General features: G+C 41.8%; 97 protein-coding genes, 3 rRNA genes and 2 riboswitches. Of the genes, 73 read left to right on the forward strand and 27 right to left on the reverse strand.

Translation table 11 applies throughout. The features are described from left to right. From FILTAD_RS03905 to purD, 14 genes are all read left to right on the forward strand, one after another. Positions 1–101 (forward strand): 23S ribosomal RNA (locus FILTAD_RS03905); the annotation flags it as partial. A gap of 202 nt (positions 102–303) precedes the next feature. Beyond that, positions 304–419 (forward strand): 5S ribosomal RNA (gene rrf / locus FILTAD_RS03910). A 665-nt stretch (positions 420–1,084) separates the two neighbouring features. Then, positions 1,085–1,606, forward strand: a complete 522-nt coding sequence (locus FILTAD_RS03915) for a DUF2179 domain-containing protein (protein WP_124069293.1) — start codon at positions 1,085–1,087, stop codon at positions 1,604–1,606. Further along, positions 1,603–1,791 carry an NETI motif-containing protein gene (locus FILTAD_RS03920; RefSeq protein WP_124069211.1) on the forward strand — a complete coding sequence of 63 codons (189 nt, stop codon included), beginning with the start codon at positions 1,603–1,605 and terminating at the stop codon, positions 1,789–1,791. The genes FILTAD_RS03915 and FILTAD_RS03920 overlap by 4 nt, the downstream gene beginning before the upstream one ends. An 87-nt stretch (positions 1,792–1,878) precedes the next feature. Continuing rightward, positions 1,879–1,978: riboswitch (purine riboswitch) on the forward strand. Between the two features lie 144 nt (positions 1,979–2,122). After that, a complete protein-coding gene (gene purE, locus FILTAD_RS03925; RefSeq protein ID WP_124069212.1) occupies positions 2,123–2,611 on the forward strand; it encodes a 5-(carboxyamino)imidazole ribonucleotide mutase in 489 nt (162 codons plus the stop codon). Beyond that, positions 2,608–3,732 (forward strand): 5-(carboxyamino)imidazole ribonucleotide synthase, encoded by a 1,125-nt coding sequence (purK, locus tag FILTAD_RS03930; protein ID WP_415579353.1) that lies wholly within the window; start codon positions 2,608–2,610, stop codon positions 3,730–3,732. Before purE ends, purK begins: the two co-directional genes overlap by 4 nt. Positions 3,733–3,804: 72 nt before the next feature. After that, complete coding sequence (purS, locus tag FILTAD_RS03935) at positions 3,805–4,059, forward strand: phosphoribosylformylglycinamidine synthase subunit PurS (protein WP_124069214.1); 255 nt, start codon at positions 3,805–3,807, stop codon at positions 4,057–4,059. Continuing rightward, positions 4,056–4,742 carry a phosphoribosylformylglycinamidine synthase subunit PurQ gene (purQ, locus tag FILTAD_RS03940; RefSeq protein WP_124069215.1) on the forward strand — a complete coding sequence of 229 codons (687 nt, stop codon included), beginning with the start codon at positions 4,056–4,058 and terminating at the stop codon, positions 4,740–4,742. The genes purS and purQ overlap by 4 nt, the downstream gene beginning before the upstream one ends. Then, the gene (gene purL, locus FILTAD_RS03945) at positions 4,726–6,954 is read left to right on the forward strand and encodes a phosphoribosylformylglycinamidine synthase subunit PurL (protein WP_124069216.1); all 2,229 of its coding nucleotides are present in this window, start codon (positions 4,726–4,728) and stop codon (positions 6,952–6,954) included. Before purQ ends, purL begins: the two co-directional genes overlap by 17 nt. Next, a complete protein-coding gene (gene purF, locus FILTAD_RS03950) occupies positions 6,930–8,354 on the forward strand; it encodes an amidophosphoribosyltransferase (protein WP_124069217.1) in 1,425 nt (474 codons plus the stop codon). Before purL ends, purF begins: the two co-directional genes overlap by 25 nt. A gap of 14 nt (positions 8,355–8,368) precedes the next feature. Beyond that, complete coding sequence (gene purM / locus FILTAD_RS03955; RefSeq protein WP_124069218.1) at positions 8,369–9,427, forward strand: phosphoribosylformylglycinamidine cyclo-ligase; 1,059 nt, start codon at positions 8,369–8,371, stop codon at positions 9,425–9,427. Then, on the forward strand, positions 9,424–9,996 hold the full coding sequence (purN, locus tag FILTAD_RS03960) for a phosphoribosylglycinamide formyltransferase (RefSeq protein WP_124069219.1): 573 nt from the start codon (positions 9,424–9,426) through the stop codon (positions 9,994–9,996). The genes purM and purN overlap by 4 nt, the downstream gene beginning before the upstream one ends. 504 nt (positions 9,997–10,500) lie before the next feature. Continuing rightward, positions 10,501–12,036, forward strand: coding sequence for a bifunctional phosphoribosylaminoimidazolecarboxamide formyltransferase/IMP cyclohydrolase (gene purH, locus FILTAD_RS03965; protein ID WP_124069220.1), 1,536 nt, complete (start codon positions 10,501–10,503; stop codon positions 12,034–12,036). A 13-nt stretch (positions 12,037–12,049) separates the two neighbouring features. Further along, positions 12,050–13,309 carry a phosphoribosylamine--glycine ligase gene (gene purD, locus FILTAD_RS03970; protein ID WP_124069221.1) on the forward strand — a complete coding sequence of 420 codons (1,260 nt, stop codon included), beginning with the start codon at positions 12,050–12,052 and terminating at the stop codon, positions 13,307–13,309. A gap of 56 nt (positions 13,310–13,365) precedes the next feature. Here the strand turns inward: purD and FILTAD_RS03975 are convergent, their stop codons facing one another. From FILTAD_RS03975 to FILTAD_RS03985, 3 genes are read right to left on the reverse strand one after another with little or no spacing between them, the layout of a single operon-like run. Beyond that, positions 13,366–14,487, reverse strand: coding sequence for a Ger(x)C family spore germination protein (locus FILTAD_RS03975; RefSeq protein ID WP_124069222.1), 1,122 nt, complete (start codon positions 14,485–14,487; stop codon positions 13,366–13,368). After that, positions 14,487–15,581: a GerAB/ArcD/ProY family transporter gene (locus tag FILTAD_RS03980; RefSeq protein WP_124069223.1), complete on the reverse strand. Its 1,095-nt coding sequence runs from the start codon at positions 15,579–15,581 to the stop codon at positions 14,487–14,489. Before FILTAD_RS03980 ends, FILTAD_RS03975 begins: the two co-directional genes overlap by 1 nt. Beyond that, positions 15,578–16,945 (reverse strand): spore germination protein, encoded by a 1,368-nt coding sequence (locus FILTAD_RS03985; RefSeq protein ID WP_238988135.1) that lies wholly within the window; start codon positions 16,943–16,945, stop codon positions 15,578–15,580. Before FILTAD_RS03985 ends, FILTAD_RS03980 begins: the two co-directional genes overlap by 4 nt. A 229-nt stretch (positions 16,946–17,174) precedes the next feature. Here FILTAD_RS03985 and FILTAD_RS03990 point away from each other — a divergent pair, with 229 nt between their 5' ends. The 12 genes from FILTAD_RS03990 to FILTAD_RS04045 all read left to right on the forward strand — a co-directional run bounded on the left by FILTAD_RS03990 (position 17,175) and on the right by FILTAD_RS04045 (position 31,820). Next, positions 17,175–18,893, forward strand: a complete 1,719-nt coding sequence (locus tag FILTAD_RS03990) for an adenine deaminase C-terminal domain-containing protein (protein WP_124069224.1) — start codon at positions 17,175–17,177, stop codon at positions 18,891–18,893. Between the two features lie 6 nt (positions 18,894–18,899). After that, a complete protein-coding gene (locus FILTAD_RS03995; RefSeq protein ID WP_238988136.1) occupies positions 18,900–19,958 on the forward strand; it encodes a DUF3048 domain-containing protein in 1,059 nt (352 codons plus the stop codon). Positions 19,959–19,985: 27 nt separating this feature from the next. Further along, positions 19,986–20,309, forward strand: a complete 324-nt coding sequence (locus FILTAD_RS04000) for a YerC/YecD family TrpR-related protein (RefSeq protein WP_124069226.1) — start codon at positions 19,986–19,988, stop codon at positions 20,307–20,309. 142 nt (positions 20,310–20,451) lie between these two features. Then, positions 20,452–21,150: a heptaprenylglyceryl phosphate synthase gene (gene pcrB, locus FILTAD_RS04005; protein ID WP_124069227.1), complete on the forward strand. Its 699-nt coding sequence runs from the start codon at positions 20,452–20,454 to the stop codon at positions 21,148–21,150. A gap of 44 nt (positions 21,151–21,194) precedes the next feature. Next, a complete protein-coding gene (gene pcrA / locus FILTAD_RS04010; RefSeq protein ID WP_124069228.1) occupies positions 21,195–23,432 on the forward strand; it encodes a DNA helicase PcrA in 2,238 nt (745 codons plus the stop codon). Positions 23,433–23,454: 22 nt separating this feature from the next. Further along, positions 23,455–25,467 (forward strand): NAD-dependent DNA ligase LigA, encoded by a 2,013-nt coding sequence (gene ligA / locus FILTAD_RS04015; protein WP_124069229.1) that lies wholly within the window; start codon positions 23,455–23,457, stop codon positions 25,465–25,467. A 6-nt stretch (positions 25,468–25,473) separates the two neighbouring features. Then, positions 25,474–26,604 (forward strand): CamS family sex pheromone protein, encoded by a 1,131-nt coding sequence (locus FILTAD_RS04020; RefSeq protein ID WP_124069230.1) that lies wholly within the window; start codon positions 25,474–25,476, stop codon positions 26,602–26,604. 78 nt (positions 26,605–26,682) lie between these two features. Beyond that, on the forward strand, positions 26,683–26,970 hold the full coding sequence (gene gatC, locus FILTAD_RS04025) for an Asp-tRNA(Asn)/Glu-tRNA(Gln) amidotransferase subunit GatC (RefSeq protein ID WP_124069231.1): 288 nt from the start codon (positions 26,683–26,685) through the stop codon (positions 26,968–26,970). A gap of 216 nt (positions 26,971–27,186) precedes the next feature. After that, entirely contained in the window at positions 27,187–28,650 is a 1,464-nt protein-coding gene (gene gatA, locus FILTAD_RS04030; RefSeq protein WP_124069232.1) for an Asp-tRNA(Asn)/Glu-tRNA(Gln) amidotransferase subunit GatA, read from the forward strand. Positions 28,651–28,652: 2 nt separating this feature from the next. Continuing rightward, entirely contained in the window at positions 28,653–30,083 is a 1,431-nt protein-coding gene (gene gatB / locus FILTAD_RS04035) for an Asp-tRNA(Asn)/Glu-tRNA(Gln) amidotransferase subunit GatB (RefSeq protein WP_124069233.1), read from the forward strand. A 148-nt stretch (positions 30,084–30,231) separates the two neighbouring features. Next, positions 30,232–30,801: a thioredoxin family protein gene (locus tag FILTAD_RS04040; protein WP_124069234.1), complete on the forward strand. Its 570-nt coding sequence runs from the start codon at positions 30,232–30,234 to the stop codon at positions 30,799–30,801. A 107-nt stretch (positions 30,802–30,908) separates the two neighbouring features. Further along, positions 30,909–31,820, forward strand: a complete 912-nt coding sequence (locus tag FILTAD_RS04045) for a diacylglycerol kinase (protein WP_124069235.1) — start codon at positions 30,909–30,911, stop codon at positions 31,818–31,820. Between the two features lie 139 nt (positions 31,821–31,959). On the opposite strand, the gene FILTAD_RS04050 is transcribed toward FILTAD_RS04045, so the two are convergent. After that, positions 31,960–32,388, reverse strand: coding sequence for an NUDIX hydrolase (locus tag FILTAD_RS04050; RefSeq protein ID WP_124069236.1), 429 nt, complete (start codon positions 32,386–32,388; stop codon positions 31,960–31,962). Positions 32,389–32,684: 296 nt separating this feature from the next. Here FILTAD_RS04050 and FILTAD_RS04055 point away from each other — a divergent pair, with 296 nt between their 5' ends. The 9 genes from FILTAD_RS04055 (at position 32,685) to FILTAD_RS04095 (ending at position 40,929) form a co-directional block, all read left to right on the forward strand. Then, a complete protein-coding gene (locus FILTAD_RS04055; protein WP_124069237.1) occupies positions 32,685–34,031 on the forward strand; it encodes a cytochrome ubiquinol oxidase subunit I in 1,347 nt (448 codons plus the stop codon). Next, positions 34,028–35,053 (forward strand): cytochrome d ubiquinol oxidase subunit II, encoded by a 1,026-nt coding sequence (locus tag FILTAD_RS04060; RefSeq protein ID WP_124069238.1) that lies wholly within the window; start codon positions 34,028–34,030, stop codon positions 35,051–35,053. The genes FILTAD_RS04055 and FILTAD_RS04060 overlap by 4 nt, the downstream gene beginning before the upstream one ends. Before the next feature lie 15 nt (positions 35,054–35,068). Next, positions 35,069–35,191 (forward strand): cytochrome bd oxidase small subunit CydS family protein, encoded by a 123-nt coding sequence (gene cydS, locus FILTAD_RS16165; RefSeq protein WP_282432568.1) that lies wholly within the window; start codon positions 35,069–35,071, stop codon positions 35,189–35,191. A 690-nt stretch (positions 35,192–35,881) separates the two neighbouring features. Further along, positions 35,882–37,246: a 23S rRNA (uracil(1939)-C(5))-methyltransferase RlmD gene (gene rlmD, locus FILTAD_RS04070; RefSeq protein WP_124069240.1), complete on the forward strand. Its 1,365-nt coding sequence runs from the start codon at positions 35,882–35,884 to the stop codon at positions 37,244–37,246. Positions 37,247–37,374: 128 nt separating this feature from the next. Beyond that, positions 37,375–37,827: an OsmC family protein gene (locus tag FILTAD_RS04075; protein ID WP_124069241.1), complete on the forward strand. Its 453-nt coding sequence runs from the start codon at positions 37,375–37,377 to the stop codon at positions 37,825–37,827. Positions 37,828–38,020: 193 nt separating this feature from the next. Next, positions 38,021–38,851, forward strand: a complete 831-nt coding sequence (locus tag FILTAD_RS04080) for a DUF1835 domain-containing protein (protein WP_124069242.1) — start codon at positions 38,021–38,023, stop codon at positions 38,849–38,851. A gap of 40 nt (positions 38,852–38,891) precedes the next feature. Continuing rightward, a complete protein-coding gene (locus tag FILTAD_RS04085) occupies positions 38,892–39,311 on the forward strand; it encodes a YhfM domain-containing protein (protein WP_238988140.1) in 420 nt (139 codons plus the stop codon). A 198-nt stretch (positions 39,312–39,509) separates the two neighbouring features. Next, positions 39,510–40,076 (forward strand): DUF4256 domain-containing protein, encoded by a 567-nt coding sequence (locus FILTAD_RS04090; protein ID WP_124069243.1) that lies wholly within the window; start codon positions 39,510–39,512, stop codon positions 40,074–40,076. A 97-nt stretch (positions 40,077–40,173) separates the two neighbouring features. Beyond that, a complete protein-coding gene (locus FILTAD_RS04095) occupies positions 40,174–40,929 on the forward strand; it encodes an IclR family transcriptional regulator (RefSeq protein ID WP_124069244.1) in 756 nt (251 codons plus the stop codon). An 81-nt stretch (positions 40,930–41,010) separates the two neighbouring features. Here the strand turns inward: FILTAD_RS04095 and FILTAD_RS04100 are convergent, their stop codons facing one another. Together FILTAD_RS04100 and pxpB are read right to left on the reverse strand one after the other, a co-directional pair. Beyond that, a complete protein-coding gene (locus FILTAD_RS04100; protein ID WP_124069245.1) occupies positions 41,011–41,997 on the reverse strand; it encodes a 5-oxoprolinase subunit C family protein in 987 nt (328 codons plus the stop codon). Then, a complete protein-coding gene (pxpB, locus tag FILTAD_RS04105) occupies positions 41,994–42,728 on the reverse strand; it encodes a 5-oxoprolinase subunit PxpB (protein ID WP_124069246.1) in 735 nt (244 codons plus the stop codon). The genes FILTAD_RS04100 and pxpB overlap by 4 nt, the downstream gene beginning before the upstream one ends. 277 nt (positions 42,729–43,005) lie before the next feature. Between pxpB and FILTAD_RS04110 the strand changes: the two genes are divergently transcribed. The 5 genes from FILTAD_RS04110 to FILTAD_RS04130 all read left to right on the forward strand — a co-directional run bounded on the left by FILTAD_RS04110 (position 43,006) and on the right by FILTAD_RS04130 (position 47,526). After that, positions 43,006–43,767, forward strand: coding sequence for a LamB/YcsF family protein (locus FILTAD_RS04110; protein WP_124069247.1), 762 nt, complete (start codon positions 43,006–43,008; stop codon positions 43,765–43,767). Between the two features lie 13 nt (positions 43,768–43,780). Continuing rightward, a complete protein-coding gene (locus FILTAD_RS04115; RefSeq protein WP_124069248.1) occupies positions 43,781–44,998 on the forward strand; it encodes an NRAMP family divalent metal transporter in 1,218 nt (405 codons plus the stop codon). A gap of 33 nt (positions 44,999–45,031) precedes the next feature. Continuing rightward, on the forward strand, positions 45,032–45,823 hold the full coding sequence (locus FILTAD_RS04120) for a putative hydro-lyase (protein WP_124069249.1): 792 nt from the start codon (positions 45,032–45,034) through the stop codon (positions 45,821–45,823). A gap of 532 nt (positions 45,824–46,355) precedes the next feature. After that, on the forward strand, positions 46,356–46,874 hold the full coding sequence (locus FILTAD_RS04125; protein WP_124069296.1) for a sigma-70 family RNA polymerase sigma factor: 519 nt from the start codon (positions 46,356–46,358) through the stop codon (positions 46,872–46,874). After that, positions 46,861–47,526 (forward strand): TIGR04104 family putative zinc finger protein, encoded by a 666-nt coding sequence (locus FILTAD_RS04130; RefSeq protein ID WP_160117557.1) that lies wholly within the window; start codon positions 46,861–46,863, stop codon positions 47,524–47,526. Before FILTAD_RS04125 ends, FILTAD_RS04130 begins: the two co-directional genes overlap by 14 nt. A gap of 220 nt (positions 47,527–47,746) precedes the next feature. Here FILTAD_RS04130 and FILTAD_RS04135 read toward each other — a convergent pair whose 3' ends face one another. After that, positions 47,747–47,968 (reverse strand): small, acid-soluble spore protein tlp, encoded by a 222-nt coding sequence (locus FILTAD_RS04135; protein ID WP_124069251.1) that lies wholly within the window; start codon positions 47,966–47,968, stop codon positions 47,747–47,749. A gap of 376 nt (positions 47,969–48,344) precedes the next feature. Between FILTAD_RS04135 and FILTAD_RS04140 the strand changes: the two genes are divergently transcribed. Further along, complete coding sequence (locus FILTAD_RS04140; RefSeq protein WP_124069252.1) at positions 48,345–49,199, forward strand: STAS domain-containing protein; 855 nt, start codon at positions 48,345–48,347, stop codon at positions 49,197–49,199. 234 nt (positions 49,200–49,433) lie between these two features. Beyond that, positions 49,434–50,339 carry a heme o synthase gene (gene cyoE, locus FILTAD_RS04145; protein WP_124069253.1) on the forward strand — a complete coding sequence of 302 codons (906 nt, stop codon included), beginning with the start codon at positions 49,434–49,436 and terminating at the stop codon, positions 50,337–50,339. Positions 50,340–50,468: 129 nt separating this feature from the next. Here the strand turns inward: cyoE and FILTAD_RS04150 are convergent, their stop codons facing one another. Then, positions 50,469–50,771 carry a hypothetical protein gene (locus FILTAD_RS04150; protein WP_124069254.1) on the reverse strand — a complete coding sequence of 101 codons (303 nt, stop codon included), beginning with the start codon at positions 50,769–50,771 and terminating at the stop codon, positions 50,469–50,471. A 218-nt stretch (positions 50,772–50,989) separates the two neighbouring features. Here FILTAD_RS04150 and FILTAD_RS04155 point away from each other — a divergent pair, with 218 nt between their 5' ends. Beyond that, entirely contained in the window at positions 50,990–51,835 is an 846-nt protein-coding gene (locus FILTAD_RS04155; RefSeq protein ID WP_238988137.1) for a DUF2268 domain-containing putative Zn-dependent protease, read from the forward strand. A 64-nt stretch (positions 51,836–51,899) separates the two neighbouring features. Here FILTAD_RS04155 and FILTAD_RS04160 read toward each other — a convergent pair whose 3' ends face one another. The 3 genes from FILTAD_RS04160 to asd all read right to left on the reverse strand — a co-directional run bounded on the left by FILTAD_RS04160 (position 51,900) and on the right by asd (position 53,719). Continuing rightward, positions 51,900–52,604, reverse strand: a complete 705-nt coding sequence (locus FILTAD_RS04160) for a class I SAM-dependent methyltransferase (protein WP_124069256.1) — start codon at positions 52,602–52,604, stop codon at positions 51,900–51,902. Positions 52,605–52,646: 42 nt separating this feature from the next. Further along, positions 52,647–52,784 (reverse strand): YjcZ family sporulation protein, encoded by a 138-nt coding sequence (locus FILTAD_RS04165; RefSeq protein ID WP_124069257.1) that lies wholly within the window; start codon positions 52,782–52,784, stop codon positions 52,647–52,649. A gap of 155 nt (positions 52,785–52,939) precedes the next feature. Further along, positions 52,940–53,719, reverse strand: a complete 780-nt coding sequence (asd, locus tag FILTAD_RS04170) for an archaetidylserine decarboxylase (RefSeq protein ID WP_160117558.1) — start codon at positions 53,717–53,719, stop codon at positions 52,940–52,942. 58 nt (positions 53,720–53,777) lie between these two features. Between asd and pssA the strand changes: the two genes are divergently transcribed. From pssA to FILTAD_RS04200, 6 genes are all read left to right on the forward strand, one after another. After that, positions 53,778–54,311 (forward strand): CDP-diacylglycerol--serine O-phosphatidyltransferase, encoded by a 534-nt coding sequence (pssA, locus tag FILTAD_RS04175; RefSeq protein ID WP_124069259.1) that lies wholly within the window; start codon positions 53,778–53,780, stop codon positions 54,309–54,311. A 149-nt stretch (positions 54,312–54,460) separates the two neighbouring features. Beyond that, positions 54,461–55,675, forward strand: coding sequence for a carboxylate--amine ligase (locus FILTAD_RS04180; protein WP_124069260.1), 1,215 nt, complete (start codon positions 54,461–54,463; stop codon positions 55,673–55,675). Between the two features lie 143 nt (positions 55,676–55,818). Further along, on the forward strand, positions 55,819–56,388 hold the full coding sequence (locus FILTAD_RS04185; RefSeq protein ID WP_124069297.1) for a sterol desaturase family protein: 570 nt from the start codon (positions 55,819–55,821) through the stop codon (positions 56,386–56,388). A 424-nt stretch (positions 56,389–56,812) separates the two neighbouring features. Then, positions 56,813–56,959, forward strand: coding sequence for a Fur-regulated basic protein FbpA (locus FILTAD_RS04190; RefSeq protein ID WP_124069261.1), 147 nt, complete (start codon positions 56,813–56,815; stop codon positions 56,957–56,959). A gap of 57 nt (positions 56,960–57,016) precedes the next feature. Continuing rightward, positions 57,017–58,465, forward strand: coding sequence for an amidase family protein (locus tag FILTAD_RS04195; protein WP_238988138.1), 1,449 nt, complete (start codon positions 57,017–57,019; stop codon positions 58,463–58,465). A 77-nt stretch (positions 58,466–58,542) separates the two neighbouring features. After that, on the forward strand, positions 58,543–59,682 hold the full coding sequence (locus tag FILTAD_RS04200; RefSeq protein WP_124069299.1) for a DEAD/DEAH box helicase: 1,140 nt from the start codon (positions 58,543–58,545) through the stop codon (positions 59,680–59,682). Between the two features lie 64 nt (positions 59,683–59,746). On the opposite strand, the gene map is transcribed toward FILTAD_RS04200, so the two are convergent. The 3 genes from map to FILTAD_RS04210 all read right to left on the reverse strand — a co-directional run bounded on the left by map (position 59,747) and on the right by FILTAD_RS04210 (position 61,122). Then, complete coding sequence (gene map / locus FILTAD_RS04205) at positions 59,747–60,493, reverse strand: type I methionyl aminopeptidase (protein WP_124069262.1); 747 nt, start codon at positions 60,491–60,493, stop codon at positions 59,747–59,749. Positions 60,494–60,600: 107 nt separating this feature from the next. Beyond that, complete coding sequence (locus FILTAD_RS16035; protein WP_238988139.1) at positions 60,601–60,717, reverse strand: hypothetical protein; 117 nt, start codon at positions 60,715–60,717, stop codon at positions 60,601–60,603. Positions 60,718–60,780: 63 nt separating this feature from the next. Continuing rightward, on the reverse strand, positions 60,781–61,122 hold the full coding sequence (locus tag FILTAD_RS04210) for a magnetosome magnetite crystal formation protein family (RefSeq protein WP_124069263.1): 342 nt from the start codon (positions 61,120–61,122) through the stop codon (positions 60,781–60,783). Between the two features lie 104 nt (positions 61,123–61,226). Further along, positions 61,227–61,329, forward strand: a riboswitch (TPP riboswitch). An 80-nt stretch (positions 61,330–61,409) separates the two neighbouring features. Between FILTAD_RS04210 and thiT the strand changes: the two genes are divergently transcribed. Continuing rightward, entirely contained in the window at positions 61,410–61,964 is a 555-nt protein-coding gene (gene thiT / locus FILTAD_RS04215; protein ID WP_124069264.1) for an energy-coupled thiamine transporter ThiT, read from the forward strand. Positions 61,965–62,014: 50 nt separating this feature from the next. On the opposite strand, the gene FILTAD_RS04220 is transcribed toward thiT, so the two are convergent. Continuing rightward, complete coding sequence (locus tag FILTAD_RS04220; RefSeq protein WP_124069265.1) at positions 62,015–62,737, reverse strand: tryptophan-rich sensory protein; 723 nt, start codon at positions 62,735–62,737, stop codon at positions 62,015–62,017. Between the two features lie 194 nt (positions 62,738–62,931). Here FILTAD_RS04220 and FILTAD_RS04225 point away from each other — a divergent pair, with 194 nt between their 5' ends. Beyond that, positions 62,932–64,734: a M3 family oligoendopeptidase gene (locus FILTAD_RS04225; protein ID WP_124069266.1), complete on the forward strand. Its 1,803-nt coding sequence runs from the start codon at positions 62,932–62,934 to the stop codon at positions 64,732–64,734. Positions 64,735–64,741: 7 nt separating this feature from the next. Further along, positions 64,742–65,287: a GNAT family N-acetyltransferase gene (locus tag FILTAD_RS04230; RefSeq protein ID WP_124069267.1), complete on the forward strand. Its 546-nt coding sequence runs from the start codon at positions 64,742–64,744 to the stop codon at positions 65,285–65,287. Positions 65,288–65,387: 100 nt separating this feature from the next. On the opposite strand, the gene FILTAD_RS04235 is transcribed toward FILTAD_RS04230, so the two are convergent. The 3 genes from FILTAD_RS04235 to FILTAD_RS04240 form a co-directional block, all read right to left on the reverse strand. Continuing rightward, entirely contained in the window at positions 65,388–65,963 is a 576-nt protein-coding gene (locus tag FILTAD_RS04235; RefSeq protein WP_124069268.1) for a beta-class carbonic anhydrase, read from the reverse strand. A gap of 79 nt (positions 65,964–66,042) precedes the next feature. Further along, on the reverse strand, positions 66,043–66,183 hold the full coding sequence (locus tag FILTAD_RS15935) for a hypothetical protein (RefSeq protein WP_203229646.1): 141 nt from the start codon (positions 66,181–66,183) through the stop codon (positions 66,043–66,045). A gap of 115 nt (positions 66,184–66,298) precedes the next feature. Next, entirely contained in the window at positions 66,299–67,531 is a 1,233-nt protein-coding gene (locus tag FILTAD_RS04240; RefSeq protein WP_124069269.1) for an aminopeptidase, read from the reverse strand. Between the two features lie 193 nt (positions 67,532–67,724). On the opposite strand from FILTAD_RS04240, the gene motA reads away from it, so the two are divergent. Further along, a complete protein-coding gene (motA, locus tag FILTAD_RS04245) occupies positions 67,725–68,540 on the forward strand; it encodes a flagellar motor stator protein MotA (protein WP_124069270.1) in 816 nt (271 codons plus the stop codon). Beyond that, complete coding sequence (gene motB / locus FILTAD_RS04250; protein WP_203229647.1) at positions 68,524–69,282, forward strand: flagellar motor protein MotB; 759 nt, start codon at positions 68,524–68,526, stop codon at positions 69,280–69,282. The genes motA and motB overlap by 17 nt, the downstream gene beginning before the upstream one ends. A 77-nt stretch (positions 69,283–69,359) precedes the next feature. Here the strand turns inward: motB and FILTAD_RS04255 are convergent, their stop codons facing one another. After that, complete coding sequence (locus FILTAD_RS04255; protein ID WP_124069272.1) at positions 69,360–69,581, reverse strand: DUF1128 domain-containing protein; 222 nt, start codon at positions 69,579–69,581, stop codon at positions 69,360–69,362. Between the two features lie 75 nt (positions 69,582–69,656). Beyond that, positions 69,657–71,024 carry an alanine/glycine:cation symporter family protein gene (locus FILTAD_RS04260; RefSeq protein ID WP_124069273.1) on the reverse strand — a complete coding sequence of 456 codons (1,368 nt, stop codon included), beginning with the start codon at positions 71,022–71,024 and terminating at the stop codon, positions 69,657–69,659. Between the two features lie 226 nt (positions 71,025–71,250). Between FILTAD_RS04260 and FILTAD_RS04265 the strand changes: the two genes are divergently transcribed. Further along, the gene (locus FILTAD_RS04265) at positions 71,251–71,631 is read left to right on the forward strand and encodes a YtxH domain-containing protein (protein ID WP_124069274.1); all 381 of its coding nucleotides are present in this window, start codon (positions 71,251–71,253) and stop codon (positions 71,629–71,631) included. A gap of 107 nt (positions 71,632–71,738) precedes the next feature. Continuing rightward, complete coding sequence (locus FILTAD_RS04270) at positions 71,739–72,653, forward strand: YihY/virulence factor BrkB family protein (protein WP_124069300.1); 915 nt, start codon at positions 71,739–71,741, stop codon at positions 72,651–72,653. 146 nt (positions 72,654–72,799) lie between these two features. Here the strand turns inward: FILTAD_RS04270 and FILTAD_RS04275 are convergent, their stop codons facing one another. Together FILTAD_RS04275 and FILTAD_RS04280 are read right to left on the reverse strand one after the other, a co-directional pair. After that, entirely contained in the window at positions 72,800–74,659 is a 1,860-nt protein-coding gene (locus FILTAD_RS04275; RefSeq protein WP_124069301.1) for a heavy metal translocating P-type ATPase, read from the reverse strand. A 339-nt stretch (positions 74,660–74,998) separates the two neighbouring features. Further along, positions 74,999–75,181: an SE1561 family protein gene (locus tag FILTAD_RS04280; protein ID WP_124069275.1), complete on the reverse strand. Its 183-nt coding sequence runs from the start codon at positions 75,179–75,181 to the stop codon at positions 74,999–75,001. 571 nt (positions 75,182–75,752) lie between these two features. Here FILTAD_RS04280 and FILTAD_RS04285 point away from each other — a divergent pair. Then, on the forward strand, positions 75,753–77,021 hold the full coding sequence (locus FILTAD_RS04285) for an MFS transporter (RefSeq protein ID WP_486599172.1): 1,269 nt from the start codon (positions 75,753–75,755) through the stop codon (positions 77,019–77,021). A 275-nt stretch (positions 77,022–77,296) separates the two neighbouring features. Here FILTAD_RS04285 and FILTAD_RS04290 read toward each other — a convergent pair whose 3' ends face one another. Beyond that, positions 77,297–78,100: a polysaccharide deacetylase family protein gene (locus tag FILTAD_RS04290; protein ID WP_124069303.1), complete on the reverse strand. Its 804-nt coding sequence runs from the start codon at positions 78,098–78,100 to the stop codon at positions 77,297–77,299. Positions 78,101–78,232: 132 nt separating this feature from the next. Between FILTAD_RS04290 and recX the strand changes: the two genes are divergently transcribed. Both recX and FILTAD_RS04300 read left to right on the forward strand, forming a co-directional pair. After that, on the forward strand, positions 78,233–79,045 hold the full coding sequence (gene recX / locus FILTAD_RS04295; protein ID WP_124069276.1) for a recombination regulator RecX: 813 nt from the start codon (positions 78,233–78,235) through the stop codon (positions 79,043–79,045). Further along, a complete protein-coding gene (locus FILTAD_RS04300) occupies positions 79,035–79,367 on the forward strand; it encodes a YfhH family protein (protein WP_124069277.1) in 333 nt (110 codons plus the stop codon). The genes recX and FILTAD_RS04300 overlap by 11 nt, the downstream gene beginning before the upstream one ends. 55 nt (positions 79,368–79,422) lie before the next feature. Here the strand turns inward: FILTAD_RS04300 and FILTAD_RS04305 are convergent, their stop codons facing one another. Continuing rightward, on the reverse strand, positions 79,423–80,406 hold the full coding sequence (locus FILTAD_RS04305; protein ID WP_124069278.1) for a metal-dependent hydrolase: 984 nt from the start codon (positions 80,404–80,406) through the stop codon (positions 79,423–79,425). Positions 80,407–80,532: 126 nt separating this feature from the next. On the opposite strand from FILTAD_RS04305, the gene mutY reads away from it, so the two are divergent. From mutY to FILTAD_RS04350, 9 genes are all read left to right on the forward strand, one after another. Further along, positions 80,533–81,600, forward strand: coding sequence for an A/G-specific adenine glycosylase (gene mutY / locus FILTAD_RS04310; protein ID WP_124069304.1), 1,068 nt, complete (start codon positions 80,533–80,535; stop codon positions 81,598–81,600). A 92-nt stretch (positions 81,601–81,692) separates the two neighbouring features. After that, on the forward strand, positions 81,693–81,911 hold the full coding sequence (locus FILTAD_RS04315; protein WP_124069279.1) for a gamma-type small acid-soluble spore protein: 219 nt from the start codon (positions 81,693–81,695) through the stop codon (positions 81,909–81,911). Positions 81,912–82,211: 300 nt separating this feature from the next. Then, the gene (gene ntdP / locus FILTAD_RS04320; RefSeq protein WP_124069305.1) at positions 82,212–82,757 is read left to right on the forward strand and encodes a nucleoside tri-diphosphate phosphatase; all 546 of its coding nucleotides are present in this window, start codon (positions 82,212–82,214) and stop codon (positions 82,755–82,757) included. A gap of 62 nt (positions 82,758–82,819) precedes the next feature. Next, on the forward strand, positions 82,820–84,577 hold the full coding sequence (locus tag FILTAD_RS04325) for an ABC transporter ATP-binding protein (RefSeq protein WP_124069280.1): 1,758 nt from the start codon (positions 82,820–82,822) through the stop codon (positions 84,575–84,577). Between the two features lie 171 nt (positions 84,578–84,748). Further along, positions 84,749–85,774, forward strand: a complete 1,026-nt coding sequence (locus FILTAD_RS04330; RefSeq protein WP_124069281.1) for an ABC transporter ATP-binding protein — start codon at positions 84,749–84,751, stop codon at positions 85,772–85,774. Further along, a complete protein-coding gene (locus tag FILTAD_RS04335) occupies positions 85,743–86,756 on the forward strand; it encodes an ABC transporter ATP-binding protein (RefSeq protein ID WP_124069282.1) in 1,014 nt (337 codons plus the stop codon). Before FILTAD_RS04330 ends, FILTAD_RS04335 begins: the two co-directional genes overlap by 32 nt. Continuing rightward, complete coding sequence (locus tag FILTAD_RS04340; protein ID WP_124069283.1) at positions 86,753–88,372, forward strand: ABC transporter substrate-binding protein; 1,620 nt, start codon at positions 86,753–86,755, stop codon at positions 88,370–88,372. Before FILTAD_RS04335 ends, FILTAD_RS04340 begins: the two co-directional genes overlap by 4 nt. 98 nt (positions 88,373–88,470) lie before the next feature. Further along, positions 88,471–89,475, forward strand: coding sequence for an ABC transporter permease (locus FILTAD_RS04345; protein WP_124069284.1), 1,005 nt, complete (start codon positions 88,471–88,473; stop codon positions 89,473–89,475). Between the two features lie 17 nt (positions 89,476–89,492). Further along, complete coding sequence (locus tag FILTAD_RS04350) at positions 89,493–90,389, forward strand: ABC transporter permease (RefSeq protein WP_124069285.1); 897 nt, start codon at positions 89,493–89,495, stop codon at positions 90,387–90,389. 61 nt (positions 90,390–90,450) lie between these two features. Here FILTAD_RS04350 and FILTAD_RS04355 read toward each other — a convergent pair whose 3' ends face one another. Continuing rightward, positions 90,451–91,533, reverse strand: a complete 1,083-nt coding sequence (locus FILTAD_RS04355) for an FUSC family protein (RefSeq protein ID WP_124069286.1) — start codon at positions 91,531–91,533, stop codon at positions 90,451–90,453. Between the two features lie 60 nt (positions 91,534–91,593). After that, complete coding sequence (locus FILTAD_RS04360; protein WP_124069287.1) at positions 91,594–92,898, reverse strand: glutamate-1-semialdehyde 2,1-aminomutase; 1,305 nt, start codon at positions 92,896–92,898, stop codon at positions 91,594–91,596. A 130-nt stretch (positions 92,899–93,028) separates the two neighbouring features. On the opposite strand from FILTAD_RS04360, the gene bcp reads away from it, so the two are divergent. The 3 genes from bcp to perR all read left to right on the forward strand — a co-directional run bounded on the left by bcp (position 93,029) and on the right by perR (position 95,043). Next, on the forward strand, positions 93,029–93,502 hold the full coding sequence (gene bcp / locus FILTAD_RS04365; RefSeq protein ID WP_203229649.1) for a thioredoxin-dependent thiol peroxidase: 474 nt from the start codon (positions 93,029–93,031) through the stop codon (positions 93,500–93,502). Positions 93,503–93,520: 18 nt separating this feature from the next. Beyond that, positions 93,521–94,465: a D-2-hydroxyacid dehydrogenase gene (locus FILTAD_RS04370; protein WP_124069289.1), complete on the forward strand. Its 945-nt coding sequence runs from the start codon at positions 93,521–93,523 to the stop codon at positions 94,463–94,465. A gap of 134 nt (positions 94,466–94,599) precedes the next feature. Next, positions 94,600–95,043, forward strand: a complete 444-nt coding sequence (perR, locus tag FILTAD_RS04375; protein ID WP_124069290.1) for a peroxide-responsive transcriptional repressor PerR — start codon at positions 94,600–94,602, stop codon at positions 95,041–95,043. A gap of 131 nt (positions 95,044–95,174) precedes the next feature. On the opposite strand, the gene FILTAD_RS04380 is transcribed toward perR, so the two are convergent. After that, positions 95,175–95,552, reverse strand: coding sequence for a YgzB family protein (locus FILTAD_RS04380; protein ID WP_124069291.1), 378 nt, complete (start codon positions 95,550–95,552; stop codon positions 95,175–95,177). Positions 95,553–95,678: 126 nt separating this feature from the next. Here FILTAD_RS04380 and FILTAD_RS04385 point away from each other — a divergent pair, with 126 nt between their 5' ends. Beyond that, positions 95,679–96,542, forward strand: coding sequence for a nucleotidyltransferase-like protein (locus FILTAD_RS04385; RefSeq protein WP_124069292.1), 864 nt, complete (start codon positions 95,679–95,681; stop codon positions 96,540–96,542). A 409-nt stretch (positions 96,543–96,951) separates the two neighbouring features. Next, positions 96,952–97,044: ribosomal RNA gene (locus FILTAD_RS04390) — 16S ribosomal RNA — on the forward strand; the annotation flags it as partial.

Consider the following 97,044-nt stretch of genomic DNA (forward strand, 5'->3'; position numbering starts at 1 on the left):
GTAAGTAAGACCCCTCAAAGAAGATGAGGTTGATAGGTTCGGGGTGGAAGCACGGCGACGTGTGGAGCTGACGAATACTAATCGGTCGAGGACTTAACCAAAACGAAAAGCGAAAGCGGCCTGCCAAGACTCGACAGGCATAAGGCGAATCAACGAAGTGGCGCTTTTTGCCACGCAGTTGAGACGACTTATGACCCGAGAGTCTGGCCGCTTGAGCTGGACAATTAAAAAGAGCATGGTTGGCTCTGATGTACGTACTCAATGTTTGTTTTATCCGGTTTTGAGTGAACAAGCTCAAAATAGTCTGGTGACGATTGCGAAGAGGTCACACCCGTTCCCATACCGAACACGGAAGTTAAGCTCTTCAGCGTCGATGGTAGTTGGGGGTTTCCCCCTGCGAGAGTAGAACGTCGCCGGGCGCAAGGTCATTACCAATAGGTAGTGGCTTTTTTATTTGCGTAAAAGTAGTTAATAATAAAGATGCCAATGGTGGGCTTGATGTCCTAAGTTTGGGCTGATTTGTCTTGGTGTTTATAGGTGATAGAATGAAAAAACGTTAAGGGAAATGGTCATTTCTCCTGACGTTTATTTTTTTGGAAGATAAATATGTATGGTAGTGTCTATTTTAATTTTTTTTTTGTAGTTTTGGTTTTGGCTGATTCCCGATAGTTTGGCTGGGCCATGACAGTTTGGTCGATTGCCCTTACAGTTCCTAGAATAGCCATGACAGTTCGGCCGATAGCCCTTACAGTTCCACCGAGCCATGACAGTTTCTCAAATTGCCCTCACAGTTTGCGAAATAGCCGTGACAGTTCGCTCAATTGTCCTCACAGTTCCCCCGGGCCATGACAGTTTCTCCAATTGCCCTTACAGTTCCCGAAATACCCATTACAGTTCGCCCAATTGTCCTCACAGTTCCCCCGAGCCATGACAGTTCCCAAAATGGCCATGACAGTTCATACAAATTCCCCGAAACATGACACAATAAATAGCCTAATCCACTACGATTAATTAAATTCTTGAATTCACCCTCTATCACGGGTAGGATGAAAGCTATATAGTGAAAGGAGTGTTCGGCTTGCAAATGGTGCTTATTATATTTGCGATTAATATTGTTTACGTGACCTTCTTTACTGTGCGAATGATTTTAACGTTGAAAGGTTATCGTTATGTCGCGGCGGTTGTCAGTATGGTGGAAGTAGTCATCTATGTCGTTGGACTTGGGTTGGTATTGGATAGTCTTGATCAAATACAAAATCTTGTGGCTTATGCTCTTGGATATGGTTGTGGGGTCATTATTGGTACGAAGATTGAAGAAAAGATGGCACTTGGTTACGTAACTGTAAATGTTATAACTGCCGATGAAAGCCAGAAGCTCCCGAATGTACTTAGAAGTAAGGGATATGGTGTAACGGATTGGTCGGCCAATGGTCTTGATGGTAACCGGTCTGCTATGCAAATTTTAACGCCCCGTAAGTATGAACTAAATTTGTATTCGCTTATTCAAGAAGTTGATCCGAAAGCTTTTATTATCGCATATGAGGCTAAGACAATTCATGGCGGCTTCTGGGTTAAAAATGTTAAGAAAGGGAAGTTGTTTAAATGAGTAAAAAGAAAACGATGTGGTTTGAAGTGGCAGAAGGTGAATCCGTTGATGATTGTTTGAAGCGAATGGCCGCTGAGGGCTATACAGTTGCAGGTAAAAAAGAGGAGCCACTGTTTAAAGAGGTGGATGGAGAATATGTGCCGATTAGGCAACTGATTAAATTTAAAGGGACTCTTAGTGAGTAAAAGCGTGTTCATATACGAACGATAAAAATCGAAGTTTATAAAACGTTCGTCTTTTCTGTTGACGTAAGATAGTTTACTTGTTAAAATAAAAGAGTAAATAACAACCCCCATATATGCTGAAGAATTGGCTTCAGCGTTTCTACCAGGACACCGTAATGTCCGGACTATGCGGGAAAGCGACTTCAGGAATGATTTACGGAAGGTGATTAGGTACCAATCGGTGCAGTCATCAATTCGTACAGTTCATTGTCCTTGAATGATCTGCTTTTCATGCATTTGAAAAGTAGTTTGTTCAAGGACTTTTTATATTCTTAAAAGGAGCGGATTATAAGTGGAACCAGTAGTCGGTGTAATCATGGGAAGTAAAAGTGATTGGGAAACGATGAAACATACATGTGCGATTTTGGATGAGTTAGCAGTGCCTTATGAAAAGAGGGTTGTTTCTGCGCACCGCACTCCGGACTACATGTTTGAATATGCGGAACAAGCGCAAGAACGTGGAATACATATTATTATTGCGGGAGCAGGAGGGGCTGCGCATCTTCCAGGAATGGTGGCAGCTAAAACGATGCTTCCAGTTATCGGCGTACCGATTCAATCCAAGGCTTTAAACGGGATGGATTCGTTGCTCTCGATTGTACAGATGCCAGGCGGGGTTCCGGTTGCGACAGTGTCTATTGGAAAAGCGGGTGCGGTGAATGCAGGACTGCTTGCGGCACAGATTTTAGGGGTTCATGATTCAAAACTGATGGAACGCATTGGAATACGTAGAGAGAAAATGCGGGATGCGGCATTAGAGAGTAGCGGTGACTTATTATGAGAACGATATTGCCTGGGCAAACGATCGGAATTATCGGTGGTGGACAGCTTGGTCGGATGATGGCACTTGCAGCAAAAGAAGCGGGTTTCAAAATTGCGGTATTGGATCCTGTAATGGATTCACCATGTGGACAAATTGCGGATATCCGAATTGTTGCCCCGTATGACGATGAAGCGGCACTTGAAGAGCTTGGTGAAGTAAGTGACGTCGTTACATATGAATTTGAAAATATAGATTATGAAGGTTTGAATCGACTTACGCAAATTGCGCATGTACCACAAGGTGCGGAACTTGTTCGGATTACACAAAACCGTATAAATGAAAAAAGAGAAATAACAGCTGCGGGAGCCCCGGTTGCCGACTATATAACAGCACAGACATTTGAGGAACTGACAACGAAAGTTTCGACTATCGGGTTCCCATGTATCGTAAAAACTGCAATAGGAGGTTATGACGGGAAAGGGCAAGTAAGAATTGATTCGCCGGAAGAGATTCATATAGCAGAATCCTTATTTACTCACTCGCCGTGTATTGCAGAAGCATTTGTACCTTTTTCAAAGGAAATTTCTATCATTATTCAGCGGAATGCAGCGGGACAGTCTTACTGCTTGCCTGTAGCTGAAAATATTCATATAGACCATATTCTTCATGAATCGATTGTGCCAGCACGTGTTCCATCGGAAGTCCCTATGCAAGCTAACGAGGTAGCGATTAAAATTGCCAATCACTTGAATCTTGTCGGCACACTGGCGGTTGAATTATTCGTTTTGGAAAACAACGAAATTCTTGTCAATGAATTAGCACCACGCCCACATAACTCGGGTCATTATTCAATTGAAGCGTGTACTATTTCACAGTTTCATCAACATATCCGTGCTATTTGCGGATGGCCGTTGCGGGAACCGAGGTTATGGGCGCCATCCATAATGGTGAACATCCTTGGCGAACATATAGCGCCATTAAAAAAGGCTATTACGGAATATCCACATTGGTCAGTCCATCTATATGGTAAAGAAGAGGCAAAAGTGAAACGCAAAATGGGTCATGTCACCATTATGACTGATGATATTGAAAAGACGTTACAAGAAATTGGGTCATCAGCAATTTGGTCCAACGAATAAGGTTTCATCATTCAACGAAGCTTGTCCACACTTTTTTACAACTAAACTAATTCCACTTGGGAGGAAACAGACATGACAAAAGTAAACGTACACGTAACGCTCCGCGAGAGTGTTGTTGATCCACAAGGAATCGCGACGAAAGAAGCGCTACAAACGATGGGTTATAACGAGGTTGAAAATGTACGCATCGGTAAACTGATTGAACTTGAACTAACTGGGTCAGCTTCTGAAATCGATGCACGTGTCAAAGAAATGTGCGACAAGCTTCTTGTCAATAAAGTGATTGAAGATTACCGCTATGAAATCGGGGAGGTTGCGGGCAAATGAAGTTCGCTATTCTAGTATTTCCAGGAGCGGGTTGTGACGTCGATTTATTTCATGCAGTAAAAAACGTTTTGGGTTATGAAGCTGAGTATGTCTGGCATACAGAATCGGGTCTTGAAAGATTTGACGCGGTACTCATTCCTACGGGAGCAACATATGGCGATTATCTACGTCCGGGGGCACTTGCGAAAAGCTCTCAAATAATCGATAGCTTGAAGGCATTTGCAAATTCAGGTAAACCAGTGCTCGGAGTAGGTAACGGCTTCCAAATACTTGCTGAAATAGGTCTCTTGCCAGGTGCATTCTTGCGCAATAAAGGACTGAAATTTAGATCGGGCAACACGAAAATAGTTGTGGATAACACAAACACGCAGTTTACGGCAGACTATCAAAAAGGGCAAGAACTCACAATTCCATTCGCTCATGAGTTCGGAAACTACTACGTAGATGAAGATACAGTTGCAGAATTAAAACAAACCGATCGTATCGTTTTCACATACGCAGATGGCAACAGCGATGGTAGCACAGCAAGCATCGCAGGTGTGGTAAATGAACAAGGAAATGTCCTTGGTATGATGCCACTTCCAGAACGAGCAGTTGAAGAAATTATCGGGGGAACAGATGGATTACCCCTGTTCAATTCAATCTTGAAAAATTGGAGTGAAAACAATGTCTGCCATGCATGAACCGAACGCACAACAAATCATAGATGAAAAGTTATATCGCCAAATGGGAATGACCGATGAAGAATTTGATCGTGCGGTTAACATGTTGGGCCGACATCCGAATTATACAGAAACAGGATTATTCTCTGCAATGTGGTCTGAACATTGTTCATATAAAAGCTCGAAACCGGTACTACGTAAATTCCCAACTGAAGGTGCACGTGTCCTACAAGGTCCAGGGGAAGGGGCTGGAATTGTTGATATCGGCGATAACCAAGCAGTCGTTTTTAAGATGGAATCGCATAACTCTCCGTCGGCAATTGAACCATTCATTGGAGCAGCAACAGGGGCTGGAGGGGTATTGCGTGATGTATTTTCAATGGGTGCTCGTCCAGTTGCACTTGTCAACTCGCTACGTTTCGGGGATTTGACGGACGCACGTGACCGTTATTTATTCGAAGAAGCGGTTGCGGGTATTGCTAGTTATGGAAATACGATTGGTATACCGACAGTCGCGGGTGAAGTGCAATTCGATAATTGTTATTCAAAACGTCCGCTTGTCAATGCAATGGCGGTTGGTTTATTGAATCATGAAGATATTCAAAAAGGAATCGCTTCAGGTGTAGGCAATTCAATCATATACGCGGGTGCTACTACAGGACGTGATGGAATTCACGGTGCGACAATGTCTTCCGCTGAAGTTTCGGTTGAAAAAGAAGGGGAGCTACCGGTGATGCAAGCTGGTGATCCGTTCCTTGAAAAGCTTTTGATGGAGGCATGTCTTGAACTTGTGAAATCAGATGCGTTAATAGGGATTCAAGATATGGGAGCGGCGGGGCTTACTTCTTCGGCTGCTGAGATGGCGTCAAAAGCGGGTTATGGAGTTGAGATGAATCTGAATCTTGTACCCCAACGTGAAGAAGGAATGACAGCGTACGAAATGATGCTGTCGGAATCACAGGAGCGTATGTTAATTGTTGTTAAAAAAGGCCGTGAACAAGAAGTTATCGATCTATTTTCTTCCTATACAATTAATGCAGTAGTGGTTGGTCGCGTTACGGACGATAAAATGTTGCGCCTCCTTCATAAAGGTGAAGTTGTTGCGGAAGTATCAGCGGATGCACTGGCCGAGGATTCACCTGTTTACGATAAGAAATCCGAAGAACCTGCTTATTTCAAAGAGTTCCAAGCGGCGGAAATGACAGAGCCGGTTGTGGATGATCTACACGCAACATTGAAGGAATTGCTGCAACGCCCGACAATTGCGTCGAAAGAATGGATCTATAACCAGTTCGATACCCAAGCCAGGTCAAATACAGTCATTGCACCGGGATCATCTGCAGGTGTCATTCGTGTAAGTGGAACGACCAAAGGACTTGCGATGACAGCTGATTGTAACTCGCGCTTTGTATACCTTGATCCGGAAACCGGCGGGAAAATTGCAGTTGCTGAAGCGGCGCGAAATCTCATTTGTTCAGGAGCAGAGCCGATTGCAGTTACCGATTGCTTAAACTTCGGAAGCGCGGATAAGCCGGAAGTGTTTTGGCAGTTTGAAAAGTCCGCCGAGGGAATTTCGGAAGCATGCTTGAAGTTGAATGCGCCCGTAATTAGCGGGAACGTCTCCTTGTCCAATGAAGTGGACGGTGTTCCGGTATATCCAACACCAACTATCGGCATGGTAGGCATTGTTCATGATTTGTCGCATGTAACGACTACCGAATTCAAAAATGCGGGAGACGTACTATACGTTATCGGAGAAGCATCACTCGATTTTGGTGGTAGTGAACTTCAACAAATGACGGAAGGGAAGATTTCCGGTCGTGCGCCTGTAATTGACCTTGATGTTGAAGCAGTGCGTCAGAAAGAACTTCTAACTGCAATCCAAACAGGAATTGTTCAATCGGCGACTGACTTATCAGAAGGCGGTTTAGCGGTAGCCCTTTGTGAAAAAGCGTTCGGCGCGAAGGGTCTTGGAGCTGGTGTCACAGTTTCTGGTTCTCCGGTGACAGCGTTATTCAGTGAAACACAGTCACGTTTCCTTGTATCTGTAAAAGAAGGGGATGCGGAAGCATTTGAAAAAACAGTGACAGATGCGATTAAAATCGGCGTCGTAACGGAGAGTGACAGTATCGTTATCAATGGTGACGAGGGTACGTTAATCGATGGAACGGTTACCGAACTTCACGCTGCTTGGAAAGGAGCTATTCAATGCTTGCTGAACTCAGAGGGCTAAACGAAGAGTGTGGCGTGTTTGGCATATGGGGTCATGAGGATGCGGCGCAGATCAGTTATTATGCGCTGCACGCGTTGCAGCATCGGGGTCAAGAAGGTGCAGGTATTTGTGTGAAAGACGGTAAGAAACTACATGTAGTAAAAGGCGAAGGCCTGGTCAATGAAGTGTTCTCGGGAGAGAAGTTAAGTCATTTAACAGGAAATAGTGCTATTGGTCAAGTTCGGTATACAACGGAAAATGGACGTGGTATTGAAAATGTTCAACCGACTGTTTTTCGTTCAACAACTGGTAGCTTGGCGCTCGCGCATAACGGTAACCTCGTCAATGCCGCAGAACTAAGAGAGCATCTTGAACGCCAAGGAAGTATTTTTCAAACGACTTCAGATACAGAAGTACTTGCACATTTGATAAAAAAAACAAGTGGAACCCTTACGCAACGTGATCGAGTGAAAAAAGCATTATCTATGTTAAAAGGTGCTTTTGCATTCGTTATTCAGACTGAAGATGGCTTGATGATTGCGCAGGATCCAAATGGTCTTCGTCCGCTATCTCTTGGAAAGCTGGGTGATGCATGGGTTGTTGCCTCGGAAACATGTGCATTCGATTTGATCGGGGCGGAATGTATCCGTTCGGTTGAACCGGGTGAACTCATTACGATTAATAGCAAGGGTCTACATTCGGATCGGTTTGCTGAAGCAGCAGATTCGGCAATGTGTTCAATGGAATACGTGTACTTCTCACGACCGGATTCTGATATCGACGGTATTAATATCCATGCTGCAAGAAAAAGATGTGGTAAACAGCTTGCACGCGAGGTTCATATTGAAGCGGATGTTGTTACGGGTGTACCTGATTCAAGTATTTCGGCGGCAATCGGTTTCTCCGAAGAAAGTGGGATTCCATATGAACTCGGTTTGATCAAAAACCGCTATGTCGGTCGTACATTCATCCAACCTTCACAGGAATTACGTGAAAAAGGTGTGAAGATGAAACTGTCGCCAGTCCACCAAGTCGTCAAAGGTAAACGAGTTGTCATGGTCGATGATTCCATCGTCCGCGGCACGACTTCCAAGCGGATTGTCAATTTGTTGAAAGAAGCGGGGGCTACGGAAGTTCACGTGGTCATTGCGTCACCGCCGCTTGTCAGCCCTTGTTTCTACGGTGTTGATATCAGCACCGATTCAGAATTGATTGCAACAGGTCGTACAGTAGATGAAATCAAAGACGTAATTGGTGCGGATTCGCTCACTTTCCTTTCTACAGAAGGCATGCTTGCCTCAATAGGTCGGTCACAGGAAATGAAGAACTGTGGACAATGCCTTGCTTGCTTCACAGGGGAATATCCAACGGAAATCTATTCGGATACAGTATTGCCATACGAAAAAGAAATCGTACGTTAAAGGGGGCCTCTTTCATGTCAAAGGCATATGAAAATGCGGGTGTAAATATTGAGGCGGGCTATGAGTCCGTCGAACGGATGAAATCACATGTTGCACGGACAACGCGCAAAGGAGTTACGGGAACAATTGGCGGTTTTGGCGGCATGTTCGACCTTTCCGCTCTTAAGTTTAAAGAACCGGTCTTGATTTCGGGTACGGATGGCGTCGGTACTAAATTGAAATTGGCATTTCTTGCGGACAAACACAATACAATTGGCATCGATTGTGTTGCAATGTGTGTCAATGACATTGTTGCACAAGGAGCGGAACCGCTGTATTTCCTTGACTATATTGCGCTTGGAAAGGCAGTTCCGGAAAAAGTGGAAGCAATTGTAAAAGGAATAGCAGATGGCTGTGTTCAATCTGGATCAGCGCTTATCGGTGGTGAGACTGCTGAAATGCCGGGACTTTACGATATGGATGAGTATGACCTTGCAGGTTTTGCAGTGGGCGCGTGTGAGAAAAGTGCTGTTGTAACAGGTGAAAAGCTTGTTGAAGGTGATATCCTCGTCGGAATTGCTTCCAGTGGTATCCATTCGAATGGTTTCTCACTCGTCCGCAAGATAGTGCTCGAAGATCAGGGCTATGCAATCGATGGTTTAATCGAGGGTTATGAGGAGTTAGGGACGGTTGGAAATGCGCTTCTTGAACCGACGAAAATCTACGCGAAACCAGTACTTGCCATGCACAAGGCAATAGATATCCATTCGATGGGTCATATTACGGGCGGTGGATTCTTCGAAAATATTCCACGGATGCTGAAAGATGGATTTGGTGCAGAAATCGATCTTGGTTCATGGCCAATCCTTCCGGTGTTCAACATGTTGAAGGAAAAAGGCACACTAGCTGATAAAGATCTATACAGTGTATTCAATATGGGAATTGGTTTCGTTGTTGCACTTCCAGAAGAACAGGCCAATCAAGCAATTCAAATCGCTGCAGAACATGGTGAAGAGGCATTCAAAATTGGCCGTGTTGTGAAAGGTGAAGGCGTTACATTTACTGGCGTGCACGACGGGAGCCTTGCGGAATGAATCGTAAAGCGAAAATAGCCGTCTTTGCATCTGGAAGCGGCAGTAATTTCGAAGCGATTGAAGAAGCTTGCAGAAATGGAGACTTGCACGCTGAAATTGTCATCGTTGTAACGGATCAGCCGGCAGCGTTTGTTGTAGAACGTGCAAGACAAGTGGATGCCCGAATTGTAGCGTTCCAACCGAAAGCATTTCAATCCAAAAATGCGTATGAAGAAGCTATTTTACGTGAACTGAACGATGTGGGCGCGGAATGGCTAGTCTTGGCAGGTTATATGCGACTTATAGGACCTGTATTGTTAACCGCTTATCAATCGCACATCATCAATATCCATCCATCTCTTCTTCCGGCGTTTCCGGGAAAAGATGCGATTGGACAAGCGATTGCACATGGCGTAAAGGTAACCGGCGTCACAGTCCATCTAGTCGATGCCGGCATGGATACAGGACTGATTCTAGCACAGCAAGCCGTCGATGTTGTGGATGGTGATGCGGAGAAAACTGCAGAAGTGATTCATGCTGTTGAACATGAATTATATAAAGATACGTTGAATGTGCTTTTTAGGCGGTAGTGTTTTATGGGCATTCCTTGTACCTATGATAATGGAAATTGTTTAGTGTGGGGTTTGGTAGACGGTGTGTGGTGCCAGCTGCTGCCGCAATTTGAAGAGCGTAAATTGTGTCAGTAACTGGGCACAGTGTATTTCTATCTGTTCTACGGGTGTGTTGTTTAGTGTTGGCTTTGGAAGACGGTGTGTGGTGCCAGCTGCTGCCGCAATTTGAAGGACGCAAATTGTGTCAGTAACTGGGCACAGTGTATTCCTATCTGTTCTACGGGTGTGTTGTTTAGTGTTGGCTTTGGAAGACGGAGTGTGGTGCCAGCTGCTGCCGCAATTTGAAGGACGCAAATTGTGTCAGTAACTGGGCACAGTGTATTTTTTTCCGTTCTACGGGTGTGTTGTTTAGTGTTGGCTTTGGAAGACGGAGTGTGGTGCCAGCTGCTGCCGCAATTTGAAGGGCGCAAATTGTGTCAGCAACTGGGCACAGTGTATTTTAAAAAATGGAGGGGTTTATTCGTGAAAAAACGTGCATTGCTTAGTGTGTCCGATAAAAGTGGAATAGTGGAATTTGCGCAAGCGCTTGAAAGTCTTGGTTACGAACTGTTGTCTACAGGTGGAACGATGAAACATTTGGCTGACAACGGTGTTGCTGTAACAGCTGTCGATTCAGTAACTGGATTTCCAGAAATTATGGAAGGCCGTGTTAAAACGCTTAACCTAATGATCCACGGGGGACTCCTTGCAAAACAAGATGACCCAATACATATCGCGCAGATGGAAGAGCATGGCATCCAGCCGATTGATATCGTTTGCGTAAATCTATATCCATTTAAAGAAACGATTTCCAAACCGATTGTCTCTGTAACTGAAGCCGTTGAAAATATCGATATCGGCGGACCTGCAATGCTTCGCGCCTCTGCTAAAAACCACGCGTATGTGACGGTTATTATCGATGCAGCAGATTATAATGGAGTCCTTTCCGAATTAAAAGAAGAAGATGGAACAACTTCCGAAACACGTAGACGCCTGGCAGCGAAAGTTTTCCGCCATACAGCAGCTTACGATGCACTAATTGCAGGTTTCCTAACGGATCTAACTGAAGAAGAGTTCCCAGAGCAGGTAACCCATACATACGAACTGAAGCAACCACTTCGTTACGGAGAAAATCCACATCAAAAAGCGGCGTTTTACAGCAGGCCAATTGGGTCGGATTTCTCGATTGCCTATGCAGAACAATTGCACGGTAAAGAGCTTTCGTATAACAATATCCAGGATGCCAATGCGGCTATCCAAATCGTGAAAGAATTTGTCGGACCGGCAGCAGTTGCGGTTAAACATATGAATCCTTGCGGTGTTGGGACAGGCGAAACAATCTCTGAGGCGTTCAAGAAAGCATTTGAAGCAGATTCCACATCAATCTTTGGCGGGATAGTTGCTTTGAACCTTGAAGTGGATGCGGAAACGGCTGAACAATTGGCAGAGATATTCCTTGAAATTATTATTGCGCCGTCATTTTCGGATGAAGCGATTGAACGCTTAACGAAAAAGAAAAACATTCGACTCCTTACAATTTCATTTGATCAGCATAAAAAAGATGCGTGGAATACGGTATCTGTCGAAGGCGGCTTACTGATGCAAGAACCGGATAGCTATGGTTTTGCAGATGCAGCGATTAAAGTGGCAACGGACCGTGAACCTACGGAAAAAGAATGGGAAGCATTGAAACTTGGCTGGGCGGTCGTTAAGCATGTGAAGTCGAATGCAATTGTTGTTACTGATGAACAGATGACACTTGGTGTCGGCGCTGGGCAGATGAACCGTGTAGGAGCAGCGAATATCGCTTTAGCTCAGGCGGGCGATCGTGCAAAAGGGGCGGCGCTTGCATCAGATGCGTTTTTCCCGATGGCCGATACGGTTGAAGCAGCTGCAAAAGCGGGGATTACAGCAGTCATACAACCCGGTGGCTCTGTAAAAGACGAAGATTCGATTAGGAAAGCAAACGAATACGGCATCGCAATGGTATTCACAGGCGTTCGACACTTCAAACATTAAGGAGGAAATCGTCATGAATGTACTTGTTATCGGGAGTGGCGGTCGTGAACATGCGATTGCCAAACAATTTAATGCCTCTCCTTCGGTGGATAAAGTATTTGTAGCACCCGGCAATGATGGGATGACTACTGTTGCTGAATGTATTCAAATCGACTCTTTGGACTTTGCTTCACTCACAACATTTGCAAAAGAAAACAATGTGGACTTGACGTTTGTCGGTCCCGAGCAACCGCTTGCGGAAGGAATTGTAGACTACTTCAATGATCAGGGGCTAGCCATATTCGGACCGACAAAAGCGGCAGCGTTACTTGAAGGTAGTAAATTATTTGCGAAAGAATTGATGAAGAAATACAATATCCCGACAGCGGGCTATGGAACATTTACAGACGCGGAAGAGGCGAAGGCCTTCATTCGTGAACAAGGTGCGCCTATTGTGGTGAAAGCGGACGGCCTTGCAGCAGGAAAAGGTGTCGTTGTTGCGATGACCTTGGATGAGGCGTTGAACGCAGTCGATGATATGATCGGCCATCAAAAATTTGGAGAGTCGTCATCCCGTGTCGTCGTCGAAGAATTCATGGATGGGGAGGAGTTCTCTTATATGTCGTTCGTTCATAATGGGCACATTTATCCAATGGTTATCGCACAAGATCATAAGCGTGCATATGACGGAGATAGGGGACCAAACACAGGCGGCATGGGGGCCTATTCGCCCGTTCCTCAAATCTCGGAGGCAGTTGTGAAGGAAGCATATGACAAAGTTGTTGTTCCAACAGTCGAAGCAATGGCTGCTGAAGGGACCCCTTTTACAGGTATTTTATATGCTGGCCTTATCTTAACTAAAAACGGACCTAAAGTGATTGAATTTAACGCCCGTTTCGGCGATCCTGAAACACAGGTCGTCCTTCCGCGGATGGCATCAGACTTTGGTGAGTTCATGACCGCACTTATGGCTAGCAAACCGTATGACTTGAAGTGGGATGACAAAGCGATGTTAGGTGTTGTTATTGCGGCGGACTACTACCCAGGAACTGTCGTGAAAGGGGCGGCATTGCCTGATCTTGGTGTATTGGCAGCACGGAGTTTAGATGTTTTTCATGCAGGAACGAAATCGGAGAGTAAAGGCTTCGTTGGTAATGGGGGTCGCGTACTTCTTGTTACTGCCAAAGCAGATTCATTAAAAGAAGCACAGGATAATGTCTATAAAGGCTTGTCCCAATTCGAATGGAATGGATTCTTCTATAGACAAGACATCGGTTGGCGTACGTTTGAATAAGAAAAGCACTAGTCGCGTCTAAGCAGGTGCGTCTAGTGCTTTTCCTAATTCATGTCCTATTCAATCGCCCCAGTACTTTTCAGTTCAACGTCAACAGTGACATCAAACTCCAAATTGGGGTACATACTATTCCATTTTGAAATGGTATTCTTATTGCTTAACCGAGTCGCTCTGTACCGTAGGCCGAAACCAAATGGATCCAGCTCATTTTCCTGTAAAATCGTCAACAGTTTCACAACTTTTTTCTCCATCGCTTTAGAAGCATACTCATTATATTTTTTCAAATTCTTAAAGGCTAGGTCCGTACTCGATTCCCCGATAATTCCAATCATCTTAACATTCATATCCACCCGCGGGGGGCTTCCCTGTTCCGTGATTATTTTATAGTTCATCTTGACCGTATCGATATTTAATAGTAACGTCAGATCACCATGTTTCACTTTGTAACTGAATCCCACCATCCCGCTGGCAAGGGAATTGTAATCCTTTGTCTCAACAGGTGTCAGTTCCAATGGATCCTGCTTATCCTTTACAACTAAAGAATTATTGATGATCAATTCCTTTCCATTTTCACTTGCTTCAACTAGTGGTAGAACGCTATCAAGCCCTATCGCAAAAAAATCCCGCCTAAATTGAAAAAGGAACGTAGTGGTGATATACGGACTCTCTGTACCACTGTCATCAAAAAAATTAAATAGGGCAACGGATGCAGGCGATTCCGTCTCAGGTTCCGTTTTCAGTACTTGTTCAGCGCTTGGTCTTCCAGCGGCCACCCATGCTATTAGCTGAAGGTCTCCCCTTCTTGTGAAGTAATCCATGAATTGTCCTAGATCATCAGATAACAATTTTTCATTAATCACAAGGATTTTTGCGTGACCAAATTCAAGGGTTTTGTCGATATGTGTCTCCAACATTCGAATCGATTCCCCTATCGTTTCTCCTTCATATGATAGATAAGAATAAGTAGGGCCTTTCGCTTGTTTGAGTGACCCTATGGGTATGGCAATTTTTAACGTTACTTTGTACTTCTCATCATCATCTTCCCCGGGATCAATTCCAATTCCGGCGACAAAGGCCCTTTTATTGATGTCTTTAAATGCACAACCTGTTTGAAAAATACCCGTGATACATACTATAATGACCAAGAATATGCGTTTTCTTTTACTTAATGTGGACATTATGATTTTGCACCCCGCTTCACAGCAACCATTGAAATTAGTAAAAGCGCATATAAAATGGGCAATGTATTAAAGAAAAAGATGGAATACCTAATTAGTTGGTACTCGGTCAAATACGTCGTTAATTTAACTCCGACAATCAAAAAAATTATAACAAATAAATAATGGGTTAAATTCTTTTCCTTCCAATTTAAACGTTTGATGTGGATAATACTTCCGAATAGTTGAACCGCAATATGCCAATGGATGATAACGCTTGCAAGTGCTATCGCTAAAAAAGAAATGAGAAAAAGATAAATGACTCGTTCAATAACACCTAATCTCATACGTATGGAGTCGGTTGTAGAAATCCAAGGATATATAATGTCCTTAATACTATCAAAGCCAATGAAACCAATTGGAATGAAATAGGTTGTAAATAGGATGAATGCTCCAGTTGCACCGATTAGCATCAATTGTTTTAAGCCAAACTTTTGCTTCATACTAAAATTACGATTGAAAATCACTAAATTTGCAACGCCTATAAATGCATAGAGTGAAGCTGTAAAGGCGTTATATCCCGGGAGGTGGTTGACATGCATCATGGCCACTTTTACAAAGTCCCAGTTAAGTTCCGGGCTTCGATACGCTTCAATGAGTAAAAAAACAATAATCGGAATAAATAAGAATAAAATAATTTCAGTTGAATCCAACACGCTTCGGGTTTTCATGAGTACCCCATATGCAGCGATTAATAGGAAAGAAGTTAAAACTATGTAAATCGACATTTGGGGTGTTAAGTAACGAAGCAATAGGAATGTAAAGGTTATTAGCGTTAGTAGCCCTGCAACGTACCACATTATTGACATGTAAAAGAGGGTAGGATAAGAGAACCATTTCGGCGTGTATTCTTTCAATAACTCTGGCAATCCTTTCCCGGGGAACTTATTAAAAAAAGTAGCTACAACATACGTTAAGAATAATCCCACGATAAACGCAATAATTAGGGAGGTGACAGCTCCATTCTTACTTTCCTGTAAAAGTATTCTCGGAACGGGGGTTATGATATTTGTTATTAAATTGACAAGGATTAAATAATAAAAAAAACGATTCATTTGTTGTCCCCCTTTGCTTCTTCCTCCCTGTTTTTCGCGACTATTCTTAAGTAGGGTTCACCGAAGCTTTCCCTGTTTACCAAGTAAATGATAATGCCTAAAAAACCAAGTATAACTCCGGCCAACCCGAAGAGTGAGGCATACCCGAGAAGAAAAAGCCTGCTGATTCTCATTGAATAACTCATTTCGTTAACTGGGATGACAAAAGTGGAAATGGCTACGAGGGAAACGACGATAATCATGATGTTTGATGCTAGCGCGGCTTCAGTGACCGCTGTACCTAAAATCAGTCCTCCTACAGTTGTAGCGGTTGCACTGATTGCTTTTGGGAGCCGAATACTTGCTTCGGTAAGAAGTTCGATGAAAACTAGCATGAATAAGACTTCAATAAAGGATGGATAAGGTACTCCGATTCGACTACCCGCGACTGTTAACGCAAGTTCTGTCCGAAAAACTTCTGGGCTGTAAGAGGTGACAGCTACATATAAACCCGGTAGCGTTATACAAATGACCAACGCAATATAGCGAAGCAAAATTGTTAATTTGGCTATCCAAAATGCATGATAGACATCTTCCATTGACACTAAAAAGTCGAAAAAGACGACAGGTAATACTATGGAATGAGGACTGCCGTCTACCAACAGTACGACCTTGCCGCCTGTCAGGTTATAAATAATTCGGTCTGGCCGCTCGGTTATTATTGTGTTCGGGAAGAGGGTAAACTTTTTGTCGGTCAAATAGAGTTGGAAATCACCTGACGATTGTACCAAAGGGGTATCCAATTGGTTTAATTTCTTCTTGACTGCTTTTAAAATGCTTTTTTTGACCACCTTTTCATCATAAAGAATTGCGATTGAGCGATGTGATTGATCACTTAATTGCATGGTTTCTATTTTTAAGGATGAATCATGGTAACGCTGGCGTATTAGATTGATGTTCGTTTCTAAACTCTCGCTCAAAGCCAACTGCGGACCATGAATTGTCGGTTCAATAGTAGTCTGTAAAACAGTATCCGAATTGACTTTTCGTAAATCTAAAAGAACAAATCGATCCTGAATTACAAGAAGAACATTGCCCTTTGTAAGCTCAATTAGAAGTTCCTCTTTTGCAGGCATCTTCACTTTATTTGGCAATGAATTGACATAAGCCTCAAAATGCCTTTCGGAAGACAGTTCAAAAAAAGGTTTGATGACTATATTCTGTAATTGTAAACCATCAACCACCGTTTTCAGGTAGAGGAGAAAGGCTTGTTTCTCCTCTATCTGCAGTGGTATTTGTTGGACGTCGGAAGAAGGTTTCAATTTGCCAGCAAGCTCTACCATCAAATCAGGGGGAGTTGGTTCTCCTTGGGATTTTTTCGTCATATACAGATCTCCTATCACAAAAAAACGTATTCTGCCCATTCCTATCCTGGCATATTTAGGGTTACCAAAAGAAATGAGATTCAACCGATTTTCTTTTATTAAGATCCTTATAGATAGAAATTAAAGTGGGAAGAGAATGCCTATCAGAATTTTCCCGCAGACCTGTTTTTCTCATGCATGCTATGCTACGATAATTGATAGGTACATATGGTGGAAAAGGAGCGATTGCATGTGGGAACACAGTGAAATTAATGAGCAACTACAAATAATCAATGGAAAAAAAGCGCCTGATATTGTTATTGTAAACGCTAACTATTTACATTCAATCTATAAGAAATGGATGACGGGAAACATTTGGATAGCGGGTGACCGTATCGTTTACGCGGGTAATGAAATGCCTTCAATGATTGGAAGTGCGGAGGTTGTTGATGCGACAGGGAAGAAAATTGTTCCCGGTTACATCGAACCGCATGTCCACCCATTCCAATTGTACAATCCGCTGACGTTTGCAGATTATGCATCAAGGCTTGGTACGACAACTTTTATCTCGGATAACCTTACTTTTTTCATGGAACTTGATAATGCGACATCATTTTCTATTCTTGACCAATTGAATACATTACCGTTTTCATTTTACTGGTGGGCACGGTTTGATTCGCAGACGGTGCTTCAAAACGAAAAGGAACTATTTAATCTGCAATCGATTACTGAATGGGTTCAACGCCCCGAAGTATTGATGGGCGGGGAATTGACAGGTTGGCCGCGGCTAGTAGCGGGTGATCCGGACATGCTGGCATCATTGGAAGTTGCGAAGTCGGCTGGCTTAAAAATTGAAGGTCATTTCCCGGGCGCGTCTGGTCGTACACTTGCGCGGATGCGGCTGCTAGGCGCGGATGGCGACCATGAAGCGATGACGATTGAAGAAGTGGAAGTACGGCTCCTTCATGGGTACGGTGTGACACTTCGCCATTCATCCATTCGACCGGATTTGCCTCATTTGTTAAAAGATATTGTTGACAAAGAATTAGACGTATTTGATCATCTGATGATGACGACGGACGGTTCAACGCCATCGTTCCATCTTGATGGTGTCATGGACAAGTGTATACGCGTAGCGCTTGAGGCGGGTGTTGAACCAATTGATGCATATTTGATGGCTTCATATAATGTCGCGCGCCATTACGATATGACAGATTTACATGGGATCATTGCGACAGGAAGATATGCGACACTGAACTTCTTGGAACACGAGTCTAATCCGGTTCCGACGGATGTACTATCCAAAGGGGTCTGGCTGAAGCGTGAAGGTGAGTCGACAACGCCTTTCCCAACGAGGAATTGGTCGGAAATTCCGGCGTTTGCACCGGATTTTAATCTACATGAATCCGATTTTACTTTCATCGATACGACGGGAATGGCCATGGTGAATGACGTCATTACGAAGCCATACAATGTGACAATCGACATATCCGACAGCAAACTTCCGATTGGTCAAGACGAAAGTTTTCTAATGCTTGTCGATAGGCATGGAAAGTGGCGCGTCAATACGGTTTTAAAGGGATTTGACACGCATGTTCAAGGATTTGCATCTTCGTATTCAAATACAGGTGATATTATCCTTATCGGCAAGGACAAAAAGGAAATGCTCCATGCGTTCAATGAAATGAAGCGTATTGGAGGCGGTATGGTACTTACTGAAGATGGGGAGACAGTTGCTACACTACCACTCCCGATTGGTGGCGGTTTGTCAGCGGAGCCTGTTGGGAAATTGATTGTCCAGGAGATGGAGCTGAAAAAAGCTTTAAAGAATCGGGGCTATGAATTTGGTGACGCGGTATATACATTCCTGTTCCTTCAATCTACACATCTACCATATGTCCGCATAACACAGTTGGGGTTATATGATGTCATGAAAAACGAAGTACTTATTCCGGTAACAGGAAGATAGGGGGAAATGATGGAAGGTAAAAAAAGAGGATGGCTTTTGGTTCTGTTCATTGCGATGTTGCTGTTATCAGCGTGTTCAAAAAAAGAGAAGGTAGAGGACAATGTACCCGAGCCGCAAGAGGATGAAGAAAAAGTGGCCGTTCCAGCAGAGCCTGTTCCCTTATATAAGGCTCCATTCACAGGTGTTATGATGGAAGAAGAAGTTACGCGTCGTCCAGTACTTGCGACGATCAATAATCATCCACGTGCAAGACCACAATCAGGTATTGGCGATGCAGACATCATTTATGAACTCGCCGCAGAGGGGAATATTACAAGGCTCCTGGCTTTATTCCAAAGTGAGTTACCTGAAGAAATTGGACCGATTCGGAGTGCAAGAGATTATTTTGTCCATATTGCAAAAGGACTTGATGCATTCTACGTAGCACACGGTTATAGTCCCGACGCAAAGCAACTTTTGGATAGTCATTTTGTCGATAATATCAACGGCATGCAGTATGATGGAACGCTTTTCCAGCGCTCCAAAGAACGTAAAGCGCCTCACAACTCCTATATTTCTGGCGATAATATCATTGTTGGCGAGGAGAAAACGAATTCCCCAATGGAAATAAGTGAAACGCCCCCATTTTCTTTTCATGAATCAATTGATAGTGCTAAAATAGGGGATATGGCATCAATGATGGTTGTTCGTTACGGAACAGACCCAGACTATACCAGTACGTATTCGTATGATGCGGAGAACGGAACGTATAGTCGAATGACAAATAGTATTGTAACAGTTGATAAGTCTAGCGAGAAGCAAGTGGAATTGTCAAATGTTCTCGTTTTCGAAACCACGCATCATACGATTGATAATGAAGGTAGACAATCCGTCGACATTGAATCAGGTGGTAATGGCCTTTTATTTCACGGGGGTATTGTAAAAAAAGTGAAGTGGGAAAATAGGGATGGTGTTCTTGTCCCGATGGAAAATGGCGTGCCAGCGATACTTGTCCCGGGGAAAACATGGATTCACATCGTAGCCACCAATCCGGGTATGGAGAAATCGGTAACGTTTACACCGTAAGAAATCCATTCAGAGAGGGGGAGACATATGCAAATCGATAACATCCGCGGGCAACAGATGGATCAGCTATTTAAAGCAATGCTTGAATTGAAGGACCTTGATGAATGCTATGAATTTTTTGATGACCTTTGTACGATTAGTGAGTTACAGTCACTTTCCCAACGATTGGAAGTGGCACAATTACTAAAACTTAAAAAAACGTATGATGCGATTCAAAGTGAAACAGGGGCAAGTACTGCAACGATTTCAAGAATCCGACGCTGTGTGGATTATGGTTCGGGTGGGTACAATAAAGTACTCGGTCGACTTTATCCGGAATTAGAAAGCGGTAATGAAGAGTTGAAAAAATGAATATCTATATAAACTGAGCGAAGGCGCCTTAAAAAGAGTCGCCCTTCATATCTTTTTAAATAGCAGCCGGGCGTGGAAAGATTCCGTCCGGTTTTTTTGGTATACTAGATGAATGGACATATAAAGAGTAGGTGGGCTAACAATGGATTATACAACATGGCGTCATGCCTTTAAATTAGATCCTGCAAAAACGGTGACAGACGAACAATTGGAACTTCTCGCAGAGTCCGGAACAGATGGACTCATCGTGGGTGGAACGGACGGCGTTACATTGGATAACGTATTGGATTTGCTTGTACGTGTCCGCAGGTATGCAGTTCCCATTGCACTAGAAGTGTCAACAGTCGAATCTGTGACACCCGGGTTTGACCATTACTTCATCCCAACAGTACTTAACTCAACAAAAGCTGAATGGATCAACGGTGTCCATCACGCTGCTTTACGGGAATACGGTCATATGATGGACTGGGATGAAATCGTTGCTGAAGGCTATTGCATACTGAATCCCGGTTGCAAAGCAGCGAAATTGACGGGCGTAAATACTATCCCGGATGAAGAGGATGTAGTTGCTTACGCCCGCATGGCCGAGCATCTTTTCAAACTGCCAATATTCTACATGGAATATAGCGGAATATATGGCGATCCCAAGCTTGTTAAAGCGGCCGCTAGTGTATTGAAAAATACCCAGCTGTTTTACGGCGGCGGCATCAAAACGAGCGAAGAAGCAGCGGCAATGGCAGAAATAGCGGACACGGTCGTCGTTGGGAACATTATTTATGATAATTTGAAATCCGCACTTACAACAGTTGACGCAGTGAAATCAGTTTCTCGAAAGAGCTAAATCATGTATAATGAAGAACAAACGTTCCAGAAGGGCGGCTAACGATGAATAAAATAGCAGAAAACTTACTTGTAGGCATGAATCCAGAACAAGCCCGTGCAGTAAAAAAGACAGAGGGGCCTTTACTAATAATGGCGGGGGCAGGTTCGGGGAAAACGCGTGTACTTACACATCGAATCGCCTATCTCGTTGTAGAAAAAAACATTTATCCATCAAATATTCTTGCCATCACATTTACAAACAAAGCAGCACGTGAAATGCGCGATCGTATTGATGGACTGCTTGGCTCAGGCACAGGCGAGCGCATGTGGGTTTCCACATTCCACTCCATGTGTGTACGTATCTTACGACGCGATATTGACCGAATCGGTATTTCAAAAACATTTAGCATTCTCGATTCGGGAGATCAGTTATCCGTTATTAAAAGTGTCTTGAAAGAACTCAACCTCGATCCGAAACAATATGATCCGCGAGCAATGCTGAACGCAGTCAGTTCAGCAAAAAATGAGTGCATAGACGCTGCAACATATCGCGCTCAGATCAATTCAGCCAACCCGTATGAAAAAAAGATTGCAGACATCTATGACGGTTATGCAAAACGATTGCGTAAAAACCAATCACTCGATTTCGACGACCTCATCATGATGACACTTACACTATTCGAACGTGTTCCGGAAGTCCTTGAATTCTATCAAAACAAATTCCAATACATCCATGTCGATGAGTATCAGGATACAAACAACGCACAATACAGACTTGTCAACATGTTGGCGGACAAGTTCAAAAACTTATGTGTCGTTGGAGACTCCGATCAGTCTATCTACGGATGGCGTGGGGCAGATATCAGCAATATTCTATCGTTTGAGAAAGACTATAAAAATGCGGAAATGATTATGCTTGAGCAGAATTATCGTTCAACAAAACGAATTCTCCAGGCTGCGAATGATGTAATAACAAACAACAAAGGTCGTTACGATAAAAAACTTAGAACTGATAATAATGAAGGCGATTCGATTTATGTCTACAAAGCGGGCGATGAGAAAGACGAATCGCAATTCGTCGTCGGCAAAGTCATTGAATTGAAAGAGCAGGAACAGTTGAAGCTCGATCAGTTCGCGATTCTGTACAGGACAAATGCCCAGTCACGTGTTATCGAGGAATACCTTGTAAAATCGAATCTCGACTATACCATTGTTGGCGGTACAAAGTTCTATGAACGTAAAGAAATTAAAGATTTACTCGCTTACTTGAAACTCATTGCAAATAATGACGACGACCTTGCACTTGCCCGGATTATCAATGAACCGAAGCGCAGTATAGGCGCAACATCGTTTGATAAAATGGCCCGATTTGCCATTGAACAGGATCGCTCGATATTCGATGCACTCCAAGAAGTCGACTTCATGGGGATTACAGCGAGAGCCGCAAACGAAGTGGCGAAATTCCGTGAACTGATAACAGCTTTTACACAAATGCAAGAATACTTGTCTGTTTCTGAACTCGTCGAACAAGTACTGGATAAAACGGGTTACCGTGAAATGCTTCACAAAGAGAAAAGCATCGAATCAGAAAGCCGATTGGAAAACATTGAAGAATTCCTTTCTGTAACAGTTGCATTTGAAAAGCGAGCGGAAGAGGAGACGGGTGACCGTTCACTTGTTGCGTTCCTTACAGACCTCGCACTTATTGCAGATATCGATTCACTTGATAAGGAAGAGAACCAATCCACAGAAAAAATCGTCCTAATGACGATGCACGCAGCGAAAGGGCTCGAATTCCCAGTCGTATTCATTATCGGCATGGAAGAAAACGTATTTCCACATTCGCGGTCAATGGGAGACGATGATGGAATGGAGGAAGAGCGCCGCCTTGCATACGTTGGAATCACGCGTGCAGAACAAAAGCTCTATTTATCCTCGGCTTCTTATAGAACCTTATATGGAAGAGCAAGTTATAATTCCCCATCGCGATTCATTAACGAAATTTCTGATGACATTACTGAAGTACTTTCCAAAGACTCCGGATTTTCAATCGGGACACCATCGGGCAGTCGATCTGCCGCGTCTACAAGACCGGCAGTCAAAAAACCTGTATATAAAACAAGTGGTGGTGAGAAGATGGGATGGAGTGCAGGTGACAAGGCAGTCCACAAAAAATGGGGAACCGGTATGGTGGTCAGCGTAAAAGGTTCTGGAGAAGAAGTTGAACTCGATATTGCATTCCCAGATCCAGTCGGCATCAAACGGTTACTTGCCAAATTTGCACCAATTGAAAAAGCATGATGGTATAGGAGGAAAAACGGTTATGGATCGAATTGAACTCGAAAAGCGGGTTGAGGAACTGAATAATCTACTTCATGAGTATGGCCATGCCTATTATGTACTAGATAAGCCGCTAGTTTCCGATGCACTATACGACCAATATATGCAAGAACTACTTGAGATTGAAGCGGGAAATCCAGATTTAATCTTCCCGGATTCCCCTTCCCAACGTGTTGGCGGAGAAGTTCTGACGGGTTTCGGAAAAGTGCTCCATACGTTTCCGATGCTCAGCCTTTCCAATGCGTTCAATGATGAAGACTTGCGGGAATTCGATAGACGTGCCCAAGCAGCCGCTGGACATGATATATCCTATATTTGCGAACTGAAAATCGATGGCCTTGCAATTGCTATCCGCTATGAAGATGGGAAGTTTGTACAAGGTTCAACGCGTGGTGACGGAAGAGTCGGTGAAGAAATCACGATGAACTTGAAAACAATCCAAACGATTCCACTTCGTTTGAAAGAACCTGTTTCAATTGAAGTACGCGGTGAAGCCTATATGCCGAAGAAGGCGTTTGCTAAATTGAATGCAAAGCGTGACGAGGCGGGTGAAGAGCCATTTGCAAACCCACGAAATGCGGCGGCAGGTTCACTTCGTCAACTGGATCCCAAAATCGCAGCTAGCCGTAATCTAGCCGTTTTTGTCTATGGAATCGGCGGAGACGGAAGTGCGTACGGACAAGACAGTCAATCGGACGCTCTCAATCATCTAGCAAAGCTTGGATTTGAAACCAATCAAGAGCGGCAACGATGTACATCAATTGAAGAAGTTATTGACTACATCGGTAAATGGGTAGAAAAACGGGCGGATCTCGATTATGAAATCGATGGGATTGTCGTGAAAGTCGATAAATTCGAGGATCAGGAACAACTAGGATTTACTGCGAAAAGTCCCAAATGGGCAATCGCTTATAAATTTCCTGCCGAAGAGGTCACTACGAAGTTGCTGGACATTGAACTAAGTGTCGGTCGGACAGGCGTCGTTACACCAACAGCAATACTGGAACCTGTACATGTAGCGGGCTCTACAGTTGGCCGGGCATCCCTTCATAATGAAGATCTTATTAAAGAAAAAGATATTCGAATCGGGGATTCCGTCATCATTCGAAAAGCGGGTGATATCATTCCTGAAGTCGTCGCCCCACTTATCGAACAGCGTACAGGTGAAGAACTGCCGTTTGATATGCCAACGGAATGTCCGGTATGTGACTCGCAGCTCATTCGAATCGAAGGGGAAGTCGCCCTGCGCTGTGTCAATCCGACATGTCCTGCTCAAATGAAAGAAGCAATCATTCACTTCGTTTCACGCAATGCGATGAATATCGAAGGGATTGGTGAGCGTGTTGTCGATCAGTTGTATGAAGCGAGTCTTGTGCACGATGTAGCGGATTTGTATACACTGACAACCGAGCAATTGCTGAATCTTGAACGGATGGGTGAAAAATCGGTCTCGAATCTATTAGCTGCAATCGAATCATCAAAAGAGAACTCACTTGAAAAAATGCTCTTTGGTCTAGGTATCCGCCATGTAGGTGAAAAAGCAGCACGAATTCTTGCCGAAGAGTTTGGCACACTATCTGCTTTAATGGAAGCAAATGCAGATCGGCTCATATCCATACACGAAATTGGTGATAAGGTGGCAGACTCCATCACAACCTATTTCGACAATGAGGATGTACTGGAAGTACTCCATAAGCTTGAGACATACGGATTGAATATGGTCTATAAAGGACTTGAAAAGAAAGGACTGCCGACAGAAGGTCCTTTTGCCGGAAAAACGGTGGTCCTGACAGGGAAGTTATCCATCCTTTCCCGCGGGGAAGCAAAAGAGAAAATTGAAGCTCTTGGCGGTAAAGTTAGCGGCAGTGTCAGTAAAAAAACAGACATTGTCATTGCGGGGGAAGATGCCGGCTCCAAATTGGCGAAAGCCGAAGAACTCGACATACCTGTGTGGGATGAGGCGGAGTTGATTGAAGCGCTCGGCGAAAAGGAGTAATTTAATATGAAAAGATTGTTTGTAATTCCTGGACTGGCAGTAGTTCTTTTTCTTGGAGGGTGTATGCCATCAATTGGCAAGAAAGAAGAGAAAGTTGTTCAGGATAACGAAAAAAGTATAGAAGAAACAGTCATCATTCCAGAAGTTCAGTTGAAAGATGAGTTTTACCGCACGCTATTGCCATTCAAACCAAGCGCAAGCCGAGGACTGATTGTAGATCAGGTTTACTCGAAATATGATATGAAAGAAATTGAAGAGGGATTATTACGTCTTTCTACAAAACAATTCGACCCTGAAAATCATTTCTTCCAAGAGGGGCAATATATTAGTAAGGATACAGCCATAAATTGGCTATCAAGAAAAAGTGAAACAAATGAAGAAGGGTTAAATCCAGCAAAGACGGAAAAAATGTCGGACGATGAAGTGGCAGAAAAAGCGCCTGTTTATCTTTCTCATATTGTCGAGCAGAATTACCTAGTCATGACGGATGACAAAAAGGTGCGTTTGGCAGGTATATCAATCGGACTTGCCCTTAACACAATCAGTTATTCAAGGAGTGGGAAGGAAATAGATATTCCCGACAAAACGATAGAAAAGCAAGGAATTCAAATGAGTGAAGAAATCGTTCGACGTCTTCGTTCGCAAAAAGGACTTGAAGATATCCCAATTGTCGTGGGCCTATTTAAACAGGAAAGCCGTAACTCGATTGTGCCGGGTACTTATTTTGCAACGGCAATTGCGGAAAAAGGCAAAGCAGCTCCTTCGAAATGGACAATTGTCGATGAACAGTATGTGCTGTTTCCAACCCCAACGTCAAAAGATAAATATAGGGAAATGAACACAGCTTTTCTTCATTTCAAACAAGAGATTGATGATTATTTTCCTAGTTTCGTTAGTGTGGTGGGGACAGGTTTCTATAAAGACGGCAAGTTAAGTTCTTTGAATATCGAAATACCCATCCAATTTTCCGGAACGAGCGAAACAATTGGGTTTACACAATATTTAACTTCACTTGTTACGAAATACTTTTCTGATATCCTTACAGAAGTAAGCATTTCATCCGTTAATGGTCCGGAAGCACTTATTGTGAAAGAAGCAGGTGACCATAAACCATATGTCCATATTTATGGGTACTAACAAGTCATAACTTCTCATGTTTATAACTTGGTGTTATGATTAATCGTACAATTGACCGAATAGGAGGAGTAAAAGGATATGACCAAGTTTACGAAAGAAGATGTATTTTATTTCGCGAATTTCGCGAGAATCGGCGTGACAGATGCTGAAGCGGAAAAGTTTGCTGGGCAACTTGATGACATGGTCGGTTTTGCAGATATATTAAGTGAGGTCGACACGGATAACGTTGAACCGATGACGCATCCGTTACAGCTTTTCAATGTACTGCGTGAAGATGTACCAACGGATATACTAAATCGTGAAGAAATGCTAAAGAGTGTGAAGGACCATGAAGCCGGAATGATTAAAGTGCCGAATATCCTTTAACTTAATTCAGCAGAAGTCCCCCACTTCCATAAATGGCGGGATGAATGCTAGATATGCATTCAATTCAGTGGGGGTTCAAACCCCTGCTGAATCAAGTTAAAGCCTCCGGCGGATGTCACAGATTTTGAAGGGAATAAATTGAGCAAGCTCAATTCAAAATCTGGACGCAATCACGCCGAGGCGCGATTGATTAAAGTGATTTGAGGAGGGAAAAAGATGACGTTATTGAAAAAGACAGTAGCAGAACTTCAAACACTTTTACATAACCAGGAAGTGTCTGTCAAAGAATTAACCGAAGCAACATTTGCGCGCATCGCTAAAGTAGATGGGGATGTACAAGCTTTCCTGACAACAACAGAAGAGGAAGCGTTTGCGAAAGCTGAACAACTGGATAACCAGCCTAATGCAGAAAGAGGACCTCTTTTCGGCCTGCCGATTGGGATAAAAGACAATATCGTCACAAAAGGGATTGTTACTACATGTGGTAGTAAAATGCTTGAAAACTTTGTGCCCGTTTATGACGCGACAGTCGTTGAGAAAGTCAATGACGCAGGTATGGTAACTGTCGGGAAACTGAATATGGACGAATTTGCAATGGGATCGACAACTGAACGATCCGCATTCAAACAAACACATAATCCATGGAACTTAGCCCATGTACCAGGGGGTTCTTCAGGTGGTCCCGCGGCTGCAGTTGCAGCAGGAGAAGTGCTCTTCTCTTTAGGAACTGATACAGGTGGTTCTGTTCGTCAACCTGCCGCATTTTGTGGTGTTGTCGGTATGAAACCGACCTATGGACGGGTATCTCGCTCCGGTCTTGTAGCTTATGGATCTTCACTTGACCAGATTGGCCCAATCACTCGGAATGTTGAAGACAATGCACTTTTACTTAGTGCAATCGCTGGCGTCGATCGCCGGGATTCTTCCTCATCATCACTGGCTGTTCCAGACTTCGGAGCTGCGCTGACAGGCGATGTGAAAAACTTAAAAATTGCCGTTCCAAAAGAATACCTTGGAGAAGGCGTCGCAAAAGAAGTGAAAGATGCAGTGATAGAAGCACTAAAAGTTCTTGAATCACTAGGTGCAAAATGGGAAGAAGTCTCACTTCCACATTTGAAATATGCATCCCCAGCGTACTATGTTATTGCTACAGGTGAAGCATCATCGAACCTTGCACGTTTTGACGGCATTCGTTATGGCTATCGTCCCGTTGATGCAAAAAACCTTGAAGAGATTTACTTGCGTTCACGTTCCGAAGGGTTCGGAGAAGAAGTGAAAAAACGCATTCTCTATGGAACATATGCACTAAGCGCGGATCATTATGATGATCTTTATGTAAAAGCAATGAAAATCAGGACATTAATCGCCCAGGACTTTGCAAAGGTATTCGAAAACTATGATGTGGTCATTGGTCCATCTTCCGCAACACCGGCATACAAAATAGGACATCTCCTTAATAATCCGTTAACACTCTATGCAAACGATGTATTAACGGTACCTGTCAATCTTGCGGGATTACCAGCTATTTCCGTGCCATGCGGATTTACAGAAGGGCTGCCAATAGGCATGCAAATTATCGGTAAACATTTCGATGAATCAATGCTTTACAAAATAGCACATGCATTTGAGCAAGCAACTGATTTCCATACAAGCACTCCAACCATTGGGGAGGGGAACTAACCATGAACTTTGAAACGATTGTCGGGCTTGAGGTCCACGTAGAACTTAAAACAAATACAAAGATATTTTCACCAGCACCTGCCCATTTTGGTGCGGAACCGAATATGAACATTCATGTCACTGATTTAGCTTATCCTGGTACGTTGCCGACACTGAATACGCGTGCTGTAGATTTTGGCATGAAAGCTTCCCTTGCGCTGAATTGTGAAGTAGCACGGGTCATGAACTTTGATAGAAAGCATTATTTCTATCCGGATAATCCAAAAGCCTATCAAATTTCCCAAGATGACCGTCCAGTCGGCTCCAACGGTTGGATTGAAATTGAAGTGAATGGGAAAAAGAAAAAAATCCGTATTGAACGTGTTCACCTAGAGGAAGATGCAGGGAAGCTGACGCACTCTGATAATGGGTATTCACTTGTCGACTTGAATAGACAAGGGACACCACTTATTGAAATCGTCACAGAAGCGGACATCCGCTCACCTGAAGAAGCATATGCATTCCTTGAAAAACTGAAAGCAATCATTCAATACACAGGCGTGTCTGACGTACGTATGGAGGAAGGATCACTTCGTTGTGATGCGAATATTTCCCTTCGACCATTCGGACAAACAGAATTCGGTACAAAAACAGAGCTGAAAAACTTGAACTCGTTCAACTTCGTACGTAAAGGAATTGAAAATGAAGTCGAAAGACAAGAGAAAGTCCTGCTCTCTGGCGGAAAAATTGTACAAGAAACACGTCGTTACGATGATACTACAGGCCAAACTGTTCTTATGCGTGTGAAAGGTAGTGCGAACGATTACCGTTTCATCAACGATCCGGATCTCTCTGAAATTCATATCGATGAGGCTTGGATTGAACGTGTTCGTGCTGAAATCCCTGAACTTCCAGATGCACGGAAAACTCGTTATATGGACGAGCTCGGGTTGCCTGCATATGATGCAATGGTATTGACACTAACTAAAGACATGTCCGATTTCTTTGACGCAACAGTTGCCACTGGTGCTGACGCGAAACTAGCTTCCAACTGGCTCATGGGTGAAGTATCCGCCTATTTAAATGCTGAACAAAAAGAACTCAGCGATACTGCGTTAACACCTGCTGGTCTAGGAAGTATGGTCAAGCTGTTGACTGATGGAACGATTTCATCGAAAATCGCGAAAAAAGTATTTAAAGAACTGATTGAAAACGGCGGAGACGCAGCGGCTATCGTAAAAGAAAAAGGACTTGTCCAAATTTCCGACGATGCTACGCTCCGTAAGTTTGTAACGGACATCCTCGATGCAAACGAACAATCAATTGAAGACTATAAAAACGGGAAAGACCGTGCAATCGGCTTCCTCGTCGGTCAAATCATGAAAGCGACAAAAGGGCAGGCCAATCCGCCACTTGTCAATAAAATCCTTCTCGAAGAAATTGGGAAACGCTAATATCAGCACGCTCTACGAAAGGCTTATCTTAGTCGATTTGTAGAGCGTATTTTGCGTTTTTTCTTCTGAAAAGGCTGTACGCTATCTTAAGAATTTGATTCGCATGGAAGAAGAACGTACAATTAAAGGAAAGGAGCGTGGATTTTTGATGAAAACAGAAAAACAGTATTTCGATGAAGCGATTCCACTTGCAACGTATATGGATAAGATGGAAAAGCATAAGGAAAACAGTTTTCGTATTTATGAACAATTTGAAGTGCCCAAGGACGATGAATTCATAGCGTTGCTGAAGGAAAAGAAACCGAATATCCTTGCTATTACAGAAGATTGGTGTGGGGATGCGATGTTAAATAACGCCATCCTCCGCAAAACTTGCGAAGCTGCAGACCTCGATGTGCGTGCCGTATATAGAGACGAAGATACGGATTTGATTGATAGGCATTTGACGAACGGGGGCCGCTCCATTCCAATCTATCTGTTACTCGGGAAAGACGGGGAAGTAGAAGCAAAATGGGGACCCCGTTCGCCAATTATTCAAGACGATGTCATGAGTCGACGTAAAGAATTACCAAACAATGACATGCCGGATTATGAAGCGAAACAGAAAGAGTTCTATGAGCAGCTTATGGCGGAATTTACAACGAAGCCTGAGCTATGGCTAAGTGTCTATGAGGACATCCGAAAAATGTTTCTTCCAGCTTTACAGAAACAAGCTTGACTTGATGAATAGAATGGAGGCGTTGCAACTCGTATCAGGAATGCAACGTCCTCTAGTGATGGGTTTACTTATTAAAATTGGCTGTTTGAATAGAGAGGGAAGTTCCAATGAAACGTGCACGTATTATCTACAATCCAACGTCAGGGCGGGAAGTATTTCGCAAGCATATTGCTGAAGTATTGGTAAAGTTTGAAAAGGCTGGTTATGAAACGTCTTGCCATGCTACAACGCGTGCAGGAGATGCAACAGAGGCTGCTAAATCTGCTGTTGAAAGAGGATTCGACCTTGTCGTTGCGGCAGGTGGTGATGGGACGCTGAACGAAGTTATTGCTGGCGTCAGTCCATTCGAGAACCGACCTAAAATCGGACTCATTCCAACGGGAACGACAAATGATTTTGCGCGAGCATTACGAATCCCGCGCGATATCAATGATGCAGTGGACATCATTATTAAAGGGGAAACAATTCCAGTCGATGTTGGTTTGATGAACAATCGTCACTTCATTAATATAGCGGGTGGCGGTAGAATGACGGAATTGACCTACGATGTTCCGAGTAAGCTGAAAACGATGCTTGGGCAACTTGCCTATTATATAAAGGGGATTGAAATGTTGCCATCCATCCATTCTTCCCGTATGAAGATCGAGTACGACGGGGAAGTTTTTGATGGTGAAGTAATGATGTTCCTTGTCGGTTTGACGAATTCGGTCGGAGGCTTTGAAAAGCTTGCACCAGATTCCAGTATCAATGACGGTAAATTCACCTTACTTATTTTAAAAAAGTGCAACATAGCAGAATTCATTCGCATCGTTTCACTTGCAATTAGAGGAGAGCATTTGGATGATCCGCTTGTCATTTCGAGTAGTGCTGAAAAGATTACAGTGACGTCACCTGCTGAGGTTCTTTTGAATTTAGATGGTGAAGCAGGAGGTCCTATACCTGCAACGTTTCAAAACTTATATCGCCATATCGACATGTTCGCACCACTTGACGACTTGCGGGTACAGGACCGCATATAAGATGAAGCTTGAAAAAGCTGTATGAATGCCTTTAGTAGGCCATTCATACAGCTTTTTTGTTGTCCAGTTCAAATGCCTGACGAGGCCAACAATGGTGCTTAGCTAGGCCGGCTTAAGAACTAAGCACTTTGTATAGTTCTTAGATGAAAACAATTGCCTTGTCCTGATCAACGGCCAATGCAGGCAGCTCTTTTATAGGTACCCAACGAAGACAAAATATCAATCCATTGTCAGCACCATCGCTTTCAACACGATGCTCCCATTCCGAACGTTCTTTTCCCACAAACAAAAAGTGGAATATATTTCGTTCATACACGGCAGATTTGTGTTCTGGATAATACTTCATCTTTTTTACTTTGCCCTTCAAAATAAGCTCGTCACGTGTGATACCTGATTCCTCTTCGACCTCCCGGTAAAGGGCATCGATAAGAAGTTCATCCTTTTCTATCGTTCCACCCGGTACTTGTGTGCCAGCTGACGGGTTATCCTTATGTTCGAACACAAGGATTTCCAGATTGGCGCCTTCCCCTTTTGTAATATACGCAAGCACTTTTCTTTTTAATTCCACTGTGTTCACCTCGCTTTATTCTTTCTATGATACACAAGATTCCGATAATTTGCAAGAGGCGCTCACTTAAGTGCTTCACAAAGAATTCATTTCTGCCGAGTAAAATAGCAGTTAACAGGTGGTATATTGGGTATAGATTAGAGTAAGTATAGAGAGGGAAGGACGTGTGTGTTTATGTATAAGGTACATGAGAAACGTCTAATGTGGTTGGCTTTCATCGTCGCGGGTATTATGTTGTTGTCCATAGTTAGTAGAATCTTTCGATAGAGTCTTTAGGATGAAGGGGGATTGTCAGTATGGGAAATGAAGAAGCTGTATTTTATTCACGCGTATTAACAGAGTTAACCTTATCCTTCCACATTATTTACGCCACAATTGGCGTTGGGGTTCCGCTCATGATTATGATTGCCCAATGGGTAGGAATTAAGAAAAATGATGAGCATTATATTTTACTGGCACGCCGCTGGGCACGTGGTTTTATCATCACGGTTGCTGTAGGGGTTGTAACCGGAACAGCGATTGGCCTGCAATTATCGTTGTTATGGCCCAATTTCATGGAACTAGCGGGAAATGTCATCGCTCTCCCATTATTCCTAGAAACGTTCGCGTTTTTCTTTGAAGCAATATTCCTAGGAATTTATTTATACACATGGGATCGCTTTGAGAATCAGAAAAAACATTTACTATTACTCATCCCGGTTGCTGTGGGCGCATCGTTTTCGGCTGTATTCATTACGATGGTGAACGCGTTTATGAATGCACCACGCGGATTTGATATTTCAAACGGGGAACTTATTAATATTAACCCACTTCTTGCAATGTTCAACCCGGCAATGCCGACGAAAGTAGCGCATGTCGTCGTAACGGCATATATGACAGCTGCATTTGTACTTGCGGCGATTGCTGCATTCAGGTTGTTGAAAGGGTCCAATCATGTATACCATAAAAAAGCGCTTTACCTTACGATGAAAATCGGGCTGGTATTTGCAATCGCGGCTGCAATCGTCGGTGATTTCTCTGGGAAATACCTTGCTGAATACCAACCCGAAAAACTGGCTGCTGCGGAATGGCATTTTGAAACGGAAGAAAATGCACCGCTGATTATGTACGGTGTACTGGATGATGGAGAAGTGAAATACGCCATTAAAATTCCGTTCGGTTTGTCATTCCTTGCACATAGCAGTTTTACGGCGGAAGTCGTGGGACTTGACCAGTTTCCGGAAGATGAAGTGCCTCCGCTATACATCCATTATTTGTTCGATCTGATGGTCACAATCGGCGTTGGAATGATCGCATTAGCAGGCATCTACTGGATTGGCATGAAACGTCGCTGGAAGATTATCCACGCAAAATGGTTCCGCTGGCTTATTGTACTTGGTGGACCTTTGTCGATAATCGCCATAGAAGCAGGTTGGTGGCTGGCTGAAGTCGGAAGACAGCCATGGGTTCTCAGAGGATTGATGCGGACGGAAGATGCCGCCACGACAAGTGGTCAAGTCGATCTGATGCTCATACTTTTTGCACTATTATACCTGATCCTCGGCGTGGGTAGTGTTGTCATCTTAACGCGGATGTTCCGTAAAAATCCTGTGGAACAAGAGATTGAAGACCGTGAAACGGAAAAGGGCGGTGACGTGCTATGACGCTTGAAATAATCGGCATTACTGTCCTGTGGACTTTCCTATTCGGCTATATACTAATCGGTGCAATCGACTTTGGGGCAGGGTTTTTCAATGCATATAGTAGGATCACGGCACATGAACACACTCTAACCAAAATTATCCAACGCTATTTGTCACCCGTTTGGGAAGTGACGAATGTATTCCTCGTGTTCTTTTTCGTAGGAATCATCGGTTTCTTTCCGAAAACCGCTTTTTATTATGGAACAACGCTGTTGGTTCCAGTCAGTATCGGAATTGTACTATTAGCGATTCGTGGCTCGTATTATGCATTTGAAACGTATGGTGCGCGTGGGCACAAAGGATATTCATTCATGTATGGACTGGCTGGGATACTGATTCCAGCTTCGCTTTCCATCGTTTTGACTATTTCCGAAGGCGGGTTCATCTCCATGGTGGACGGTAACCCGGTACTCGATTATTGGATGCTGTTCACAAGCCCGCTCACATGGGCCGTTGTTGTATTAAGTATTGCAGCCACGCTTTATATATCCGCGACATTCTTAACCTGGTATGCCAATAAAGCAAGGGATCCGGAAGCGACAGATCTTCTACGGAAATACGCACTTGTGTGGTCATTGCCTACAGCAATTACGGCAGGTGGTATCATCTTTGAATTGCGAAGACACAATCCAGCGCACTACGTCAATATTCAGGATTTCTGGCCGATGTTCCTGATTTCTGCGCTGATGTTCATCGGAACGGTTTGGCTATTATGGAAACGTCAGAAATACGGCTGGGCTTTCATCCTACTCATCGGACAGTTCATCTTCGCATTCTATGGCTACGGTGCATCGCATTATCCATACTTGCTATACCCGTACCTAACAATTTACGACAGTTTTACAAATCCCGCGATGGCAATTTCACTGATTGTCGCGTTCATATTAGGATTGGGTCTACTCATTCCGTCAATCGTACTACTCATGCGTTTGTTCTTGTTCGATAAAGACTACGTACGCGGAAAAGGCGATTATCACGCATAAGGGAGGAACCGCTTCATGACACACTTTCTAATGTTCTACGCCCCGTTCATTGTCTTATTTGGTGGAATTGCAGCAGCATTTATCATCGCCCCAATGGACGGTGCGGTATACAAACAAATGGAGAATGAAAAGAAGTGAATGGGGAGCAGACGTTGTTATAACGTCTGTTTTTTTACGGGGAATTACTGGCGGTTTGTGCGTGAGTAATCAAAAGCGGGTGCCGCGCACTCAAAAAAAGCGAGAAGCGATCAATCGCCGCCGTCCCGCGCTCAAGAAAAGCAATAACCGATCAATCATCGCTGCCCCGCGCTCAAAAAAAGCAATAACCGATCAATCGCCGTCATTCCGCGCTCAAAAAAAGCGATAAGCGATCAATCACCGCCGTCCCACGCTCAAAAAAAGTAGGAAGCGCTCAATCATCGCCGTCCCGCGCTCAAAAAAAGCAAGAAGCGATCAATCGCCGCCGTCCCGCGCTCAAAAAAAGCAATAAGCGATCAATCCCCGCTGCCCCACGCTCAAAAAAGCGAGAATTAATCAATCACCGCCGTTCCGCGCTCAAAAAAAGCGATAAGCGATCAATCACCGCCGTCCCGCGCTCAAAAAAAGCAAGAAGCGATCAATCGCCGCCGTCCCGCGCTCAAAAAAAGCGAGAACCGATCAATCGCCGCCGCTCCACGCTCAAAAAAAGCAATAAGCGATCAATCACCATCGCCGACCGCCCATACAACCACCAACTACCCAAAAACTCCCCTCATATAAATCAGTCCCCTGCCAATTTCCCGCCCGTCCATGGTAAACTAGAGGCATACGAAATTTGGAGGAAAAACAATGTCATTTAGCATAAATAGAAACGATCGACTCAACGTCTTCGTGGAAGACTTAACACACGATGGCTCAGGCGTAGCAAAAGTGGATGGCTATCCACTCTTCATTCCAGGCGCACTTCCCGGTGAGGAAGTAGAAATTCAAGTTGGTAAAACATTAAAAAATTACGGATTCGCACGCCTATTAAACGTAACCAAAGCATCGCCCCATCGTGTAGAACCACCTTGCCATGTATTCTGGGAATGTGGGGGCTGCCAAATGCAGCACTTATCCTACGAAGGGCAGCTTGTTCAAAAACGCAAAACAGTGCGTGATGTAATGGACAGGATCGGTAAATTGCCGCATGTGCCCGTACATCCTGTTAAAGGAATGGAAGATCCGTGGCGCTATCGCAATAAATCACAAATACCTTTCAGCGAACAAGACGGCAAAGTCGTTTCCGGTTTTTACAAATCGCGCACCCATCACATCGTCGACACGGATGTCTGCATCATCCAAAGCGAAGAAGCGGACGAACTAATGTCTACGCTAAAACATGAAATGCACGCAATCGGTCTCGAAGCCTATGATGATAAAACACATCGCGGCATGCTTCGGCATTTGATTGTCCGCAAAGGACGAGCTACAGGCGAACTAATGGTAGTCCTAGTGACGCGTAAAAAGAAATTCCCGCAAAAAGACGCAGTCATCGATCTCATTAAACGAGTAGCCCCTGAAGTAACGTCCATCATGCAAAACGTCAATGACCAGAAAACAAACGTCATTTTTGGCAATGAAACAAACCTACTCTACGGAAAACCAATCATCGTCGATTCAATCGGCAACATCGATTTCGAAATATCGGCAAGGTCTTTCTACCAAGTGAACCCCATACAGACGGAAGTATTGTACGGACAAGCCCTTGAATACGCACAACTGAGAGGCAACGAAACCGTCATCGATGCATACTGCGGAATCGGCACAATCTCACTATTCCTCGCCCAAAAAGCGAAAGAAGTATACGGCGTCGAAATCGTCCCGGAAGCAATCAAAGATGCAAAGCGCAATGCTGAATTGAACGGCATTACCAATGCCAAGTTTGAAACAGGTGCTGCGGAAGTTGTCATACCCAAATGGTACGCAGCTGGCAAACGCTTTGACGTACTGGTCGTTGATCCACCGCGTAAAGGCTGTGACGAAGAACTGCTGAAAACAATTTTAGAATACAAACCAAAACGTGTCGTCTACGTATCATGCAATCCCGGTACACTAGCACGCGACTTGCGCATCTTAGAAGACGGTGGCTATCGTACTCAGGAAATCCAGCCTGTGGATATGTTTCCCCAGAGCTCGCATGTAGAGTGTGTGGCGTTGATGGAGTTGGAATAGTAGTCCAGCAACAATCCCTTTCACTTTATAAAAGCCTTGCAAACGTCAATTCTTGCTTGTTTCAAACAAAGTCCTATACCCAGAAACCTTGAAATACTACAACTATAGATTAAAAAGGAGACATCATTATGAATGAGCAACAACTAGCGACACTTCGTGTTAATGGCAAACTAGAACACGGATTAAAAAATACAATAAGTGTAAGAGACTTGCCAGTATTTTTTGTTGATGAACCAGAAAGACTTGGTGGCACCAATACGGGTCCTAATCCACTGGAATATTTCTTGGGAGCACTTTCGGCCTGTACAACTATAATGGTTGCATATGTAGCTAAAGAGCTGAGCTTTACATATAAAGGTTTGGAGTATGATACGGAAGGGATATTAGATCCACGTGGTTTTAAGGGGGTAGAAGGTGTACAAACTTATTTCCAAACAGTTCAACTTAATGTGGTAGTGGAAACCGACGAAACAGAGGCGGCAATAGAACAATTAAAAGAAATCGTTGAAAAGAGATGCCCATTATATAATCTGTTGAAAGATGCAGGGGTTGAAGTAAATAGTAATTGGTCAAAAAAGTAGTTACATCGCTAACTGTCCTGTAAGGCATGCAGTTAAGAAAACCCAACCAAAACAATAAAGAGTCGACAGTGGGCCAATCAAAGACCAATTTGATTGGCTCCATGTTTACTTACTATTCGATCGTAGTTCATTGTACGAGAGTGAGGGGATTTAACAAGAACAACTAAAAACGAGACAGAAGGTGAAATTTCAGATGATCCATATTCTTTTCAGTGATGCCTCTGCAGGAAGTTTAAGAGTAGCTTTAAAGGGTTTAGGTAGATACAAAATGGAAAAGATTGTATCCTTTAGAGACATGTTCTCAATTGGACCAATCTGGCAGTTACACGATGAGATAGGGAAAGAAGCAAGATTTACTTGGATGAAAAATGTGATGAATGATGAAAACGAAGATTTTCATGTCTTTGTAAAGAGCTTTAAAGAATCTGTAAATCAAATAAAATCTATTCCAGGGGACGAAACGATTACTATATGGATTGCTGATAACTCACATGAGCAGACTGGACTGCGTTACGTTCTCCATCTGTTAAATAGTAGGGATAACGACATCAAGGTTATCAATACAACCAAAAAACATAGAGAGCTTTTCAGTAAAAAGGATATAGAATATACGGTATTACATACAGGAGAAATTTCTCCTGAAGAATTTCAATCTATATATGGGCATAGTAAAGTTATTCCATCACTTACACAACGTAAACGAGAAGATTTAGAAAATAGATGGCTATCTCTTTCTGATAACCAAGAAACATTAAGAATATGGAAAAGCGATAGAATACAGAGCGTTTCTGAAAACTATTATGATCAATTTATTATTCAAAAAGCAAAGCATCTACATAGAAAACCGGAGCTAAATGGATTTATGAAATCTGCAAGATTAATTGGTGACGTTCTGGGAAACTTAGAACAACATGTAGGCGACTCATTTTTAGAATATCGACTAAGAATGCTAATAGATGCGGGGATATTTGAGTCGGAAGGAAGTCTTAAGGCCATGCGATTTTATAGCGTTAGATTGAAATAATGATGCCAAGAAAGAATATGGGGAGATTGAATTGAGAACAGTGATTTTAGTGGTATCTTTTGTAGGTATGCTGATTTTAGTAGGTTGTCTATCACGAACGGCAGAAACAATGGTTCTATTGGATGAAAAGGTTTCTGAAGTGAAAATTTCAAAATCAAACGGATTTGGCGGAATGAATGAAGATATTATGCAATCATATACCGATGCCGAATCAATTAAAACGTTTAAAAACGCGATTACAACCGCTCAAAAACAAATAGGACATGTAGATGTATCGGACCCAGAATACGATGTGATGGTTGAATATACATCAGCAGAAGAAGGTCAATTGCCAACGCACGGTATTCATTTGTGGCTGGGAAAGAAAAATGAAAAGAGTATGTTCATGTACATCGATGATGATGAAGTTTATCTTACCTCGGTAAAAAACACACAGAAGTTAAGATTATTAATACAATAAAATTGAAAGTCATGATATTTGCTTAAAGAATTTACGAGATTATTTATCAACCTACTCTACCCTAAATTACTTGAATTGGCACTGTTCCTTGCGTTCTCTTCACTTTAACCCGACGAAACTTAATTTAAATCGAGAATAACATGAACAAAAAGCGTGAAAAGCACTCAATACGTAAACGAGAAGTGGGAGGAAACTAATATGACAAATATAAATAAAGAGTTGTCACCAGAAAAACGTGATGAATTACTCAATACATTAAAAGCCCGTTTTGAAAAAAACATGCATCGCCATGAAGGACTCGAATGGGCTGAAGTACAAACTAAGCTCGAAGCCAATACTGAAAAACTGTGGTCGCTCAATGAAATGGAAGTAACTGAAGGCGAACCGGATGTTGTCGGTCATGATAAGAAGAAGGATGAATACATTTTTTATGATTGCTCAGCGGAAAGTCCTAAAGGTCGCAGAAGTATTTGTTACGACCGTGAAGCACTGGAGTCAAGGAAAAAACATAAGCCAGAAAATAACGCTATTGATATGGCAACTGCCATGGGCATTGAACTTTTAACGGAAGAACAATACCGGGAGATACAGATACTTGAAAAGTTCGATAAGAAAACGTCCAGCTGGGTGCAAACGCCTGCTGCTATTAGAAAACTAAAAGGGGCCATCTTTTGTGATTGTCGCTACGACACTGTCTTTGTGTACCACAATGGAGCAGAATCCTACTATGCATCAAGAGGTTTCCGTGGTGTGCTAAGGGTCTGAATTTTGCACAGACAGCTAAATTTGAATTTGAGAACGAATCACCTGTGGAAAGGCTTTAATTCTAAACAGAAAGTCTAAGCACATTGGAGGTATAGCAATGACTAATAAAAACAAAACGGTGGTCCGTTCAATGGATGTCCTAAACTTATTTATAGACCATGCGGAACTGACATTCCAAGAAGTTATAGAGCACTCTGGTATCCCAAAAACATCTGTCTATCGCATGCTCATGTCTTTTGAAGAAATGGGGTTTCTTGTGAAAGGGGAGGATTCGAAATATCGCTTAGGTCTCTTATTTCTTAAATTTGGTCATTTGGTCTCTTCAAGAATCAATATTCGTAATATAGCCTACCCAATCATGCAGGATCTCCATCATGATGTGAATGAGGCTGTCAATCTAATCATAAAGCAAAATGATGAAGCAATTTACATAGAAAAAATTGATACACTTCAAAAAGTTCGCCTTTACACGGCGATTGGTAGAAGAAGCCCCTTATATGCTGGAGCTTGTTCCCGCGTTATTCTTTCATTCTTACCCGATACGGAAATTGATGCATATATCGATTCTATAGAGCTCAAACCTTTTGGTATGGGGTCTATTACAGATAAATCCCATCTTTATGAAACAATTAGACAAGCAAGAATCGACGGTTATACCGTTAGTCATTCTGAATTGGAAAACCATACATCGGCGATTGCAGCACCGATATTTGACCATAAAGGGGAAGTCATTGCAGGGATTAGTGTCGCAGGCATTGAAGCAAATTATCAAAATGAAAAAATCCCGATGTATGCAGAAAAAGCTTTAGAGGCAGCAAAAAAAATATCGAATCAATTAGGCTATACCGATTAGTAGTGAATTCCCCCTATGCAAATCAAGCAACTTGAATAGGGGGGAATAAACAAACTGAGGCATATGTATTGAACAAGTCTTTTATGTTTTCGATTGAATTCCAATTCTAATGTTAGTTATAATCTGCTCATTTCTCAACAATTCCTTTTCGGCTTCCCCAATTGAAACTTCCTTGAACTGAATGGTACCGGTCGGTTGTAATTGCGCCAAACTAGGCAAATCAGCCGAAATAATTTGGGCGATCTTTGGATAACCGCCAGTTGTTTGGCGATCTGCCATTAAAATAATGGGCTGTCCATTTGGAGGAATCTGTATCGTTCCATAAGTGACACCTTCAGACAGTAACTCGAATTTTTCAGTCAATGATAGAGGGAATCCCTCCAAACGGTAGCCCATTCGATCAGATGCAGTAGTTAGTACATACGGTTCCCCGTTTAATTTTTGTCTACTAATTTCGTTAAAATGATTATACTCAGCACCTTTACTAATTCGAATGGTTTGCGTCTGCTGAAAACGGATTAGTGTTTCGTAATTTACAGTCCATGTAAAGTGGTCACTTCTTTTACTTAACTGTTGAACAAATGATTGACTAGTGGCATTCAGCTTCCCACATGCAAGCACATCTCCTTTTTCCAAAGCCCTTCCCAAAAAACCGCCAATACCAGCCCGGACATATGTACTTTTACTTCCCATAACTTCAGGAACAACGAACCCACCAGCAAACGCGACATAAGCACGACATCCTTTTCGTGCCGACTTAAACGTCAATACGGAATCTTTTCGTACAAGAATGGGACGCCACATCGGCACTTCTTCGCCGTCAACCGTTGCCATCAAATCACCACCGGTAATTGCAATGAGTAAATCTGTTTCAAAGCGAAGAGTTGTCCCAAACAACGTAATTTCGAGAGCGCCTTCACCTTCTTCATTTCCCACTAGCAAATTTGCTATGCGTAACGAATAGCTATCCATTGCGCCACTTACAATAACGCCGTATTTCTGCGAACCATATCTCCCCAAATCCTGAATTGTGGTCAAAAGTCCGGGATGAAGTACTTGGATACTCATGAATTCATCTCCTTTAAATACTCATATTCCCCGGAAGAAATAGGCTTGAAGCGAATTTTATAGCCCGATTGCAGTAATGTCGGTGGCCATACATCCGGAAGGAAAAGATTGATAGGGGTCTGACCAATAATCTGCCAACCTCCGGGCGTCTCCAATGGATAAACCCCTGTTTGCATCCCGGCAATTCCTACGGCTCCCGGAACAATGGCTGTTCGAGGAGATTCTTTGCGGGGTGTTGCAATTCGTTCATCCATGCCACCCATAAAAGGGAAACCTGGTGCAAAGCCAATCATATAGACCAGGTACTCATTTTCAGAATGAATTCGGATAACTTCTTCGGTAGTTAACCCGTGAAAGTTTGCGACGTACTCTAAATCGGGTCCGTACTTACCTCCGTATAGCACTGGAATAGTGACATGCTTTTCGTCAGATAATGCCTGCTTGCCGATTTGTAGAACCAAGTCTTCCATGTAAACGCTAACATATTGAAAAGAAGTGTTTATCAATACACTTTTAATAGACTGATGCACAATGTAAGGATTGTAGTAAACAGTCAAACTTGTGTAAGCCGGAACAGACTCTATATAACCATTAAATGGGCTTGCATCCAATAGTATAGCCAACTCTTTTACATTCTTATGAATCGAAGGGTTAATCCCTTCGCCTAACTGGACAATCAGGGCAGAATCCCCTAATGGCTTTATAAGAGCCTTTACAATTTCTTTACTCATTCTAACAACTCCCTGAGTTTCGAAATACGGTACCGTAGTTTTACGAAATGGATCATACAATCATTATAATAGTCGAAAAACAAAATACAAGTACGTCAAGTCAAAAAAGTAATTCTTTTCTACTGCCTTCTAAATTCATGGAATAATGTCTATTCAATAGTAGATTTATATGATAAAGTGAATTTATAATTCAAAACCTTAGTTCCGTATTCCGGAAATTAAGCATTTTGTAAGCGCTTTCTATAAATAAATACTTACCGTTAATGGAGGGAAAACTATGTTTCGGGTAGATTTAAATTGTGATTTAGGCGAAAGTTTTGGTCGCTATACTTTGGGCGAGCAGAAAGAAATATTAAAATATGTAACATCAGCAAATGTTGCTTGTGGTTTTCACGCAGGTGATCCAAGTGTCATGAGAGAAACGGTCAAGCTTGCAATTGATAATAACGTAAAAATTGGTGCGCATCCTGGACTTCCAGATATAAATGGATTCGGTCGCCGTGAAATGAAAATCACTCCACAGGAAGCGTACGATATGGTCGTCTATCAGATCGGGGCATTACAAGGGTTCTTAACAACATGCAATGCTTCAATGCAACATGTAAAACCACATGGTGCGCTGTACAATATGGCAGCCAAAGATGAAAAACTTGCAGAAGCTATTGCACAAGCTGTATACGGTATTTCACCAAAACTTGTATTAGTCGGTCTTGCGGGAAGTGAATTAACAAAAGCTGGTGAACGAATTGGCTTACGAACAGCACATGAAGTATTTGCGGACCGAACATATCAAGAGGACGGTACTCTTACATCACGTGCACAAACAGACGCAATGATAATAGATAAAGAGCAATCAGTTGCTCAGGTTATAAAAATGGTGACAAAAGGTAAAGTCATGTCCCAACAGGGAGTAGAAGTTTCAGTGAAAGCTGATTCAATTTGCATTCACGGGGACGGAGAGCATGCGTTGGATTTTGCAATTTATATAAAAGAGAAGTTAGTGCAAAACAATATCATGGTTTCTGCAATTTCGGAATGAGTGGAGGATTTATATGAAAAGAAATAACTTAGAGCAAGCTCCTGTGAAGAAACAAGTAAGTAAAAGTGTCTTGCTAGGAGCGGCCTTTTTAATGGCTACCTCTTCCATCGGACCTGGATTCCTTACGCAAACAACTGTATTTACGCAACAATTAGCGGCAAGTTTTGGATTTGTTATCTTAATTTCATTGCTCTTAGATGTCTTTGTACAAATTAATATTTGGAGAATTATTGCCGTGTCTGGTTTGAGAGGCCAAGAGATAGCTAATAAAGTGTTACCAGGACTTGGGGTTGTGCTCGCTGTATTAATAGTAATCGGAGGACTTGCATTTAATATTGGAAACGTCGCCGGGGCAGGACTCGGGCTTAACGCCATGTTAGGAATGGATCCCATCAAAGGGGCCGTCATAAGTGCCGCTTTTGCAATCTTCATATTCTTGTTTAAAGAAGCTGGCAAGGCAATGGACAAAGTTGCACAAGCTGCTGGGGTTGTCATGATTCTATTAATGCTTTATGTTGCATTTACAACCTCACCTCCAGTAGGGGAAGCAATCGTTAATACTTTTAAACCGGAACATATTAGTATTTTTGCTATCGTCACGATTATTGGTGGGTCGGTAGGAGGATACATTACATTTGCTGGCGGCCACCGTCTATTGGATGCAGGTGTAAAAGGGATTGAATCATTGCCGGACGTCACGAAAAGCTCTGTTATGGGAATTGTTGTGACAGGGATTATGCGCGTGGCTTTGTTCTTGGCAGTCCTTGGTGTTGTATCAATGGGGCTTACGATTGACCCTTCTAATCCACCTGCTTCAGTTTTCAAATTGGCTGCAGGTAATGCGGGGTATAGAATGTTCGGTGTTATTATGTGGGCGGCGGCTATTACTTCCGTTGTCGGAGCTGCATACACATCTGTTTCATTCATTCGATCTTTTCATCCCGCCATCGAGAAGTATCACAACTGGATAATAATCTTATTTATACTGGTCTCGACACTTACGTTTGCACTTGTCGGTCAACCCGTGAAAATACTTTTACTTGTCGGTGCGTTAAATGCACTAATTTTACCTCTTGCTTTGGGAACAATTCTAGTTGCTGCTTATAAGAAGGATATCATTGGTAGTTATAAACATCCGCTTTGGCTGACAATAACGGGAGGATTTGTTGTCATCATCATGGGTGTTTTAAGTATCATGACACTCTTTGAGCAACTGCCATTACTTTTTTAATGAACGATAGTACTAGTTGAAGGAGGACAAGTGATGGAAGGCTACGAAAAAATGTCTCCAATAGAAATCAGGAAATTAATCAGCGAACAGGTCATTACAGGACCGACGGCAGGCATGTCAAAGGGATTTACGCAAGCGAATCTTGTTATATTGAAAAAAGAACACGCCTATGACTTTTTACTATTTTGTCAACGAAACCCGAAGTCGTGTCCTTTATTGGACGTGACGGAATTAGGCTCTTTCACTCCTAACAAAATCGCAACTGGTGCAAACATTCTGACCGATGTGCCAAAGTATCGAATCTATAAAAAGGGGGTATATACAGCAGAGGTGCTAGATGCAACTGCTTACTGGGAAGAAGACATGGTCTGCTTCCTGCTAGGATGCAGCTTCACGTTTGAAACACCACTTCTAGCAGCCGGTATACCCATCCGACATATTGAAGAAAAATGCAATGTACCTATGTACAAAACGATGATTGCCTGTGAAAAAGCAGGTGTCTTTGAAGGGCCAATGGTAGTAAGTATGCGGCCTATGACTTATGAGGATGCAATAAGAGCCGTGCAAATTACCACTCGTTTTCCTGACGTTCATGGAGCACCAATTCACATTGGAGACCCAAGTCAAATTGGCATCACGGATATTGACAAACCAGACTTTGGGGATTCAGTCACTATCAAAGATGGTGAAATTCCAGTATTTTGGCCGTGCGGGGTCACACCACAGGCAGTAGCAATGCAAAGTAAACCCTCGATTATGATCACACATGCCCCGGGTTGTATGTTTATTAGTGATATCAAAGATACGGCGTTGAGTGTGTTATGAAATCGTAATTAACTGTGAAGAGTCGAAAAAATACCCATCATTACATAAAAAGTAAAGGTTGGACATCTATTTGGATGTCCAATTTTTATTTTACTTGATTATATAAGTTGACATAAAGAATCCTCTTAACAACGCTCGGCGCTTGGGGATGCCTCCCGCAATATGCCAGACAGAAGACCGCTGTCAGTCTTATTGCTTCGGCTACCCCAGTGAGGCGCCTTCGCAGGATATTATATTAAATCATTAGTTCAACATATATAGTTAAATCACTTGTCGTTTCATAATAAAGTGTAGGCAACTGGCACCATGAATTACTTAAACAACTGGTCAATCTGATCCCGGTCATTGTCCAATAACCAGTCATTTTTTTATATAAAGTTGGCGTAAATCTTCTTTGGAAGCTGTGTTTGAAAACTTTAGTACTTCTTTCGTTGACTTGCAAAAGCCTTTCTAATTAAGATAAAACAAATCACATGAAAAGTGAATCGGAATAGGCTTGGGATCCGTCAGTAAGGTGAAGGTAGGTGAGGTTGTGGCGGAAATTGAAGAGGTCATTGACGAGCATGGAGATTATTTACTGCGTGTTGCTTACTTGTATGTAAAAAATAGGGCGACGGCAGAGGATATCGTGCAAGAAGTCTTTATCGCTTTTTATGAAAAACAGGGGCAGTACAGAGGTGAGGCATCGCTGAGAACTTATTTAGTGAAAATGACGGTCAATCGTAGCCATGATTTTTTACGAAGCTGGAAGAACAAGCGGATCACGCTGTTTGAGAAAGTAACGGGGAAAAGTACCAACCGTACCCCTGAACGGTCCTTGCTTGAAAAGGCGGAGAAGCAAGAATTGGTAGAGGCTTTGTTTACCTTATCAATCACCTATCGTGAAGTGCTCATTCTATACTACTTCCAGGAAATGACGACAGTGGAAATAGCGGAGTTATTGGATTGTCCGCAAGCGACGATAAGAACGAGGTTACAGCGTGCGCGGAAGCAACTGGCAAATCGGATAGTTGATTATGAATGGGAGGAACTACGCCATGAGTCAATTTAAGAAGGATTTACTTCGCGAGCTACAACCTATGTCGTTATCCGCAGAGAAAAAGCAACTAATCGCAACGAAATCAAAAGCTAAAGTACATAATCAAAAAAGACGTGTCAATTGGCAATATCGAATTGTGCTCGCGACTTTCACGGTTTTTGCACTTGGTTTCGGTTATTTATTAAGGCAACAAGGTGATTCTGCGAATAGTTTACAGGGGGCGTCACCAGATGAAGCCCTAACAACTATAAATTGGTCCATACTCGATAATGATATTTTGAAAACAATTCTTTTCTTTAGCTTTTTTATTGTCCTACGCTTCTTGTTAAAGCGAGGCCTTCGAAAAAGGGGCAAAGGCTTACCTGTTTGTGTGGAATGCGGTGAAGAATGGTCCTATAGGGAAGCATTGAAGCAAAGCATGAAAAACGGGGGAACGACATGTCCTTACTGCACCAAAAAGCAGTATCGAACGAAAAAATCGGTAAAAAAAACCGCTATGCTAAACTTTTTTATACCTTTTATTACTCTCGTTCCTCATCTATTTACTAACATTTTATTAGGAATCGTTGTGTATGCTATCTGTGCTGCGTATATGTTGTTTAGCCTAAGTCCATATTATATGGAACTCCAAGAGGATGACCCCATCAATGAACCTTTCTGGTGATCAAAAAAGGATTTAAGTAAGGACAATCATTTACAACTAAAACAGCGAGCTTTTCTCCTATATTGTCAGGGGAAGGCTCGCTTCACTGTTTTAGCGAATTTACTTAGTGACAACTTAGGTAAAACCATCGAAGACGTCTTAAAAGTGGTATCGCGGTAGGCAAAACCCAAGCGCCGAAATGGATTCAAGAGAATTCTCTATTTCAACATAAACAGCAATTTCAAATATACCCGTTAACACGTGATTTATCTTCTTCTATTATTTCGTTTTTCAAATCTTCAATGCTTTTTGCACGTCGTTCATTTTTCGACTTGATTGTAGCACGTTCTTGTCCTTCTGCAAATGCCATCGCTTCTTCTGCCGCTTCCATATTACTAATTGTTTTCTTTAACCTCTCTTCATTATCAGCTGAATCATTCGGTTTTGGGTTGATCTTTGACATTTTACATCCTCCTTCTTCTTTTAGAATCCTTCAATAAATAGCGTACCCAAATTTTCAATAACTATTTGAAAACCATTTTTTTAATGGCTTGGCCTGCATCATGCCTTTTTTTAGAAAACTTTAATTTCATTTCGTAAAACCTTTGGTATACTAAAACTAATAGGATACTATGCATGTTAAAATAATGATTCTATAAAATTTCCAGCGAAGGCGCCTCACTGGGGTAGCCGAAGCAATAAGACTGACAGCGGTCTTCTGTCTGGCTTATTGCGGGAGGCATCCCCAAGCGCCGAGCGTCGTTGAGAGGATTCCTTATGTCAACATATATAGTTAAAAAAACGAAGAACGGTACTACTTTTAGACAAGGAGGATGCAAATGAGTAACATGGATATGCAACTACACGATTATCTCATCAATAACTTATGCGCCATATCGGACGAATGGCTTGCGCAACGAATAGAAGAAAAGGGATCCATCTATTCAGTGGATGCAGGTGAAACGGCGGAAACCAAACTTCGGGAACAAAACAGATTAACCAATCTCGCTGTTGCTAGCAGTCTATTGGGAGAACAAGGGGACTTTGAAAAAAATAAGGAACAATGGGCTCTTATAGTAGCCAAAAGTAGGGTAAGTAGTAATACACCTATTCATGAAGTGCTGGATGCGCTAAGTAAAGTTAGAAAAACATACTGGTCTTTCATCGTAAAATTTGTGGAACTAAAAGGTGATGAAGTTACCAGGGCGGACTTATTAAAATGGGGAATTACAATACACGAAGCGTTTGATAGGCTTACTGTCAGTTTTTCGGAAATGTACTACCAGGTAATGGATAACAGACTCTCAGCACAATTGCAGTTAATCGAAGAATTAGGAACACCTATCATAAAAGTCAATGAATCGGTTGGTGTGTTGCCATTAGTTGGTGATATCGACACGTTACGTGCACAAAAGTTTTTGGAAGATGTTCCTGCAAGGTGTACGGAACAACATATTGAGCATTTATTCATCGACCTATCAGGTGTGTCAATCATCGATACAATGGTTGCCCACCAAATCTTTCGAAGCACACAGATACTGAAATTATTGGGGATTAAATCGACGATAACGGGAATCCGCCCGGAAATTGCTCAGACTGCAGTTCAGTTGGGATTGAATTTCTCCCAAATAGATACGTTTAGTTCGTTACAGCAAGCTCTGGAAAACGGTTTCCGGATAATAAAAGATAAATGAACAGTGATGGATATAAAAGGTAAGGCGTCCCTTTATCGTAGAACAGGTAGGAAATTATAAAGGTTCTACAGTTTGTAACAATCATGAATTGTTACAAACTGTAGAACCTTTTATGGATTTTGTAGAAGAAAAATCGTAAATGTTTATTTTGCCTCATTCAAAATGATATAGTAGTAAGGATGGAATCGTATTTAAATGGTCTAATTGAAACCAATTTTAAGGAGCGTATTGTAGATGAATAAAGATATAATCCTTTCTTCTGGGAAGGAGCGAAGTATTTCCACTATGTTTGCAGACCTGAAATCACTTTTTAAATCGTTTGTATTAATTGCGAATGTTGTTCCTGTATTTGTTGGTTTTTGGTTGGCATTGCATTTTACTGGCATTTCATTAATCGATAATCTAAATGTGTTTTTGCTAACGATTGTCGGTAGTACTGTTCTTATGGCAGGGGCACTTGTTCTTAATAACTGGTACGATGTCGATATCGATACAGTGATGGCAAGAACGCAAAAAAGACCTACAGTGACGGGGAATATTTCATTAAATACAGTTTTGATGTTAGGAATTGCCCTTTCGGTATTAGGTATGGTCCTTTTATTTTTCACAACTATTGAGGCAGCCATTTATGCATTCATTGGCTGGTTCACATATGTTATTTTATATACGATGTGGTCCAAGAGAAGGTACACGCTGAATACTGTAATTGGCAGCGTTTCAGGCGCGGTTACTCCTTTAATTGGGTGGGCGGCGATTGCACCGGCTTTTCATATCGTTCCGATTGTGTTGTTCATGATTATATTCATCTGGCAGATGCCTCATACATTCGCAATTGCAATGAAGAAAAATGATGAATACAAAGCAGCTGGTGTTGCGATGTTGCCCGCTGTACTTGGCTTTAACATGACTAAGCGGCAAATTGTCGTCTATGTAGCATGCTTGCTTCCATTGCCATTCTATTTAGCGTCACTTGGTCTGACATTTATGATTGTGGCCACAATGCTAAACATCGGCTTCTTGGTAATTGGATTTATGGGCTTTTCTACAAAGAATGATCTTAAATGGGCTAATATAGTTTTCTTATATTCCGTGAATTACTTGATGATTTTATTTTTGTTAATGATTTTTGTTACGTTGTGATGGGTACGATTCATAACAGTTGGCAGGGTTCTTTTACTGACATAAAAAAAGGCGAAACCGGTAGATCTACTAACCGGCTTTGTCTTTTTTTTAAAACTTTATAGTTGTACTTTTACACGAACAGGAAACTTACCAAAAAAACGCAGAGGCAAGTGCTACTCCAGCAATTGCTCCAAGCGCAATGCCGAAACCGAATCTAGATCCACCATACCTTCTGTATCCATAACCACCATAACCACCGTACCCACCGTACCCTCCAAATCCACCATAGCCAAATCCGTAACCACCTAGATTTCCAGCAGGTCGAATCCAAACCATGTCTCTACTTACTCTGGTGATTTCTCCTACATGCGTCCTGCCATCATGACAAGTAATTCTTACAGTTTTTCCGTAGTAGCGGCAACATTGATGATACAAATTATTTTGAGTCATTTTCATCCTCCTTTCGAACGTATTTGCATACAAGCATGTATTGTTAACATATGATGCAATAGTGAGTTGTACTAGATGAATGTCCGGCTACTAGCATATTCACTTTTGAATTCGGTTCCAAGAAAATGAAGGATAAACTAAGCGTAGGCATCCACGAGCGCCGCAGCGAGTTCAATGGAGTTCTTTATATATAAATAAACCGTTAAAGGATGAAATACTTGCCAGTTATTAATACGCAAATAGTACTTGAAAGATTTTTCACAGCTAGCAAAGAACAAATAGATAAAAATCCATATGCGATACAGTGTGAATATATATGCCAGCCACTGCTCGTTTCATTTCCTAGAATAAGCCCTGAAGAATTGCAATATGAACTGTTCAATCATGGGCTATTTGACCCGTTGGAATGGATGGAAAGCAAACGGGTGGTAGAAAAAATGGAGAAAATGAATGTTTGGCAAATTGTTGAGAAGGAATATCGGCTTTTAAAGGATTTATGGGGCGGACCTGAAGTTTCCATCTATATTTTACCTATAAACACAAATGGTGAAATGGGTGAACATGCACCTGTTAAAAATGGAGTAGCCTATTCGGGGACATTGCTTCTGTTTTTGTCCGATGAATTATCATCAGAAGCTATCAAAACATTATTTGCACATGAGTATAACCATGTTTGCCGTCTAAACTATTTAGGTAAAGCACCCGCTAAAATTCTTCTTATGGATTCTTTGCTAATTGAGGGGCTTGCGGAATTTGCAGTGCAAGATTTATACGGAGAAGAATTTTCATCACCATGGGTAAATCTGTATTCGTATAAAAAGATGATGAAAATATGGAAGCGATATTTTCTTCCTTCGTTAAATTTAGTGGGGACGGATAGCCATCAGCCATTCCTGTATGGCGATACCAAGAAGCGATTGCCTAAATGGATTGGCTACCAAATTGGCTATCAGATTGTCGCAACTTATCAACAGAGGAATGGATTTACAGCGAATAACGAATTATACCGAAAGTCTTCTGAAGAGGTAATTGCAGGTTCTGACTTTGCTTTACCGAAAACATAACGCGGAGCAAACTAAAAAACCTTTTCTCTAAATAATTATCAAGAGAAAAGGTTTTTACTTTTAATTATAAACAACAACGAAAAGCTCGAAAGCCAATGGATTCGTTATTTTTTATCGTAAAACGGTTATGTTCATCCCATATATCAAAGAATTTGCGCCCGATATTTTCTGATTGGTTTATATCAGCGATGTCAGTTTGGATTAGTCCGAATGAAGTATTAAGGACATCGATTTTAGTGAAACCGACGTTCCCCAGTTTGGTTATCCAATCCTTTTCAGTTGGGACTTCTCGTATTCCATATAGGTTATATACCTTTTCCATTAATTCTTGAGACATAGGATGTTCAGCTGTCATTTCAATTAGGATTAATCTACCTGTGCTTTTTAAGACTCTGGATAGTTCATGTAAGGTCTTGGAGATATCAGTAAATGCGATAACCGATTCAGCCAGTATCATGTCAAAGGAATTCGTCGGGAAATCTAATTTTTGTACATCTCCTTCGACCACGATAACTGGTGATTTACTTTTTTGAAACCGTTCCTTCGCTTTTGCTAACATTATTGGATGATTGTCTAATGCTGTGACCTGGCATGCGAACCTCTGTGTTAAATAGTGTGCTGTCTGCCCCGTTCCGCATCCAATATCCAACACGGATTCGGAAGGGTGAATGTGTTCATTTTCCAAAATGGATTTGGTAAGCGCAAAACCTCCGGGATGTGCCCCCCCAATTCCAAGAAGTGCTAAAAGGTTCAGATAGTCATTGGACATATAGTTTTCTCCAACTTTAAAACTGTCATCTTTGTTTCGTAGTTAACACCTTTCTCCATACCCTCCAATGCCATCATTCGTCATATAGGTTGCTCCAACAATGATAAGCAGGATAAATAGTACAACGATTAACGTAAAACCTGATCCATTTCCAACGTTTTCACCTGTTTCACACGACATTTTATCTCCCCCTTTCCTGCCATTATCTATAGACTATGCAACTGGTTACAATCGTGCAGGGCAGAAACGAAAAAAGGTCCTAAACAATGAATTGTTTAGGGCCTTTTTTTAGTGTATGTCTTATGTCTGGCGCCCCTGATCAAATCATTTCTGTTTTAAGTGGGCCATTCTCCTATTGGTTGACCCATTTTAACATTTGTCATAACGGGCAGTGTCGCTTTAAACTGTGTACTATTTTCGATGAAAAGAATGACAGTTGAACCGAAAGAGAAGTGGCCGAACTCAGCGCCCTTTATACAGTCTGGTGATGAGCTATGGATTTGAATACTATTCACATTAAGTGCACCGACTTTAACAATCGCTACCCTTCCATAAGGCGTTGCCAATTCTGAAATCAAACGATGATTTGTTGAAAACAGATCCTCCTTGAACCGTAATCCTAGGTCATTTACCGGATAAGAAATCCCGCCCAGCGCATAACGGGAGATAAGTTTTCCGTTAGCCGGATAATGGAAATGGTGATAATGACTTGGAGAGAGGTACAATAGAAAATAAAAACCTTCTTTATACGGTGCTGCTTTCTTTTCATCCCCAAATAGTTTGCGTATATTATAAGAACGGTTTTTAATGATAAAGGTTTGGTCTTTGCTAATCTTACCAATACCGCTTACAATCCCATCTACCGGCGAAATTAGCGTATTAGAAGATTCATCAATGGATCGACTGTCTTCTTTTAAATTACGTGTAAAAAAGGCTTGTAAACTTTTATAATGCTCAATTGGTTGCGCCATTTCACTTTCATCGATGTGATACATTTTTGAAAAGGGGCGTATAAGTGGTCTGCTCATTCGTGATTGTGTAAATAACTCTAGGAACTTGGAAGAGAGCGGATTACCTGTTAGCTCCACGAATGAATTAAAAAGAATCTTCTTCATATTTTCAAACCTCATTTTTTCATTTATAATTTAAGTATAGACTGTTAGGAGGAGCACTATGTTTTTATTGAGAGAGTTTTATCATACAAAGTTCAGAGCCCAAATCGCGAACGCAATTACTTTGATGAATTTAAGTTTTGGTATTATCGCCATTATACTCGTTATTAAAGGGTTAAGTCATATGAGTTTATTATTTATATTTTTAGCTGCGCTGTTTGACCGTTTCGACGGGATGGCGGCAAGACATTTTCATTCGGAATCCGATTTCGGAAAAGAGCTTGATTCGCTGTGCGATCTAATTTCTTTTGGAATCGCACCCGCTTTACTAATATACCAGATTGCTTTATCGGAGATGCTTTGGGTTGGCATTGCAATTACGATTTTTTATATTTTAGCTGGCGCGGTTCGTCTTGCCCGTTTTAATGTGAAGGAATTTGATGGCGCGTTTAGCGGTGTACCAATTACGGCAGCCGGCGTTATCATGACAATGAGTTATTTCGTCTATCCATATGTGAAAGATGGATTTTTTGTCATCCTGATGCTTGTATTGGCGTTATTGATGGTAAGCACAATCCGAATTGCGAAAGTGTGAAGGGGACATACCGGTTTTCCGAACAATTGCTACTTGTTTGGAGAACCGTTTTTTTTGCGTTTTCAAAACGCTAGCACCCATTTCGCTTTCTTGACTTTGAAAATAAGGTACCCTACACTTATCAAGAGAACAGACAGTTGGAGGACATTATGCCAAATCATCCATTCATCCCAATCATAGTTGGAACGGATATGAACGCCTATAATATGGCTATTTCGTTTCATGAAGAATATGGGATTAAACCCGTTTTAGTCGGAAAAGAACCATTATCATTCACAAGCCTAAGCTCCATTATAAAAAGCATTGAGCTTAACCCTAAATTACCGGAAAAAGAGACATTCGTCAGCTTCTTAAAAAAAGTTGCCGAGAAATATGCAGAACCAAAGAAAAAGATGTTACTTATTGGGACAAATGATTTGTACGTTCGGATGATTATTGAAAATGCGGAGGCATTAAGAGGTCACTTCGTTTTCAATTATTTAGACGAGCCACTTATGAACGATGTGCTTGTTAAGTCGAACTTCTACAAATTGTGTGCGGAACACGGAATCGAAGCACCTGCGACCTATTACTATTCATGTCTTTCGGACAAACCATTTACAGATGAAGTCCTATTTCCAGTAATCGTCAAGCCGAGTAATGGTGTGCAGTATTACTTAAACCCGTTTGACGGAATGCAAAAAGTGTACAAGGTCGATTCCTATGATGAAATCGAGAAAGTCATCCATACAATCAAGGCAAGTGGCTATAAAGAAGAACTAATCATACAAGATTATATTCCTGGAGATGACACCTATATGTGGGATTCCGTCTTTTACATGAACACTCACGGACAAGCCGAGCTGGCCACGTTTGCACAAGTCGTCTTACAAGAGCACACCGTTACAGCTATCGGAAACTACACAGCACTTATCACTCGCTATAATGAAGAGATGATGATGAAGCTGAAAGGATTCCTGGAAGCGCTCGATTATGTGGGCTATGCGAACTTCGACTTGAAATACGACGAACGGGATGGGAAGTTCAAAGTGTTTGAAGTGAACATTCGGCAAGGTAGATCCAGTTACTACATCACAGCATGCGGGCATAATATGGCGAAATACCTTGTTGATGATCTAATCTATGGTCAACAGAAGCCGCTAACGTTGTTGAATGAAAACTACCTATTTACAGTTGTTCCAAAAATCGTTTTGAAGAAGTTCGTGACAGATAGCGGAGTCCAAAAAGATGTAAGGGCATTACTTAAAGCGAAAAAGTACGGCAATCCATTATTCTATAAACAAGATCGTCATTTCAAGCGCAAACTGTACTTGCTTTTACGGCAGATCAACTACTATCGTAAATATAAAAATAATCAGTGGTAATAGAAAATCCCTTATACCTTGTGTATAGGGGGTTTTCTATTACTCTATTTAAGTTTCTGAATAATTGGTATATAGTAAGGGGTAATGAGGGAGGGGTTTGCGTGAAGAAGTACGTGAAAGAGTTTGCTGCTTTTCCGGATATTATGGTTATGCTTATTATTTTCTTGACATGTCTAGCGTTTACAATTTTTCACGTATTGCATGTTGGTACCTGGATTGCTATAGCGATTGGTATGTTGACGTATGCAACGAGTGAATATATCGTACATCGGTTTTTGTTCCACATCAAAACACCGAAAAACCCATTTTTGCTAAAGGTGATTAAACGTCTGCATTATGACCATCATGTTGATCCAAATGATTTGAAATTATTATTTCTACCGCTCTGGTTCAGTATTCCTGGTTTCGTCATTTATTCGCTGATCGTTTTTTCAATTGCAAAAAGTAGTGCACTAGCCATAGCGTTCGCAACTGGGTTGGTTGCTTATTTTCTTTTTTATGAATGGAAGCATTATATTGCACATAAGCCGATTAAGCCGCGTACAAGACTAGGGAAAAATATAAAAAAACATCACCTTTTGCATCATTTTATGAATGAGAATTACTGGTTCGGTGTAACGCATACATCTTTTGATAAGACACTTGGTACGTTTAAAGAAAAAGATGAGGTTGAAAAAAGTGCAACCGCAAGGAACTTGGAAAACCGGGTGTGAATTTTTTAACCTATATAGCACAAACGAAAGTTTATAACCTCAAAAAAAGGCAGTTGCTTTCCGTTCCAGTACTCGCTTTCCGCGGGCGTTGCCTCAGCCAATCGAACAGCGAAGGGTTCGATTTGCCTTAATTTCTGCGTTATTTGCAGAAATTAAGGCATTCTTGCCCCGTGCTCTCAACGCTACGCTTTTGTTCGCAAAACCGTACTGCGTAGCGGCTTTTCCTGCGGGGTCTTCGGCTAACGCTATTCCCGCAGGAGTCTCGCACTTGCACTCCAAGCAACTGCAGCCACTCAAATGGAATGCATACCGAAGCGCCGTAGCAGGTTTGAAGGGCATTTTTTGTTCAACCTATTCAGATGTTTTGAAATGTCCGTTTTGAGGAAAACATAATGTGGACTAACATCAAGGAGGAACAAACATCATGAGAAAAGTAGCAGAGACTAAAATGGACATCAAAAGGGAAGAAATCATACAACGACTAGTTAAAAAAGGAATCTTTAAAATCCATGATAAACAGCTATATGAACTGCCATTACAAGCACTGTTAAAGAAATATACAATGATCTAAGAACTGGAGCCATTGTGGATGGCGAAGGTTCCAGCGCAAAAATAGGAGGCCATACTAGTGGACGAACGATTACAAAGTCTTCAAACCGATTGGCTTGAAGAGGCGACTATACACAGTATGCAAGACAAGATGGAAAACGGGGAATTGACGTCAGAAGCATTGACACTTATGTATCTGGACACCATCTCAAAGCGTAATTCAAACACCAACGCAGTACTGGAAATGAATCCGGGTGCTGTACAAATCGCAAAAGGGCTTGATGCAGAACGATTGGACCAAGGGCCACGTTCCCTTTTGCATGGCATTCCGGTATTGCTGAAAGACAATATGGGCACAAAAGATGGTATGCATACGAGTTGCGGCTCGCTTGCATTGAAGGATTTCTATGCCGAAGAGGATTCATATATCGTCAAGAAACTGCGGGCTGCCGGAGCGGTGATTTTGGGCAAGACTAATATGACGGAATGGGCAAATTTCATGTCCGACCGCATGACAAACGGTTGGAGTTCGCGGGGCGGACAAGTGAATAACCCATATGGTCTATTTGACGTGGGAGGATCGAGTTCGGGGGCAGCAGCAGCTATTGCGGCGAATATGGCGGCAGTTGCAATCGGCACGGAAACAACAGGATCAATACTCAATCCCTCCGCGCAGAATTCAATTGTCGGTATCAAGCCGACAGTCGGTGCAATAAGCCGTACAGGAATCATTCCGCTCTCCTATTCACAGGATACACCGGGACCGATGGCTAGAACTGTAGAAGATGCAGCCATCACCTTCAGTCTACTAATAGGATTCGATGAGGAAGACCCAGTCACCTATGAAGCATCAAAGTTAGATGAAACGAACTGGCGTACAATATTGGACAGCGAAGCACTTCAAGGTGTTCGGATTGGTGTCGCTAGAATGATATTCGAAAGGGAAGCGTCTTCTGAACGAATTAGCCTTTTCGAGAATGCCCTTGAAAGATTGAAAAAGGCGGGCGCAATTATTGTTGATGATATCAATCTCGGTACAATGGAAAACGAACTCGGTTACAATGTACTGCTTTACGAATTTAAGGCGGCACTTAACGCGTACTTGGGGAAAACTTCTGCAAAGAATCCAATTCGTACATTAGCAGATGTCATTCAATTCAATAATGGGCACGCAAAGGAAACGTTGAAGTTCGGTCAAGTAATGCTTGAGAAGGTTGAGCGGACAAGCGGAACATTAACTGAACGCGATTACGTCGAGGCGTTGGTGCGTAACCGACACTTAGCAGGTGATATCGCTCTTGGAAAAGCACTCGATGAGCACAATGTCCAGGCGTTAGTATTCCCGCAAGATCATGGATGTAGTTTCGGAGCCGCGGCTGGCTATCCATCCGTAACCGTCCCAGCAGCTTACTCCGAAGCGGGAGAGCCGTTTGGAATCACATTTTCGGGAAGAGCCTATTCCGAACCTAAACTAATCAGCTATGCCTATGCCTTCGAACAATTCGTTAAAGCAAGGCAAAAGCCTTAAACAGTTTACTCAGAAATGAAGTCCAATGGGCTTTCTTATGCTAAACTTAAGGGAATAGAGTGAAAGTGGGGATGACAATGTCCTTCTTAGAGAAAATGGACGATGTAGTAAAAGCAAAATGGAAGTTCGAGTACGAAATGCCGATTCAAACGAAAATGATACCCGAAATGCTTGCGGGCAAAGATATCGTTGCCGAATCACCAACGGGTTCAGGAAAAACGCTTGCATATGTACTACCCATTTTACAAATGGTCGATGGGGCAAAAAAGCAAACACAGGCACTTATCATAACGCCATCGCAGGAACTGTCCATGCAAATTGTTAACGTTATCCGGGAATGGGTGGAAGGAACAGATATCACCGTCACCCAACTAATCGGTGGAGCCAATATGCAACGTCAGATTGAAAAGTTGAAAAAGAAGCCTACGATTGTAGTTGGAACTCCTGGCCGTCTTGCGGAACTTATTAAAGTTAAAAAGCTTAAAATGTATGATATCAAGCAAATTATTCTTGATGAGGGTGATCAGTTATTAGCACGTGAACACCGGGTCGCTGTAAAAAATATGATAGAAGCATCGAATCCGGAACGCCAAGTGACTGTTGTCTCAGCGACAATCACAGAAGACATTGAAATGGTTGCCAATAAGTTTATGAATGATCCTGAACGCATTCAAGTAACGGCAACAGAAATGCCGAAATCGGGTAAAGTCGTCCATTCTTTTGTGAAAACAGAAGTGCGCGATAAAACGGATGTATTGCGTGGTCTCTCTCATATGAAAGGGATTCGGGCCCTGGCATTTATTAATAATGTTAACCAACTTCGGATGAAAGAAATGAAATTGAAATATAGTGAAGCACCCATTGTTGTTCTTCACGCAGACTTGCAGAAATTTGAACGTCAGCAAACGCTTGAAAGCTTTCGTAAAGGTGACTCACGTATTTTGATAGCCACTGATTTGGCTGCACGAGGTTTGGATATCGAAGGATTGACGCATGTTATTCACGTCGATGTTCCACATACGGTTGAGCAATACCTACACCGTTCGGGGCGGACGGGCCGCGCAGGTGAAGATGGAGAAGTTCTAACTTTGCTGTCATATACAGAAGAACGAGATTACCGCAAGCTCACAAAAGGGATAAAAACGGTCCAGAAAACATGGCATAATGGACAATTGGTAGAAGGTAATTCGAAAACAGTAGGTCAGAAGAAAAAGTAAAGACAAAAGGGCTGCCTATGAATCCGTTTACGGATAACATGGACAGCCCTTTTTCATGTGTCTATTAAATTTCTGTCAAAATAATTGGCTCGCCTTTAGTGACGATGATTGTATGTTCAATTTGAGCGACAAGAGATTTGTCTGGTGTGATGAACGTCCAACCGTCTCCTGATTCAATGATATGTTCTGCTTTTTCAGAGATGAATGGCTCAACAGCAAGTACCATTCCTTCTTTAAGAAGTGTTTTATCCCACGCGTCGTAGTAGTTAAGGACATGTTGTGGCTCTTCGTGCAAGGCTTTACCGATACCGTGGCCAGTCAAGTTTTTAATCACCTTCAAGCCGTTACTTTTGGCTTCGCGTTCGACTGCTTTCCCAATCTGATTCAAGCTGGAGCCTGCCTTGACTTTCAACATCGCACGATCGAACGCGCTTTTAGCGACATCACAAAGTTTTTGTTTTCTTTCATCAGGTGCGCCAACTACAAAGGATATACCGGTATCAGCGAAATAGCCGTTACATGATCCTGATACATCGATATTAACAAGATCACCTTCTTTTATTACCCTTGATCCCGGCATGCCGTGAGCCACTTCGCTATTAACACTTATGCATGTAAAGCCCGGGAAATCATATTCTGCAATCGGACCGGATACTGCTCCGTTCTCTTCAAAGAGTTTGCCGCCGATGTCATCGATTTCTTTTGTTGTCTTTCCAGGAACGGTCGCTTCTTTCATTGCTTCTCTAATTTCGGCAACAATCCGACCAATTTTTTTTAATGCATTAATTTCCTCTTCGGTTTTTGCAATCATGATTTACAAGTCCTTTCTTCCGTACAGTCTTTTCCATCTACACTATATCATAATTAGAGGCACAAAAAAGCCTGCAAACTCTGAGAAAGGTCTACAGACTTGTTCTATCACCTCTTGGGACTCTTTGTTGGTGTACTTTTTTTGTCAGCCAACACTTTCCGTGCGATTGGATAGATAATAGGTGCTAATTTAATGGCTGTTTTAACTAATTTGCCTAATCCCATAAACATTCTCTCCTATGTGATTCATTTCTTACTTTTTTCCCTAAAATCTTCGTCTGTAAACATTTATTTGATAACTTTAACACCTTGCACAACATTCCAAATCAGGACTACGACCAACAGTAACGCATAAATAAGCATGAATATAATTGGTGCATAAGTCCAAAAGCTGAAACCTGAAGTCATCATACCCGATAACCTATTTTCAAAAGAAAACATTGAGAAAGAAAAAATGATAAATCCTGCAATTAAGAGAATGGTAGGGACGAGATGAGAAATCAGGGCACGTTTTGCATGATCCTTCACTTCACGGTCTTGCGTTAGGAAATATACGATGACCGGAAGCAATAATGGGGAGAAAAAGACACTGAAATAGCAAACAGCAGCCAGTAGTTTATTGTTTGTCACAAGCATCCAACTCCTTAGTTCTTTTGCCGAAGAGAAAAAAAGTACTTATAATCATCTTGCTTAAATGAAGCCCGTCTTATACAATAAAATAGATAACAGAATTATTGAACCACAAGGGGGGCCTTTTTTGGCTGAGAATGGATGGATTATCCTAACCCTTCGAACCTGTAAGATTATTCTTGCGTAGGGATGTGGATGGAAACTGGCATACTAGATGTCCCGTTCTATCCGGGAGATCTTTTTTTTTGTCCACAAACCTCTGACAGCGAGTAGGAGGAGGAATTATTATGAATCGAAAACGGCTTCAGATTTTACTTGAAATCGCAATCTTAGGTGCAATTTCGTTTGTACTTGATCAGATTGGATTTAAAATGCCACAAGGCGGCTCCGTTACACTTTCTATGCTGCCTATCATCGTCATGGCATTCAGATGGGGAATAGCTGGTGGAATGTTGACAGGACTCGTCAGTGGATTATTGCAACTTCTAATGGGCGGATCCGTCTTTCATCCTGTTCAAGCTGCGCTTGACTATTTCGTTGCATACGCACTTGTTGGATTGGCGGCTGTTACACTTGCATGGCTTTTAAAAAGCAAGGCTAAAGGGGAAAAAAAGTTAATGGTCACCGCAATCGTTATTGGCACAATTTTCGGTGGACTCCTCCGTTACGTGATTCATTTTATCGGTGGAATGGTGTTTTTTGGTCAATACGCGGGAGATCAGCCTGTTTGGTTGTATTCACTTCTCTACAACGGTGCATATATGATACCGTCAATCATTTTATCGGCAATTGTTGCTGTTTTATTGTTAACAACCGCACCGCGTTTACTTAAACACGCGTGAAAAATCACCGTTCTCTCAATGGGGGAACGGTGATTTTTTCACTTGATGATTTAATGTGGTTTTTTTAGTACAAACAAACTGACGCCAATTACAGCCGTCAGGAATAAGGCGGCGGAAGAAACGAATAATTCATCCACGCCATTTTTCACTGCAATACCTATAAACGCCCACATGAAAACAACATTCAATGCACGGTCTTTATAATGGTACAAGAAATGCAACGCGATGGCAGTTGCGACTGATAAAGAAATGACGGTCCATAAAGGATTACTCAATCCCCAACCATTCCACTCATGAAATGTTAAGACATAATTGCCATTTGCAATCGTCGCAACAAAAATCCATCCAAGGTAAATAGAGATAGGTAGTCGCTCGAATTGTCGACTTTCCTGTTTTGGATAAGTGGAATAAAGAGCAAACAATGTTAGAAGAAGTACGAACATCACGACGATTGTCCAATTAAAAAATGTGTAATGCCAAAGTAAAATCCAGCTGATATTCAGTAGACAGCTGAAAACGAATAGCGCCGCCCTCCAGTTATTTAAATAGAGGTCAGTACTTTCGCCGCGTCTACTGTGTACATAGATCCAAACGGCCAGGAGCATAAAGATGACCGCCCAAATGATGAATACATAGCTTGCAGGTGTAAAGAGTACCGGTAGCCGGTTGGCGATTTCCCCTGTCGTTTTACCATTGAAGGGAATTATATTTGCTGCTACATTGACAGCAACTACCGCAATGAGCGAAAAGGTCATTATAAGTATTCTAAGCATATTTAAATCCTCCTATGGAATAGTATACAGAGGAAAGGCGCAGTCTGCGAAAGAAAGTATGAAGTTTTCGTAACAAAGTGACTGTGTTACCCGGCAAATGCGTGTCAGAAATGAAATAGTTCGCAATACGAAGATTCATGGTATAATAACAATGTATTTTTAGAAAATTTGGAACTGTCGAGGGGGAAATTAAATTGTCGAAAAAAATGTACTCAGAAGTATGGGATCTTGATGTATTTTTTAAAGGCGGAAGTGAATCGATTGAACTTCGCACACATCTGGATGAAGTGAAAAAGAAAATAGATGCATTGGAAAAGACATCCACATCATTTGAAGTACCTACAGCTAGAGATGCTTCAAAAGAAATAGCGGACCTTATTGAGCAAATTAAAGATTCGACCCTTAATATGTCCCAAGCAGGAGCGGTCATCGGTTGTTTCCTAGCGGCAGATACGACTGACAAAAAAGCCCTTATTCTACAAGGGGAAGTAGGCTCTCTTCGGGCACGTTTTTCTACGGTTATGCTAAAAGTTCAACAGACACTAGCAAAAGTAGAAGAGAATACGTGGCATGACTTAATGGAATCGTCTGAGCTAAAAGAACTTTCATTCGTATTAAACGAATGGCGTGAAGAAGTAGAATTGAAGCTATCCGAGGAAGAGGAAAGCTTAATCACGTCACTCAGTGTGGACGGCTATCATGGGTGGGGTAGCCTGTACGATTTGCTCGTCGGATCCATTAAAATTAGACTAGTAGTAGACGGAAAGGAGAAAGAACTTTCTGTCGGACAGGCAAATAACTTAAGCTCTCATGCAAGTGCTGATGTCCGCAAAATGTCATTTGAAGCATTAGAAGAGGTTTGGGAAGAAAAAGAAGATTTCTTCGCTACTGCATTAAATCGAATAGCTGGGTTCAGACTGGCGGTATACGAGAAGAGGGGCTGGGATTCTGTCTTAAAAGAACCACTTCTTCGTAACCGGATGAGCGAGGATACACTCGATGCAATGTGGGGAGCAATTGGTGCAAATAAAGGACCTTTTGTGGAGTATCTAACTGTTAAAGCAAAAATGCTTGGAACGGAAAAGATGAACTGGTATGACATGGATGCGCCAGTTACTGCATCAACGAAAAAGATGGAGTATCAGGAAGGTGCCGAATTCATCTTGAAACAGTTTGGTGAATTCGGACCTGAACTTGAAGCTTTTTCACGCAAGGCGTTTGAAGATAGCTGGATTGAGGCAGAAGACCGTCCCAATAAGCGTCCGGGCGGCTTCTGTACAGGTATGCCAATGTCAGAACAGTCCAGGATATTCATGACTTATAGTGGCTCGATGTCGAATGTAGCGACACTTGCACACGAACTTGGGCATGCGTTCCACTCATATGCACTTCGACCGGTGCACTGGATGAATCGTCAATACGCAATGGGTGTTGCAGAAACTGCGTCAACATTTGCGGAAATGATTGTGGCTGATGCAGCTGTAAAAGCTGCTGAAACGGCCGATGAGAAGTTAGCGTTACTTGAAGATAAAATTCAAAGAAGTGTAGCATTCTTCATGAACATACACGCAAGGTTTCTTTTTGAAACAAGGTTTTATGAAGAACGCAAGAATGGTATTGTGCCTGCAACAAGGTTGAATGAGTTAATGTCTGAAGCACAACAAGAGGCATATGGTGACGCACTTGATACGACTCATCCCCACTTTTGGGCTTCAAAACTGCATTTTTATATTACAGGTGTGCAGTTCTATAACTTCCCGTACACGTTTGGCTACTTGTTCTCGCTAAGCATCTATGCGAAGGCGCTTGAAGAAGGGCAAGGATTTGAAGAGAAATATATGGCGCTTTTACGCGATACAGCTGTGATGAGTGTCGAGGATCTTGCTATGAAGCATCTTGGTGAAGATATAACGAAACAGGAATTCTGGGCAAAAGGCGTGGCACTTTGTGTGAAAGACGTTGAAGAATTCCTAGAACTAACTTCGGTAAAAGGGTGATCTACTATTGATTTTGCTTGAAGGGCAATCCTGTTATTTACGTATATTGACTGAAGATGATGCTTCGGTTTTTACGGATTTACTGTCTGACAATAAAGAGTATTGGTCTGTTTTTGAACCACGGCATGAAGCAAGATATTTCACAGTCTCTGTTCAGAAAGAGAAAATTAGGGAATCACTTTATCAGATGAGAGATCGAAGAGAATATAACTTTGGAATCTTCGATGCGTATACTAGTAGTCTTATCGGTCATGTCTCTTTGTACAGCATAAAGAGACTACCCTTTTCAAGCGGTTTTGTCGGCTATTCAATAGACGAGAATGAGACTGGACGAGGAATTGGGACAGAAGCAGTTCAACTTGTCACGAAATTCGCGTTTGAAAAAGTTGCGTTGCATCGGCTTGAAGCATTTGTTTCCCCCCGAAATGGCGGGTCCGTAAAGCTATTGGAAAAAGTAGGTTTCAAACAAGAAGGACTGTTGAAAAAGCTTCTTTACATCAATGGCGTTTGGGAAGATCACTATATGTATGCGGTGGTTGAAGATGATTTTTGAAAGGGTAAGGCCGCCTGGCGGAGAATACTAATAAAGTTAAAAAACCGATTCCTGTAAGAAGGAATCGGTTTTTGTCTATTTCCCGGGAAATACGTCGATATTATTGCTCCTCGGTATTAGCATAACCATCTACAATAATGTCAAGTAAACCAGTGTCGGGGTGCACAACTAGACCATGTACTGGGACTGCATTATCCATTAGTGGATGATTTCGAACCGCGTCGACACTCATCCTGACACTTTCTGTTACATCTTCAAATCCGTGTAGCCAATCTTTCATATCAACACCAGAATACTTTAATGTCGAGAATAGGCTTTTATCAATGCCACGATTGACCATGCTTTCGATAATATGGTCAGTGTTAGTAGAGCTCATTCCGCAATCATGATGACCAATAATATAGACTTCATCTGCTTTAAGTTCGTACACAGCCAGAATAATGCTACGCATAATACTGCCGAAAGGATGTGTGACAAGACCTCCGGCATTTTTGATTATTTTAGCATCGCCATTTTTCAAATCCATTGCTTTGTGTAATAGTTCAGTGAGTCGTGTGTCCATGCAAGTTAAAACAACAATCCGCTTATCAGGGAATTTAGTTGTCGCATATTGCTCATATCCTTTTTCATTAACAAATGATTTGTTGAAGTTTATTATCTCTGAAAGTATTGTCATAAAATTACCCCAATCCTTGTAGTTTAGTTAATTGTATCGAAAAATGATTAAAAAGAAAAGAGTAGCCATTCGGCTACTCTTAATAATTTGTATCTGGTTTTGGATCAATTATTTCTGCATCTGAAGAAATGAAAGCTGTTTGGAGGTAATGCATTATGAAAAGTGATGACATTCCAAGGCACACCATGAAACCGATAACTGTTGTGAACATCAAGCCCATGCGTAAGCCCCCCTCTCTACAATGATAATGGTATTGGTTAACTAAACTCATTATACAACAAAAACCTTATTATATTAAGAGGTTTATAAAATGTTTTTAGTAATTGTGACGGTATTTAGAAAGCCCAATTCCCATTACGGAATACGGGTTCAGAAGTTCCGTCTGAAAGAATCCCGTCAACATCCATTTTGTCTGAGCCAACCATGAAGTCTACATGCGTGATGCTTTGGTTTAATCCGTGTTTTTCAAGCTCTTCACGAGACATCGTTTTACCGCCTTCTACACAGAATGCATAGGCACTTCCGATTGCAAGGTGGTTAGATGCATTTTCATCAAATAATGTATTATAGAACAGTAGTCCCGATTGAGAAATTGCTGATGCATGGGGTACAAGTGCCACTTCGCCAAGATATTTTGCCCCTTCATCTGTCTCTATCAGCCGTTTTAGAACTTCTTCTCCCTGTTCTGCAGAAACATCCACAATTCGTCCTTCTTTAAATGTGATCTTGAAGTTATCAATGAGATTACCGCCGTAACTTAATGGTTTTGTGCTAGATACATAACCATTAACGCCAGTTTTGAGGGGGACGGTGAATACTTCCTCAGTCGGCATATTCGCCATGAATGTGTCTCCTTTTTCATTGACGCTACCAGCACCGCACCATAAATGACCTTCTGGTAATTCGATTGATAAGTCGGTGCCGGGTGCTGTGTATTGTAGTTTAAGGAAACGTTTCTCGTTTAGATAATCTACTTTTTCGTGTAAATTGTTATCATGATCTATCCAGGATTGGACCGAGTTTTCTTGATCTGCACGCACAGCTTTGAAAATTGCGTTCCATAATGCAGAAAGCTGTTCATCTTCAGATAGCCCAGGAAATACTTTAGCAGCCCAAGCAACAGATGGTACGGCAATAACAGTCCAGCTGATTTTGTCAGATTGAACATATTGGCGATATTTATCGAGTGCTTGTCCAGCTGCTTTTTGAGAGTCACTGATGCGTTGTGGATCAATACCGTTCAACAAATCAGGACTTTGGGAAACGATGCTCATGAAAGCGGCACCTTTTTCCGCGAGTTGCTCTCGTTCAATTCTCTTCCAATCAGGATATTCAGCAAATGACTCAGCGGGAGCTTTTTCAAATCGAATACGGGAAATTGCATCATCGCCCCAATCGACGAACACTTGACGGGCACCGGCCTCATAGGCTTTTTCCGTAACAAGACGAACGAATTCAGTTGTATCCGTTGATGCACTGATGTAAAGGTATTGATTTGGTTGGATATTGACCCCGACTTGTACTGCAAGATCTGCATAACGGGATAATTGGTTTTCGAATGACGACATGAATGATTGCCCCTTTCTCTTACTCTTACACTTCCATAGTACCAATTTTGTACACTTATCCGCAACATGTGAACATCTTGATAATTTGTAGTTATCTAATAACCACTTCTCAATTTTATAAGTGTTACTATGTAAAGAAAATGAAAAAGATGCCGAAATAAGAAGAAGAAAGTAATACTTGGAGGGTCAACATATGGATTTATCTACAGTTATCGGGCTTATACTTGGATTCGTCGCTCTAATCGTTGGTATGATAATGAAAGGGGCGCCGTTGGAAAATCTTTTTAACATGGCAGCCTTTCTCATCATCATTGTCGGAACGATGGCGGCAGTCATCATTGCATTCCCTATGAATGAATTGAAGCGTGTGCCGAAGCTATTTGGCATAATCTTTAAAGAACAAAAACTTGCATCGGACTCAGATATAATCCGTATGTTTTCGGGGTGGGCAGACGTTGCACGTCGTGAAGGGCTGTTATCTTTGGAGGCGAAAACCGATGAAATCCAGGATTCGTTTTTAAAGAACGGCCTTGGCCTTGCTATAGATGGACAAAATGCTGATTATATTCGTGATGTTCTAACCGAAGAAGTGGATGCGATGGAAAATAGGCATTCGGCTGGGGCGTTAATCTTTTCCCAAGCAGGAACATATGCACCAACACTTGGCGTTCTTGGCGCCGTGGTCGGTCTTATTGCGGCACTTGGTAATCTAAATGACGTTGAAGCATTAGGTCATGCGATTTCTGCCGCCTTTATAGCAACGTTACTTGGAATATTTACCGGGTATGTACTATGGCATCCGTTTGCGAACAAGTTGAAGCGAAAATCGAGCGAAGAAGTTAGACAAAAGATGATGATGATTGAAGGAATTCTTTCAGTTCTTGAGGGAGAAGCGCCAAGGGTCATCGAACAAAAACTTTCATCTTACCTGTCTGCGGAAGAACGTCGTAAGCTAGCTAAACCTACTTCTGCGGATGAGGAGGCGAGTCCGGTTGTCGAAGAGACGTAAGAAAAAAAAAGCGGATCATCACATGGATGAATCCTGGCTACTACCTTACTCGGACCTCATGACTTTGCTTCTGGCATTATTTATCGTATTGTTTGCATCAAGTTCAGTTGATGAAGCGAAGTTTAGTCAAATTTCGGCTGCTTTTAATGAAATTTTCGATGGCGGCAGGGGAGTTATGAATAATACTGCTCCAACGCATGTACCAGTTCCAAAGGATGAGTCAGAGGCGGAAGAGGAAAGCTCTTCCTATTTGGAAGATCAAAAGTCACTTAGTAAAATTCAAGATAGAGTAGATGAGTATATTGCGGTAAATGAATTGGAAAACCAATTTGAAACAAAAATGACTGACGAAGGGCTGCTTGTCACAATAAGGGACAGTATCCTATTTAGCCCGGGAAAAGCAGAAATCAGGCCAGAGTATGAGGGTATTGCGAATGAGATTTCTGATTTACTCGTTTTTGATCCACCACGACATATTGTAGTAACGGGACATACAGATAATGTGCCGATGAACAGTGCTGAGTATGCATCGAACTGGGAGCTTAGCGTTAGTAGGGCTGTGAACTTCTTGAAAATTATCGTGAAGAATGGGGAGATCAACCCCCTATTGTTCAGCGCAAAAGGATACGGAGAATTCCATCCCATCGCCCCGAATGATACTGTGGAAGGTCGCAGTAAAAACCGTAGAGTGGAAGTACTCATTCAACCACTTGTGTTGAAAGACGGTACTCCACTAGAGTGATGTGAACCCAAAAAAAGATTCACCGGTATGCTTATACCAGTGAATCTTTTTATTTGTGTAGAGAGTATCAAAGCTTATTAGCTACGCATGGATCCCAATTCAGCTGCGATTGCCTGCATTTCATTCGGCGTGATTGTTTCACGTTTCATGACCATTTTATACATATAATGTAGATCCTCATACTTAGATGTACTGAAGTTTTCTGCCTTCATAGCATCCACGTTTACCATGCGGAGTTTTTCTTTGATTTGCTCAATCATATAGGTCACATTTTCTGGTGTCGGTTTTGTTAGGTCCATTAGTAGTATCCGCCTTTCATTCGCATCCACTTCATCATTTCATTATTCACCGACAGTGTCAAATTGAATGGATAATTAAGCTCTTTTTGCAGCTTCTTTCTCTTCTTTTTCTTCTTTAACTTTTGCTTGGAAACGTTTTGTTTCATATATAATGACGCCTGACAATCCAAGAAGACCAATTAGGTTTGGTATAGCCATTAGTCCGTTCATAACATCGGCGAATGACCAAATGACGTCAAGTGTTACAGTTGCACCTACGAAGATGAATAAAACAAATGCAATACGGTAAATGAACACAAGTTTCGGATTTGGTACTAAGTATTGGAAACACTTCTCGCCATAGTAGCTCCAACCGAGAATCGTAGAAGTCGCAAAGAAGATTAAACCGATTGCAACAACATAGGGTCCAAAATCACCAAGGAAAGTACCAAATGCCTGGGCAGTTAAATCACCCGCTGATATAGATGCATCTTTCCACTTACCAGACATAACGATTGTGACACCTGTAATTGAACAGATGACAAGCGTATCAAAAAATACTTGCGTCATAGAAATGAGCGCTTGTCGACCTGGCATATCTGTTTTTGCTGCTGCAGCAGCAATCGGCGCAGAGCCCAGACCAGCTTCGTTAGAGAACAAGCCCCGAGCAACACCGAAGCGAATAACTGTTCCGATTGCACCACCTGCGACAGCTTGCCCGCTAAATGCATCTGTGAATATAAGAGCAAACGCTTCAGGTACGATATCAAAGTTCATAATAACGACAGTAAGACCTGCGATGAAATAAAATAAAGCCATGATAGGAACGAAAAATGCCGTAACCCTACCGATTGATTTAATACCACCGAGGATAACAAGTGCTCCAAAAATGACTAAGGCAATTCCTGTAATCCAGTGTGGAACGTTGAATGTTGAATTTACAACGTCTGCCACTGCCTTGGATTGTGTTCCATTTCCGATACCGAATGCTGCAAGGGCACCGAAAAGGGCAAATAAAACACCAAGCCATTTTTGCTTCAAACCGTGCTCAAGATAATACATCGGGCCTCCAGCCATTTGACCGTTGGCATCTTTTACTCGGTATTTTACAGCGAGGATTGCTTCTCCATATTTTGTTGCCATTCCGAAGAATCCAGCAAGCCACATCCAGAAGATTGCCCCTGGTCCGCCAGTTGCAACGGCGGTCGCGACACCGACGATATTGCCTACCCCGACTGTTGCGGCCATGGCGGTCATCAGCGCTTGGAATTGTGAAATATCGCCCTCAGCTTTTTTATCGTGTTGTTTTGAAAAGACTTGTTTTAAGGAATATGGTAATAAACGTACCTGGATAAATGTTAGTCTAAATGTCAAGAAAATTCCGGTTCCTACGAGTAGAATCAAAAGGGGAGGACCCCATATAATTCCGCCGATTTTGTCTAATACTTCTTGAACAGCTCCCATTTTATTACCCCCCTGTTTAGTTTGATTCTATTACTTTTAATCCGATTACCGTATTGATTGTTTCACCGCCTCTCAGTTATTTGAATCTATTAACCTATAGTTAATAATCCGAAAATTCCAGGTATTAGTCAAGTTTTATTTTTTCTATTTCGACTAATTTGTTTGTTTTTCTACAACTGCGGGTATAATGATGTATACGAATTTAGTTTAAAGTGGAGGGGAAGACATGGGCAGAAACAAATTAGGTAAATTCATTATTTATGGCGCACTTTCCGGTGGTTTAGTAAGCATGTTGGATCGAAATACTCGTATACAGGTAACAAAAAAAATACGGGATTCCGTGACAGATGTACGTTTTTATAAAAAAAATCCAGACATACTTAAATGGAAGATACAAGAGAAAACAGAAAAAGTGCAGTCTGTATATGAGCAATTATCTGGAGACGCCACATATATTAAAGAACAGGTTGATGAATTGAAATCACTTACTCCTCAAGTTAAAGACTTAATGGTCAATACGAAGGAAGCTTTTACGGAATCCAAGGATGAATACAAGTCAATTATCACTGAGACACCTAAAAGTGAACTTCCCATAGTAAAAAAGTGAAAGGTGTCGAAAGGACTGAAAAAAATGTGAAAAAGAATAAAATCTCAACTCCTCTCCCCATTAAAGACGATAGGTCTCTCAATGGGGAGAAGAAAAAAAGTGGATTCATGAAAGACTTTGCACTTATGCGATTTTTCGAAGATGTAAAAGAAGGTGACCTGGAGCAATTTGATGTTACAACGACAAATGGTTTTTTCAAAGAACTGCTTGTCCGGATTAAAAAAGTCGATGTTACGGGCTTAGGCTCGCAATTGGCTTTCTTTTTCCTATTGTCATTATTTCCTCTATTAATCTTCTTATTTACATTATTACCTTATTTGAATCTTGACCAAACAGAGATAATGTTGTTCATACGGGATTATGCACCTGGAAGTGTTTCTATGCTTATTGAAGATACGTTAAAAGATATTTTAAATAATAGTAATGCAAGTCTTTTGTCAATCGGTGCTCTTGCAACAGTTTGGTCTGCCTCCAAGGGGATGAATGCATTAACGAAGGCATTGAATAGATCCTACTTTACCGAAGAGACCCGCTCATTTATCGTAGCGAGGGGAATGTCTATCATTTTCACCCTTATGCTAATTGGCGTCCTTATTATTGCACTTGTGTTACCCGTTTTCGGTAAACAGATTGGAATATTTGTATTTTCGTATCTTGGACTTGAGGGAGGCTTTCTCACTTTATGGAGCAGTTTGCGGTGGGTTTTGCCACCGGCCCTTATCTATGTTGTATTTACATTGATTTACTGGCTAGTACCGAATTTGAAAGTGAAATTTAAAAGTGTGTATCCTGGCGCTATATTTGCAACGGTCGGATGGATTATTGCGTCCCTAGCTTTCTCATTCTATGTCGGAAGCTATGGGAATTATTCCAATACGTATGGAAGTATTGGTGGGATTATTGTTTTGATGATGTGGATGTACTTCTCAGCTATCATTCTCATGCTTGGCGGACAATTGAATGCAGTTATGACAGAACGTCAAGAAGCAAAACATGCAAAAGAAAAAAGCAATGCAGTTTAACTAAACTGCATTGCTTTTTTAAATGATAAAGTGATTTTATAGGTTGAACTATTGATTCTATATAATCTCCAGCGAAGGCTACCCCTGTAAGGCGCCGAGCGTTGTTGAAAGGATCCTTTATATCAGCATATACTTAAAGTATTGGCTTATTCCAATCGATTGAGCATGCGCAAACCATTTAAAATAACAAGTATTGTACTGCCTTCGTGACCTATAACTCCTAAAGGCAAATCAACAACTTGCATGAAGTTGGAAATGATCAATATCGCAATAACCGTAATCGAAAAGAACACGTTCTGTTTTACGATTCGCTGCATTTTGCGCGATAACCTTAAAGCGTATGAAATTCGCGTCAAATCATTTTGCATAAGGACGATATCTGCTGTCTCAAGAGCAACGTCTGTGCCATCTCCCATTGCAATTCCTGATGTTGCAGTCGCAAGGGCAGGGGCGTCGTTAATACCGTCTCCAACCATTCCAACCGTTTTGTGTTTACCCATTAGCTGTTTTAGATGTTCCACCTTGTTTTCTGGTAAACATTCGGCTACATATGCGTCTACGCCTGCTTCTTTTGCGATAGCGGCAGCCGTCTTTTCGTTGTCACCTGTTAGCATTACAGTGAACAGACCAGCTTGCTTTAAGTTTAGTATTGCTTGCACCGCATCAGGACGTAACGTATCTTTCAGGGCGGCGACAGCCATTATGCCTTTGTCATCTTTTAGGAAAATAACTGTTTTACCTTCTTCGGCAAGAGTTGCTGCAACCCCATGGTGGAATGATTCTGCTATCTCCTTACCAACAAAACGTGGATTACCAACAAGTAGTTCGCCTGAATCAGTAAAAGCTTGAATTCCATGACCTGGTACATCCTTGATCTGTAGATTACGTGTAAGTGGTACATTTTGTTTGGCGGCAAAATTGGTAATCGCGATAGCCAATGGGTGATTGGATTGTGATTCAATACTTGCAAGAAGTGCCAAAGCTTCATCCTGACTATCTCCATCACGTACAAGGAAGTCTGTAACGACGGGTTTACCAGTAGTGAGTGTGCCTGTTTTGTCAAATGCCATCGCCTTAAGTGAATCCAGATGTTCAAGGTGAACGCCGCCCTTAAATAGAATTCCGCGTTTAGCACCATTTGAAACTGCTGCAAGTGTAGCAGGCATAATAGAAGCAACAAGTGCACAAGGAGAGGCAACAACTAGTAGAACAATTGCACGATAAATAGTCGTCATCCAGTCCCAGCCGAACACAAAGTGTGGCAAGACCATCATAATCAGAACACTTACAATGACTACTTTGACATATGTCCCTTCAAACCGCTCGATGAATTGTTGGGAAGGTGATTTTTCACTTTGTGCACTTTGAACGAGCGTGATGATTTTTTGGAAAAGTGTTTCAGAACTGGGCTTAGTCATTTCCATTTGAATAGCCCCGCTTAAGTTGACAGTCCCTGCAAATAATTCGTCCCTAACGTCTTTCGTGACGGGAATTGACTCACCGTTAATGGCGGACATATCTATTGATGTTGTCCCTTTACTAATTTTGCCGTCAACTGGGATTCGTTCGCCAGGTTTCACTAAAAGAGTAGCCCCGACTGGTAGGGTATTCGTTGCAACTTTCTTTTCCGAACCATCTTGTTGAATAAGCCACGCTTCTTCTGGTTGTAATTCCATAAGTGCGGAAATCTCTTTATGGCTTTTATTCAATGTATAGGTTTCAAGTGCACCACTAATTGCGAAGATGAATATAAGTATTGCACCTTCTGCCCAGTAGCCAATCAATGCCGAACCAACCGCCGCAAATACCATAAGCATTTCGACATTCAGTTCTTTGTTTTTAACAGTCTCTTCGATTCCCTCTTTTGCTTTGGCATAGCCGCCGATTAGAAAAGCGATGATGTAGAAGGTGATAGACAGTGTTTCTGCTTCATTTCCCCCCATTAACCAGGCAAGAAAAATAAGAATGCCGGCAATAATAGCGGCAATTAGCTCAATATGGGTCATCCAGCTTATAGATTGTCTTGTTTGGCTTTCATCTTCGATAATCAATTAAACCCCTCCTAAATGAGAATGAATATCATTTTGAGAATCCTTAATAAAGTAAAAAAGTCGATGCTATTGAGAATACATCGACTATAAAACTATAGAATATAATTATTATAACATGATAATCAGTATTATTAACAGTATATCATGAAAGGTTTAGAAATGTTATAGATGGACTCAAGTAATAAGGAGGGAATCACCAAAGAGGGGGCCTAAACGTTAATAAGGATAAAAAGTGCCCTGGTGCAGATAGTTATCTGCATCAGAGCACATTAAGTTAAAACTGATTCTGTTCTTTTACGACTTTTTTTCAGATTTTATTTTTTCTACTTGTTCCTCAAGCTCATCGACCATGCTAATTAGACGATCAATTTCATGAAGGTCAGCCGTTTCAGGTTCTATTGTTTCAAGTGTTTCTAAAAACTGATTAAGTCTAGTTTTCAACCCATCAACGGGTCCGTTTTTTTGTGCTTTATCCAATCCGTACACCTCTTTCCAATGCTTTCATCCTATATGAAATAAGTGTTTTTTTCAATTAGATGGTCGAGAAAATGAGAAAACTAATTATTTGATTTAACTAAACCTTTACAATAAATAATTTACATGATATGATACAGTTAATCAAATGAAAGGGAGGGCGTAGTGGAAGTTGATGAATCGAATCCGAAATTAGAGGAGGGGATCCGTAAACGTCTGATGGTTTTCTATCTGATGACAACTACGAATTATGGAAATTGAAAATGAAAGTTCTATTCATAAGTAAGGCCCAGTCTTAATCTGCGAAACAGATGGGGACTGGGTCTTTTTTGTTTTATATCATTATTTCAAAGTCCATCATTTTCTTGTGTTAAGATTATAGCATGCTTAACTTAATTCAGCGGAAGTCCCCCACTTACATAAGTGGCGGGATTAACGCCAGATATACATTCTAATTCTGTGGGGATTCAAACCCCTGCTGAATCAAGTTAGGCCTCCGGCGGATGTCACAGATTTTGAAGGGAATCAAAAGGGAAGGCAACCTAAGTACGCCGCTTCCTGCGGCAAAGGTTGCATACCTGCGTCCTGCAGGCACAAGCTCAATTCAAAATCTGGACGCAATCACGCCGAGGCGCGATTGATCTTAAATAAGGAGCGTAAGGAAATGAATACTTTTATACAAACGGAAAAGAAAAGGTTTTGGATACTTGTCATCATCGTCTCTATTTCTGGGTTTTCCCAAGGGATGTTACTACCACTTATTTCGGCCATCTTCGAACGTGATGGCGTTTCAAGTACGTTGAACGGTTTAAATGCGACAGGCTTATACATTGGGACTTTACTTGTTTCACCATTTATGGAGGCTCCTCTAAGACGTTTTGGTTACAAGCCAATTATTATCGGTGGGGGATTACTTGTTTTCATGTCCCTACTATTATTTCCTTTATGGAAAAGTGTTGTGTTTTGGTACATATTGCGTTTACTAATAGGAATAGGGGACCATGCTCTCCACTTTTCTACCCAGACGTGGATTACAAGTTTTTCTCCGCAACATCGGCTAGGCCGGAATATCGCGATTTACGGTATGTCGTTTGGATTGGGCTTTGCGGCAGGTCCATTATTTGTAAAGCTTGTCGATGTATTCGAAGGGTTACCTTTTATCGTTTCGGGCATTCTTTGTTTACTTGCATGGTCGCTTGTCTTTAGTCTGAAAAATGAATTTCCCGACATTGTGAAAGGGAAAACGGCGGAAGGAAATGTTTTTAAACGGTTCAAAGCAACAATTGCTGTTGCGTGGTTAGCGTTTCTTGGACCGTTTGGGTATGGATTTCTTGAGTCTACCTTGAATGCGATGTATCCGGTGTATGCACTTAGAAGTGGCGTCAATCTGACAGCTATTTCCATAATTCTTTCGTCGTTTTCTGTGGGAGGAATCGTTTCGCAGCTGCCGCTAGGAATACTATCTGACAAAGTGGGAAGAAGACGGGTTATTCTTATTGCTTTAAGTGGGGGTAGTATTGCATTTTTTGTTGCAAGTATGGTGGAGACTTCTGTTGTTGCTGTTGTCTCGATGTTCTTTATAGCTGGGCTTTTCGTTGGTTCGATTTTTTCCCTTGGCATTTCCTATATGTCTGATTTGACGCCAAAGGAATATTTGCCGACAGGGAATTTGTTGTGCGGAATGTTTTTCAGTATGGGAAGTTTAACGGGGCCTTTATTTGGCGGGCTATTCCTTGAGTTTGAGGCGAGTTTTAGTTTTTTATTAATGATTGCATTATTTTTAGCAGTTTTGTTTGTCCTATCGTTAGTAGGGAAGACCAAGAGACATGAGGAGACAGCATAGAAAAGCGTCCTCAAAGGACGCTTTTTGTTGTCTAGTTCCAGGCGCCTAGCCCCTCTAGTCGCTTCGGATCTGAAAGAAATGGCAAAGTACGCCATTGCTTTCAGCCCCTCTAGCGCTTTTCGGGTCTACCCAGGCGCTGTCACTTTTCTTTGTTGTCTAGCTTCAGGCGCCAGATGCTCGGGTCATAAGCCAGCCCGAAAGTGCGGCAAAAAGCGCCGCACTGTCGATCTGTCTTATGCCTGTCACATCTAGGCAGGCGCCTTCCGCTTTTCTTATTACCTCAGTACCGAGTCTATGTTTTCGTATTCCATGACCAGGTCGTCTAGTGAGCGGAATGTATAGCCTGCTTTTCTTGCGTCTTGGATGAAGGATGGTAGTGCTTCTGCATTGTCTGATGCAACAGTATGCATTAATATAACTGCGCCTGGATGAAGCTGGTCCATCAAATTATTATATGCGTAATCACGGCCTTTGGGTTTGTCGGCATGCCAGTCGATGAATGCGACAGACCAGAAGATATGTCGATAACCAAGCTTATTTCCTACAGCAAGAAGTTTGTCGTTAAACACGCCTGCTGGTGGTCTGGCGTAGACAGTTCGTTTGACACCCGTTAATTCATTCAATAGATCATCGAACTTTGTCCATTCTTCTTCCATTTGTTTTTCTGATAAGTTTGCCATGTTTGGATGCCCGTAAGAGTGATTTCCGATGCCGTGCCCTTCTGCAATCATTCGTTTAACAAGCGGTGTAGCACTTTTCAGGTAATGGCCAGTTAAGAAAAATGTTGCAGGTGCATCTTCTTTTTTCAAAGTATCTAAAATGCTTTCCGTGAAACCATTTTCGTATCCGTTATCGAATGTCAAATAGGCGACTTTTTCATCAGGTTTACCTTTGTATATAGCGCCGTGTTTATCAAGCATTGCATTTAGTGAAGCTCCCGCATCTGGGGGAGTACCCCCTGTTGCTTTTTTGAACCCCCAATGGAATTCTTCCGCATCAGCAGTGAAGGGATTGAATAATACCCCTGCCACAAGGATGAAAGCCGCGGCTAAAATACCAAGTCCATGCTGTTTTATCATCATTAAAACGCACCTTCCCTTTTTAGGTAGGATGCGCGGTTAACACTGAACTATACAAGAAATGAAACCGATTATGCCGAAGCGAAACGATAGAACATGTATACTGAAAGAAAGCAGGGAGGTTTATAAATAGTGCCTGTTATTACAAAAATAACACAACAGAAAAAAGATCACGAACGATACAATATCTTTCTGGATGAAAAGTATGCATACAGCGTACATGAATCAGTTCTAGTAAAGTTTGGGCTTTCAAAAGGTATGACGCTTGAAGATTGGTCCATTGATGAGATGGTCTATGAAGATGAAATAAAGAAAGCGTTCAATCGTGCCTTACATTACCTTGGCTTTAGAATGCGCAGTGAATTTGAAGTGAAGAAAAAACTACTGGATGCAGGATACGGTGAAGCAATCGTACTGGAAGCCATTGTAAAGTTGAAAAATCTAGGGTTTTTAAATGATGAAACTTTTTCAGATGCATTACTTCAAACGCAAAAACGGACTTCCAGTAAAGGACCACGAGCAATCCAACAAGAATTACAACGAAAAGGGATAAGGAAGGAGTTGCAGGAAAAAGTGTTAGACTCCTATTCAGAAGATGAACAACTCGAAATTGCTACAAAACTTGCAGAAAAAGCCGCGAATGCAAACCGCTCCGTTGCTCCTGCCCAACTTAAACAAAAAATACAATCTGCATTGCTCCGTAAAGGTTATTCGTTTGATATTATAAAACAAGCACTCGCCGGCATCGATTTTGATCGCGGAGAAGATGAATGGGCGGGTATCACTGAAACGGTTGGTGAGAAGGTATGGCGTAGATACAGTTCGAAATACAGCGGTAGCACAAGGGCTAATAAAGTGAAGCAAGCGATGTATCAAAAAGGAATATCTTTTGACCTAATAGACAACTTTATTGAAAAAAAGGAGAATGAAGAAAATGGAGACTGAAAAAAAATATAGTGAAATGACGGAATACGAGCTACGTACTGAAATCGGTAAACTGCACGAAAAAGGACAAAAAGCCGAACAACTTGGTATTTTGAACGAATATGCGGTCTATCAAAGGAAAATGGTCATGGCCCAGTCTTTTTTAATCGATCCGAAAACAATTATACCTGGAGAAATCTATAAGATTGAAGGCGATGATGGTGTGTTCTTCCAAGTAGATTATTTGAAAGGCCGATTTGCCTGGGGCTACCGACTTGGTGGAGAACGTGCGGATGAAGCATTGCCTATAGCGATGTTGAAACCAGTGAAGAGTGGGAAGTAAATACTTATAAGCGCACTAACATCCACGGTGCCAATTGAATGGCACCGACTGCTATTTACGAATTGGGTATGAAATTCAATTTCTTACGAAGCTTGTCCTCTGAAAAAATCCAACCTGTATAGGAGTTTACAACATTCAAGTCTTTGTCGACATGTGCGACTGCGACGAATGGATAATAACCCTTACTCCGGTAGCGAAGATCGATAAGCCGCACCTCTGTCATATTACCTGCAGTTGAAATGGACCATCTATAAATTGGCGAAAATGAAGTAAAGGCCTCCACGTTTTTGTCGCTCATTGCTACATCTACTTCAGGCATTTTTGGCATTGGCTGCCTATCGAATCGGTCGTAAATCGTTATGGATCTGCCGTAAGCGCGTCCAACATAGTGGCATGTGTCAGAAGAGGCAGCTATCCTCCATTGGAAAAAGCGCATTGTAGGAATGATGATAATTTCATTTGCGTCGGGAACAGTATTGTATACAGCTTTTTTTACAGCTGATTTCACCAAGAAACGTAACAAGTAATAGAGAAAAACGACTGCATACAGTATTGAGAATGTGTATATAGGATTTGCACCTAGTGCCCAAATAATAATGGCAGTAATGTGAAAAGCAAAAATGAGTGGATCGAATGTATTGATAACACCAATGGCAATCCATCTATTGGAAAACGGGCGTAAAGCCTGTGTTCCATAGGAATTGAAAATATCTACAAATACATGAAGAAATACAGCGAAGAAAGTCCAGGCCCATAAATGAATGAAGGCGGCATCCGGAATTAGGAAGGACAACAGAATTGATATGATTAGCGGCCATAGAAGAACGGCTGGTATCGAATGTGTTATGCCACGGTGATTCCTAATGTAGACTGCGTTGTTCCTTAATTTCAAAACTGTATCAATATCAGGGATTAGCGAACCGACTAAGATTCCCGTAACGACAGCAGTCATTGTTGCGGTATTAGAAGAAACGACAGGATCCACCATCGCGAGACCGCCAACTGCTACACCCATGACAATATGTGTTCCAGTATCCAAAATAATCACTCCTTTTGCACTGAAGATTGCCTGAAGCATTGGATGAAAACACTTAAGGTTATCTACATATACGAAATGTATACCCCAAACACAGTACTAATAAGCATATTCGATAAGGAGCAAATGATGCAAATAGTTGAGAATAAAGACAAGTTTCGCGAAGCTTTACTTTCTTGGTATCTTCGTGAAAAAAGGGACTTACCATGGCGAAATACGTCAAATCCATACTATATATGGGTTTCAGAGATAATGCTTCAACAAACACGGGTGGATACAGTGATTCCGTATTATGAACGATTTATCGCGCGTTTTCCGACGATGGAATCACTTGTTGAAGCCGATGAGTCAGATTTATTGAAAATGTGGGAAGGTCTTGGCTATTATTCGCGCGTACGAAATTTGCAATCCGGTGTAAAAGAAGTTGTGGAAAACTACGGAAGTGAAGTACCTGCAAGCCGAAAAGAGATTTCGGAGTTGAAAGGAATCGGTCCATATACAGCGGGCGCAATTTTAAGTATTGCATTCGGGCTTCCGGAGCATGCAGTAGATGGCAATGTTATGCGTGTTATATCCAGACTTCTTCTAATCGATGACGATATTGCAATTCCCCGTACTAAACGTATTTTTGAAAACGTCATTATGGATTTAATCGATCAAGAGGATCCATCTTCCTTCAATCAGGGGTTAATGGAACTGGGAGCGACCATTTGCACGCCAAAGCCAAAATGTCTTCTTTGTCCGGTTCGTGAGTTTTGTCTAGCCTTCAACGAGGGGAGACAAGAGGAATTTCCTGTTAAGACGAAAAAAGTGAAAATGAAAGTTGTTCCAGTAGCATCATTTGCCATGAGAAATGAAAAAAATGAATGGTTACTTCGTAAACGCTCTGAAAAAGGACTCCTTGCGAATTTGTGGGAATTTCCAATGATTGAATTGGCAAGTTTACAAACGCCCAAAGAATTAGCAAGGGTGGAATGTGATATCGAACTTACAGAACTTCTTTCATTCAAACATGTCTTTTCTCACTTAACATGGGATTTAACCTGTTATACGGGTCTAATCCAGGGCGACCATAAGATTCCTGATGGCTACCACTTTTTTTCTAACAAAGAAGTTGAGGAATTACCAAAACCGGTTCCCGTTTTGAAGATTTGGGATGAAGTCAAACAGCAATTAACGGGTAATGACGGTAAATAAAGTAGCGGCGACTGTTCATTTCCCTTGTAATAAATTCCAATGAATAAAGAACTCCCTTTTTGTACATGTTATTAGCACGGAGGTGAAAATCCATGACTAACAACAACCCGAATCAAACTGATGCGAATCAGGTACGAAAACAAAACCAACGATCACAACAGCAATCAGCACAAAACACGAACAACATGAGTGAGGAAATTGGTTCCATAACTGATGTAGAACAGGTTAGGAAGCAAAACCAACAATCTGAAGCGAACATGAAAAACGCTTCTGGAGCACGTTCGAATCAGTTCGAAAACGGTTCGAAGTAAGTGGATGGACATCACCGGCCGGTAGAAGCATAGCGCTTCTGCCGGTTTTTTAACTTGATTCAGCGGGGGGTTAACCCCCCGCTGAATAATGGAACTCAGACTAAGAACGCCGCATCCTGCAGGCACAAGCTCAATTCAAAATCTGGACGCAATCACGCCGAGGCGTGATTGATTACATAATAGAAGGCTGTAAATACAAAGTAAGGATTGAATTGTTTCAATTTATGCTGTTGAATTGGTATAATGATGAAATATAATGGTGCTTCGAAACTTTCCGGTATCAAAAAGGTAGGTGTAATCATGGTAATAGCCACAGAAGGAGAAACGATCCAAGTACATAGTTACAAGCACGACGGCAATATCCATCGAGTTTGGGAAGAAACGGTGGTGCTGAAAGGAACCCGTAACATTGTTATCGGAGCTAATGAACGCACGCTCGTTACAGAAGCCGACGGTCGCACTTGGTTGACACGGGAACCTTCCATCTGCTATTTCCATGCAGAGCATTGGTTCAATATAATTTGTATGCTAAGGGAAGATGGCGTCTATTACTACATTAATATGAGTTCTCCGTTTGTTTACGATAACAAATCACTGAAGTACATCGATTATGATCTTGATGTAAAGGTCTTTCCTGATATGAGTTATATGATATTGGATGAGGACGAGTATGCTGACCATAAAGAAAAGATGGGATATCCTGAAGTTATTGATCAGATATTACATCGCAATCTCGATACACTTCTTAGTTGGATAAGACAACGCAGGGGTCCTTTCGCCCCGGATTTTATAGAGGTCTGGACATCGAGGTATGAATTCTACAAACAGATCAAAAATAGTAGGTGAAGAGCCTGACCGCGAAAAAACGCGGCGGGCTTTTCCTATTTTCGTAAAGAGGAGGCAATTAAATGGGGGATAGCATAAAGCGCTACTTGAAATTTGTTAAACCGTATAACTTGCAAATCATTCTTACAATCCTAATCGGGATTGTGAAGTTTGCGATTCCGCTTTTCATTCCTATACTTATGAAAATCGTTATCGATGAAATTATCGGTTCGGACACATTGTCTTCCGAAGAGATGACTCGACAATTATTTTATTGGCTAGGGGGGACGGTACTGGTCTTCTTTATCATCCGACCGCCAGTTGAATATTACCGGCAATATTACGCGCAGTATGTAAGTAACAAGATTTTATATGACATCCGGCAGGAATTGTATGCGCATTTACAAAAGCTAAGCCTTAGTTACTACTCAAATACACGTGCGGGTGAAATCATTTCACGTGTTATCAATGACGTGGAACAGACGAAAAACTTTGTTATGATAGGGCTTATGAACGTTTGGCTTGATCTGGCGACGATTCTCATCGCAGTCGGAATCATGCTTACAATGGACGTTCCACTAACGTTGGTCACTCTTCTTGCATTCCCTTTCTACGCATATAGCGTGAAACATTTCTTTGGCAAGCTTCGAGAATTGACAGGTAAACGGTCCCAGGCCCTTGCAAATGTACAAAGTTATTTACATGAGCGTGTTGCGGGCGTAAGTGTTATAAAAAGCTTCGCACTAGAAGAAATTGAGCAGGAACGTTTCGATAAAACGAATGGTCAATTCCTTGAGAAAGCGCTTGACCACACAAGGTGGAATGCCAAAGCGTTTGCAGTTGTTAACACAATTACAGATGTTGCACCACTTCTTGTACTATCTTATGCAGGTTACCAGGTTATCAATGGTCATTTATCGGTTGGAACAATGGTTGCGTTCATTGCGTTCATTGACCGATTGTACGGGCCTTTACGTAGATTGGTTAATTCATCTACTTCATTAACGCAATCTTTTGCGTCAATGGATCGCGTTTTTGACTTGATGGAAGAGACCTATGGGATTACAGACAAAAAAGATGCGGTACCTTTACCACCTATTTCTGGAAAATTGGAATTTGAAATGGTGAGTTTTGCCTACGAAAAAGACGGAGTACCTGTTTTACATGGTATTGACTTTACAGTGAATTCGGGAGAGACTGTGGCCTTTGTAGGTATGAGCGGAGGAGGAAAGTCGACAATCATCAGCCTCATTCCAAGGTTCCATGATGTAACCGGCGGGGCAGTACGAATTGACGGCTATGATTTACGCGACATAGAAGTGAAATCATTGCGGGATCAAATCGGTATCGTTTTACAGGATAGCATCTTATTTAGTGATTCCGTGAAAAGCAATATCTTAATGGGAAAACCGGATGCTACTGATGAAGAAGTAGTAGCAGCAGCAAAAGCGGCGAATGCGCATGACTTTATAGAAGGTTTACCACTCGGCTACGACACGAAAGTGGGAGAGCGTGGTGTAAAATTATCTGGCGGTCAAAAACAGCGAATCGCCATTGCCCGCGTCTTTTTAAAAAATCCACCTCTTCTCATTTTGGATGAGGCGACTTCTGCACTTGATCTTGAGAGCGAAGCGCTTATTCAGGAGTCACTTGGAAGGCTTGAGAATGACAGAACAACTCTCATTGTCGCGCATCGTTTATCAACGATTACACATGCTGACAAGATATTGGTTATCGATGATGGTGAGTTGAAAGAAATGGGTACACACAACGAATTAATGGACAAGGAAGGGATTTACCATAGTCTTTTCCAGGTGCAAACATTAGGTCACGCCAAATAAAACTTAAGCCTTATTAAAAAGGACAACCCCGAAAGTCATGGACTTTCAGGGTTGTCTTTTTTTCTGTTTTTAAAGAATAGTAAATTAGTATTGCAATAAATTCAGTAACTTGTATAATAGTGAATAACTTTTAAATTCAGAAAAACAAAAGATTTAAAAAAGGGTGATCTGATGAGTGAGCGAAAAACCATTCTCCAAGTAAAAGATTTACAGACGACCTTTTTCACAGATTCTGGCGAAATACCGGCTGTTGATCATATTGATTTCCATGTCAAAGAAGGAGAGATTCTTGGAATTGTCGGGGAGTCTGGCTGTGGGAAAAGTGTAACATCACTATCGATTATGGGACTGATACCACAACCACCGGGGAAAATAGTAGGTGGTGAAATAGTATTCCAAGAAAATGACTTATTGAAGATGACAGAACGTCAGATGCGGCAAATTCGTGGAAATGATATCGCGATGATTTTCCAAGAACCGATGACGTCTCTTAATCCTCTATTTACAATCGGGAATCAGATGTTGGAGGCGATTCTTATTCATGAAAAGGGATGGTCCAAAAAGAAGGCAAAAGAACGTGCTATAGAAATGTTGCAACTCGTAGGATTGCCTCGCGCAGAAGAGATGTTGCAAGACTATCCTCACCAATTATCGGGGGGGATGAGACAGCGTGTGATGATTGCCATGGCACTTGTCTGTGACCCGAAAGTACTAATTGCGGATGAACCGACTACTGCGCTTGATGTAACAATACAAGCACAGATTTTGAAGCTAATGAGGGAATTAAATACACGTTTGAATACGGCGGTCCTTCTTATTACACATGACCTCGGTGTTGTCGCTGAAACTTGTGAACGAGTTATCGTAATGTATGCCGGGCAGATTATTGAAGAATCACCAGCGAAACAAATATTCGATGATCCACAACATCCATACACGAAAGGTCTAATCCAATCAATTCCGGATATGCGTTTTAAAAAAGATAGGCTGTACTCAATTCCAGGTAGCGTTCCAAAACCCGGCTCCATTAAACAGGGATGTCGATTTGCTGCGCGATGTGAATTCGCATTCGATCGTTGTATAAAAGAAGACCCTGAACTCTATGAAACTTCGGATGCACACCAGACCCGATGCTTCCTATATGACAAGGAAGGGGCGGAAATGGATGACAACAAAACCCTTATTGAAAGTCGATAATCTGAAAAAGTATTTCCCAGTAAAAAAAGGGATGCTTGGAAGGACAGTCGGTCAAGTGAAGGCTGTTGATGATGTTTCTTTTTATGTCAATGAAGGAGAAACGCTTGGCATAGTTGGTGAATCTGGTTGCGGTAAATCGACGACTGGAAGAATGCTCATGCGGCTTCTAGAGCCAAGTGAGGGGAAAGTGGAATTCGATGGGCAGGAGCTGACGTCTTTATCGTCTGATGAGATGAGAAAAACAAGACGGGATATCCAGATGGTGTTCCAAGATCCGTATGCATCCCTCAATCCACGACATACAATCGGGAAAATTTTGGAAGAACCTCTTATTGTTCACGGCTTGGATAACGCAAAAGAACGAAAAGAAAAAGTACGTAAATTTCTAGAAATTGTTGGCCTTAGCGCCTATCATGCCAAGCGGTATCCGCATCAGTTCAGTGGGGGGCAACGGCAACGTATCGGGATAGCTAGAGCTCTTATGACGAATCCCAAACTAATTATTGCGGACGAACCGGTATCCGCGCTAGACGTATCGATTCAATCACAAGTATTGAATCTTATGCAGGATTTACAGAAGGATTTCAATCTCACATATATCTTCATAGCTCATGACTTAGGTGTAGTGCGACATATAAGTGACCGTGTTGCCGTAATGTATCTTGGGAAGATGGTTGAAATTGCGGAGAGTGAACAGTTGTATGTAGAACCGTTACATCCATATACACAGGCGCTATTATCGGCTGTTCCTGTACCTGATCCAGACTATAAAAAGGAACAGATTGTTCTGGAAGGTGATATTCCGAATCCAGCCAATCCGCCGTCAGGGTGCACATTCCATACTCGTTGTCCTTTTAAAATGGATATCTGTACAAAAGTAGTACCCGAACTTATTCAACATGGTCCAGGTCATTCTGTTGCTTGTCACCTTTACGGTGACGAGAGTGACAATGATATAAAAAAGATGGAGGGGTCTTTATGAGAAAAAGCAAATTGTGGTCACTTGCCTTAATGCTTATCCTCGTTCTTTCAACAGCGCTTGCAGCATGTGGGCAAGATGGGGAGAAGGACGGAAGTAGCAAAGACGATGAGAGTGGAAAAACGGAACCTGCTAAAACATTGGTGTTTGGTCGCGGTGGAGATTCTACATCACTCGACCCATCTAGAACAACTGAAGGTGAAACATTCAAAGTCACGGTCAATCTTTACGAAACGCTTTTAAATTTCGGGGAGCAGGACACGACAATTCAGCCTGGTCTTGCAAAAGAGTGGGAACCAAGTGAAGATGGCTTGACGTATACATTTACACTGCAAGAGGGTGTTAAATTCCACGATGGAACAGACTTCAATGCAGAAGCGGTCGTCAAAAACTTTGAACGCTGGGCAAACGGAGATGCGGATACATTCCCGTATTACAATTCAATGTTTGGTGGATTCAAAGGGGATGAAGGGCATGTGATTGAGTCTGTTACAGCTGACGGAGACAATACTGTCATCATTAAATTGACGCGTCCACAAGCACCATTCTTGAAGAACATTGCAATGAGCATGTTCGCAATTGCAAGTCCAACAGCATTTGAAAAAGATGCTGACGAATTCGAAAGAAATCCTGTCGGTACAGGACCGTTCCAGTTTGTGGAATGGAAACCGAATGAAACAATCACGATTGAAAAATTCGATGATTATTGGCAAGATGGTCTGCCTAAACTTGATAAGGTCATTTTCAAATCGATTCCTGATAACTCAGCACGTCTAAACGCTTTGATGGCAGGCGATATCGATTTGGCTGACGGCATCAACCCATCTGACGGAGCCGCGATTGAAGATAACGACAAGTTACAATTGTTTGAACGCCCGTCTATGAACGTGGGTTACCTAGGTCTTACAGTTACACGTCCTCCATTCGATAAGAAGGAAGTACGTCAAGCGATGAACTATGCAATTGATAAAGAAGCAATTGTTGAAACGTTTTTCGAAGGTCGTGCGGATGTAGCAGTCAATCCGATGCCGAAATCCATTTCAGGTTATAACGATGAAATCGAAGGCTATCCGTATGATCCGGAAAAAGCAAAAGAACTCCTTGCAGAGGCCGGACTTGCTGATGGATTTGAAATGGAATTATGGGCAATGCCAGTACCACGTCCATACATGCCAGACGGTTCTAAAGTTGCTGAAGTTATTCAGAAAAACCTTGCAGATGTAGGTATTACAGCAAAAATCGTTTCACATGAATGGGGAACTTATTTAGACTTGGCAAGTAAAGGTGATGCAGATGCGTTTATGCTCGGCTGGACTGGGGATAACGGAGATGCTGATAACTTCTTGTATGTCCTTCTAGATGAAGATAATATCGGAAGTAATAACTATACGTACTATAAAAACGATGAACTACATGACATTTTCATTGAAGCTCAAACTGAAATCGATGAAGATAAGCGAATTGAACTGTATAAAAAAGCGCAAGAAATCATCCATGAAGATGCACCGTGGGTTCCACTTGCCCACTCTACACCACTTCTTGGCGGAGCTAAAGACTTGACTGGATTTGTTCCTCATCCAACTGGATCGGATTTACTTTCAAATGTAGATTTCGAGTGATTGACAAGAAGGGGGAGAAGTCCAACGGATTTCTCCCCTTTTCTTTTACCACTAATTGTACATAGTGAGAAAAGAGTAAGAGTGGAGGGGTGAAAATAATGCTTAGTTATATTGGAAAAAGGCTACTGCAACTTATACCTGTCCTACTTGGGATGACGTTCATCGTATTCATGATAATTCGGGCGATCCCAGGGAATCCTGCGCAAATCATTCTCGGACAGCAGGCTACAAAAGAGGCAGTTGAAGCATTGACGGTAAAACTGGGTCTGGATAATCCGTGGTATATCCAATACTTTAATTACCTTGGTGGAATTCTAAAAGGAGATCTTGGCGAGTCGATGAAAACGCGTTTGCCGGTAGCGGACGAAATATGGCCCTATTTAGCAGCCACATTTGAACTTGCGTTGTTCGCTATCATTATTGCTGTTATCGTCGGTATTAATGCGGGTATCATTTCTGCTTGGTTCCAAAACTCCTGGTTCGATTATACCGCAATGATTCTTGCACTTATCGGCGTATCGATGCCGATTTTCTGGCTTGGTCTTATGGGTCAATGGATGTTTGCGTTGGAACTGGACTGGTTGCCTGTAACAGGACGCGATGAAGTCAGGACTCCCGTTAATTCCATAACCAATTTGTATGTGCTCGATACGATTATGCAAGGACGTTTTGACCAATTGGGGGTTGTATTTAAACATTTAATATTACCAGGGTTGGCCCTTGCAACGATTCCGATGGCCATCATTGCGCGGATGACACGTTCAAGTATGCTCGAAGTAATGCGTTCGGATTATATACGAACTGCACGTGCAAAGGGACAGAAAATGTTTTGGGTAGTTTACAAGCATGCACTTAAAAATGCGATCATCCCTGTATTGACAATCATCGGACTTCAAATGGGTATGCTATTAGGTGGTGCGATTTTAACAGAAACGATTTTTGCTTGGCCAGGTGTGGGTCGTTATATTTACGACGCAATTGGTGCGAGAGATTACCCTGTCATTCAATCAGGTATTTTGATTGTCGCTTTCTTCTTCGTCATGATTAACTTACTTGTCGACTTGTTATACAGCCTGATTGACCCGAGGATTAAATATGATTGAGGAAGGGGGAATCGTATATGTCTGAACTTGTACCAAAAGTTGACGGAATTGCTGAAGCAAAACTTGAAAAAACAACGGGCCCTTGGCGTGAAGCGTGGAACGGATTTAAAAAGAGTAAAGTAGCAGTCGTTGGTGTAGGTATTGTTGTTTTTTTCATCTTACTTGCCATTTTTGGTCCGTTTCTTGTTTCTCAAGGCATCAATGATCAATCTTTACCAGATCGACTACTTCCTCCTTCCTCTGAGTTTTGGCTGGGGACAGATGACTTAGGAAGGGATATCCTCTCACGTATCGTCCATGGAGCTCGTATATCATTGTGGATTGGTTTCTTTTCGGTTATCGGTTCAGTAGTAGTGGGAAGTGCTCTCGGCATAATCGCAGGTTATTATGGGCGTTGGATAGATACAATCATTTCCCGTATTTTCGATATAATGCTTGCATTCCCTTCGATTTTACTTGCGATTGCGATTGTATCCGTTTTAGGTCCTAGTCTGCAAAATGCACTTATCGCAATTGCGATTATCAATGTTCCAAACTTTGGTCGTCTTATACGATCGAAAGTTCTTAGTATTAAGGAAGATGAGTATATAACCGCGGCGAAAGGGATTGGCATGAAGGATTCTAGAATTCTTATTTCGCATATTCTGCCTAACTCGATGGCTCCGGTCATTGTTCAGGGAACTCTCGCGGTTGCAACAGCTATTCTTGAAGCGGCAGCACTTGGCTTTCTTGGATTGGGTGCAGAGGCGCCGACGCCTGAATGGGGTAAAATGTTAGCGGATTCAAAGAACTATCTTCAGTCAGCTCCTTGGACAATGATTTTCCCGGGAATTGCAATTATGCTGACGGTCCTTGGCTTTAACCTAATGGGTGATGGCTTACGTGATGCATTGGATCCAAGGATGAAAAGTTGAAACGTAACAAAAAAGTATCCTTTTAGTCGTTTTGTACAGCGACTGACGGGATACTTTTTGTTTAGTAAAAGTCTGCTTCCATCTTTTTATTCATTTCATTACTATGGTAGGTTTGAAACAAGTTGATAAGTTTATCGGAATGCTCTAGTTGTTCTTCGTAATTTAAAAGCGCCGATAAGATATGAAGGAGATGATAAGCTGAAAACTCCTCTTCTTCTTTTGTTATGTTAATCTCTTTGACGAAAATGTCCATTACTTCATGACGTTGTAAGTAATCTGCATTTGGTGTAAAAACAGTATTGTCCGATTTGAGTTTTCCGACAAATTTCAAATGTAATTGTTCGTGGTAAGTAAGTAAAGTATCCAAACGTTCTTGAATCATCATCCGAAAATGCTCGGGTAAGCTAATAAGCTCACTTTCAAATTGGTGGAGTTTTTTCAATAGCTCATAGCTACTTTTTGACGTGGAAATCATTTGTCTATAAATAACAAGTTTTCTCGCCTTTACTCTTGTATTCTTTTTACAGTAGCTTCGTTCTTCTTTGAATAACATGTAAAGTTCTTCGACTTGCTTTAGACGTCCTTGCAATTTCTTCAACGCCATTTTCGTCGAGCCGTGTTCAGATGCCTGCCTTCCGACAAGGCGGGTCCAGCGAATAATCTCATCTTGTGCTTGATGGATTGTTTGAAATAACTTCGTTTCATACTTAGGCGGCATGAAGATAAGGTTAATCAGGAAAGCAGCGAAAACACCAATTGTAATTGTTACAAAGCGTAGTAACGCATAGTTTAGAAAACTTTCGCTTTTGATTTCCACTATGGCAATCATCATGACGAGTGCCATAGAAATGGACTTTTCAAGTTTCAGTTTAATCATAACCAAAATAATGAAAACGCTGGCAAGACCGACAACTACCAATTGTTGACCAAATAAAAGAACGAAAGTGATTGCTATAAATGCACCGATTAAGTTCCCTTGGGTTTGCTCAATAATTCGTAAATAAGATCTGTAAATGGAAGGCTGAATGGCAAAGATGGCGGCGATTCCTGCGAAAATAGGAGTCGGCAGATGTAAAGATTCTGCCACGAACAATGCGAAGACAATCGCAAGGGCCGTTTTAAAAATGCGGGCGCCTAGTTTCATGGTGTTATTCCTTTCTTTAAGAAGCATTTTCCGCTACTGTTCCTTAACAATACAAACAGATTAATCGTTTATGATAGTTGCTAGTTCTTCGAATGATTTATCTACAGCAACAAGCGTTTCTTTTACGATTTCTTCAGTATGGGCAGTTGTCAGGAACCATGCTTCGTATTTAGATGGAGCAAGATTGATGCCGTTTTTCAGCATAAGTTTGAAGAACTTCGCAAATACGTCTCCGTCTGTCGCTTCTGCTTGGTCATAGTTTTCTACCTTCACATCTGTAAAGAAGATTGTGAACGCGCCGCAAAGACGATTTATCGTTAATGTAATGCCATGCTCTTTTGCATATTTCAGAATCCCTTCTTCAAGTAGAGCACCTAGACGGTCCAATTCATCATAGACACCCGGCGTTTGCAGTACTTCGAGACATGCGATTCCGGCAAGCATCGAAGCGGGATTTCCGGCCATTGTTCCAGCTTGATAGGCGGGCCCGAGTGGAGCGACCTGTTCCATAATTTCTTTTTTACCACCGTACGCACCAATCGGTAAGCCTCCACCGATTATTTTGCCTAGTGCAGTCAAATCGGGCGTCAAACCAAGCAGATTCTGTGCACCGCCGTAATGGAATCGGAATGCTGTGATGACTTCGTCGTATACAATCAATGCGCCTTTTTCGGCAGCGAGCTCATGTACAAGTTGAAGGAAACCCTCGTTCGGCTCAACGATACCGAAGTTACCAACGATTGGTTCTACAAGGATACAAGCAATTTCGTCTCCCCATGTAGCCATTGCTTCCTTATAGGCTTCAGGATTATTGAATGGAATAGTGATGACTTCTTCTGCGATTGATTTTGGTACACCTGCCGAATCAGGAATCCCAAGCGTTGCCGGACCAGATCCTGCTGCTACAAGCACAAGATCCGAGTGTCCATGATAGCAACCTGCAAATTTCATAATTTTTGAGCGTCCTGTATAAGCACGTGAGACGCGGATAGTCGTCATGACTGCTTCTGTTCCGGAGTTTACAAAGCGGACTTTATCCATTCCCGGTATTGCTTTCTTCAACATTTTTGCGAATTTCACTTCATGTGGAGTAGGTGTTCCATAGAGTACGCCTGTTTGCGCAGCTTGTATAATAGCCTCTGTTATATGTGGGTGAGCGTGACCGGTAATGATTGGACCGTATGCTGCGAGATAATCGATATATTTGTTGCCGTCAACATCCCAGAAATAAGCACCTTCTGCTCGTTCCATAACTGTTGGAGATCCACCGCCGACAGCACGGTACCCTCGTGACGGGCTATTTACTCCTCCTACAATATGTTCGCACGCTTCTTTATAGATTTTTTCTGAATTCGTTCTGTTCATTTTCTATTCCTCCGTTCAATTCTTTACCCTATCCATTCTAACAATATTCATCGAATACGCCAAAGAAATTGAAAGAAATTGCCCAGTCCGTTACGATTAAGGAACTATAGAATTGGAGGAATGGACTATGATGACACTAGAAGGTATGCAGGCACCAGACTTTTCATTGCCAAACGAAAGTGGAGACACGGTATCCCTTCAGGATTTTGCTGGAGAGAAATACGTAGTTCTCTATTTTTATCCCAAAGATGCAACGCCGGGATGTACGACAGAAGCTTGTGATTTTCGTGATGCACACGAAAGTTTTGGTAAGTTGAATGCGGTAGTGTTAGGTGTAAGTCCAGATAGTGGCGCTTCTCATGAAAAATTCATCGGAAAACATGACTTGCCATTCTCGCTACTTGTTGACGAATCCCATTCCGTTTCCGAGAAATACGGCGTTTGGAAGTTAAAGAATAACTTCGGTAAAGAATATATGGGTATTGAGCGTTCGACTTTTTTAATAGATCCGACAGGAACGGTCGTAAAAGAATGGCGGAAAGTAAAAGTACAAGGGCATATTGAAGAAGCGCTTCATACGTTGGAGCAACTGACGAATTCTTGAAAAAGTGGGGGATGGAAGATGGAAGTTGTATTCACATTCAACATAAAAGACCATCAGAAAGAGAACTTACGTAAAACGTTTAGGGATGTGACTTTTCATTTTGACGAAAAGATGGAAGGTACAAAAATGGAAACGGCGACTGTTATTGTGACATATGGAGATGACGTGGATGATGGTGCGCTAGATCGTGCGAAGTCTTTAAAATGGTTAATGGTTGCGTCGGCGGGAATGGAGAAAATTCCTTTTGCTTCTATTGCAAAACAGGAAATCTTACTGACAAATGTCCGGGGGATTCATAAAACGCCAATGGCAGAAACCGTGCTTGCGCATATATTGGCTCTTAAACGTTCACTGCCACTCATTTATGAACGGCAAAAAAACAAAGAATGGAGCCGTAACCACAGTTCTTCTGAGTTAAAAGGTTCTACAGCAATTATACTTGGTCCTGGCGCCATTGGTTCCGAAATCGGTAGGTTATTACAAGCTTTCGACGTTCGAACAATCGGATGTAACCGATCAGGACGGGATTGCGCGTCGATGGATGAAATTATCCTTTTCGCCGATTTGGAAAGCAGGCTTCCGGATGCTGACTACGTTATTTCTGTATTGCCGAGCACTCCTGAAACGAAAGGTTTATTGACAGAGGCTCATTTCGACTCCATGAAAGATTCGGCGGTCTTCATGAATTTCGGACGGGGGGACCTTTTGGATGAAGAGATTCTTATTAAGGCACTGAAAACAGGCAAGATTGGACATGCTGTGTTGGATGTTTTTCAAACGGAGCCGCTCCCTGTTGAGAACGAACTATGGACACTGCCGAATTGTACCGTATCACCACATGTATCCAGCCTATCGGGTAAATATGTCGATCGGGCACTTATCCTTTTCGAAGAAAATCTAGTAAAGTTCCAAAATGGCGGGGCGGACCTGGTAAATAGGATTGAATTGGATAAAGGATATTGATTGTAGATTGTCATAAGGTAGCTACAGTAAACGAGTAGTAATAACGCGAATTAGTTGACATACAGGCCCTTATTTCAGTAAACTGATGATAATGATTATAAAGTAATAATCTTTATGAAGTGAGGTGCATAACGATGTCTGAGCATAAATTAAATGACTCACTCGATACATTGAAAAAAAGCGGTGTCAGAATTACGCCACAGAGGCATGCGATATTGGAATATCTTATTTCCACTGAATCACATCCGACGGCTGACGATATTTATAAAGCGCTTGAAAGTAATTTCCCAAATATGAGTGTTGCAACAGTTTACAATAACTTGCGTGTATTCCGTAACGCGGGATTGATAAAAGAGCTTAATTATGGAGATGCTTCAAGTCGTTTTGATTTTGTAACACATGATCACTATCATATCATCTGTGAAAAGTGTGGAACGATTGTTGATTTTCATTATCCTGGGCTTGAGGAAGTCGAACATTTGGCTACTCACGTGACGGGGTTTGAAGTAGGTTCACACCGATTAGAAGTTTATGGAACTTGTCCAGCATGTATTGATAATGCTGCGAAAGTGAATTAAAAACATCCGCCACTTTCGAGGGGAAAGTGGCGGATGTTTTTTTTGAAAGAGAAGAAAGTAAAACTTTTTTAACATGGATTACTTTCCAGCTCTAGTGCTTGTCGCCCCCAACAAAGGCGCTGTCGAATTTCCTATTTTGAATTTTCCTTAGCATCGACGTTATTTCGATTTGGACGATTATATGCTTCATCAAATTCTTTACCTTCCAGTGTCGGGTCCGTCGTTAGTGGTTCGCGGCAATGTCCACACATATCAACCCGTCCAAGCATTTTTGTTTGTTTTCCACAGTTTGGGCATGCAATCTGTATTGCTTTGGTGGATAACAATCCTATCCAGGCATATACAACCGTGCTTCCAATGATGGCGAGCATACCAAGGACCATAAAAATGAGCATGACGATTTCATTTTTTCGAAAGAAAATCCCGAGATACATAATAACAACGCCGATAAATATCAAAGACAGTGCGAAGGTACGTATCCGATTAATTTTATTTTTATATGGTTTCATAAAGTATTCCTCCTTACATATCCCAATTACTATATCATATAATTCTATTCATACGTTATTTATCCTATTCAAGTAAAGGATTTTTCAATGTAGCTGTCGAAAGATAAACGTTAAGGAGGTGACGTAGTGGAACAGGTGCTAAGACCAATTTATCAAGAACGGGCAAGTTTTCCAGATACGCTCGGTGTCATCCTTGTAGAGAAAAGAAGGAAAGATGACCCGATTACAGATACATTTGATGCAATCCTTCTTATTATCACTACTGATGATGAAGTACCGATATTCACAAAGCACTACACAGATGGTGAAGAAAAAGCGGTCATGCATATAATCAGTGAAAAGCAACTTCACAAATGGCTTCTCCTCGGTTCAAAAAGAAAAGTTGTGGATTGGTTATTTTACGGAAAAGTTTATTTCGATCGTAATGAGTTTGTTGAGCAGTTAAGATCAGAGATGTGGGAGTATCCGTTTTACGGACGCAATATGAAAATGGGGCTTGAACTTTCTAAACTCGTGAGGGGGTATATAGAAGGGAAAACATTTTTCGAACAAGGAAGTCATATGGATGCCTACCATCATGTTGTGGAATCACTACACCATCTCGCAAGACTTGCGGTAATCGAAAATGGTCTTTTCCCTGAAGTGACTGTATGGTCCCAGGTGAAAAAAATTGACCCATCAATCTATAAACTTTATGAAGAGCTCATCACAAGTCAGGAACCTTTGGAAAAACGTCTTGAGCTACTGTTTCTAGCAAGTGATTTTTTTATCCATAATCGAACCGCGGATGGCGCGCGACATATTATGGATGTCATGATGGAGAAGCAGCAATGGACAATTCAAGAACTCTATGAACAAGAAGAGCTTAAAATGTATTCCATCAATCTTGAAGTGTTTATAGAGTTTTTAGTTGAAAAAGGTTTTATCCAAGTTGTGAAGAGTGATTCAAAAAACGAATGGATTTATCATCGTGATTACAGGGTAGAATGATGGTTAAACAGGTTAAAGGGGGCGGTTTCATATCGCCCTAATAAACTTGTTGACATATAAATAGAAACCGTGCTATTATAGTAAGCGTCGCTTGAGGAGATAACATAAACCTCCCGAAAGAAAGTTTTGAAAAAGACTTGACTCTCGAGTTCGATGATGATAAATTAAGGGAGTTGCTTTTTAGAGGCAGCCGAATGAACCTTGAAAACTGAACAGCAAAACGTCAATGAAATACAGCGAGAGTGCCAAGTGTACTCGAGCAAAACATTTCTGAGTAACTGACTTATGTCGGAGCGAAGAAATACAAATTGTCATTAATGAAGAGTTAAAATACATTCTTTTAATTAATGCCAGCAAGAAATGAGCAGGAGAAAAATGAAGTACAATTTTTCTTTACTCATTCTCTTCTATTATGGAGAGTTTGATCCTGGCTCAGGACGAACGCTGGCGGCGTGCCTAATACATGCAAGTCGAGCGGACAATAAGGAGCTTGCTCCTTATT

This window comes from Filibacter tadaridae (genome assembly GCF_900609045.1).
GTDB lineage: Bacteria > Bacillota > Bacilli > Bacillales_A > Planococcaceae > Sporosarcina > Sporosarcina tadaridae.

What these genes read in the sequence shown, in the direction of transcription:
- FILTAD_RS04340 (WP_124069283.1), top strand. Translation starts at nt 86,753, where the DNA reads ATGAGAAAAAGCAAATTGTGGTCACTTGCCTTAATGCTTATCCTCGTT.
- purQ (WP_124069215.1), top strand. Translation starts at nt 4,056, where the DNA reads ATGAAGTTCGCTATTCTAGTATTTCCAGGAGCGGGTTGTGACGTCGAT.
- FILTAD_RS04350 (WP_124069285.1), top strand. Translation starts at nt 89,493, where the DNA reads ATGTCTGAACTTGTACCAAAAGTTGACGGAATTGCTGAAGCAAAACTT.
- FILTAD_RS04150 (WP_124069254.1), bottom strand. Translation starts at nt 50,771, where the DNA reads ATGACTCAAAATAATTTGTATCATCAATGTTGCCGCTACTACGGAAAA.
- pxpB (WP_124069246.1), bottom strand. Translation starts at nt 42,728, where the DNA reads ATGAGTAAAGAAATTGTAAAGGCTCTTATAAAGCCATTAGGGGATTCT.
- FILTAD_RS04240 (WP_124069269.1), bottom strand. Translation starts at nt 67,531, where the DNA reads ATGTCGTCATTCGAAAACCAATTATCCCGTTATGCAGATCTTGCAGTA.
- perR (WP_124069290.1), top strand. Translation starts at nt 94,600, where the DNA reads ATGTCTGAGCATAAATTAAATGACTCACTCGATACATTGAAAAAAAGC.
- FILTAD_RS15935 (WP_203229646.1), bottom strand. Translation starts at nt 66,183, where the DNA reads ATGGGCTTGATGTTCACAACAGTTATCGGTTTCATGGTGTGCCTTGGA.
- pcrB (WP_124069227.1), top strand. Translation starts at nt 20,452, where the DNA reads ATGGATTATACAACATGGCGTCATGCCTTTAAATTAGATCCTGCAAAA.
- FILTAD_RS04235 (WP_124069268.1), bottom strand. Translation starts at nt 65,963, where the DNA reads ATGACAATACTTTCAGAGATAATAAACTTCAACAAATCATTTGTTAAT.
- bcp (WP_203229649.1), top strand. Translation starts at nt 93,029, where the DNA reads ATGACACTAGAAGGTATGCAGGCACCAGACTTTTCATTGCCAAACGAA.
- FILTAD_RS04300 (WP_124069277.1), top strand. Translation starts at nt 79,035, where the DNA reads ATGGAGACTGAAAAAAAATATAGTGAAATGACGGAATACGAGCTACGT.
- cyoE (WP_124069253.1), top strand. Translation starts at nt 49,434, where the DNA reads ATGAATAAAGATATAATCCTTTCTTCTGGGAAGGAGCGAAGTATTTCC.
- FILTAD_RS04355 (WP_124069286.1), bottom strand. Translation starts at nt 91,533, where the DNA reads ATGAAACTAGGCGCCCGCATTTTTAAAACGGCCCTTGCGATTGTCTTC.
- FILTAD_RS04045 (WP_124069235.1), top strand. Translation starts at nt 30,909, where the DNA reads ATGAAACGTGCACGTATTATCTACAATCCAACGTCAGGGCGGGAAGTA.
- pcrA (WP_124069228.1), top strand. Translation starts at nt 21,195, where the DNA reads ATGAATAAAATAGCAGAAAACTTACTTGTAGGCATGAATCCAGAACAA.
- asd (WP_160117558.1), bottom strand. Translation starts at nt 53,719, where the DNA reads ATGAAGAAGATTCTTTTTAATTCATTCGTGGAGCTAACAGGTAATCCG.
- mutY (WP_124069304.1), top strand. Translation starts at nt 80,533, where the DNA reads ATGCAAATAGTTGAGAATAAAGACAAGTTTCGCGAAGCTTTACTTTCT.
- FILTAD_RS04315 (WP_124069279.1), top strand. Translation starts at nt 81,693, where the DNA reads ATGACTAACAACAACCCGAATCAAACTGATGCGAATCAGGTACGAAAA.
- FILTAD_RS04075 (WP_124069241.1), top strand. Translation starts at nt 37,375, where the DNA reads ATGAATGAGCAACAACTAGCGACACTTCGTGTTAATGGCAAACTAGAA.
- purF (WP_124069217.1), top strand. Translation starts at nt 6,930, where the DNA reads ATGCTTGCTGAACTCAGAGGGCTAAACGAAGAGTGTGGCGTGTTTGGC.
- FILTAD_RS04040 (WP_124069234.1), top strand. Translation starts at nt 30,232, where the DNA reads ATGAAAACAGAAAAACAGTATTTCGATGAAGCGATTCCACTTGCAACG.
- FILTAD_RS04020 (WP_124069230.1), top strand. Translation starts at nt 25,474, where the DNA reads ATGAAAAGATTGTTTGTAATTCCTGGACTGGCAGTAGTTCTTTTTCTT.
- FILTAD_RS04055 (WP_124069237.1), top strand. Translation starts at nt 32,685, where the DNA reads ATGGGAAATGAAGAAGCTGTATTTTATTCACGCGTATTAACAGAGTTA.
- cydS (WP_282432568.1), top strand. Translation starts at nt 35,069, where the DNA reads ATGACACACTTTCTAATGTTCTACGCCCCGTTCATTGTCTTATTTGGT.
- FILTAD_RS04200 (WP_124069299.1), top strand. Translation starts at nt 58,543, where the DNA reads ATGTCCTTCTTAGAGAAAATGGACGATGTAGTAAAAGCAAAATGGAAG.
- FILTAD_RS04190 (WP_124069261.1), top strand. Translation starts at nt 56,813, where the DNA reads ATGAGAAAAGTAGCAGAGACTAAAATGGACATCAAAAGGGAAGAAATC.
- gatA (WP_124069232.1), top strand. Translation starts at nt 27,187, where the DNA reads ATGACGTTATTGAAAAAGACAGTAGCAGAACTTCAAACACTTTTACAT.
- FILTAD_RS04165 (WP_124069257.1), bottom strand. Translation starts at nt 52,784, where the DNA reads ATGTCGTGTGAAACAGGTGAAAACGTTGGAAATGGATCAGGTTTTACG.
- FILTAD_RS04335 (WP_124069282.1), top strand. Translation starts at nt 85,743, where the DNA reads ATGACAACAAAACCCTTATTGAAAGTCGATAATCTGAAAAAGTATTTC.
- FILTAD_RS16035 (WP_238988139.1), bottom strand. Translation starts at nt 60,717, where the DNA reads ATGGGATTAGGCAAATTAGTTAAAACAGCCATTAAATTAGCACCTATT.
- purL (WP_124069216.1), top strand. Translation starts at nt 4,726, where the DNA reads ATGTCTGCCATGCATGAACCGAACGCACAACAAATCATAGATGAAAAG.
- FILTAD_RS04290 (WP_124069303.1), bottom strand. Translation starts at nt 78,100, where the DNA reads ATGATAAAACAGCATGGACTTGGTATTTTAGCCGCGGCTTTCATCCTT.
- FILTAD_RS04255 (WP_124069272.1), bottom strand. Translation starts at nt 69,581, where the DNA reads ATGGACCTAACAAAACCGACACCAGAAAATGTGACCTATATGATTGAG.
- FILTAD_RS03915 (WP_124069293.1), top strand. Translation starts at nt 1,085, where the DNA reads ATGGTGCTTATTATATTTGCGATTAATATTGTTTACGTGACCTTCTTT.
- FILTAD_RS04270 (WP_124069300.1), top strand. Translation starts at nt 71,739, where the DNA reads ATGAAAGACTTTGCACTTATGCGATTTTTCGAAGATGTAAAAGAAGGT.
- FILTAD_RS04275 (WP_124069301.1), bottom strand. Translation starts at nt 74,659, where the DNA reads ATGACCCATATTGAGCTAATTGCCGCTATTATTGCCGGCATTCTTATT.
- ligA (WP_124069229.1), top strand. Translation starts at nt 23,455, where the DNA reads ATGGATCGAATTGAACTCGAAAAGCGGGTTGAGGAACTGAATAATCTA.
- FILTAD_RS04080 (WP_124069242.1), top strand. Translation starts at nt 38,021, where the DNA reads ATGATCCATATTCTTTTCAGTGATGCCTCTGCAGGAAGTTTAAGAGTA.
- FILTAD_RS04265 (WP_124069274.1), top strand. Translation starts at nt 71,251, where the DNA reads ATGGGCAGAAACAAATTAGGTAAATTCATTATTTATGGCGCACTTTCC.
- purD (WP_124069221.1), top strand. Translation starts at nt 12,050, where the DNA reads ATGAATGTACTTGTTATCGGGAGTGGCGGTCGTGAACATGCGATTGCC.
- purM (WP_124069218.1), top strand. Translation starts at nt 8,369, where the DNA reads ATGTCAAAGGCATATGAAAATGCGGGTGTAAATATTGAGGCGGGCTAT.
- ntdP (WP_124069305.1), top strand. Translation starts at nt 82,212, where the DNA reads ATGGTAATAGCCACAGAAGGAGAAACGATCCAAGTACATAGTTACAAG.
- FILTAD_RS04115 (WP_124069248.1), top strand. Translation starts at nt 43,781, where the DNA reads ATGAAAAGAAATAACTTAGAGCAAGCTCCTGTGAAGAAACAAGTAAGT.
- FILTAD_RS04370 (WP_124069289.1), top strand. Translation starts at nt 93,521, where the DNA reads ATGGAAGTTGTATTCACATTCAACATAAAAGACCATCAGAAAGAGAAC.
- FILTAD_RS03975 (WP_124069222.1), bottom strand. Translation starts at nt 14,487, where the DNA reads ATGTCCACATTAAGTAAAAGAAAACGCATATTCTTGGTCATTATAGTA.
- FILTAD_RS03995 (WP_238988136.1), top strand. Translation starts at nt 18,900, where the DNA reads ATGATGGAAGGTAAAAAAAGAGGATGGCTTTTGGTTCTGTTCATTGCG.
- FILTAD_RS04185 (WP_124069297.1), top strand. Translation starts at nt 55,819, where the DNA reads ATGGTTATGCTTATTATTTTCTTGACATGTCTAGCGTTTACAATTTTT.
- FILTAD_RS04220 (WP_124069265.1), bottom strand. Translation starts at nt 62,737, where the DNA reads ATGCTTAGAATACTTATAATGACCTTTTCGCTCATTGCGGTAGTTGCT.
- map (WP_124069262.1), bottom strand. Translation starts at nt 60,493, where the DNA reads ATGATTGCAAAAACCGAAGAGGAAATTAATGCATTAAAAAAAATTGGT.
- gatC (WP_124069231.1), top strand. Translation starts at nt 26,683, where the DNA reads ATGACCAAGTTTACGAAAGAAGATGTATTTTATTTCGCGAATTTCGCG.
- motA (WP_124069270.1), top strand. Translation starts at nt 67,725, where the DNA reads ATGGATTTATCTACAGTTATCGGGCTTATACTTGGATTCGTCGCTCTA.
- FILTAD_RS04345 (WP_124069284.1), top strand. Translation starts at nt 88,471, where the DNA reads ATGCTTAGTTATATTGGAAAAAGGCTACTGCAACTTATACCTGTCCTA.
- FILTAD_RS04120 (WP_124069249.1), top strand. Translation starts at nt 45,032, where the DNA reads ATGGAAGGCTACGAAAAAATGTCTCCAATAGAAATCAGGAAATTAATC.
- purS (WP_124069214.1), top strand. Translation starts at nt 3,805, where the DNA reads ATGACAAAAGTAAACGTACACGTAACGCTCCGCGAGAGTGTTGTTGAT.
- FILTAD_RS03990 (WP_124069224.1), top strand. Translation starts at nt 17,175, where the DNA reads ATGTGGGAACACAGTGAAATTAATGAGCAACTACAAATAATCAATGGA.
- FILTAD_RS04325 (WP_124069280.1), top strand. Translation starts at nt 82,820, where the DNA reads ATGGGGGATAGCATAAAGCGCTACTTGAAATTTGTTAAACCGTATAAC.
- FILTAD_RS04180 (WP_124069260.1), top strand. Translation starts at nt 54,461, where the DNA reads ATGCCAAATCATCCATTCATCCCAATCATAGTTGGAACGGATATGAAC.
- FILTAD_RS04095 (WP_124069244.1), top strand. Translation starts at nt 40,174, where the DNA reads ATGACTAATAAAAACAAAACGGTGGTCCGTTCAATGGATGTCCTAAAC.
- FILTAD_RS04360 (WP_124069287.1), bottom strand. Translation starts at nt 92,898, where the DNA reads ATGAACAGAACGAATTCAGAAAAAATCTATAAAGAAGCGTGCGAACAT.
- FILTAD_RS04160 (WP_124069256.1), bottom strand. Translation starts at nt 52,604, where the DNA reads ATGTCCAATGACTATCTGAACCTTTTAGCACTTCTTGGAATTGGGGGG.
- FILTAD_RS04090 (WP_124069243.1), top strand. Translation starts at nt 39,510, where the DNA reads ATGACAAATATAAATAAAGAGTTGTCACCAGAAAAACGTGATGAATTA.
- FILTAD_RS04130 (WP_160117557.1), top strand. Translation starts at nt 46,861, where the DNA reads ATGAGTCAATTTAAGAAGGATTTACTTCGCGAGCTACAACCTATGTCG.
- thiT (WP_124069264.1), top strand. Translation starts at nt 61,410, where the DNA reads ATGAATCGAAAACGGCTTCAGATTTTACTTGAAATCGCAATCTTAGGT.
- FILTAD_RS04135 (WP_124069251.1), bottom strand. Translation starts at nt 47,968, where the DNA reads ATGTCAAAGATCAACCCAAAACCGAATGATTCAGCTGATAATGAAGAG.
- purK (WP_415579353.1), top strand. Translation starts at nt 2,608, where the DNA reads ATGAGAACGATATTGCCTGGGCAAACGATCGGAATTATCGGTGGTGGA.
- gatB (WP_124069233.1), top strand. Translation starts at nt 28,653, where the DNA reads ATGAACTTTGAAACGATTGTCGGGCTTGAGGTCCACGTAGAACTTAAA.
- rlmD (WP_124069240.1), top strand. Translation starts at nt 35,882, where the DNA reads ATGTCATTTAGCATAAATAGAAACGATCGACTCAACGTCTTCGTGGAA.
- FILTAD_RS04060 (WP_124069238.1), top strand. Translation starts at nt 34,028, where the DNA reads ATGACGCTTGAAATAATCGGCATTACTGTCCTGTGGACTTTCCTATTC.
- FILTAD_RS04330 (WP_124069281.1), top strand. Translation starts at nt 84,749, where the DNA reads ATGAGTGAGCGAAAAACCATTCTCCAAGTAAAAGATTTACAGACGACC.
- pssA (WP_124069259.1), top strand. Translation starts at nt 53,778, where the DNA reads ATGTTTTTATTGAGAGAGTTTTATCATACAAAGTTCAGAGCCCAAATC.
- purN (WP_124069219.1), top strand. Translation starts at nt 9,424, where the DNA reads ATGAATCGTAAAGCGAAAATAGCCGTCTTTGCATCTGGAAGCGGCAGT.
- FILTAD_RS04000 (WP_124069226.1), top strand. Translation starts at nt 19,986, where the DNA reads ATGCAAATCGATAACATCCGCGGGCAACAGATGGATCAGCTATTTAAA.
- FILTAD_RS04100 (WP_124069245.1), bottom strand. Translation starts at nt 41,997, where the DNA reads ATGAGTATCCAAGTACTTCATCCCGGACTTTTGACCACAATTCAGGAT.
- FILTAD_RS03980 (WP_124069223.1), bottom strand. Translation starts at nt 15,581, where the DNA reads ATGAATCGTTTTTTTTATTATTTAATCCTTGTCAATTTAATAACAAAT.
- FILTAD_RS04380 (WP_124069291.1), bottom strand. Translation starts at nt 95,552, where the DNA reads ATGAAACCATATAAAAATAAAATTAATCGGATACGTACCTTCGCACTG.
- FILTAD_RS04140 (WP_124069252.1), top strand. Translation starts at nt 48,345, where the DNA reads ATGAGTAACATGGATATGCAACTACACGATTATCTCATCAATAACTTA.
- FILTAD_RS03920 (WP_124069211.1), top strand. Translation starts at nt 1,603, where the DNA reads ATGAGTAAAAAGAAAACGATGTGGTTTGAAGTGGCAGAAGGTGAATCC.
- FILTAD_RS04110 (WP_124069247.1), top strand. Translation starts at nt 43,006, where the DNA reads ATGTTTCGGGTAGATTTAAATTGTGATTTAGGCGAAAGTTTTGGTCGC.
- FILTAD_RS03985 (WP_238988135.1), bottom strand. Translation starts at nt 16,945, where the DNA reads ATGACGAAAAAATCCCAAGGAGAACCAACTCCCCCTGATTTGATGGTA.
- FILTAD_RS04260 (WP_124069273.1), bottom strand. Translation starts at nt 71,024, where the DNA reads ATGGGAGCTGTTCAAGAAGTATTAGACAAAATCGGCGGAATTATATGG.